At 42.5% G+C, this 115,343-nt stretch carries 98 protein-coding genes and 2 tRNA genes (2 of these 100 running past the window's edge); 30 read left to right on the top strand and 70 right to left on the bottom strand.

The window, feature by feature from the left end; all coding sequences use genetic code 11:
* On the bottom strand, positions 1 to 696 hold the 5' portion of the coding sequence (locus L4C39_RS06445; protein ID WP_017054028.1) for a LysR family transcriptional regulator. The gene continues 171 nt to the left of window position 1, outside the view; 696 of the gene's 867 nt are visible here — the first part of the coding sequence; it begins with the start codon at positions 694 to 696; the stop codon falls past the left edge of the window.
* 168 nt (positions 697 to 864) lie between these two features.
* Between L4C39_RS06445 and L4C39_RS06450 the strand changes: the two genes are divergently transcribed.
* Both L4C39_RS06450 and fghA read left to right on the top strand, forming a co-directional pair.
* Entirely contained in the window at positions 865 to 2,013 is a 1,149-nt protein-coding gene (locus L4C39_RS06450; protein WP_017054029.1) for an S-(hydroxymethyl)glutathione dehydrogenase/class III alcohol dehydrogenase, read from the top strand.
* A 152-nt stretch (positions 2,014 to 2,165) separates the two neighbouring features.
* A complete protein-coding gene (gene fghA, locus L4C39_RS06455) occupies positions 2,166 to 3,011 on the top strand; it encodes an S-formylglutathione hydrolase (RefSeq protein WP_171755973.1) in 846 nt (281 codons plus the stop codon).
* Positions 3,012 to 3,099: 88 nt separating this feature from the next.
* Here the strand turns inward: fghA and L4C39_RS06460 are convergent, their stop codons facing one another.
* From L4C39_RS06460 to L4C39_RS06480, 5 genes are all read right to left on the bottom strand, one after another.
* Positions 3,100 to 4,674: an AbgT family transporter gene (locus tag L4C39_RS06460; protein WP_113799088.1), complete on the bottom strand. Its 1,575-nt coding sequence runs from the start codon at positions 4,672 to 4,674 to the stop codon at positions 3,100 to 3,102.
* 280 nt (positions 4,675 to 4,954) lie between these two features.
* On the bottom strand, positions 4,955 to 5,368 hold the full coding sequence (locus L4C39_RS06465) for a type IV pilus modification PilV family protein (RefSeq protein ID WP_429745056.1): 414 nt from the start codon (positions 5,366 to 5,368) through the stop codon (positions 4,955 to 4,957).
* Positions 5,358 to 6,638: a hypothetical protein gene (locus tag L4C39_RS06470; protein WP_429745058.1), complete on the bottom strand. Its 1,281-nt coding sequence runs from the start codon at positions 6,636 to 6,638 to the stop codon at positions 5,358 to 5,360. Before L4C39_RS06470 ends, L4C39_RS06465 begins: the two co-directional genes overlap by 11 nt.
* Positions 6,635 to 7,237: a hypothetical protein gene (locus tag L4C39_RS06475; RefSeq protein WP_017054034.1), complete on the bottom strand. Its 603-nt coding sequence runs from the start codon at positions 7,235 to 7,237 to the stop codon at positions 6,635 to 6,637. The genes L4C39_RS06470 and L4C39_RS06475 overlap by 4 nt, the downstream gene beginning before the upstream one ends.
* Complete coding sequence (locus L4C39_RS06480; protein ID WP_429745060.1) at positions 7,215 to 7,715, bottom strand: GspH/FimT family pseudopilin; 501 nt, start codon at positions 7,713 to 7,715, stop codon at positions 7,215 to 7,217. The genes L4C39_RS06475 and L4C39_RS06480 overlap by 23 nt, the downstream gene beginning before the upstream one ends.
* 102 nt (positions 7,716 to 7,817) lie before the next feature.
* On the opposite strand from L4C39_RS06480, the gene L4C39_RS06485 reads away from it, so the two are divergent.
* Together L4C39_RS06485 and L4C39_RS06490 are read left to right on the top strand one after the other, a co-directional pair.
* Positions 7,818 to 8,249 (top strand): type IV pilin protein, encoded by a 432-nt coding sequence (locus tag L4C39_RS06485; protein ID WP_171755970.1) that lies wholly within the window; start codon positions 7,818 to 7,820, stop codon positions 8,247 to 8,249.
* Positions 8,250 to 8,378: 129 nt separating this feature from the next.
* Positions 8,379 to 9,443 (top strand): succinylglutamate desuccinylase/aspartoacylase family protein, encoded by a 1,065-nt coding sequence (locus tag L4C39_RS06490; RefSeq protein ID WP_429745062.1) that lies wholly within the window; start codon positions 8,379 to 8,381, stop codon positions 9,441 to 9,443.
* A gap of 257 nt (positions 9,444 to 9,700) precedes the next feature.
* Here the strand turns inward: L4C39_RS06490 and L4C39_RS06495 are convergent, their stop codons facing one another.
* From L4C39_RS06495 to L4C39_RS06515, 5 genes are all read right to left on the bottom strand, one after another.
* Complete coding sequence (locus L4C39_RS06495) at positions 9,701 to 10,006, bottom strand: DUF3622 domain-containing protein (RefSeq protein WP_113799100.1); 306 nt, start codon at positions 10,004 to 10,006, stop codon at positions 9,701 to 9,703.
* A 180-nt stretch (positions 10,007 to 10,186) separates the two neighbouring features.
* Positions 10,187 to 10,615 carry a cysteine desulfurase sulfur acceptor subunit CsdE gene (gene csdE / locus L4C39_RS06500; protein WP_261888925.1) on the bottom strand — a complete coding sequence of 143 codons (429 nt, stop codon included), beginning with the start codon at positions 10,613 to 10,615 and terminating at the stop codon, positions 10,187 to 10,189.
* A 13-nt stretch (positions 10,616 to 10,628) separates the two neighbouring features.
* Entirely contained in the window at positions 10,629 to 11,438 is an 810-nt protein-coding gene (gene tcdA / locus L4C39_RS06505) for a tRNA cyclic N6-threonylcarbamoyladenosine(37) synthase TcdA (protein WP_136995512.1), read from the bottom strand.
* Positions 11,439 to 11,563: 125 nt separating this feature from the next.
* Positions 11,564 to 12,676, bottom strand: a complete 1,113-nt coding sequence (mltA, locus tag L4C39_RS06510) for a murein transglycosylase A (protein ID WP_170961661.1) — start codon at positions 12,674 to 12,676, stop codon at positions 11,564 to 11,566.
* A gap of 61 nt (positions 12,677 to 12,737) precedes the next feature.
* Positions 12,738 to 13,229 (bottom strand): DUF2850 domain-containing protein, encoded by a 492-nt coding sequence (locus L4C39_RS06515; RefSeq protein ID WP_113799104.1) that lies wholly within the window; start codon positions 13,227 to 13,229, stop codon positions 12,738 to 12,740.
* Between the two features lie 162 nt (positions 13,230 to 13,391).
* On the opposite strand from L4C39_RS06515, the gene argA reads away from it, so the two are divergent.
* Positions 13,392 to 14,729 (top strand): amino-acid N-acetyltransferase, encoded by a 1,338-nt coding sequence (gene argA, locus L4C39_RS06520; protein ID WP_017054043.1) that lies wholly within the window; start codon positions 13,392 to 13,394, stop codon positions 14,727 to 14,729.
* Between the two features lie 257 nt (positions 14,730 to 14,986).
* Positions 14,987 to 15,178: a hypothetical protein gene (locus L4C39_RS06525; protein WP_084654878.1), complete on the top strand. Its 192-nt coding sequence runs from the start codon at positions 14,987 to 14,989 to the stop codon at positions 15,176 to 15,178.
* A gap of 84 nt (positions 15,179 to 15,262) precedes the next feature.
* Here L4C39_RS06525 and recD read toward each other — a convergent pair whose 3' ends face one another.
* From recD to recC, 3 genes are all read right to left on the bottom strand, one after another.
* Positions 15,263 to 17,461 carry an exodeoxyribonuclease V subunit alpha gene (gene recD / locus L4C39_RS06530; protein ID WP_429745065.1) on the bottom strand — a complete coding sequence of 733 codons (2,199 nt, stop codon included), beginning with the start codon at positions 17,459 to 17,461 and terminating at the stop codon, positions 15,263 to 15,265.
* A complete protein-coding gene (gene recB / locus L4C39_RS06535; protein ID WP_429745067.1) occupies positions 17,461 to 21,126 on the bottom strand; it encodes an exodeoxyribonuclease V subunit beta in 3,666 nt (1,221 codons plus the stop codon). The genes recD and recB overlap by 1 nt, the downstream gene beginning before the upstream one ends.
* A gap of 378 nt (positions 21,127 to 21,504) precedes the next feature.
* Positions 21,505 to 25,038: an exodeoxyribonuclease V subunit gamma gene (gene recC / locus L4C39_RS06540; RefSeq protein WP_429745069.1), complete on the bottom strand. Its 3,534-nt coding sequence runs from the start codon at positions 25,036 to 25,038 to the stop codon at positions 21,505 to 21,507.
* A gap of 283 nt (positions 25,039 to 25,321) precedes the next feature.
* Here recC and L4C39_RS06545 point away from each other — a divergent pair, with 283 nt between their 5' ends.
* Entirely contained in the window at positions 25,322 to 27,139 is a 1,818-nt protein-coding gene (locus L4C39_RS06545) for a DUF3413 domain-containing protein (RefSeq protein ID WP_429745071.1), read from the top strand.
* Positions 27,140 to 27,323: 184 nt separating this feature from the next.
* Here L4C39_RS06545 and L4C39_RS06550 read toward each other — a convergent pair whose 3' ends face one another.
* Positions 27,324 to 28,295 carry a TDT family transporter gene (locus tag L4C39_RS06550; RefSeq protein ID WP_429745073.1) on the bottom strand — a complete coding sequence of 324 codons (972 nt, stop codon included), beginning with the start codon at positions 28,293 to 28,295 and terminating at the stop codon, positions 27,324 to 27,326.
* 211 nt (positions 28,296 to 28,506) lie between these two features.
* Between L4C39_RS06550 and L4C39_RS06555 the strand changes: the two genes are divergently transcribed.
* From L4C39_RS06555 to dapD, 3 genes are all read left to right on the top strand, one after another.
* Complete coding sequence (locus L4C39_RS06555) at positions 28,507 to 29,415, top strand: LysR substrate-binding domain-containing protein (protein ID WP_261888917.1); 909 nt, start codon at positions 28,507 to 28,509, stop codon at positions 29,413 to 29,415.
* Between the two features lie 132 nt (positions 29,416 to 29,547).
* Entirely contained in the window at positions 29,548 to 29,844 is a 297-nt protein-coding gene (locus L4C39_RS06560) for a YebG family protein (protein WP_017054050.1), read from the top strand.
* Positions 29,845 to 30,127: 283 nt separating this feature from the next.
* Positions 30,128 to 31,159, top strand: coding sequence for a 2,3,4,5-tetrahydropyridine-2,6-dicarboxylate N-succinyltransferase (dapD, locus tag L4C39_RS06565; protein ID WP_429745076.1), 1,032 nt, complete (start codon positions 30,128 to 30,130; stop codon positions 31,157 to 31,159).
* A gap of 112 nt (positions 31,160 to 31,271) precedes the next feature.
* On the opposite strand, the gene L4C39_RS06570 is transcribed toward dapD, so the two are convergent.
* Positions 31,272 to 32,456 carry an NnrS family protein gene (locus L4C39_RS06570; protein WP_113799118.1) on the bottom strand — a complete coding sequence of 395 codons (1,185 nt, stop codon included), beginning with the start codon at positions 32,454 to 32,456 and terminating at the stop codon, positions 31,272 to 31,274.
* Between the two features lie 506 nt (positions 32,457 to 32,962).
* Here L4C39_RS06570 and L4C39_RS06575 point away from each other — a divergent pair.
* Positions 32,963 to 34,357: an O-antigen ligase family protein gene (locus L4C39_RS06575; RefSeq protein ID WP_429745078.1), complete on the top strand. Its 1,395-nt coding sequence runs from the start codon at positions 32,963 to 32,965 to the stop codon at positions 34,355 to 34,357.
* Here the strand turns inward: L4C39_RS06575 and L4C39_RS06580 are convergent.
* On the bottom strand, positions 34,346 to 35,275 hold the full coding sequence (locus L4C39_RS06580) for a LysR family transcriptional regulator (protein WP_017054055.1): 930 nt from the start codon (positions 35,273 to 35,275) through the stop codon (positions 34,346 to 34,348). The genes L4C39_RS06575 and L4C39_RS06580 overlap by 12 nt on opposite strands.
* 92 nt (positions 35,276 to 35,367) lie before the next feature.
* Here L4C39_RS06580 and chrA point away from each other — a divergent pair, with 92 nt between their 5' ends.
* The gene (chrA, locus tag L4C39_RS06585) at positions 35,368 to 36,510 is read left to right on the top strand and encodes a chromate efflux transporter (RefSeq protein WP_429745079.1); all 1,143 of its coding nucleotides are present in this window, start codon (positions 35,368 to 35,370) and stop codon (positions 36,508 to 36,510) included.
* A gap of 161 nt (positions 36,511 to 36,671) precedes the next feature.
* Here chrA and L4C39_RS06590 read toward each other — a convergent pair whose 3' ends face one another.
* From L4C39_RS06590 to L4C39_RS06660, 15 genes are all read right to left on the bottom strand, one after another.
* Positions 36,672 to 37,703, bottom strand: a complete 1,032-nt coding sequence (locus tag L4C39_RS06590) for a tetratricopeptide repeat protein (protein ID WP_429745081.1) — start codon at positions 37,701 to 37,703, stop codon at positions 36,672 to 36,674.
* A 9-nt stretch (positions 37,704 to 37,712) separates the two neighbouring features.
* Positions 37,713 to 38,657, bottom strand: a complete 945-nt coding sequence (locus tag L4C39_RS06595) for a type II secretion system F family protein (RefSeq protein WP_136995525.1) — start codon at positions 38,655 to 38,657, stop codon at positions 37,713 to 37,715.
* Between the two features lies 1 nt (position 38,658).
* Positions 38,659 to 39,627 (bottom strand): type II secretion system F family protein, encoded by a 969-nt coding sequence (locus L4C39_RS06600; RefSeq protein WP_136995526.1) that lies wholly within the window; start codon positions 39,625 to 39,627, stop codon positions 38,659 to 38,661.
* A gap of 14 nt (positions 39,628 to 39,641) precedes the next feature.
* Positions 39,642 to 41,093 (bottom strand): TadA family conjugal transfer-associated ATPase, encoded by a 1,452-nt coding sequence (locus L4C39_RS06605; RefSeq protein ID WP_113799134.1) that lies wholly within the window; start codon positions 41,091 to 41,093, stop codon positions 39,642 to 39,644.
* 31 nt (positions 41,094 to 41,124) lie between these two features.
* A complete protein-coding gene (locus tag L4C39_RS06610) occupies positions 41,125 to 42,339 on the bottom strand; it encodes an AAA family ATPase (RefSeq protein WP_429745084.1) in 1,215 nt (404 codons plus the stop codon).
* A gap of 15 nt (positions 42,340 to 42,354) precedes the next feature.
* Positions 42,355 to 42,855 (bottom strand): TadE/TadG family type IV pilus assembly protein, encoded by a 501-nt coding sequence (locus L4C39_RS06615; RefSeq protein ID WP_113799138.1) that lies wholly within the window; start codon positions 42,853 to 42,855, stop codon positions 42,355 to 42,357.
* Complete coding sequence (locus L4C39_RS06620) at positions 42,852 to 43,286, bottom strand: TadE/TadG family type IV pilus assembly protein (RefSeq protein WP_429745086.1); 435 nt, start codon at positions 43,284 to 43,286, stop codon at positions 42,852 to 42,854. The genes L4C39_RS06615 and L4C39_RS06620 overlap by 4 nt, the downstream gene beginning before the upstream one ends.
* 1 nt (position 43,287) lies before the next feature.
* Positions 43,288 to 44,520 carry a TadE/TadG family type IV pilus assembly protein gene (locus tag L4C39_RS06625; RefSeq protein ID WP_171755952.1) on the bottom strand — a complete coding sequence of 411 codons (1,233 nt, stop codon included), beginning with the start codon at positions 44,518 to 44,520 and terminating at the stop codon, positions 43,288 to 43,290.
* A gap of 32 nt (positions 44,521 to 44,552) precedes the next feature.
* Positions 44,553 to 44,816: a hypothetical protein gene (locus L4C39_RS06630; protein ID WP_171755951.1), complete on the bottom strand. Its 264-nt coding sequence runs from the start codon at positions 44,814 to 44,816 to the stop codon at positions 44,553 to 44,555.
* A 9-nt stretch (positions 44,817 to 44,825) separates the two neighbouring features.
* Positions 44,826 to 46,238 (bottom strand): type II and III secretion system protein family protein, encoded by a 1,413-nt coding sequence (locus L4C39_RS06635; RefSeq protein ID WP_429745088.1) that lies wholly within the window; start codon positions 46,236 to 46,238, stop codon positions 44,826 to 44,828.
* A gap of 62 nt (positions 46,239 to 46,300) precedes the next feature.
* Positions 46,301 to 47,047 carry a Flp pilus assembly protein CpaB gene (gene cpaB, locus L4C39_RS06640; RefSeq protein ID WP_113799148.1) on the bottom strand — a complete coding sequence of 249 codons (747 nt, stop codon included), beginning with the start codon at positions 47,045 to 47,047 and terminating at the stop codon, positions 46,301 to 46,303.
* Positions 47,044 to 48,393 carry a DUF8689 domain-containing protein gene (locus L4C39_RS06645; RefSeq protein WP_171755949.1) on the bottom strand — a complete coding sequence of 450 codons (1,350 nt, stop codon included), beginning with the start codon at positions 48,391 to 48,393 and terminating at the stop codon, positions 47,044 to 47,046. Before L4C39_RS06645 ends, cpaB begins: the two co-directional genes overlap by 4 nt.
* 17 nt (positions 48,394 to 48,410) lie before the next feature.
* On the bottom strand, positions 48,411 to 48,920 hold the full coding sequence (locus L4C39_RS06650) for a prepilin peptidase (RefSeq protein ID WP_429745091.1): 510 nt from the start codon (positions 48,918 to 48,920) through the stop codon (positions 48,411 to 48,413).
* 18 nt (positions 48,921 to 48,938) lie between these two features.
* Entirely contained in the window at positions 48,939 to 49,106 is a 168-nt protein-coding gene (locus tag L4C39_RS06655) for a Flp family type IVb pilin (protein WP_429745092.1), read from the bottom strand.
* A gap of 62 nt (positions 49,107 to 49,168) precedes the next feature.
* Complete coding sequence (locus L4C39_RS06660) at positions 49,169 to 49,342, bottom strand: Flp family type IVb pilin (protein WP_371711760.1); 174 nt, start codon at positions 49,340 to 49,342, stop codon at positions 49,169 to 49,171.
* A gap of 173 nt (positions 49,343 to 49,515) precedes the next feature.
* Here L4C39_RS06660 and L4C39_RS06665 point away from each other — a divergent pair, with 173 nt between their 5' ends.
* From L4C39_RS06665 to L4C39_RS06675, 3 genes are all read left to right on the top strand, one after another.
* Positions 49,516 to 50,262, top strand: a complete 747-nt coding sequence (locus tag L4C39_RS06665; RefSeq protein ID WP_429745094.1) for a helix-turn-helix domain-containing protein — start codon at positions 49,516 to 49,518, stop codon at positions 50,260 to 50,262.
* Positions 50,263 to 50,415: 153 nt separating this feature from the next.
* On the top strand, positions 50,416 to 52,101 hold the full coding sequence (locus tag L4C39_RS06670) for an AMP-binding protein (protein WP_371729488.1): 1,686 nt from the start codon (positions 50,416 to 50,418) through the stop codon (positions 52,099 to 52,101).
* A gap of 58 nt (positions 52,102 to 52,159) precedes the next feature.
* Complete coding sequence (locus L4C39_RS06675) at positions 52,160 to 52,372, top strand: VF530 family protein (protein ID WP_017054075.1); 213 nt, start codon at positions 52,160 to 52,162, stop codon at positions 52,370 to 52,372.
* 217 nt (positions 52,373 to 52,589) lie between these two features.
* Here L4C39_RS06675 and fusA read toward each other — a convergent pair whose 3' ends face one another.
* Both fusA and radA read right to left on the bottom strand, forming a co-directional pair.
* Complete coding sequence (fusA, locus tag L4C39_RS06680; protein WP_113799158.1) at positions 52,590 to 54,674, bottom strand: elongation factor G; 2,085 nt, start codon at positions 54,672 to 54,674, stop codon at positions 52,590 to 52,592.
* A 219-nt stretch (positions 54,675 to 54,893) separates the two neighbouring features.
* Positions 54,894 to 56,273 (bottom strand): DNA repair protein RadA, encoded by a 1,380-nt coding sequence (gene radA, locus L4C39_RS06685; protein WP_113799160.1) that lies wholly within the window; start codon positions 56,271 to 56,273, stop codon positions 54,894 to 54,896.
* 143 nt (positions 56,274 to 56,416) lie between these two features.
* On the opposite strand from radA, the gene L4C39_RS06690 reads away from it, so the two are divergent.
* Complete coding sequence (locus L4C39_RS06690) at positions 56,417 to 58,762, top strand: PilZ domain-containing protein (protein ID WP_429745098.1); 2,346 nt, start codon at positions 56,417 to 56,419, stop codon at positions 58,760 to 58,762.
* A gap of 97 nt (positions 58,763 to 58,859) precedes the next feature.
* On the opposite strand, the gene serB is transcribed toward L4C39_RS06690, so the two are convergent.
* The gene (gene serB, locus L4C39_RS06695) at positions 58,860 to 59,840 is read right to left on the bottom strand and encodes a phosphoserine phosphatase (RefSeq protein WP_429745100.1); all 981 of its coding nucleotides are present in this window, start codon (positions 59,838 to 59,840) and stop codon (positions 58,860 to 58,862) included.
* Positions 59,841 to 59,957: 117 nt separating this feature from the next.
* Here serB and L4C39_RS06700 point away from each other — a divergent pair, with 117 nt between their 5' ends.
* Positions 59,958 to 60,563: a YtjB family periplasmic protein gene (locus L4C39_RS06700; RefSeq protein ID WP_171756016.1), complete on the top strand. Its 606-nt coding sequence runs from the start codon at positions 59,958 to 59,960 to the stop codon at positions 60,561 to 60,563.
* 90 nt (positions 60,564 to 60,653) lie between these two features.
* Here L4C39_RS06700 and deoD read toward each other — a convergent pair whose 3' ends face one another.
* From deoD to prfC, 8 genes are all read right to left on the bottom strand, one after another.
* Positions 60,654 to 61,373, bottom strand: a complete 720-nt coding sequence (gene deoD / locus L4C39_RS06705; RefSeq protein WP_017054081.1) for a purine-nucleoside phosphorylase — start codon at positions 61,371 to 61,373, stop codon at positions 60,654 to 60,656.
* Between the two features lie 106 nt (positions 61,374 to 61,479).
* Positions 61,480 to 62,700, bottom strand: a complete 1,221-nt coding sequence (locus tag L4C39_RS06710) for a phosphopentomutase (RefSeq protein ID WP_113799164.1) — start codon at positions 62,698 to 62,700, stop codon at positions 61,480 to 61,482.
* A gap of 18 nt (positions 62,701 to 62,718) precedes the next feature.
* Positions 62,719 to 64,047: a thymidine phosphorylase gene (gene deoA / locus L4C39_RS06715; protein WP_113799166.1), complete on the bottom strand. Its 1,329-nt coding sequence runs from the start codon at positions 64,045 to 64,047 to the stop codon at positions 62,719 to 62,721.
* Between the two features lie 104 nt (positions 64,048 to 64,151).
* A complete protein-coding gene (deoC, locus tag L4C39_RS06720) occupies positions 64,152 to 64,928 on the bottom strand; it encodes a deoxyribose-phosphate aldolase (protein WP_017054084.1) in 777 nt (258 codons plus the stop codon).
* 531 nt (positions 64,929 to 65,459) lie between these two features.
* Positions 65,460 to 66,731: a NupC/NupG family nucleoside CNT transporter gene (locus L4C39_RS06725; protein ID WP_113799168.1), complete on the bottom strand. Its 1,272-nt coding sequence runs from the start codon at positions 66,729 to 66,731 to the stop codon at positions 65,460 to 65,462.
* 204 nt (positions 66,732 to 66,935) lie between these two features.
* Positions 66,936 to 67,721 carry a TatD family hydrolase gene (locus L4C39_RS06730; RefSeq protein ID WP_429745103.1) on the bottom strand — a complete coding sequence of 262 codons (786 nt, stop codon included), beginning with the start codon at positions 67,719 to 67,721 and terminating at the stop codon, positions 66,936 to 66,938.
* Positions 67,714 to 67,872, bottom strand: coding sequence for a DUF5363 family protein (locus L4C39_RS06735; protein ID WP_171755943.1), 159 nt, complete (start codon positions 67,870 to 67,872; stop codon positions 67,714 to 67,716). Before L4C39_RS06735 ends, L4C39_RS06730 begins: the two co-directional genes overlap by 8 nt.
* A 231-nt stretch (positions 67,873 to 68,103) precedes the next feature.
* Complete coding sequence (gene prfC, locus L4C39_RS06740) at positions 68,104 to 69,693, bottom strand: peptide chain release factor 3 (RefSeq protein WP_113799173.1); 1,590 nt, start codon at positions 69,691 to 69,693, stop codon at positions 68,104 to 68,106.
* A gap of 257 nt (positions 69,694 to 69,950) precedes the next feature.
* Here prfC and L4C39_RS06745 point away from each other — a divergent pair, with 257 nt between their 5' ends.
* Positions 69,951 to 72,005, top strand: coding sequence for a putative bifunctional diguanylate cyclase/phosphodiesterase (locus L4C39_RS06745; protein ID WP_261888890.1), 2,055 nt, complete (start codon positions 69,951 to 69,953; stop codon positions 72,003 to 72,005).
* 126 nt (positions 72,006 to 72,131) lie between these two features.
* Here the strand turns inward: L4C39_RS06745 and rimI are convergent, their stop codons facing one another.
* From rimI to ubiT, 4 genes are all read right to left on the bottom strand, one after another.
* On the bottom strand, positions 72,132 to 72,584 hold the full coding sequence (rimI, locus tag L4C39_RS06750) for a ribosomal protein S18-alanine N-acetyltransferase (protein ID WP_017054090.1): 453 nt from the start codon (positions 72,582 to 72,584) through the stop codon (positions 72,132 to 72,134).
* Positions 72,577 to 72,945 carry a DNA polymerase III subunit psi gene (locus L4C39_RS06755; protein WP_261889462.1) on the bottom strand — a complete coding sequence of 123 codons (369 nt, stop codon included), beginning with the start codon at positions 72,943 to 72,945 and terminating at the stop codon, positions 72,577 to 72,579. Before L4C39_RS06755 ends, rimI begins: the two co-directional genes overlap by 8 nt.
* Before the next feature lie 337 nt (positions 72,946 to 73,282).
* Entirely contained in the window at positions 73,283 to 73,786 is a 504-nt protein-coding gene (locus L4C39_RS06760) for a GNAT family N-acetyltransferase (RefSeq protein WP_113799174.1), read from the bottom strand.
* Positions 73,770 to 74,297 (bottom strand): ubiquinone anaerobic biosynthesis accessory factor UbiT, encoded by a 528-nt coding sequence (ubiT, locus tag L4C39_RS06765; RefSeq protein ID WP_017054093.1) that lies wholly within the window; start codon positions 74,295 to 74,297, stop codon positions 73,770 to 73,772. Before ubiT ends, L4C39_RS06760 begins: the two co-directional genes overlap by 17 nt.
* 192 nt (positions 74,298 to 74,489) lie before the next feature.
* On the opposite strand from ubiT, the gene L4C39_RS06770 reads away from it, so the two are divergent.
* The 3 genes from L4C39_RS06770 to L4C39_RS06780 all read left to right on the top strand — a co-directional run bounded on the left by L4C39_RS06770 (position 74,490) and on the right by L4C39_RS06780 (position 78,573).
* Positions 74,490 to 76,529, top strand: a complete 2,040-nt coding sequence (locus L4C39_RS06770; RefSeq protein ID WP_429745107.1) for a sensor domain-containing protein — start codon at positions 74,490 to 74,492, stop codon at positions 76,527 to 76,529.
* A gap of 126 nt (positions 76,530 to 76,655) precedes the next feature.
* Complete coding sequence (gene ubiU / locus L4C39_RS06775) at positions 76,656 to 77,669, top strand: ubiquinone anaerobic biosynthesis protein UbiU (protein WP_113799176.1); 1,014 nt, start codon at positions 76,656 to 76,658, stop codon at positions 77,667 to 77,669.
* Positions 77,670 to 77,691: 22 nt separating this feature from the next.
* A complete protein-coding gene (locus tag L4C39_RS06780) occupies positions 77,692 to 78,573 on the top strand; it encodes a U32 family peptidase (protein WP_029203528.1) in 882 nt (293 codons plus the stop codon).
* A gap of 73 nt (positions 78,574 to 78,646) precedes the next feature.
* Here the strand turns inward: L4C39_RS06780 and L4C39_RS06785 are convergent, their stop codons facing one another.
* The 17 genes from L4C39_RS06785 to rlmE form a co-directional block, all read right to left on the bottom strand.
* Positions 78,647 to 79,999 carry an MATE family efflux transporter gene (locus tag L4C39_RS06785; protein WP_147239181.1) on the bottom strand — a complete coding sequence of 451 codons (1,353 nt, stop codon included), beginning with the start codon at positions 79,997 to 79,999 and terminating at the stop codon, positions 78,647 to 78,649.
* 115 nt (positions 80,000 to 80,114) lie between these two features.
* The gene (locus tag L4C39_RS06790) at positions 80,115 to 80,525 is read right to left on the bottom strand and encodes a MarR family winged helix-turn-helix transcriptional regulator (protein WP_017054098.1); all 411 of its coding nucleotides are present in this window, start codon (positions 80,523 to 80,525) and stop codon (positions 80,115 to 80,117) included.
* Between the two features lie 103 nt (positions 80,526 to 80,628).
* The gene (gene nlpI / locus L4C39_RS06795; protein WP_113799180.1) at positions 80,629 to 81,567 is read right to left on the bottom strand and encodes a lipoprotein NlpI; all 939 of its coding nucleotides are present in this window, start codon (positions 81,565 to 81,567) and stop codon (positions 80,629 to 80,631) included.
* A 112-nt stretch (positions 81,568 to 81,679) separates the two neighbouring features.
* Positions 81,680 to 83,803 (bottom strand): polyribonucleotide nucleotidyltransferase, encoded by a 2,124-nt coding sequence (pnp, locus tag L4C39_RS06800; RefSeq protein WP_113799182.1) that lies wholly within the window; start codon positions 83,801 to 83,803, stop codon positions 81,680 to 81,682.
* A 320-nt stretch (positions 83,804 to 84,123) separates the two neighbouring features.
* The gene (gene rpsO / locus L4C39_RS06805) at positions 84,124 to 84,393 is read right to left on the bottom strand and encodes a 30S ribosomal protein S15 (RefSeq protein ID WP_017054101.1); all 270 of its coding nucleotides are present in this window, start codon (positions 84,391 to 84,393) and stop codon (positions 84,124 to 84,126) included.
* A 230-nt stretch (positions 84,394 to 84,623) separates the two neighbouring features.
* A complete protein-coding gene (gene truB / locus L4C39_RS06810; RefSeq protein ID WP_113799184.1) occupies positions 84,624 to 85,577 on the bottom strand; it encodes a tRNA pseudouridine(55) synthase TruB in 954 nt (317 codons plus the stop codon).
* Positions 85,577 to 86,008 carry a 30S ribosome-binding factor RbfA gene (gene rbfA, locus L4C39_RS06815; protein ID WP_017054103.1) on the bottom strand — a complete coding sequence of 144 codons (432 nt, stop codon included), beginning with the start codon at positions 86,006 to 86,008 and terminating at the stop codon, positions 85,577 to 85,579. The genes truB and rbfA overlap by 1 nt, the downstream gene beginning before the upstream one ends.
* Before the next feature lie 100 nt (positions 86,009 to 86,108).
* Positions 86,109 to 88,799 (bottom strand): translation initiation factor IF-2, encoded by a 2,691-nt coding sequence (infB, locus tag L4C39_RS06820; RefSeq protein WP_429745112.1) that lies wholly within the window; start codon positions 88,797 to 88,799, stop codon positions 86,109 to 86,111.
* Positions 88,800 to 88,819: 20 nt separating this feature from the next.
* Complete coding sequence (gene nusA, locus L4C39_RS06825; RefSeq protein WP_429745114.1) at positions 88,820 to 90,307, bottom strand: transcription termination factor NusA; 1,488 nt, start codon at positions 90,305 to 90,307, stop codon at positions 88,820 to 88,822.
* 35 nt (positions 90,308 to 90,342) lie between these two features.
* Positions 90,343 to 90,798 carry a ribosome maturation factor RimP gene (gene rimP / locus L4C39_RS06830; protein WP_017054106.1) on the bottom strand — a complete coding sequence of 152 codons (456 nt, stop codon included), beginning with the start codon at positions 90,796 to 90,798 and terminating at the stop codon, positions 90,343 to 90,345.
* 239 nt (positions 90,799 to 91,037) lie between these two features.
* A tRNA-Met gene (locus L4C39_RS06835) sits at positions 91,038 to 91,114 on the bottom strand.
* A gap of 55 nt (positions 91,115 to 91,169) precedes the next feature.
* A tRNA-Leu gene (locus L4C39_RS06840) sits at positions 91,170 to 91,254 on the bottom strand.
* A 25-nt stretch (positions 91,255 to 91,279) separates the two neighbouring features.
* Complete coding sequence (secG, locus tag L4C39_RS06845; RefSeq protein ID WP_017054107.1) at positions 91,280 to 91,615, bottom strand: preprotein translocase subunit SecG; 336 nt, start codon at positions 91,613 to 91,615, stop codon at positions 91,280 to 91,282.
* Between the two features lie 236 nt (positions 91,616 to 91,851).
* The gene (glmM, locus tag L4C39_RS06850) at positions 91,852 to 93,189 is read right to left on the bottom strand and encodes a phosphoglucosamine mutase (RefSeq protein WP_017054108.1); all 1,338 of its coding nucleotides are present in this window, start codon (positions 93,187 to 93,189) and stop codon (positions 91,852 to 91,854) included.
* Positions 93,190 to 93,219: 30 nt separating this feature from the next.
* Entirely contained in the window at positions 93,220 to 94,050 is an 831-nt protein-coding gene (gene folP / locus L4C39_RS06855; protein WP_017054109.1) for a dihydropteroate synthase, read from the bottom strand.
* 117 nt (positions 94,051 to 94,167) lie between these two features.
* On the bottom strand, positions 94,168 to 96,114 hold the full coding sequence (ftsH, locus tag L4C39_RS06860; RefSeq protein ID WP_017054110.1) for an ATP-dependent zinc metalloprotease FtsH: 1,947 nt from the start codon (positions 96,112 to 96,114) through the stop codon (positions 94,168 to 94,170).
* 107 nt (positions 96,115 to 96,221) lie between these two features.
* Positions 96,222 to 96,851, bottom strand: coding sequence for a 23S rRNA (uridine(2552)-2'-O)-methyltransferase RlmE (gene rlmE / locus L4C39_RS06865; RefSeq protein ID WP_017054111.1), 630 nt, complete (start codon positions 96,849 to 96,851; stop codon positions 96,222 to 96,224).
* Positions 96,852 to 96,964: 113 nt separating this feature from the next.
* Between rlmE and yhbY the strand changes: the two genes are divergently transcribed.
* Positions 96,965 to 97,261 carry a ribosome assembly RNA-binding protein YhbY gene (gene yhbY / locus L4C39_RS06870; RefSeq protein ID WP_017054112.1) on the top strand — a complete coding sequence of 99 codons (297 nt, stop codon included), beginning with the start codon at positions 96,965 to 96,967 and terminating at the stop codon, positions 97,259 to 97,261.
* Between the two features lie 85 nt (positions 97,262 to 97,346).
* Here yhbY and greA read toward each other — a convergent pair whose 3' ends face one another.
* Positions 97,347 to 97,820 carry a transcription elongation factor GreA gene (greA, locus tag L4C39_RS06875; RefSeq protein ID WP_113799192.1) on the bottom strand — a complete coding sequence of 158 codons (474 nt, stop codon included), beginning with the start codon at positions 97,818 to 97,820 and terminating at the stop codon, positions 97,347 to 97,349.
* A 508-nt stretch (positions 97,821 to 98,328) separates the two neighbouring features.
* On the opposite strand from greA, the gene L4C39_RS06880 reads away from it, so the two are divergent.
* Together L4C39_RS06880 and dacB are read left to right on the top strand one after the other, a co-directional pair.
* Entirely contained in the window at positions 98,329 to 99,354 is a 1,026-nt protein-coding gene (locus L4C39_RS06880; RefSeq protein WP_136995550.1) for a porin, read from the top strand.
* A 117-nt stretch (positions 99,355 to 99,471) separates the two neighbouring features.
* Positions 99,472 to 100,887 carry a serine-type D-Ala-D-Ala carboxypeptidase gene (gene dacB / locus L4C39_RS06885; RefSeq protein ID WP_113799196.1) on the top strand — a complete coding sequence of 472 codons (1,416 nt, stop codon included), beginning with the start codon at positions 99,472 to 99,474 and terminating at the stop codon, positions 100,885 to 100,887.
* Here the strand turns inward: dacB and L4C39_RS06890 are convergent.
* Positions 100,866 to 101,711: a magnesium transporter gene (locus L4C39_RS06890; protein WP_017054116.1), complete on the bottom strand. Its 846-nt coding sequence runs from the start codon at positions 101,709 to 101,711 to the stop codon at positions 100,866 to 100,868. The two genes, dacB and L4C39_RS06890, sit on opposite strands and share 22 nt — an antisense overlap.
* 152 nt (positions 101,712 to 101,863) lie before the next feature.
* On the opposite strand from L4C39_RS06890, the gene L4C39_RS06895 reads away from it, so the two are divergent.
* Positions 101,864 to 102,028 (top strand): hypothetical protein, encoded by a 165-nt coding sequence (locus tag L4C39_RS06895; protein ID WP_216599518.1) that lies wholly within the window; start codon positions 101,864 to 101,866, stop codon positions 102,026 to 102,028.
* 126 nt (positions 102,029 to 102,154) lie between these two features.
* On the opposite strand, the gene tyrS is transcribed toward L4C39_RS06895, so the two are convergent.
* On the bottom strand, positions 102,155 to 103,342 hold the full coding sequence (gene tyrS / locus L4C39_RS06900) for a tyrosine--tRNA ligase (RefSeq protein ID WP_017054118.1): 1,188 nt from the start codon (positions 103,340 to 103,342) through the stop codon (positions 102,155 to 102,157).
* 127 nt (positions 103,343 to 103,469) lie between these two features.
* On the opposite strand from tyrS, the gene shyC reads away from it, so the two are divergent.
* Positions 103,470 to 104,759, top strand: a complete 1,290-nt coding sequence (gene shyC / locus L4C39_RS06905; protein WP_429745121.1) for a peptidoglycan DD-endopeptidase ShyC — start codon at positions 103,470 to 103,472, stop codon at positions 104,757 to 104,759.
* Positions 104,760 to 104,928: 169 nt separating this feature from the next.
* Here shyC and L4C39_RS06910 read toward each other — a convergent pair whose 3' ends face one another.
* The 3 genes from L4C39_RS06910 to erpA form a co-directional block, all read right to left on the bottom strand.
* Complete coding sequence (locus tag L4C39_RS06910) at positions 104,929 to 108,063, bottom strand: efflux RND transporter permease subunit (RefSeq protein WP_371711743.1); 3,135 nt, start codon at positions 108,061 to 108,063, stop codon at positions 104,929 to 104,931.
* 8 nt (positions 108,064 to 108,071) lie between these two features.
* Positions 108,072 to 109,163 (bottom strand): efflux RND transporter periplasmic adaptor subunit, encoded by a 1,092-nt coding sequence (locus L4C39_RS06915; RefSeq protein WP_113799204.1) that lies wholly within the window; start codon positions 109,161 to 109,163, stop codon positions 108,072 to 108,074.
* A gap of 213 nt (positions 109,164 to 109,376) precedes the next feature.
* Positions 109,377 to 109,718, bottom strand: coding sequence for an iron-sulfur cluster insertion protein ErpA (gene erpA, locus L4C39_RS06920; protein ID WP_017054122.1), 342 nt, complete (start codon positions 109,716 to 109,718; stop codon positions 109,377 to 109,379).
* A gap of 284 nt (positions 109,719 to 110,002) precedes the next feature.
* Here erpA and hemL point away from each other — a divergent pair, with 284 nt between their 5' ends.
* From hemL to L4C39_RS06940, 4 genes are all read left to right on the top strand, one after another.
* On the top strand, positions 110,003 to 111,298 hold the full coding sequence (gene hemL, locus L4C39_RS06925) for a glutamate-1-semialdehyde 2,1-aminomutase (protein WP_429745124.1): 1,296 nt from the start codon (positions 110,003 to 110,005) through the stop codon (positions 111,296 to 111,298).
* Between the two features lie 252 nt (positions 111,299 to 111,550).
* Complete coding sequence (locus L4C39_RS06930; protein ID WP_017054125.1) at positions 111,551 to 112,636, top strand: AI-2E family transporter; 1,086 nt, start codon at positions 111,551 to 111,553, stop codon at positions 112,634 to 112,636.
* Between the two features lie 119 nt (positions 112,637 to 112,755).
* Entirely contained in the window at positions 112,756 to 113,778 is a 1,023-nt protein-coding gene (gene rsmC / locus L4C39_RS06935; RefSeq protein WP_429745127.1) for a 16S rRNA (guanine(1207)-N(2))-methyltransferase RsmC, read from the top strand.
* 219 nt (positions 113,779 to 113,997) lie between these two features.
* On the top strand, positions 113,998 to 115,343 hold the 5' end (the start) of the coding sequence (locus L4C39_RS06940; RefSeq protein WP_261888879.1) for a response regulator. Its footprint extends 2,044 nt past the window's final position; only the first 1,346 of its 3,390 coding nucleotides appear in the window; its start codon is at positions 113,998 to 114,000; its stop codon lies beyond the right edge, outside the window.

Raw genomic sequence — 115,343 nt, forward strand, 5'->3', positions numbered from 1 at the left:
CATACCTAAATGCTGTAGTGCCGCATCAAGCAGCGCAATCCCACTATTACATTTTAGTCGGCTATGCACTCGAATGGCTCTCGACTGGTTTTTCTCTTTAAAGCGCCAATGCGGAAATGAACCCACTAAACATTGATGCCGAGACAATTCTGAAAGAGTATGAGGTTCTCCAAATTGAGCAAGATAACTTGGCGTAGCGCACACATAAAGCTGACGATCAGATAAGCGTTTTGCTATCAAGCTCGAATCTTCCAAACGTCCTAAACGAATCGCAACATCAACTCCTTGCTCGATCAAATCGAGTTTCTGGTTCGTTAAGATGAGATCTAACTCTAGCTGAGGGTGTTGAGCTAAAAACTGATGGAGCAACGGAGCTAATTGTCTCTCGCCATAAGTCACAGGGGCTGTCACCTTAATCAAGCCTTTCGGTGTTGATTGCATCTGGGTTACCGCTAATTCAGCAAGCTCCAACCCTTCGACAAGTTGTTTACATTGCTGATAATAAAGCTGCCCCGCTTCGGTTAAGGAGACGCGTCGAGTGGTTCGATTAAGTAACTTTACCGCTATCCTCTCTTCTAAAGCTGAAACTCTTCGGCTGATCTGGGCAACCGATGTAGACAATTTTTTTGCTGCGCCAGTAAAGCTTTCAACTTCCGCAACGGCGACAAATTCACTCACCCCTTCCCAATTCGCCATGTTACCCCCCACTTATTATTACAAATACGTAAAAATCATTTTCATTTTAACTGGATTATCATCATATGAGAAATATATATACTGGCCACAACAAAACGAGAAGCGGAACATTCAAAGCTTTACTACGCTTTAGTCGACCGCAACATAACTAGATAAAAGGAACATCCAATGGCGCTTGAAATTAAACCAGGTCAAACATCAATTAAATCTAAAGCTATGGTCGCTTGGGCTGCTGGCGAACCACTAAAAATGGAAGAAGTCGATGTACAACTTCCTAAAGCTGGTGAAGTTTTAGTTCGTATCGTTGCTACTGGTGTTTGTCACACTGATGCATTCACACTATCAGGTGACGATCCAGAAGGTATCTTCCCTTCAATTCTTGGTCACGAAGGTGGCGGTATCGTTGAGATGATCGGCGAAGGCGTGACAAGTGTTGAGATTGGCGACCACGTTATCCCACTTTACACTGCTGAATGTGGCGAATGTAAGTTCTGTAAATCTGGTAAAACTAACCTATGCCAAGCTGTTCGTGAAACGCAAGGTAAAGGCCTAATGCCAGACGGTACAAGCCGCTTTTCTATCAATGGCGAAACAATTTTCCATTACATGGGTTGCTCTACTTTCTCTGAGTACACAGTACTTCCAGAAATCTCTCTAGCGAAAGTAAGCAAAGAAGCACCACTTGAAGAAGTTTGTCTTCTAGGTTGTGGTGTAACTACGGGTATGGGCGCTGTATTGAACACAGCTAAAGTTGAAAAAGGCGACAACGTTGCTGTATTCGGCCTAGGCGGTATCGGTCTTTCTGCAATCATTGGTGCTCGCATGGCTGGTGCTAACCGCATCATCGGTGTTGATATCAACGAGAGCAAATTCGAGCTAGCAAAACAGCTTGGCGCGACTGACTGCATCAACCCAACTAAATTCGACAAACCAATCCAAGACGTTATCGTTGAAATGACAGATGGTGGTGTTGAGTACTCTTTCGAGTGTATCGGTAACGTAAACGTGATGCGTCAAGCACTTGAGTGCTGCCACAAAGGTTGGGGCGAATCAGTAATCATTGGTGTTGCGGGTGCAGGTCAAGAGATCGCAACTCGTCCATTCCAACTCGTGACTGGTCGTGTATGGCGTGGTTCTGCTTTTGGTGGTGTTAAAGGCCGCTCAGAACTTCCAGAAATCGTTAACCGTTACATGGCGGGTGAATTTGGTCTTCAAGAGTTCATCACTCACACTATGGGTCTGCAAGACGTAAATGAAGCATTCGACCTAATGCACAAAGGTGAGTCTATCCGTACTGTTCTGCATATGGATAAGTAATCCACCTTGGCCTCGATACTTAGGTGCCGGGGCCAAAGCTATGAATGAAAAGCAACAAACTGTCTTCACCACCTCCTGCCCGGAGGGTGGTGAAACTTAGATGATATAGACATGTTATTCCCCAAAACCATCAACCTAACGGAGCACAATAGATGACAATCGAAAACATTAGCCAAGCCAAGGTTGCTGGTGGTTGGCATAAACAATATACCCATACATCTGAAGCTCTAAGCTGCACAATGCGCTTTGCTATTTTTCTTCCACCAAATGCAAGCAAAGAAAACCCCGTCCCTGTTTTATATTGGCTATCTGGATTAACTTGTACCGATGAGAATTTCATGCAAAAAGCAGGAGCATTTAAAGCAGCGGCAGAGCTTGGTATTGCGATTGTAGCACCCGATACAAGCCCACGAGGAGAAAGCGTTCCTGATGATCCTGAAGGCGCTTACGATTTTGGTTTAGGGGCAGGCTTTTACCTTAATGCGACTCAAGCACCATGGGATGAGCATTATCACATGTATGATTATGTAAACAGTGAGTTGCCAGCATTAATTGAAGCGAACTTCCCGGTATCATCGGTAAAATCCATCTCTGGCCATAGTATGGGTGGACATGGCGCTCTGACGATTGCGCTTAATAATCCAGAATCATACCGTTCTATTTCAGCTTTTAGCCCGATATCTAACCCAACAAAAGCGCCTTGGGGACAAAAAGCCTTCAGTCACTATTTAGGCTCAGATGCGACAACTTGGAAAAAGTATGATGCGGTTGAGCTACTTAAAAGCCAGCGTTCTCCTGTTCCTATCTTGGTCGATCAAGGGGAAGCGGATGGATTTCTTATCGAGCAACTAATGCCTGAGCGTTTATCAGCAGCAGCGCAAAAGCATGGCTCTGAGTTAGAGCTAAGAATGCAGCCAGGGTACGATCACAGCTATTACTTTATTTCTAGCTTCATTGATGATCACCTGCGATTCCATGCCGTTCACTTAAACGCTTAAAACTTTTCGACAAGTAAGAATTAAAAAAGCCCGCTATTTTATGACAGCGGGCTTTTTATTTTCAGATCAATTGACTGATTAGCTTCACTTACATTGTATAAGTGTATGGCGCTTGGATGCCTAGAGGAATACCTAACGCCCAGTAAGCCAGTAGGAAAATAGTCCAGCCAATCAGCATTGCAATAGAGAATGGCATCATCAATGATGCTAATGTACCGATACCCGTTGTCTTAACATAGCGTTGGCAGTAAACCACCACGAGCGGGAAGAATACCATTAGAGGTGAGATAATGTTCGATACTGAATCACCTACACGATATGCCGCTTGTGATAACTCAGGAGAAATACCTACGCCCATCAGCATTGGCACCAAGACAGGACCAATAAGAGCCCACTTAGCGGATGCCGAACCAATCAGCAAGTTAACAAAAGCAGTCAGCAAAATCATACCGATGACCGTCATTTGGCCCGGAAGATCTAATGCTTTAAGGAAGTCAGCACCGTACATCGCCAGGATAGTACCAATGTTCGATTGACTGAATGCAACCAAGAATTGAGCACAGAAGAACGACATAACCATGTACGCCCCCATTGTCCCCATCGTTTCAGACATCGCTTTAATCACATCATTACTGTTCTTAAAAGTGCCCGAAACACGTCCGTAAACGATCCCTGGAATAATAAACAGAATAAAAATCAGTGGCACAATCGATTTCATGATTGGTGCAGAGAACGAGGTGATTTCGCCATCAGGAGAGCGCAGAGCTGAATCTTCTGGGTAGATAAGTGCAATGAGTAACGCAATACCAGCAACCATTGCCCAACCTGCAAATTTAAATGCTTTCGATTCAATCGCAGTAAATGAGCCTAGATCTGGTGCTTCTTCTGCATCATCATCAACTGGAGTATTCGCTAAACGTGGTTCAATGATTTTTTCTGTCACATACCAACCGATAAGCACGATTAAAATTGATGAAAGACCTGTAAAGTAAATGTTTGCCAATGGGTTAACAATATATGACGTGTCCAGAACTTGTGCAGCGGTTTGAGTAAAACCAGCCAACAGAGGATCGATACCCGATGGAATAAAGTTCGCAGAAAATCCGCCAGATACACCAGCAAAAGCAGCAGCAATACCCGCGAGTGGATGACGACCCGCAGCGTGGAAAATAATACCACCTAAAGGGATAACCAGAACATAACCCGCATCTGCCGCCGTGTGCGAAACTATCGCAACAAGAATCAGCATTGGAGTCAGTAATTTCGCGGGCGTAAAGTTCAGCATTTTCTTAAGGCCGGTTTGAATAAAGCCTGAAGAGTCAGCAACACCCACACCGAGCATCGCAACCAATACGATACCGAGTGGTGCAAAGCCAGTGAAATTTTTCACCATGGTGGCTAAAAAGTTTGCGAGAGAATCACCCGTTAGTAGATTTTTAACTTGAACCGCATCCTTCGTTACTGGATGAATCAAATCAAATTGTACTTGTGATAATAGTGCTGAAAGCCCCCAAACAATAAGTAGACCCCAGAAGAAAAGCAGTGCTGGATCTGGGATCTTATTCCCGACCCTTTCGATCGTATTTAAAAAACGATCCATACCACTTGCTTTCTGTGGTGCTGAAGGCTGTGGCGCTGAAGATTGTGCGGCTTGGTTACTCATCGTAACTCCATTTATGCGGTTGTGTATATTCGACCTAATATTGTAATAATCACGGTCGTTGATATTTTTTATTCTAAATAAACACAACTTGAAAAGCATAAGATCCTGGTTGTTTGTCATAATTGGAGACATATTTTGCAAAAATAGCAACATAGCACAACATAATAAACACAATACCCACCAACACTCATACACATGAAATTAACCGATATGTAATAACCTGACATTTAATGAACAATCACCGAAAATAAGGGCTCTTGAATACCATTCACGACATCTATTAATCAAATTCACTATATTTGGATATCATGGTGGTTAGCTTAACCGACTCACTATCACCAAACCGATTTTGCCACTGTGCTTCTATTTCTATCGTTTTTAATGCTCCAGACAGCGAAATTGCAGGCACAGACCAGCTGAGAGTATAAAAAGGGTGTGAAGCATCCATCCCTGTTACCAAATCAGAATCAAAATTTGCAGGTGTAATGGTAGACAACGCATCTGACGCCCCACGAGTTCGAAACCACTCTAGTTTTTCTTCTGCTAAATAAAGCGCTTCAACACTGTGAGTTGCAAAATCGGCCTTCTGTTCGACATAAGCTTGGAGTTTAACCAAACCCAAAGCACCAATCCCAATCAATGAGAATGAAATTAACACTTCTATAAGACTGAAACCTTGCTGTTTAGAAGTCATGCCAAGATCCTCTTTGCCAAACCACAGTTGATGGCTCATCGAAAGGGTTATAGCTATTGGTAAAGTCTAAATTCAGTGATCCTTTAATGGTTGATAGCCCATTTGGAGTGTCGAGGAAAATTCCACCTTTTGGAAAGAATGAACCCGTATCAATATAGATAGAATTGGCTTCAATCAGTGAAATATCAAAACCAGGAGGTAAGGTAAGTGAAGCCCAGTGCGCTGGTAGAAGGTCGAGAGCGGTACCCGAAGTGTCAGGATCATCAAACATAGACATATTGACCATATGATAAAATGAGCCATCAAAAACATTCGCTCCGTACGTAACAAAAACACCATTTTCAACCACCAATGAGCGAGGTGTGATCACGCCTGCCCCATCCACCACAGATAAATTAGGCGAAATTACGCAGTCTCCATACACCCATACTTTCTCTTTTCCATTATCAAATGCACTCTTCACTAAAGTGGCACAATTTCCGCCAGAGGTGAGGTCGATATGGAAATAGTCCGCTTTGATTGATGCCAAATTCGCTGGCGTTTTTTTCATGCCAAAGTAGTTATAGAAGGTATCAATATCGGCATCATGTTTGAAATCAGACATAAAAGCCCCAAGTGGCACTGAACCTGCTTGAGTGATTAAGGCGTTACTAGAAAGAGAGGTATAGTCGTTACACTCAGTAAAGTCTGCTGGAGTATCAATCGGAAGTGTTGTTTGTAAAGTATTTCCATTGGCAATAAATTCTACCGTGTCTTTAAACCTCATCGCTGTGCAGTCAAACGCCCCATTGCTCAATACTTCATCATTAACCTCAGGTGCAATCTCAACACTGGCATCTGCGATAATTTTAATGCTTGATTCGGTTTGAATCGCACCTTTACCTTTATCACTTTTGAAGCGCAGAGTTTTGGTAATGTGTGAACCACTAGTACTCAATACCTTTGCGGACAACTGGTAACTTTTACCGACAATAACCGGTGTAGACACAATCTGATGTAAGTTCAAAGGTGACGAGCATTGGGTAGAAAAATAACCAACAGAGGCAGCGGCTGTTAGCTGTGTCATATCTCTATCTTGATATACCTTAGTAAAAGCGCACTCTAATCCCCCTTCAGCTTGCCAATGCTGCTGTCTTGCAACAACTTCATTTTGCGCCCGTTTGATCTGGTAAAAAACAGAACGGTAACTGCCTAGTGTGAGTATCAATGCACAAAGCAGCAATACACTAGTAATTAGCAGCGTGATCGCACCATGTTGATGTTTCATCATTGCCAATTCCTCTGCTGAACTTCAACGCTGGATGAATAGCTGACCAGTGGATCTCCCACTAATTCTGCAGACATAGCGATCGAGGTAAGCCCCGAGGCACTCTTTTGCCCCGCAATGACATCACTCTTCACACTGAAGTCAGTGACTTTAATCTGATTTGGCTCAAAAATTGAAGAGCAGCCTGTTACTGCCGATGATACGGTTTTCACAATCGTCGATGGGCTATCGCACACTTTGATCATTCCGGACTGAAAAACAAACGCCACATTGCGAATTTTTGTCTGATGTTGATAAGCATAAGCGGCGGTTTTAAAGTCAGGCGATATGTGCAGTATATTGGCAGCACCTGATAGCATTAATGAGTGCCCACCTCCACCGTCATAACCCGCCCTCTGAATATCTTGCTTGAAGTACTGTAATGCGCCAGAAACTTGCTGCAACAGGAGTAACTCTTTACTCCTCTCAGTCGCCACTCTCTGCCCAGATAGAAATACCGACCCAATGATGGAAATGGCTATTACTCCCAGAAGAGAAGCGATCATAAATTCAATCAACGTCGCACCTAATTGAGATGAATTAACTGCATGCTTGATAGCCATAATACTCACCTCCGACTCCGCATATTCTCATTCTTCCAGATACTTGGTAAGTGGTTAGTTTGAGCGTTTTTGTTCCTATAGATAGAGTGACATTGCCGTTCTTCGCTTTCCCATGAATACCACTAAACTTAACCTGTTTAGATCCATAGCTCACCGAAAAAACCACCTTACGATAAGCTTCTCCAGACAACATTAGAATCGCAGGGCCTACATTGGGAGCCACGTTTTCTGATAGCTTAATCTTCCAATCTCCCGTGCTGTTGGTTGTGCCAGACATAATGAAGTGTGCCCATAAATCCTTATTTCGCATCACCGCTTCTGATTTTGCTTGCAGCATAAAACCATTTAACTCACTGGCGAGCCTTTGCATTTTCACGGTTTGAGTGACAGAACTAAAACTTGGAGCCGCACTCATCAACAATATCGACATCACCGATACAGAGATAAGCAGCTCTAATAACGTAAACCCGCGAGGCATTTCCCAAATTCCTATGTAATGAACAATACACTGTAATTAAGACTTGCAGAGATGCTATCACCAACGAAAAATAGCGAAAAATAAAACCAGAGAGGCTTAGAAATGATTCCAATAAATCCATGTAATAACTACAAAAAAACAGGTAATGGGATGACATTGATCGAATTATTAGTTGTCATTGCCATCATAGGTGTATTAAGTGCGATCGCTTACCCGAGCTATACCAATCACGTCATAAAATCACACCGTAGCCAAGCACTTTCAGACATGGCACGTATTCAACTCTCTTTAGAGCAGCACTATTCTGGTAGTTATGATTGGAGCACTATTATCTCTGGGGGACACTGTTTATTATGCGAATCCGATTCGGATAGATATAGTTTTAACGTTGTAAGTTCAGCCAGCGTGGCCTATTCCATCGTTGCAACGGCACAATCGACAAAAGGCCAAGACCAAGATACATGCTTACCTAACAATAAAAAAATGATCTTAAAAGCGACAGGAGAAAGTTTACCGACAAACTGCTGGAAGTAGCCCCGTGATGTGATAAATGACTCTGCGACTCACTAAATTATTTTGTCGTCACTAGAAAAATCATTCATTGGTGCAATAAAGAGGCCGTTGGTACATTTGGTTCATTGGTTAATTTATGAGTCATATAGCATGGTTGCAGTGAAAAAAAACACACCCTTTAACTTATTAAATGAGACGGTTCCTCCAGGGCAACGCCGAGTGATCGAACTAGAAGCTGCAAAGCTCTATACCCACTCACCGCTCTCAATTCCAATTGAGGTGATTAACGGACGCTTTGCAGGGCCCACTTTAATGGTCAATGCCGCGATACATGGTGATGAGCTTAACGGCGTCGAAATTGTAAGACAGCTAATTAATACCATCGACCCCAATAAACTCCGAGGCACCTTAATTACCGTGCCTATCGTGAACGTATTTGGCTTCATCCATAAGTCGCGTTACCTGCCAGATCGCCGCGACTTAAATCGCTGTTTTCCAGGTAGTGAGCATGGGTCTCTTGCATCACGCATGGCTTTCACGTTTTTTGATCAAGTTGCCAAAAAATGTGACTACATTCTTGATTTACATACCGGGGCAATACACAGAACAAACCTGCCGCAAATTCGCGCGAACTTAAGTAACCCTGAAACTCTGCGTATTGCGCAAGCTTTTGCTACTCCTGTGATTATCGATTCAGCCCTACGTGATGGTTCATTAAGAAGTGAAGCCGAAAAATGCGGTATTCCCGTGCTCACCTATGAGGCAGGTGAAGCTTTACGCTTTGAGCCAATTGCAATCAGTGCTGGTTTTATCGGTATTCAGCAAGTGATGCAATCCATTGGAATGCTACGTTCAAGTCGTAAAAAACTTCCGACTGCCATCATTGCAAAATCAACCAGTTGGGTTCGCGCAGGTAGCGATGGTATTTTGAGAACAGTGGTAACATTAGGCGAAAAAGTCGAGAAAGGTCAAATTCTGGCTTATATTAGCTCGCCTCTAGGCCATAGTGAGTGTGAAATTAAAGCTCATAAAGGCGGAGTGGTAATTGGACAACAGACACTTCCTCTCGTGAATGAAGGTGATGCGGTTTTTCATTTGGCCTATTTTAAACAAGATGATGAAGAGATAGAACAAGCGGTCGAGAACTACCTTGAGGAGGTGATTGATCTTGATTATGAACCGCTCACCACAGGCCAGATAATTTCAAACAGTTAGCCCCATTAAATAGTCACAAAAGATGATGATCCAAAACGAAAAAGGCACCGATATATTATCGATGCCTTTTGTTCAAGAAAACTAAGCCGTTTCTGAAAGTAAGCTATTTCTGGAAGTAAGCCGTTTCTGGAAGTAAGAAAAACCTGAAAGTAATAAGTCTCTAAAACTGAAAAACCTTGAGGTTAAACAGTCACTAAAGCTACATGCTCAGTTTTCTTAAAGACAAAATCTTAGTTGGGATTTTGTCTTATTAAAAATTAGTCTTCTTGCTCTTGTTCAGCTTCTTTACGTTGCTTAGCAAGGAGATCGGCCGCTTTACGTTTTTCAGCACGTTCTTCTGCTGCTTTACGCTGCTCGCCTTTACGTTCATTACGTTCTGCTTGGTTTTTAACAAAGCCTTCAAGCTCTTTCTCTGCCCACTCAATCGCTAGCGCTTCAGTTTCAAAACCCATTTCACGTTTTGATACAGTTACACGGCGAGAAGTCACTTGGCGAGTGATTTCAGCAGTCCAACCTGTACGTTTTTCAGTAGTACGGATATCGTATTTTTTATTCTTAGACATGTTCTTTTTATTCCTAGGGATAATTAAGGGATTCGTCAACTTTGATAACTCCATCTAAGCTGAGTATTTTTAACACCATCCCTTGGTAAGCGCGGTATTAGAGCACATTTGAGTTCAAATTGCTGCAAATAATTCGCTGAAAATAGCAGAGTCTCTGTGCAAAACTCAATAAGTCATCCCTTAACTAGCAAGCTGTTTTATCTGCTCAACAATCGCTTTTAAACCATTCCCTCTGGAAGGGCTTAAATGAGCAATTAATCCAATTTTATTGAAGTAATCATCGACATCAAACACCTGTATTTGTTGAGCCGTTTTTCCATCAAATGCCGCCATCACTAACGCAATAAGCCCTCGAACAATTCGAGCATCGGAATCTGCACAGAAAAACCAGTAGCCATCAACTTGCTGACTGACCAACCAAACTGTACTTTCACACCCAGAAACGGTCACTTGATCGCTTTTAAGCTCTTCAGATATTTTCGGTAGCAATTTGCCCCATTGAATAACCTGACGATAGCGATCTTCCCAGCCGTGAAATTTTTGCATCGTTTCAACGATCATCTCGGCGCTAATTTCAGTACCAAATGGCGAAGCTTGAAATGGTGACATTACGAATTCCTAATTATTTTCGGTGTTTCTGAATCAGTTTTTCGACAATTCGAGATACAGCAACAAAACCAAATGATGCAGTGACGACAGTTGCAGCGCCAAACCCACTCGCACAATCCATACGTTTCGGCCCTTCCGCTGTAGCCTTAACACCACACACAGAACCATCTGCTTGAGGGTATTTCAGTTGCTCAGTTGAAAAGACGCAATCAATACCAAATTTACGCGCTGGATTTTTAGTGAAATTATGATGACGACGCAGCGTATCTTTAATTTTTTTCGCTAAAGGATCTTGAATCGTTTTGGTAAGATCTGCCACTTTAATTTGAGTCGGATCCGTTTGGCCGCCAGCGCCACCAATCGTAATCACTTTGATTTTATTACTCTTACAATAAGCTAATAAAGAGGCTTTTGCTTTGACGCTATCAATCGCATCAAGTACGTAATCAAAATCCTTACTGAGATACTCGGCTTGGTTATCTGGGCCAATAAAGTCATCGATCAAGTTGATCTTACATTCAGGGTTGATCAGTTTTACGCGTTCCGCCATGACTTCAATTTTACTCTGCCCTACCGTGCCTGACATTGCATGAATTTGACGGTTGATATTCGTAACACAAACATCGTCCATATCAATCAGAGTCAATTCACCCACGCCTGTACGAGCCAATGCTTCTACCGCCCACGAACCGACACCACCGATACCAATAACACACACATGTGCTGCACGTAAAATTTCGACTTCGCTATTACCATATAGTCGGCGTGTTCCACCAAAGCGTTGATCATAATTTTCAGAAGCTGGTTCGGTTAATTCGCGCATGAATGCACCCTAATTTTAATCGATAGAAAAAGAAGAGTGCGTTTTATACGCACTCTTTCTGGAAATGTCTAGGCTTAGCAAACCGCAAAGATTCAACCGCGATAAATAAGCTCTCTAGAGTACAACTATTGTATTTTTTCTGGAGGAAGAGCCCAAGGTGCTTGCGTTGCACTCCCCTCTAAACCGAGCTTCCAAACTCGACCAAAATGTTTGTAATGCCCAGCGTCCGTTCCCGCTCTTGGCCCCATACCATGGTATAAATCTAAGTGATTTTGCTTCACCGCGCCCCCTGTATCTAATACTAGGAGTAAGCGTAGTTGATGAGCACCACTCCAAGTTCCATCCGCATTTAACAGTGGAACTTCCGCTAAAATAGGCGTTCCCATAGGGAAAATAGAACGATCACCAGCAACTGACGCCATTGGGAGTAATGGAATACCGGCACTTCCCGTTACTGGGGCTGCCGCTTTAGGGGAAAAGAATACATACGAAGGATTTTGTTCAAGGAGTTCACGCACAACGTCAGGTTCATTTGCCAATACCCACTCTTTAATGGCTTTAAGAGACATATTTTCACGGGCAACCTGCTCACGTTCAATCAATACTCGCCCAATACTCACGTAGGCGCGATTATTTTTACCAGCATAAGCGAAGTACTCTAGCGTATCGTCATCACCAAAATGAACAAAGCCGCTTCCTTGAACTTCCATAATAAATGGGTCGATGAGATTTGAGGCATAGCCCAATTCCAAACCTTGCCCATTTAGCGCTCCAGCATAAATTTGAGCACGTGTTGGGCAGGTATCCGTACATTCTGGTTGTCCATATACCGGATACTGATACTCTTCATTAGCCTCATGGCGTAATTCAATAACTGGAGAAAAATACCCTGTAAACAACACATTACCTTGGCTATCACCACCGCCGAGTTGAGCCGTTTGAATGCCAAAATTAGCCAAATCGCTTGGATCGCCACTTTGGAGAGCCCACGCCTCAAGTTGCTCGTATAGAGGTTGGTAAATTTTAGCCATAGAAGGTGAAAGGGTCACCACTTGCTCAGCTTGCTTTGAAAAAGCCGTAAAATCACGAGGTTGATTAGACTCTATGACTTCAACTTTATTAAGATCGGCTTCAAATTCGCTATCTAAATATTGTTGAGCCCGATCAGTCGGTTGTGCGCAGCCAAAGAGAAATAATAACGCCGCTGCAGGAATGATTTTTTTTATCACAGTAGTCATCCAAAAGGTTTGATGCCCAGAGAATGACAAACTCTTTTCAAAATCTCAATCAGAGTTTTACTTAATAAGAGGGGCGTATACCATTTGAGGCTTTAGAACCCATCGTTCGTCGAGTAAAAGTAGGGCTATAATGGGCAGGAGAGACCAACTTCATCTCCGAATAATCTTGACCTGAAAATTTATATTTTAATGATTTCCCACCTCTCACATACTCTAAGTAGCGACCATCGAAATCAAAATCTGTCGCGACAATAGCGCCATTTACGGAAATGCCACCACTCCCAACGATAAACTTGTCTTGAGCGTAACTGGCGACATCTTTCTCTGTCCACATTCCGTAGACTAAACTTTTATCCACTTCAGGGATAATCAAACGTTCAATAAGGTCGCTATATAAACTCATGACTGAAATGGTGCCAATAATCGCCAACAACATCAGAGTACGCTCTGCTATTTTACGCCTTCTTTTTGCGTGAAATTCAGCTGACCCTGTATCTGGATATAAATTGTCGATAATTTTATCTACTTTGCTTTTTCGGATCGTTTTAGCCATTTTTGTTTTCACTATAAACCTTAACTTATACTAATTTAATACAAACCAACTTTATATGCAGTCATTCTGTTTATTTCTTTGCTTTTCATTCCAAAAAAACACTTGCTCACACTTGAATAAAAAGCCATTATTTTAGCATAAATAACCACACTGGTAATATGCGTGAAAATTAGAAGCACCGCTTTAGTGAAAGGGTTCCGCCAATCCACACCTTATGTAAACGCTCATCGAAATAAAACGATGGTCATTATGTTAGGCGGTGAAGCTGTCGCTGATAAAAACTTCGGCAATATAATCAATGATATTGCCTTACTTCATAGCTTGGGTGTGAAAATTGTCTTAGTCCATGGAGCAAGGCCACAAATCAATCAGGTTCTGGAAGCTCAAAACTATACAACGCCATACCATAATAATATCCGCGTCACTGACGAACATGCGCTTGGTTTAGTTATGCAAGCAGCCGGACAACTGCAACTGACGATTACAGCTCGTCTCTCCATGAGCTTAAACAATACACCAATGGCAGGAACTCAACTCAATGTGGTCAGTGGTAACTTTGTCACCGCTCAACCTCTTGGTATCGATGATGGTGTTGATTTTTGCCATAGCGGACGCATACGTCGTATTGATTCGCAAGGGATCAATCGCATGCTGGATCAAGGTTCAATCGTACTGCTCGGCCCTATCGCGAGTTCCGTCACTGGAGAGTCATTCAATTTGTCTTCTGAAGAGTTAGCAACTCAAGTGGCCATTCGACTAAAAGCAGACAAACTTATCGGCTTTTGCTCCAACCAAGGCGTCATCGATAAAAATGGTGAAGCCGTTGCCGAAATCTTTCCAAGTGATGCTGAGAACATACTGCATTCGATTAATGACAGTGTTGACCAATCTCAAGATAACAGCTCTGGAACATTGCGATTTCTTAAAGGATCAGTATCGGCCTGTCGAGCGGGCGTTTCTCGTTGCCACTTAATTAGCTATAAAGATGATGGTGCTCTGATTCAAGAACTTTTCTCTCTTGATGGCATTGGAACTCAAGTTGTAATGGCAAGCGCGGAACAAGTTCGTCAGGCGAATATTGATGATATTGGCGGTATCTTAGGGTTGATACGTCCTCTAGAGGAGCAAGGTATTCTCGTCCGTCGCTCAAGAGAGCAATTAGAACAAGAGATCCACCGTTTCACGATCATCGAAAAAGATGGCTTAATTATTGGCTGTGCTGCACTTTATGCTTATCCCCATGAACATATGGCTGAAATGGCTTGCGTTGCGATTCACCCAGATTATCGAGACGGTAAAAAAGGGCTGATGCTGCTTGATTTCATGAAACAGCAATCTAAAGCGAAGAATATTCATCACATTTTTGTACTCACCACCCATAGTTTGCACTGGTTCAGGGAGCAAGGGTTCTACGAAATAGGTGTTGATGCTTTACCTATGGAAAAACAAGACCTTTATAACTATCAACGAAAATCCAAAATATTATCACTAAGAGTTTGAAAATATTAAATAAAAAATAAAAACCATCAAAAAGTGAACATTAATGATAAAGCATGATTTTTCATGCTTTTATTCATTACGCACTATCATTCATAGTAAAAGTTGTATAGAATTCACTCAAATTTTGTGAGATATACTTCACATTTTTTGGTTGGATTAGCCCACCCATTAACTTGGGTTCTGCATGGATTGCTCATAGTACGGTGATATATCTAATAAAAATCACCACAACGTCGACATAAAAAGAGCTGACACCTATGAGAACTATTATTTGTAATTCTATCCAAAGTTTTTGGGATATGGCCGAAAACCACTTTCTTGAAGACTTAGACGTTCATTGTGTATTCCCTACCAATGACAACCTTAAATCTTTGATAATGAACTATCAAAAGCAATACAACATTAAGAGTGTGTCCTTCACTCGTGTATTTCATACCGTCGATTTATAAGTCCATTATCAATTTCAATTTAATATCTATAGCCATGGATGGTTATTAACACCGACTGACCTTCCCCTATCATCGACCAAAACACTAGCCTTTGACTTTCAGCCGCTGAACTAAACCACTCACTCGCTCTGTTTTTATTTTTATTCCACGCTTCAACACCGATAAATCTGCAAATAGCATGAGCTCTTTTTTTGCTCGCGTCACTCCGGTATAGATCAATTCTCGTGTAAGAATAGGGCTAAAATCCGGTGGCAGAATCATCACGGTAAGTTCAAATTCACTGCCTTGAGATTTATGGATGGTCATCGCATAAGCGGTTTCGTGTTCTGGTACTCGGCTTGGTAATACCGATTTCACACTGCCATCTGGAAGCTCAAAATACACTTTTAATCGAGGTTCTGATTCACTGTCATCCAGCATACAAATACCAATATCACCGTTATATAACCCAAGGCCGTGATCATTACGTGTCACCATGACGGGTCTACCCACATACCAAAGCTCATCGTTGGTCTGAATCAATCGCCTTGCCGCTAATCTTGTTTCAATCCTTTGATTCAAGCCTGTAACACCAAAATCACCCTCTCGGATAGCACACAACAGGCGGCATTGGCTAAATAGTGCCAACACAGCTAGAGCTTTCTGTTCCTGAGTCTCTCGCTTATCGGTTACCTCATCCACCTTATTATGACTAATTCGATCAAGATAATGACGATAGTTCGCGACTAACGTGGTAATCATTTGATTGTAGTTGTCAGCCGATAAGGGGTAGTGCTGAATATCATTGAATCCTTTGGTCAATACCGATTCTACTTGCTGTGCTTTTCCGGTATTAATCGCTTTCGCTAATTGACCAATACCTGAACGAGCATCGAAACGATAGCTTTTCTGTAACATGCATAGGCTGTCGCAAATAGGCGCATCAATGCTATTTTCGACTCTGCTGCTGGCTAATGTTTGATACCCCGTTAACTGAGCCAGAGATTTGCTTTGAGCTTGGCTAAAACCATAATCATTAAATGAGCAAATATCACCTAATACCGCCCCCGCTTCCACCGATGAGAGTTGATCTTTATCTCCAAGTAGAATCAAACGAGCATCTGAAGGAAGCGCATCGAGCAATTTGAACATCATAGGCAAATCGACCATAGAAGCTTCATCGACCACCAAGATATCGACGTGTAGGTGATTATGACGGTGATGACGAAACTCCGCACGATTTGGGATCGCCCCGAGTAATCGATGCAACGTGCTCGATTCTGTTGGGATGTGTTTTTTAACTAATGGGTCGAGTGGTAGTTCAGCCACCGCTTTACCGATAGATTCAGTAAGGCGAGCCGCTGCTTTGCCCGTCGGTGCAACCAACTTAATGGTGGGCATTAAACCACCGTCTTCCAACTGAGCCTGAGCTTGCTCAACCAGTGCCGCTAATAGTTTAGTTACCGTTGTGGTTTTGCCTGTACCGGGGCCACCAGAGATCACAGCAAAGCGCCTTGTTAACGCGACTGCTGCTGCAACTTTCTGCCAGTTGAGACAAAACGCTTCGGGAACAAGGCGTTCTAATTCATTAAGATGTTGAGTTTTTTGGGCCGATACGAGTATTTGGTCTATAGCAGGCCAATCCAAATTTTCACTCGAAACGACATCCAGGTGATCGCACACTAATTGCTGTCTTAACACTTGAGTGCTCTTACCGTCCTTGCTCGCTTTCACCAAATCCTTATATAAAAAATGATAGCTACGAGCGAAAAGATGGCTAAGCGTTTTCGTCAGTTGACCCAATTGCACACCACTCAAATCGACAGGCTTACTCAGTTTCGATAAGGTTTCTGCCAAAAAAGATTCATAATTCCAGTAACGATGCAGGTATAAGCGTCCATCATCCAACATTAATGGAACGGCTTGCCCTTCCTTACCAACCACGGCAGATTGTTCTAGTAGAGCATTCCAATTAACGCTGAGCAGGGTTTGGTTAAGAGCCCTTGCCGTATCGCCATATAAGCCAAGCATTGAGGCAAAATCATTCATACCCCCTTGCTCAGAATTGAGCTGAATACAGATATGCCCTTTACCTAGCTCATGGCTAACGATCCCTGCAATAAAGCCTATTTCATCCGCATTGATTTCCACTTGAGAAGCGATAAAACGCGCAAACTGATAATCGATTTGGCGTAAGGTTCCCTTAACACTCAAAGCTTTGAGCACATCCAACAGCGAACTAACCTCACTGAAGAGTGGCAGGTGACTTTCACTTGGTTCAATAGAGTTGGTCTCTACAATCATTACAGTAACTCCATTTGACCTTGGTTCGTCGTCCGGCTTTCAATTGCCTGACCATCAATTAATTTATCCATTTCATCCAACAACTCGACACTTGGCTTCGCTGAAAAAATACCATTATCTGAATTACCATCAATGCCTCGCAAAAACAGGTAATACACGCCACCAAAATGTGTGTCATAGCGATAATCGGCAATGCGACTGCGTAAAAAACGATGTAGAGCAAGGGCATAAATTTGATACTGAAGATCGTAGCGATGATCCGCCATTGCCGCTTTCAAGTTTTCACCATGATACGCCCCAACACCATCGCCAAGATGGTTGGATTTCCAGTCCAATACGTAATATTTACCTTGGTGTTCAAACACTAAATCAATAAAGCCTTTCAACATACCTCTTACGGTTTGAAAACCCAGATCTCCCGCTTTAGCAGAAAGCGGATCATGACGCTGTATGACTCGATTCAATCCAGAAGACGTTAACACTTCAATAGGTAATAGGAACTCCATTTCAACTAAACGTTGAGCTGGGGTTTTCTCATTTAATTTCATCTGTTTGCCGTCTAGCTGAGCGTTAAGCACAGTGTCCACCAGCGTTTGCAACACAGGAAGCCACTCCAACTCATACTGCTCACTTTCTAAGAGCTGTAGGATGACTTGTGTATTGGCATCTGACGTTGCGGGTTGAGTAAATTCAACCTCTTCAAATAAGGTATGCAGAAAAGTACCGGGCCTCGCACCACGCGGGAAAGTAAAGATTGAACGCTGTGGCTCAAGCACTTCCAACTCGTCCTGTTCATCGGCCGAGTCAATATCAAACCCCGCAGATTCAAGCGCGGTATCATGTAAATTCACGTCTTGAGTATCACCAAAAGAGCCATGAGATGCATGACTGCTTTGTTTCACCAAACCGGAATAGCTGGTGATTCTCCACCCTCGATCAATAGGGTTATTAAGTTCACTAGCGATGAGATCTACGGCATCAACTTCTTGAGCCACATAAAGTGAATCATGAGCTTGTGGCAAAGCTTCCAAGGCAATGGCTGAATTTGCGTGGGTTAAGGTTTCAACTCTCTTGGTTAGATCTGAAATGCCAAGCTCTTCACCATTTTGAATCAAGTAGCCCATGGCACTCAAATGGACACCGGTAGGCTCTTTCGTCGAGCGACCTTTTCTCAAGGGTGCCATTCCGATAAAACAGGCATAAACGGCACGAGTTAACGCAACGTAGATCAAGCGTAGATCTTCAGCTAAACGCTCTTTGTCTGCTTGAGCCAGAGCCGCTTTATTACCTGTTATATCTAAAATCGTTTTATCTGCTTGCTGATCATAATATTTACCTTCGCTTGCTTCTCGATAGCTACTCACGAAAGGTAAAAAGACTAAATCATACTCCAGTCCTTTTGATTTATGGATCGTCACGATTTGCACTAAATTACGTTCGGATTCTAAACGCTGAATGTCATCATCACTGCCACTGCTCAACCCATTAACCGCATCAGATACAGACTCGGCAAGCCAGCGAAGCAAACCATAATCGCTATCCATCTCTTGGCTAGCTTGTTGCAATAGCTCGCCCATATGCATTAAGTCGGTCAGAGTTCGCTCACCATTTTCTTCTTCTAGCAGGCGCTCAGCGATATGACGCTTACTCATCACACTACGGAGCATAGGCAGCACGCCACGTTGAATCCATAGCTGACGGTATTCTCGGAATTCATTAATCGCGTTTTCCCACACGACTTCATCGTTATTGAGTTCGTCTAACTTCGCGGCATCTAAAGCAAAGAGCTCTGACGCTAAACTCGCTCGTAGTGCTCTGTCATTTTCGGGGGTGAGTACAGCTTGCAGTAAACGCTGTACATCTTGCGCGATACCACTGACAAAAACGCTATCACGGTTAGAAAGGTAAACACTCGCAATGCCTTGTTTGGCTAAGGCATCTCGGATCAAGCGCCCTTCCGTTCCCGTTCTTACAAGCACCGCAATATTGCCAGCTTGTACTGGTTTTTGACCTTTCGACGTCACAAGGTAAGCTTTCTCATGCTGCGCTGCGGTTAGAATCGTTTGGATCTGGCTCGCCGTCGCTTCACTCATCGCTTGGTGGTATTCACCTTTTGGCAAGGGCTTGTCTTCAGCTTCTTGGATCCAGTAACTCATCGCCTGCTGCTTTTCGCCGTTTAAATACCACGCTCTTTGATCGGCTCCGGGACTTGCATTCACAGGTAAGAACGGAATATCTTGATCGTACATAAACGGGCTGTCAGAGGCTTGAAATACCTGATTAACAGCACTGACCATGTCGGCACTGGATCGCCAGTTTGTGCCCAGCGTGTAATGCTGTTTTACCTGATTTCTCGCTTTGATATAGGTAAAGATATCAGCACCACGGAAACCGTATATCGCTTGCTTAGGGTCGCCGATCATAAACAGCCCACATTCAGGGTTATCGAGGTAGATACGGCTAAAGATACTGTATTGCAGAGGGTCGGTATCTTGGAATTCATCGATCATCGCAACGGGGTATAAGCTGCGGATACGCTCCACCAGCAACTGTTGCTCGTCGCTATCAATCGCGGCTGACAACTGAGTCAACAAATCATCAAATGAGAGCAGTTGCTGCTTCTGTTTAGCCGCTGCCAACATATCTCGACAGTGCAAAATCGCATGAGCTAATAGAGGTGCTTTCAAATCAGCAGGGTTCGCCAAAAAGTGTTCAATAGCAGCAAATACCGCATGTTCAGGGGCATTACCTTTAGGGGTTTTCTCGATTAACGTATTTTGAGCAAACTTCTCAAGCTTATCTGGAATGGAATAGTCATTCGTTTCACTGTTCGCCCATACCGAAATGGCTTCTAACCAAGTCGGGAGTGATTTTTTAGTGTAACTGCGTTTATTAATGTCTGAACCTGAAATTAGAGCAAGAAAATCCCCTTCTGACTCTCGCCACAAGGCTTTAAGTTGATCAATTTCTTCTAGATTTTGTTGATGTAAATCCGCAAGGTCTCCCGACATCGCGCTAACCGACAACTCTAATGGTACGCCCGTTAAGTAGTTACTCACATCACCAAGCAATGCCGATGGTGAGCCCCAAATATTGCGCACTTCGCTGGCAAGATTCAGAGATAGAGGATAGAACTGACGACGCCAATAATCGGCAACGACTTGTGCTTTCAACTGGCTTTCATCAGTCACAAATTCATTGTTAAATCGACTGCCCGATTCGAATGCGTTTTGAGTCAGCATTCGTTGGCAAAAGCCGTGAATAGTAAACACGGCCGCTTCATCCATCTGCCTTTCAGCTTGGAGCAGTATCTTTGCCGCTTTAGGGTGATCGCTTATCGCAGCCAATAACGGTTTGATTACCGGATCATCACTTTGACTGCGTGAAAAGGCAATACGAGCATCGTGAATTCTCGCTCTGATACGATCACGAAGTTCAGCGGTCGCCGCCTCTGTAAAGGTCACCACGAGAATTTGATCAACCGTCAGTCGCTCAGAGTGACATGTCTCTTCCCCATCGACTAATTCACCATGTCCAAGCAGCAAACGAAGGTATAACCCTGCGATTGTAAAGGTTTTCCCTGTACCCGCAGAAGCTTCAATCAATCTTGCACCGTGTAAGGGAAAAGTCATTGTATCTAGGTTATTGGCGACTACTGTTGTCATTTCAACTGCCTTTTCGATCTGTTTTTAACAATATATTTGATACTGAAAATCAAATTCATCAACACACAACATGAATTCACTGTGAGTCATCCCTTAGAAGTTCATATTGTTTTAAATTTCTACTACTGAATAAAAAGCCGTGGGATCTCACTCACGGTATCTACGCAATAGCATAGTTAGTATCCGCACCTAATTTGTCGCATTACTCGTTAGAAGAATCTTGATTCGTCATCATTCTGCTAATAAAAGCAACTTGAATAACAAACAATGGTCCCTCTGACCATGTGGCCGCACAGAAGACGCCCTACACTATAATGATTGACTGGCGGCCACTCTATTTTACGATGTCCATCCGTAAATTAAGCATGCGTCCTGACTTTACTCAATATCGCTGGCGTTTTTCGCCCAAAGCCTTGGCCCTTGCATCACTAAACTTGAGTACAAACGAGCTTGCAACGCGAGTTCGTCATCCCATTTTGGCCAAATTCTCGCAATGTAGCTATCTCGCCCTTCACCAGTAAAGGCGTAGCCATCGTTAAATGTATCTGCCATTTTTTTCAGTGACTTTTCTTCATCATCCACCCAGTTTCCTCGACTGAATCCAGCTTCAACGCCAGCCAAAGCCGTTTTAGGGAAATAAGGCAAAGGTTCGGTCATACCTTGATAAAACAGGCGCACCAACTCATTTAAAATATCGAGAGCCTCACTACGATCGTTCATCGGAGGGTACATCATATGCACTACGCCTTCTTTGCGATCATAGCCAATGAGGTGCGTTGTTTTCGAGTGCCCCATTGCCGCGCAACTCAGGTGATCAATCCACGCGGAGAGATAATCTTGAGGACGAATTTTTCCACTTCGATATCGCACTAACCCTGATTGGTAATGCTTGGTCAACCAACCCGTTAGATGAACCGCATTCTCTTCACCAGTCTCTTTATTCGCAAGAGCATTAAGGGTGAGATCAATCTCAATATCATCAATAGGTTTACCACAAATAAAGGCTAACTCTTCAACTAACTGTTCGGCCTGAACACGATTGGTTTCAAACTCAATATCCCCAAACGCACCAACAGGAAGCTTCCCTTGCGCTCTTTGTTGTTCAATAAAACCGTTCAGTGCATCTTTCGGATCTTGATGAGTGTACAGTTTCGCCGTCAATAGCACATCCAACAACTGGTCACGAAGTTTAAAGCTGTCTAAGCCATTTAAAACAAAGGGTTCATCATCTTCCATGACAGGTAAAGGCGCTTCAAACACCACTTTTAATCGGCGGTTGAAAAAATACTGAACAGGTAAACGCCAGAATTTTTGCAACTCAACCAAATCCAACTCAAGGGGATAAACCACATCCAATAAGTAGTCCCCGAGCTTGCGCTTAAAGTCATCACTTGATTGACCAAGGCGATTAACCGCGGGTAACCACTCTTTGGCGTAACTGCTCTGTTGCGAACGAATAGAAGATGAATGATCAATCGTTGAGGATGCTTGCACGTCTGCTGACATGAAGGCATTCGGGCTAAATGGCACCATCGCGTGATGCTCAACCAATGCATTAAGCAGCTGCTGACCTGATTCATCACTGGCTAAACTTTCGCTACCTTGTAAACAATAATTCTGCTGACAATACTCAAGCAATTCAGATACCAGCACCGAAGGCACGCGCTCTGTATTATCTTGAATCGAACGGCCAACATAGCTGACATATAAACCTTGCTGCGCTGACAACATAGCTTCAAGGAAAAGGTAACGATCATCATCTCGGCGTGAACGGTCCCCTGCTCTCGCTTTGGCTGGCCCATTCATTAGATCAAAACCTTCTGGTGGCATTGAGCGCGGATATACGCCGTCATTCATGCCCAACAAACAGACGACTTTAAATGGGATAGAACGCATTGGCATCAAGGTACAAAAGTTAACTTGGCCAGCTAAGAAACGCTGACTCACTCGCGTTCCGGATAGCCTATTTTGCAAATACTGGCTTAAGATACTCGGGGCAATGTCGTCCTTATAATCGGCATCACTAAGCTGTTCTTTTAGCTGAATTAAAGAGTCACGAATGGACTTCAATACCACTTCGCCTTCTAGTTCAACCGCAAAAAAGTCGTTCAGCACACCATTAAGAATTTCTCGCCACTCATCAATCGATTGAGTTTGGTTTAATACTTGGCGGTAGTGAGTAATGAGTTCGATGAAATGAGCTAATTTCCCCGCCAGTTCAGCGCCCATACCTTGTACTTCGTTATAGGCTGAAATGTTGCTGTTAGGCGCGGAAAATAACCCAGCAGATTCTGGCATCGCATAACCCAATAGCATCCGTTGAATACCAAACAACCAAGTATTTTGCTCTGTCGCTGGAAGTTCAAATTCTGTGGCAGTATTGGCATCTGCCCCCCAACGAACCCCTGATTCTTCAACCCACTGCTTGGCTTGCTCAAACTGCTGTTCATTAAGGCCAAACTTCAGCATCATCGCAGGCGTTTCTAACAGCTCCAGCAGCTCTGAAGCCAAACAGCGCGTATTGGGTAAATTCACCAACTGCATGAATGCTGAAAGGATCGGGCTCTCTTGATCAGCACTTCTGTCTGAAATCGAATAAGGTATATAACGTTCACCAGGAGCATTACCAAATACCGCTTGAATCGCGGGGCTATACGCGTTGATATCCGCCACCATCACAATAATATCGCGCGGTTTTAAGTTGGTATCAGCATCAAACATCGCCAACAACTGATCGTGTAATACCTCAACCTCTCGCATTGGACTATGACATGCATGAACCGTCAGCGAGGTATCATTGATATCTACTTGCTGCTTATGGAAGCTTGAATCTAAAATTTCATCGTTTTGATGCTGTTCTAAATTGAGGATGTCCGCTTGCAGTTGGTGCAGTAAATTATCGCGTTCGACACGCATGAAAAAATCATTCTCATCACACTCAAGCTGAGAAAGCAGATAAAGGTTGTCACGACCGAGTTTTCCCATCGATGCCAGTAACTCATTTCCGACGGCGCTATTGGTATGCAGATCATCTTCAAGGTTATCTTCAATGGAACCTTTTAATAATGACGAGGTGGATTGGCGTTCTAAAAGATCATCTTGCAGTGAGAGACGATTCCAACTTCTCGATTCAATTCGAGCTAATGTTTTTCGGTCTCGAATATCGCCCCAATAATGCTGACAAGGGTTGGTAAACATCAGATGAACATCAATATGTTCGCCCAGCGCTTTCAACGCATCCATATAGCGTGGAGGCAAAGATGAAATACCAAACACAAAAAGGCGCTTCGGCAGATGACTGAGGTTATCTTTAGAGCGAGCCAACGCATCAATAAAATCTTGGTACAAATTACCACGGTGATATTTGGATTGGCCTTGCTCAAGGGTGTAATCGTATAACGCTTTCCACAACATCGGCTGCCAAGGATGAGTGCCTTCGAGTTCATCGACTACGAGGCCATTTTCCCAACTGGCGATCCATTCCGGTCGATAAACTAAATAGCCATCGAAAATATCGGCGATCTTTTCAGATAATTGGTAGAGCTTAGATTTGTCGTCATCTTGCTCTAGATACTGCTTTAATGGAGCAAAAGCCTCTTCGTCCAACATTGAAGGAAGGATATGCATGATTTTCCATGTCATGGCTTCTTTGTTAAAAGCACTTCGCTTTGGTACATCAGGAAGCACTTGGGTGAACATATCCCAAATAAAAGTAGCAGGAAGAGGAAAGTTGATATTCGCCGCCACACCAAACTCCTTGGCGAGTTCCATTTTCAACCACTGCGACATTCCCGGGCTTTGCACCAAGATTTGCTCTTGTTCAAATGGGTTATCTAGCGGTTCACTTTTCGCTAAATGGACTAACAGGATTTTTAGGCTATCTACTTTGTTGGAATGATAAACAGAAAACAAAATGCACTCACACTTTTCCGATGACGACGTTTTAAGAGATTATCATATCGCACCTCGATTCTAGAGAAATATCAGCCTACCCAACGGTAAAAAAAAGAGATGTCACCAGAAAGATTACAAGCCATTCAGTGAGATAGCCAAAGATGACGCTGGTACGGATCACCAGAGTGACAAACACTGACATACTGAGACATACAAATCTCTGATTGCATGATAAAAAACACTGTTTTATACTCCGTCGCTTTTTTACACTGCTGCCCTAATTTGATTTGGATTCGTATTTATGCTGAAAAGACTCTCTTATAATAACGCTTGGCTCATCGCGTTTTTCTCTTGTTTCAGTCTTTATCTTTCTATCGCCTGTTACCCGTATTTACTCACCGTCAATCCTCAGGAATATAGTCTCTTACAGGTATTTTATCTCGCAGCAACCCAAATCGGATGGTTAGGGCTTATCTGCTTTCCTCTATTGTTAACTACAATCGTCGCGAGTTTTTTACCCACAAAGAGTTTCAAATTTATCTGTGCCCCCATAGCGATCATCATTCTAATCGCACTAAAAATCGATATTACGGTTTTTCAACACTATAAATTTCATATCAATGCATTACTGATCAAAATGTTTCTGGATTCTGGAAATGAAGTATTCAATGTTTCATGGCTGAGCGCGTTGATATTCATAGCCGAATTATTCGCTCTTACTATTGGGTTCGGCGTTACCTTATGGCTAAGTAATAAATTAGCTCGCAGTAAAGTGAAGTACGTGATGATTTCAGTGTGGTTCGCCCTACTACTCAGCAGCCAAGCGATTCATGCATGGAAAAACGCAACGTTCGATAATGAAGTAAGTCAATTCACCAGTAATTGGCCTCTTTACTACCCACTCACTGCCCGCTCATTTATTTATGAGCACGAGCTTGTCAGCGAAGAGTTTGCTCAACAAAAGCGGGTGGAGTTTAAATCTTGTGAAAAAACGGAATTACAATATCCATCAATGCCAGTTGAGATTCAGCAGAAAGAGAAACAACCAAACGTACTATTTATCTTGGTTGATGCATGGCGCTTTGATGACAGTAACGCTGAGATCATGCCGAACGTGAGCAAGTTCAAAATCAAGAGCAGTCAATTTAATCAACACATGAGCGGTGGGAATTCTACGCAAGCTGGTATATTTAGCCTGTTTTATAGTTTACCTGCGACCTATTGGAACACCTTTTACGCCAATCAAGTGTCGCCACTCTTTATGGATAAATTACAAGAATCAAATTACCGCATGGGGATTTTCGGCTCGGCGGCTTTAACCAGTCCGCCACTATCGCGCACTGTCTTTAAACAGGTAGACAATTTACGATTGCGCACACCGGGAACCACTCAAGTAGAACGCGATGCGAGGATCACCGAAGACTTTATAGCTTTCCAACAGCAGGAGAGTGAGCAACCTTACTTTGGATTTTTGTTCTACGACTCTGCGCATGGCACTGAATTTCCAGAGCCTGAAGGGGCTAAATTCAAGCCTTATCTTTCTCGAGTGGATCATATTCTTCTTGATAATGACTTTGATCCTGAGCCTTACCATAACCGCTATAAAAACTCTCTTTTCTATATTGATGGGTTAATTGGGAAAGTTCTCGAAAAGGTTGATCTAGACAATACCACCGTAGTGATCACCTCTGATCATGGCGAAGAGTTTAATGATAATAAACTGAACTACTGGGGGCATACTGGCAACTATAGTCAGGCTCAAATTCATGTGCCGTTATACGTCTATCAACCAAATAAAGTCGTAAAAGAGATCGATTATCGCACCACTCACTTCGATGTCGTTCCGACGTTAATGGATACGCTTTTTACTACTCAATCAGATGTGTCTGATTATAGTGTAGGGGCAAACTTGTTTGATGGTTCAACACCGCGCGATTGGTTTATCTCAGGCAGTTACTACAATTATGCGCTTGTTGGCAAAGAGACGATGCTTGTCGTCAACCCAGCAGGCAATTCAAGCCAACTTGATAATCAGTTGCAGCCAGAATCTGATAAAAAGATTCCTATTGATGCGATACAAAAGTCACTAGAAGACATGTCTCGCTTTTATAGAAAATAGTGTTATAGAGCGTTGCTTCTAATAAGTAATGTTTCTTAATAAGTCGTGGCTTTTAAAAGAGATCGGCACCTTTAGGTTTACAGTAGAAAACGCTATGTAGCCAAACAGAAACAAAAAAATAAGCTTGTTAGGTTTTATCATCTTAACAAGCTTATTCTTTCATCAAATAGATAGCCTAACGCTGTTATGAGAGCGCTACCGGTCTCATTTTATATGGCTGATAATAAGCAAAGTAACGAATCGCAACATACCCTACCACTGCCGTGGCAACACACAATTCAACTCCTGCTAACCACCACACCTGAGCCACGTACTCTTCATCAACACCAACACTTTGCATCCAGTTCGCAGTTTTAAACAGTGCCGTTGCTCCTATTACCATGGGGAATGTGAATGCCGCATACCCAGGGCTAAACGGTAACCTCAACAATTTAAAGAACGCGAGATAGATGATTGTTGTCATTAAAATCGCGATACCAAATAGAGTCGCGATCACAACCGGTGACGGGCTTGAAGTGACACTGAGATAACCTGCCAAAGATAAGCTGGCTGGCGCCGCGAGAATAGCAATTGTCGGTTTTGCTGCATCCGGAATTTCATGCGTAAACATTAAGCGATAGATCATAATGGGCAACATCACGGCGTAAGCTACCATGCCAAACAGTAGTGTTATATCAGCAATAGGTTGTAGCGCTGGCGTGCCCGAAAAAGCCACATCGGCAACAATAATGCCAACAGGTGGTACAAACCAGCTTGGCACCATATGATGTAACTCGAAACTTTTTGCTCTGTGATACATAAAACTAGCCAAAAAGATGACATGCAATAGTACCGCAGCCAACCAAATGACATCACCAGCAATTGGATAAAAGTGGCCGACAGAGCTTGAAACAATCATAGTGCCCATCGCAAATGTCGGGACAACACTTCCAACAACGGGATGCGCTAAATCTTGACGAAGTAAATGGCGATGCACTAAAAACTTAACCGCAAGAATGGCCAATAAAATCGACGCTATCACCGCACTCGTCCATTGTGCGTAGCCTCCGCAATCAACCATGTTTTCCCAACTCCACCCTAAACTTGCAATAGCCAGTGCGAGCCCAGCCATAGGAGTTGGCGCTCCCATCACTTTAAGTTTCATTCTATTTATCATTTCCGCCTCACTTTGGAGCTATTGGACAATCTGCAACAGCAGTAAACTCCGATGACGTCATCATACGCTTGCAATACGTTCTGATATATCTAATCATATTAAACAGGCGTTAAGATATACTTAACGAACTCGCATTATCCTAACAACGATCAATGTTTGCTTAGTTCACGTAAGTAATAAGATGGCGCAAGTAATTAGATGGAGAGAGTAAATGGCTCACAATGTGTCACTCAAGCAACTAAACGTTTTTGTCACCGTTACTCAGCACTGTACTTTAACCTCCGCTTCCGAAGCGTTATTTCTCTCCAAAGCAGCCGTTAGCATGGCACTGTCTGAGTTAGAGAAACAACTGGGACATTCACTGTTTGACCGCGTTAATAACCGTTTAATTCTGAATCAAGAAGGTCAAAAACTCTTGCCGCTTGCCGATGAGCTATTACATCGGGCAAAAGGAATCGATGACCTTTTTGAAGACAATCAACCACTCAGTGGCAGTCTTAAAATTGGCGCCAGCGACACCATTGGTAACCAAGTTGCCCCTTTTCTTCTCAGTGGATTTCGTCAACAGTACCAACATCTATCTCAAAGCTTGTTCATTTCAAACTCAGCGTTGATCTGCCAAAAGCTGATCGACTACGAACTCGATATTGCGCTAATTGAAGGGAAAACATTGAACCCTGAATTGATATCACGCCAATTTAGTCAGGATGAAATGTGCATTGTTGCCGCACCTAATCACCCATTAACTCATCACCCATTAGCCTCAAGTAGCCAGCCGATAGCACTGCATCAATTAGAGCAAAGTCATTGGATACTACGAGAACCGGGATCGGGCACTCGTGAGTTTTTCCTACGTACCGTTGCTCCTCGCTTAGAGAGTTGGCATGAAGCTTTTGAACTCAATACCACTGAAGCAATTATTAACTCCGTTTCAGCAGGGCTTGGGTTGGCTTGCTTATCTCGCTTGGCCGTCAATACCGCCATCAACGACGGACGTGTTGCCCTCATTGAAACGCCTCTCGATATGAAAAGACGCTTTTGGTTGTTAGTCCATAAGGAGAAATATCAGAGCCCGCTGCTAAAAGCCTTCATGCATTACTGCCAATCAATACAAAAGTAATGCTATAAATCAGGAGGTGATGTCGGTTCTCTAACCGTTCAACTCTCAAAACTCTGCCTTCAACTGGACATTTAAAACTTGAAACTGTATAAAAAGCCAGTAGAAATAGTTATCAATTATTGAGGAATAACCATGGCTGTAATCGTCAAGTACGTGGTCGAGCGCAACGGAGAAGAAAAGATGACTTTTACCTCTAAAGCTGAAGCTGACGCTTACGACAAAATGTTAGATATGGCAGATGAGCTTTTTACATTGATTAATGGTAGTGAGCTCATCGAAGATGAAGGTAAGCAAGAAGAGCTTGCGATGTACCTTGCGAAAAATAAAGAAGAAGTGCTTTATGCTTTAGGCGCAAAACGCAAACCAACGCCTAAAAAACCAAAAGCGGTTGAAGCCGTGGCGGATGAAGCAGAAGACGACGCAGCATAAGTATTTAGCGTCTACTTTCGATTCAATATCAATTTTCAATAGCCAGCAATTTGCTGGCTATTTTTTTATTCTATCGGGTTGATTTCTTATAGACGACAGCTATCGCTATAAAGACAACACATATCTATTTACAGACTTTCTACCCGCGCCCTCTTTCATCTGAAGGGCGCTCTCTCTATGATGTTTATCAACAAATGATTTTAACGGTCCAAGCCTGCTCAGCATAGAAAGACAATAAAGCTTGGCCAACTGAAACAAATTCAAATATGGAGATTATTAAATAATGGCGACTTTTTCTCTTGCCTTCGGCACAGCAACTAAAAACCGTGATGGAAAGATCATTGAAGCATTTTTTCCTAGCCCACTCTTAAACCCAAGCGATGCACTCGTTTCTGCTGTCGCTAAAGTGGTTGGTTACACTGAAGGCAACCAAGCCCTTGAAATTTCAGCGGCTCAAAGCGAAGCGCTTGTTGCTGTATTCACAGCAAACAATGACACTGCAAATGCTTCTTTCGCTCAAAAAGCGGCGCAATCAAACCAGCCATTAGTTGCCGTTATTCTCGCAACAGATGAGAAACCTCAATCGGTCGCGGAAGGTTTCCTTAAACTGCAACTTATCTCAAACCGTCTAGTGAAACCACATGGCACAGTATTAGATGGCATTTTTGGTTTGCTACATAACATTGCATGGACAAACCAAGGCCCTATCGATTTACCTGAGCTTGCAGAACGTCAAATTGATGCTCGTCTTGCAGGTGAAGCATTAACGGTCGATTGCGTTGATAAATTCCCTAAAATGGTCGATTACGTCGTACCTACTGGCGTTCGTATCGCTGATACTTCTCGTGTTCGCCTTGGCGCACATGTCGGTGAAGGCACCACTGTAATGCATGAAGGCTTCATCAACTTCAATGCTGGTACTACAGGTGTGAGCATGGTTGAAGGTCGAATTTCTGCAGGTGTTGTGGTTGGAAATGGTTCTGATATCGGTGGCGGTGCATCAATCATGGGTACACTGTCTGGTGGCGGTACTATGGTGATTTCTATCGGCGAGAACTGTCTGTTAGGGGCAAATGCTGGCCTTGGTTTCCCTATGGGCGATCGTTGTACGGTAGAGTCAGGTCTATACGTTACTGCAGGAACAAAAGTTCGCATGCTAGATAACCAAGGCCAAGAAGTAGAAATTGCTAAGGCACGTGACCTTGCTGGTAAGGCTGATCTTCTTTTCCGTCGTAATTCGATTACTGGTCAAATTGAGTGCTTAACCAATAAATCTGCGGTTGAGCTAAACAGCGAGCTTCACAGTAATAACTAATTAATTCAGGCTGACGGATCCAATTCCAAGCTTTGAATTTCTCGCTACAGATAATAAAAAAACCGAGCTCTATTTGAGCTCGGTTTTTTTATGTTTCATTTAATCACGTGAATTATCCAGGATGACCATCAACTCTTGGCGTTAATAACATCATTCCAAACTTCCACACAAACATACCAAATGACAGCGCCCATAATACAGCACTAATATTGATCATCAGCATCATTTGCTCTGGCATAAAGGCGACGCCTAAGCTACGAACTAAAGCCGCAAGTAAAACAGCAGAAAAGGCCAACCACATACTTGGGCCTTTATAAATAGCACGACCCGTATGGCCCATTGTGACTCGAGCTATCATCGCTAAAATCACACCACCCAGTCCGCCAATCGCAAATAAGTGCAACATGTTATGGCTGACAAATGGGTTATCAATCACGCCACGCAACACCAAGCTTAATGGAATACACAGGTAAGCACTATGCAGGCTCCAGACAAGCGGCTCACTTAAAGTTGTCCACGGTTTCCAGCGAGCGAAACGGACAAACTGCGCGATGCCAGCAAATAACATCACTTCTTGCCCAATTTGAGAAAAAGTTAATGGGAAGAAGCTCAATACGAACAAGCTCACTAACGGCAAATTTGCCACCCACTCTAACCACACCAATGGTTGAGCTTTCTCGAAATTAAAGCGTTTCGCGGTAAAGAATGGGATAACACGCCCACCCATGACAGATAGCAACAATGTAAACCACCACAGCATCGCCTGCCATACCGCCGCAGAGCTAAATGGAGGCATTCCTTTTATCGTGGCATAGCTAGCAAAGTTAGCCACAATGGCAAGCACAAAGAGCGGAATGAAAAACAGATTTTTCCATCCTTTAGAGCGAACCACTCTAAAACCGATCTCATAAGCCGACAGCGCTAAGAATAACGCTTCAATTGACGAAATAAGCCATAACGGTGCTGGTGTCCAAAATAAAATGCGAGGTATTATCCAAAGCATGACAAGGAAAGCCAAACGATGGTGTTTGGTTCCATTGACTCCAGTCCATGTTTGCACTGCAGTTAATACAAAACCCACCACAATCGCCATCGAAAATCCAAACAGCATCTCATGCACATGCCACCACAAAGCGGGGACTTGCAGCATGTCTGGTTGGCCATTTTGGAACATAATGACCCAAGCGATAATGGCAATAACAGCGTAAATACTGCCTAAGAAAAAGAAAGGACGAAAACCAAGGCGAAGATAGGCAGGAATACGCTCTTCAACACTTTTGTCTGTAATATTTAGCAAGGTGGCTCCTTTATTGGTACTTCCCGATAAAGCACTAATAATAGTTTAGCAAGAATTCTCATTTCATATTGCATTATTCAGGCCAAGAATTTAATGCTTTATAATTAAAGGGTTAAGACAATGAAAATACATTTTCTTTGTCAAAAAGACAAAATCAAAAGAAGTCCAAATGACACGATGGTATAATTTAGACCTATTGGTGTGTAGAGCATTAATAATGATTATGAACAAACAGCAAAGGCAAGTAATTTTGGTGACGATAGATCATTCATAGTTAGAAAAACAACGCATTATTCAGTAGCGACTATGGATGTTTGGTAGCTTCACGAAATTGGTGAATGATATGTGCCATTTTTATATTGAAGTGTAACTGGTAAATAGCAACATATGCCCCCAGACCCATTTTCTAATATTGCAGATCACACCGTTTAGATTTAACCGGTATCAAAACAGCACCTGATTCCACTTTGGTCTAAGCTATTAAAAAGATAAGAGAAGGCCGTTGTATGGTGCAATCCAAGTGGAAATTTACTCTATTGATGGGGTTTACTTTTTTGGGGATCATGGTGTTATGTTTCAACACTTTTATACCTCGAAATAGTGCCTTCTTACTGTACGACGCTAAACGCGTTTTCATCTGCTCCGTTCTTCTTATCTCTAACCTGATTATTTTAAGCGACCGCCACTGGCGGGATCGTATAACACAACAATTTACGGAGCTTAGCCTTAGCGTTGGGTGGGTTCTTGTTATTTTCGGTATTTTTGCAGCTATCGCCAATTTTCAAGGTATTGATTTTTGGCGAGCTCAAACGGATTACTTCTATTTCTTAGGATTAGCGCTACTGACCGCCTTTCTATCTATTGGGTTTGAATCCCAAAAAGTGCGACTTTATAGCTATTTCTGCTGGATAACGCTTTTACTATTTCTCTCGGTTAGTGTCGGGTTTTGGCTTCGAGTTTACTATCAACTTGAAACGAATATTCATACCATTTTTGGATTTGCAAACGCCCGATTTTTGAATCAAGTTCAGGTGTGGCTGATCATTCCGACACTCTACTTCACTCTCTGTTTTAGAAGAAAGCGATGGCTTTATAACGCATTACGTTTTCTACTTTGTACTCATGTGGCTATTATTTTTGCTTTGGATGCTCGTGGGATTTCCATTGCCATCATTACAGCCATTCTTATCTGGGCTAAAATTGATAAGCCCTTAAGATCGCAAATACTTAAACTACTGCTATTCAGTATTATTTTTGGCTGTTTACTTCGTATTGTTTTTCTTGCCCCATTACCTGCCTATCTATTTAATGATGGATTGTGGACATGGCCAAAAGTTCGAACCGACTCTCCCGGGCGCATGGCGCTGTGGGCCGAAGCCATAACCCTGTCTTCACTGTTAGGGCTAGGTGGTGATGGTTTTGTATGTTCATCCAAATTATTTGGTCGCCCACATAACTCTGCACTTTTAGTCTTGGTAAATTGGGGGCTCATTCCTCTACTTTGCTACGGTTTTTTACTTTTACTCACACTGAAAACCGTCATTACGACCTACCATCGCTGGGTTCGGGTGACAGGATTAAGTGTTTTAGCTGGGTTTGCTTATAGCCTTGTTTCCGGAGTTCTCGACTCTCCGCTTAGCCAGTTACTGGCAGTAATCTCACTCGCTATTTTTTGGTCCGCATGTAAAAAACATCACCCAATTTGTGCTTCTCATCCATCAAAAATAAAACATCGATATTTCCAATACGGGATCGTTGGAGTGTTACTGTTAAGTTCCCTGTTAACAGCGAATAAATTGTATCTTCGAATGACCAACTACCCTGATCAAGAATTTTCAGTTCAGCTTAAGCCTCAGTTTTGGCTTGGATACAATTGCTCAGGGCCAATATTATTCAAATGAATCAAAAACACCCAACACTAAAGATTGAAGCCAAATTTGCTTCTCATCACTCGCTCTGGCCTTATTCCAAATCATTGATATATCAAAGTCATCTATCGAGATTGGAGGCAATGCCGTGGTCAAGTTATCATTGAGCATATCAGCTTGAGCCATCAATCTTGGGACTGTCGCAATCAATTTTCGATTCTGAATTAAGCGTCTTACGGTCAAAAAGCTGCGTGACGCAACGGGTATGAACCGCGATACACCTAATGCTTTTAATCTTTGATCACTTTGTGTTTCAAGTATGCCATCAGGACTAATTAACGCATGCTCGGCATCAATAAACTCTTGTAGTGTGAGTTCTGAACCAAAATGATACTGGGCGGGATCGTACAAGCATACATGCTTTTCTGTGTATAATTTTTGAGCTTCAAATTGATCGTCTAATCGCGTAATACTCCCAACCATAAGATCCAGCCGATCCTTATCAAAAGCCTCAATATAGTTGTGCCGAGAGACATTAATAAAGCTGACTTGAGCATCAGGAGCGGATTGGCGAATCGCATCATAAATCGCTGGTGCAAAGATCAATTCAGCGTAGTCAGTTAAACCAATTCGACATACTCCAGAGTACTCACTTGGCGAAAAATGGTTGGTCAATAATAGATCGGTTTGAACTTGAGTGAGGATCGTTTCTATGATCGGAGCGATTTCGTGAGCACGATCTGTCGGTGCCATGCTGTGGCCTTTACGTTCAAAAAGTGGGTCACTAAACAGTAAACGCAATCGAGATAAACTGTGGCTCATCGCTGATTGGCTAACGTAACTTTTTTCAGCGGCCGCGCTCACACTCCGACTCTGATATAGCTGAGAAAAAGCAACCAGTAAGTTTAAATCCACATTTTTCCAATTCAAGTCAACCACATCAAATCCCATTTCATTCATAGATACTAGAAAAACTATCAATTTGAATCATTATAATTCAAATCGTACTCTACCCACGATGATTAATTTTATGAGTACAGACTATGTTTTCTATCTTCAAAGTTTTCTTTGGATTAGGTTGGATCAGTTTTGGAGGTCCGGCTGCCCACATTGGATACTTCAGACAAACATTCGTTGAAAAATTAAATTGGCTAAGTGATAAAGATTATGCCCAGATAGTCGCTCTGAGCCAGTTTCTTCCCGGCCCGGGATCAAGCCAAGTGGGTTTTGCTATAGGCTATAAAAAGGGAGGAGTAAGTGGAGCATGCATGGCTTTTCTTGGGTTTACACTTCCATCTATCTTGATCATGTTATTACTTGCGGTTCTAAGCAGTCAGTTAACGGAATCCCCTCTATTTCAAAATGTAGTACATGGATTAAAACTTCTCGCCGTCGTGGTCGTTGCCGATGCGACATGGGGAATGTACAAAAATTTTTGCCAATCACGCCTATCTGTCACTCTATGCGTCATCACGGCTTTAGGTCTATTGCTTATTCCTAGCATCGGCACTCAGGTATCTCTTTTATTGTTATGTGGCATGGTTGGAGCCGTAAAGCTACAAGACAGACAAACCCAGCCCCCAAGCCCACATAAAATATCACTGCTCCCTCTTTCACTGTTTGCTCTTTTGCTCTTCGGGTTACCGATCATAAATAAGGCTGCACCTGAAATTGGGCTATTTTCAGACTTCTTTCAAGCTGGGAGCTTGGTCTTTGGTGGGGGCCATGTTGTTCTTCCACTACTGCAAAACATTGTTGGTGACCAATTAACTCAGGAAGCCTTTTTGACGGGCTATGCCACAGCTCAAGCGGTTCCAGGACCAATGTTTACTTTTGCTACCTATATCGGTTATCAATTACTGCCTAACACGCCTATTTTCGGGGCATTGCTGGCGACACTTGCGGTATTCCTTCCGGGCTTTTTACTGCTTCTTAGTGTATTAAAAAACTGGCAAACCCTAGCAAGTAACGCTTTAGTTTCGGGAGCGCTCAATGGAATTAACGCCTCCGTTGTAGGCTTACTTCTATCAGCACTCTACCAACCCGTTTTTGTCAGTGCTGTCGCTTCAGGTTTAGACATAGCCGCAGTGATCTTAGGCTTTTACTTACTGAAACAGTGGAAAATACCCATCGTCTATTTAGTGCTACTTTTCGCTGTATCTAGGGTGGGAATAAGCCACCTATAGCGATGAACTATTAATGATGAAATTGCCCCCTCTTATCAAATCATTCAAATTAATTCACAAAAAATGGTGATCCTACAATGGATCACCACTTCTATTGGCGAGAGTATTCCAACCCGCAGACTCTACTGCTTCTATTTACTGAATGGCTCTATTACTCCTATCTACTGAAGGGCATTGGATGTTTCTGCCGCATCTGGAGTAATCGCCCTAACTTCGGCTAACGCTCTCTCTAAGTTTTCATTTGCGACGGGATAATAAGAGGGTTTCTTATCGATAGCCTGCTGCAAATAAGGCACCGCTTTGTCTGGTTTGCCTTGAAGAATGAGAAAATACCCTACATTATTGAGGGCTTCAGCAGCATCCATATGGCGCATGAAAACGTTTATCGCCCGCTTAATTTCACCTTTACCTAAGTAAATAAGCGCTAAATTATTTTGTGCTTTTTCATTGTTTGGATCTTTTTCCAGTGCTGACATGGTATAGCGTTTAGCCGAAGTGTAACTTCCACTCATATAATAAGAGTAACCGAGATTCAAAAGTGCTTTAACCGAGTTAGGCTTTACCTCTATCGCCTTGTGATAGAAAACTTTTGCAAACTCATGTTGAGCCTCAATATCAGCAACAATCCCTAATCCCATATAAGCTAAGGCTGGCGAATCCTTATCCACTTGCAATTGCCTAATCTCTACCAGCTCAACGGTATCACTTAATGTATTCGGATTTTTCAACCTCACCTGATCGGCATTAAGCGCCCGATAAAAATAACTTTTTCCTTGCTGAACACTTCCCTGCTTCATGTAAATTGATCCTAGTTGTTCCAGTACTTGAACATTATTCGGATTGTACTCAACAGACGCGAGAAATGCTTTTTCTGCATAAACCGTATTATCCCTAGATTGGTGGATTCGGCCTATGGTGTATAAAGTTTTATCTTGGTGTTGAGCGTCTGGAAATGAAAGGGCACGTATATATTCATACAAAGCGAGATCAATATTATTATTACTTAGTGCAATATCACCTCGTTGAATCGCCTCCATTTCACTCAGCGGCGCCGCATCCGATGTTAAGGTGTCTATTGGGCGTCCTTCATAAAGAGAACTATCAAAACTCGGTTTTTCTGGCTCACTACTCGCACACCCTGATAGCACGAACAGACTCGATACTAAAAAAAACATCTTCCATAAATTATTCATTAAAACTCCCTAGCTGCCTAATGCATCAGACAGTGAAATCAACGCAGGCCCTATTGCAACAATGAAAAAACATGGCCATATAAATATCAACAGCGGAAATATCATCTTAGTCGGTATTTTTGCTGCAATTTCTTCTACTTCTTGGTTTCTCTTATCTCTAAAATCTTCAGTATAATCTCGCAATGTTTGAGATAGACTCCCCCCAATCCTTGAGGCATGCGAAAGCATATTCACCAGACCAGTAATCTCACTTAATCCCGTTCTCTCAATTAAATCCTCGAAAGCGTCAGACATTTCGACCCCTGCTTTAATTTTGGCGCAAACGGTATCCAATTCATCGGCAAAATCAGGGTGGGAGATCATTAACTCGTCAGCCACCCTTCTTAAAGCAGCATTGAATCCAAGTCCTGATTCGGTACAAACCACCAGCAAATCTAATGCGTCAGGAACGCCACCACGAACTCGGCGTTGGCGCTTTTTGACAAAATGACTAAGCGCAACATTAGGCAGATAAAGACCCGCGGCGACGCTCACAATCATCACCAAGTTTAGACTTCCTAAATCAGGTAGAAAAAAATAGAAAGCTGCAGCTGTCCCAAGACCAAGAATCATCGAAAAAACTTTAATGGCATAAAATATAGTCAGTGCATTACTGTCATGAAAGCCGGCATGCATTAATTTGTGTCGAAGGCTCTCTTTCTCTTTCACATCCCGAGAGGAAATAATGGGCGCTAAAGACTCTAATGTATTATCAATCGTTTGGTTTCTTTTAGGTTTAGCGCCACCCCCTTCTTGTTGCATGATTTCTAATTTTCGCTTGATTGGCGAGCGGGTCCCCATCACGATGAAACTTATACTCACGATCAGAAGAGATGTAGACAACAAAATCATACCGAGAAAAAGCGTCTCTTCATTGATTTCAAAATTAACGATGAGATCTAAAATCGTATCCATATCACACCTCAAAGTTGATTATTTGACGTATCCAAAGCGCACCAAAAAACAGGCTCACCACCCCAATACTAATTAATTTAATCCCCCGGGGGTCCTGATAAAGAGGCTCCAAATAAACCGGATTAATAAAAGACATAAATATAAAAAGAACAAATGGCGATAACACCAAAATCCAAGCGGACATTCGACTCTCTGCGGAAATGGTCTTAATTTTTCGAGTCAGCTTAAACCGCGCCCTTAATACCTGAGACACCTTCTCTAGGTTTTCCGATAAATTCCCCCCTGTCTCTTTCTGTAATAAAACGGCACTGGAAAAGGCGAGCATAGAGACGGTGGGCGTCCTGTCTGCCATTTGCATAATCGCCAGACGCATGTCATAACCATAATTTAGGAGATTAAAGGTATTCTTGAATTCGACACCAATTGGGGCTGGCATTTCATTCCCAACTTCATTAAATGCTTGTGTCACTGGTTGTCCCGCTTGCAACATTCGCTTGATGATATCGAGCGCATCTGGGAGTTGTTCTTCAAACTTAGCCAGTCGATCGGAGATCTTTTTCTGTAAGATAAAATGCATGATAAACCACACACCTAAAGCCGCAGAGACCGCGACATACCAGAACTGGCCAATCAGTAGTAGAAAGACGAGTGATGATAAACTCAGAAGCCCAGTAACAGCCAAGGTTTGACTCAATGACCAGTCATAACCTGAAAGCTCTAATGATTTTTTTAACGATGAAAATATCGAATACTTCACGAGTTTACGATCAAGTGGAGTTAAGCTTCGAAGGTAGTGCTCTTGCAATAGTGAACGACTCTCTTCATCCAAATTGGATTGTGTCTCTTTCAAGCGTTTGGCTAGCTCTTGGTGCTTTGCTTTACTCCCAGCCGCAGGCAAGATCAACGCTTGAGAAATAAACACAACAGCAAAAAAGAGCAGAACGAGGAAGAAAGTAATGTCGTTTTCCATAACGCTACTCCTTATTAATAGGTTTCATTAAACAGCTCAAATGGAAGCTCAAGACCACGCTTAGTCAGCTGTTCATGACAAGAGGGGACAACACCTGTCGCGGTGTAATAACCGATGATATTGCCGTCTTCATCAACCCCTTGTCTGTGAAATTTAAATATCTCAGACATGGTGATAATTTCGCCTTCCATTCCATTAATCTCTTGGATGCTCACCATGCGCCGTTTACCATCTTCTTGACGCTCCATCTGCACAACCAAGTGGATCGCAGAAGCGATTTGGGAACGTAGATTCTTCGCTGAGATATTCCACCCTGCCATTGAGAACATGTTTTCAACCCGACTTAGCGCATCACGTGGTGTATTAGCATGTATCGTCGCCAACGAACCGTCATGCCCGGTATTCATTGCCGCTAGCATATCAACGGCTTCACTCCCCCTAACCTCACCAAGAACGACTCTATCGGGCCTCATACGAAGTGAGTTTTTGACCAGCTCACGCTGCCCTATTTCCCCCTTTCCTTCCAGGTTTGCTGGGCGCGTTTCCAAACGAACTACATGAGGTTGTTGCAGTTGTAGTTCCGCTGAATCTTCTATTGTGACAATACGATCATCGCTAGGAATGAATCCTGAAAAAATATTCAACGTGGTTGTTTTGCCGGAACCCGTACCGCCAGAGATCAAAATATTAAGCTCCCCTTTTACCGCCGCTTCGACAAATCGAGCCATAGGTTTAGAGAGTGAATTAAAATTTAATAAATTATCCATCGTTAGCTTATCGACTGCAAAACGACGAATAGAAACAGAAGGGCCATCGAGAGCTAAGGGAGGGATAATGGCATTAACACGAGAACCATCGAGTAGACGCGCATCAACCATCGGTGATGCTTCATCAATTCGTCGTCCAACTTGGCTTACAATTCTATCGATGATGTTTCTTAAATGACGATCATCTAAAAAGGTATATGGGGTTTTCTCTAATTTACCAAAGCGCTCTACAAATACGTTCTTCGGTCCATTCACTAAGATGTCTGATACTGTTGGGTCATTAAGAAGAGGCTCTAATGGTCCTAACCCAAACACTTCATCTTCAATCTGTTGAATAACTCGTTTACGCCCTTCGGCACTCATTGGATGGGTTTTATCATCAGCCATTAACTGAACAATAGCGTCATGAAGATCCTTGCGTGCTCGCTCCTTTTCTAGGCTAGATAACAGCCCCAAATCAAGGGTTTCGAGTAAGCGCTGATGATAGTAGTGCTTCATCTCCAACTCATGTTCGAGGATCTTTTTTTCCTCATCGACCGCTTTATTTTTTGCTTCAGCTTCTCGCAGTTTTCTTTCGACTTTATTTTCCGGATGCTCATTAGAAAAATCAACGGGGCTGTCATCTTGTACCCTAGTATCATCAACTGACAACGCTTTCTCTTGAAAGTCTGGATTTATATTTTTTCGTTTAAAGAACATAGCAATCCCTTATTCTGTTCTGAAACTAATTCTATGAAAACAATCGTTTCAGCCATCCTTTTTTGGACTCTTCTGGCGGTGATATTAAGTGTGAAAACTCCACGACCGATTTAGTAATTGGACTGCTTTTCCTTGACTCTATAAACGGCTTGCCTAGGTTTGCACTTTCAATTGCAACTTTAAAATCATTGGGAATCATATGTACTTTTACCCCATTGATCGTCTGCTCAATATCTTTGATTTTTATTGATTGGCGTTTTTCATATCGATTAACAATCAACTCAATTTGTTCTCGTGTTATGCCGTATTCAAACGTTAGTGCACGACTAATTCGAGTCGTATTTTTTACAGCTACTAGATTTTGCTGAGTAATGAGGAATACTTTACTGGCTGACGAGATCACAGAGGAAAATAGCTTATCGATGCCTCTTGATAAGTCCACGATGAGATAAGGATAAAATTCCCTTAATGTAGGTAATAGCTTTCCAATATTTTTAGCTTGATCGAAATCTTCATTACTGTTTTCAAGACCAAAACTCAGCATATGTAACCCCGATGGGTGCTTTGTAACCATACTGCTCAATGAGCTTTCATCTAAATCAGCGACATTGGTGATTGCATCTGAAATACTATAAGAGGGAACCACATTTAGGTAATCCGATATCACGCCAAATTGCATATCTAAATCGAGAAGTAGCACCTCATCTTTATGATAACTAGCTATCTCCATCGCAGTATTTAATGCAAGGGTTGAAGCCCCTGAGCCCCCTTTGGTATTCATAAAAATGAACAACTCCCCCATATTACGACTCGCGATTTTTTCTTCCGCGACGTTTTTTAGCAATGGAAAGAGTTCGCTGAGTACTACTCGATCAGAAACAAAATCGGCAGCTCCAATTCGTAATGCGATTTTTAATGCGCCGTTGTCGCTTTCATCACCAAATACCACAAGAGAAGCTTCATACTCCGATGTTGGTGGCTCATACTCTTGTAAGACCACAATCTTCTGCGCCCAATTAGGCCCTGTTTCCACGAAAATTAAATCTGGAGGGGTGAGTTGTTTTAAGCTCCCCACATCTAAGCTATACATGGAGATCATTTCGAACGTCAGATTTCGACACTTCTCAAGCTCTTGCCCCATGTGAAGTTTAAAACGATCATTTGAATACAAAACCCATATGCACAGATTCGTTTTTAACCTTAATTGGTTATCATCTTGCATCGTTAGTTTCACCGCTTCTCCCATAGTCGATCCCCTTCCTTAGCAATCGGTCTTGGTTCCATTTGTGTTATTTTTATTTGGCCTAACTACCCCAAGACTTTCTGCTGGTAGTGTGGTTTCAAAACTAGGTACCGATACCAGCCCGTTGTTTCCCAAATAGTTGAAAAGGGAAATAAACTGATAGTCATAGTTATCTACTTTTGCTCTAACAAACCTTATTGATGTAAATGTATCTTCATCTTCTAAATCACCAGTAACAACACCACCAGATTCATCTAAGTACTCAATAACCAAATGGCTTGTGGTGAAATCTGAAGGTGCATTACTGTCAATAACCAAAGTGTTAATATCCGCTGAATCCGTGACATAACATACACTGGCTAAACGCGCTGCTTTTCGTGTAATTTCGTTCACCATTTGTAAAGAAAACATGTAATAACCGAACGAAATGATGCCAAATAACATCAGTAACAACGCACTCGACACCACAGTAAACTCAATAATCGCTAGCCCTTTTTGATTTTCTCGCTGACTGTTCATGGCCCTGTCCTCATGACTGACGATGCGTTCAATGTGACAGCTAAAGAGGTATTGGATATTGGTAAGACTAAAAAGCTTGGTAAATAGTCATAACTTGCCGAAACCGTAACATAGCCATTGACATGAGAAACCGAGATATCACTCACCGCTAAAGCGTCTAAAATTCGGTGGCTGCCAGTACTGGATTGTCCGTAAAGCACGATATTTTTGATCTCATCTTCATCGGCAATCTGATCATAAGAGGAGGTGCCATACACTTCCGTTACCGCATATCGAGCTCCGTTTTGTACCCCTTTATTTAAGCTATTTTGCTCCAACATTATGTTACCGATTTCAATGACTCCTACTAATAGTAGTAACAGCACGGGAAAAACGATAATAAATTCAGCAGCCGCTAATCCATTTTGTTTATGTCTAAGTATCGTTTTCATATCAAGACTCCGTACTTAATGGATCTTTATAGAGCTGTATTCTATAAGGTCCTTCATCTTCAGGGGTGGGACCTGAATTACTATGATCTACCGTGCAGTCTTCAATAAACTCACCAAAAACCCCCTCATGACTTCCATTATTGGTTGGGGCTTGTTGTAATAAGAAGAAGCAACCTATTGCAGTCACTTTAACGTTTGAAGTCCCCCCAGAGGCCGTAGAACAATCAACAACTGGGACTGGTAAGATTCGTCTATCTGCAACACCTCCAGATCCAATGCGACAGTCACTCTCACCAGAACAATCAGGGGTCGATGCCATGTAATCACTGTAGCCCCAAGGGTCGCCACCGGCACCACTTGTATCGTTATAGGTAATATTGCCGCTGTTGTCGGCTGTCGCTAACGTTGATGGCTCTTTGACATAAATATCTGTAGGGTAATCCGATGAAGACAATCCACCGCCACTATAAACACCAAATCGAGAATTGATCCCCTGACCAACAGGCCCTACATTGCCTCCAGGTTTTGTATCTATATTTTCACCAATCGTAATACACCCGTCGTACCCACCAGCCAATGCAGATCGAATGGTGCTAGCACCAGAACCAAAATCGAGGAGTTGATAGTTTCCGGGTCCCATCGTTCCTTGACTTGTACTCGCAAGCTTAAGCATATATAGCTCACCTCGCTCATAACCATCGGTAGAAGTTCCGCCACCAGAGCACACTGACATAGGAACGATGTTACACGCTTTTATCGATGCAGAGCTTGGCCCTGCAACAGCACTAGCGGATACCGTTTTTTGAAGCCCGAATGCTTGAATAAAAAACTCGTCCATATCCAAGCTCGTTACTTCTACTCGCACATACACATCTAACGAACTATCAAAGCTAGAATCAGGAAAAGTCTGCGGGTCATTTGAATAGGTCACCGATACATTAGCTGTCGACATATCCATCTCACTATTCCCCACCGCGCCTGCCATATTGGTAAACGTGGTGTTTGCCGCTGCCGTTGCATCGGCGATACTGCTGTCACTATCAATTAAAACCGCTGCGGAAAGAGCCGCTGAGTCCACTGCATTTTGGAGTCGTGTCTTATTTACCATGAGATGGTTGATATCAATCGAAAGTGCAGCAATCGCGACAAAGACCAACATAGCCATCGTCACCATGACTAAAACTAAGCCTTTCTGCTTTTGCACTTTCTTGTTACTGCTCGTTATCGTTCTCATGATAAATCCTTAGAGATCGTAGACCAGAAAACCTATTGGCTAAACCCTTCGATAAACTGGCTATCAGAACCCGCTAAACTGTCACCCTTCTTACCAGTATAGACGTGATATGCGCCTTCCATTCTTTCACCACTACCAGTAGGGATAACCCCCATGTTTTCCTCTGTCGCTTGTTTGTTATATATTTGCTCTTGCTTTAACTGGGCCACATGGCTACCTAAAGGTGCGTCATTTGCACAACCAATCAAGCTGGTTAAACAAAGCAGAGAAGTGGTCACTAACATTATATTTTTCATCATCCTCTCCTATAAACTGTGTCCAAATGAACCTTCTGAGCCACCTTGACTATTATCCAAGAACTCAGGATCGGAAGGCGCTTGATTTACTGAAGGTTTAACCGATGAATCAATGTATGCGCCCATTCCCAGCAAGTAGTATTTCAGGTCGGTAGGATTAACAAATGCGTCGGTGGGTAAGGTGATTTTATTTCGATCAATTGGAGCAGCTAATCGAGGTGTGACTAGAATAACCAGTTCCGTTTCTCCAGAAATGTACTCTTGGCTATTGAACAATTGGCCCAATACTGGAATATCCCCAAAGCCTGGCATTTTATTCGAAGCATCACGAACATTTTCACTAAGTAAACCAGCAATACCAATGGTTTGCCCATCGGCTAGCTCTAAAGTTGATGAGGCACTACGACGGGTAACCGGAGGAATGTAATAGGTCCCATTGGTGCCATTTGGTGACAAGGTAAGGCTATTTGCACTAGCAATCTCACTGACATCTACCGCTAAATTTAAGTTGATTTTTTTATCACTAAGAACGGTAGGTATAAACTTAAGGCCGACCCCATATTCTTTGTATTCAATGGTAATACCATCATCATCGGGCACTGGTATTGGGAACTCTCCCCCAGCTAAAAACTCAGCTTTAGAACCGCTTAATGCCGTTAAGTTCGGTTCCGCTAACACTTTTGCCACACCACTCTGCTTAGCCATATCAAGAGCAAACGTGAACAGCGTATCGCCATCAACAAATGCCCCTAAGATTCCCGTTTTAGTCACGGTTGGATTGTTAAAAATAGGCCCAACAGAGCCGCCAATATCATCGAGGATCCCACCACCAGACGTTCCGCCCCATGAGAAATTCCCGTTCTGTTCAAAGAAGTGAAAACTGGCATCAAAACGACGGACAAGACTACGTTGAACTTCGGCTACCGTTACTTCTAGCATGACCTGCTGCGCACCACCGATAGACATCAAGTTGATTATTCCTGTCTGTTGCGTCTGTACGCTAAGAGAACTTTTCGCCGCATCCGCTTCTTGGCCTGATGCATAAGTTTCAGCAACCCGCAAAGCAACATTCATCTTCTCTTGAGAGCTCACCTGGCCACTTAAAATCAACCTATTTTGAGCACTATGAACTTCGACGGTTTCATCTGGTAGGAATTCGTAAAGCTTTGCTTTTAAACTATTAAGGTCATGAGTCACTTCAATATTTATTGACTCAATCAGTTGTCCACGGCTATCCCAAGCCATTAAATTGGTGGAACCTAGCTTCTTACCGATTAGAAACAATTCATCGGACTTAAGCATGACAATATCGAGTACTTCAGGATCTCCTAACGAGACTCGTTTTGCTTTACCTGATAATTCAACATGTGTTGATTTATGATGAGGGACTTTGACTACTTTCCCTGTCTGTGTAGATGCCATAACGGCAAAACTGCTTATCAACCACACGAATACAATTATGATTATTTTCTTCATGTATCACCTCAATCCCTGACTCGAACATTGGAAGACTGTGTCCCTTTGATGATGGTGACACTAGGAGATACATAGCGACGCACCACTTTTTCTTTCGGCTCATGTGGGTTACGCAACGTGAGTTGGATCTCTCCTTTACTCTTCGCCGTTAATAATTTTTCCGCCTCTTTCGGTGAAACTTCCAATGTCACCGCTCGAACGATAATCGGCTTGTTTTCTTTACTTCTTGCTGTCTGATCGACCGCTAATACTTTGATATCTTTCAAAACCGTCACGGTATTCGCTGATCCTTTGCCGTACGAAATCGTATTAAGAATATCCACTTTATTACCCGGTAATAAGAAACCCGCTACACCAATCACGTCATTTACACGAATAGTCACCGCTCGTTTCGTTTCAGGAATTAATGAGGCAAGAGCGGAACCTTCAGCACCGACCGACATCCTTTGAGTATTCACGATTTCCCCAGAATAGATTGAGGTGGCGGCAACTTGTCCTAGTAACTCAGTAGCTTCAGTATATTGATATTCGCTGCGCCAATCTTCCTCTAGCAACTTAGTGGTAAGGTGCTGATCTTCAATCACCGTTCCCGCCGGGATCTCTTGTGCTGCGATGATCACAGGCTCACGTAATACGACTTCCACTTCGGTTTGTGGCTGTGACTGCCTATCCATCCATTGCTTAGCAAAAAACACTGCTGCCAAGCCAAAGATAATCGACAATAAAAACAATAAAATGACCTGATTTCTGTTCATCTTGCACCTCCTCCTTTGCCATCGGCAGTAAAGTAGACTTCCCAAGCACGCTCTAATATCGTTGGAGTGATCACAGGGTCTGTCTCTTCGAATGCAATAATATCCTTGCTGATACCTACAATATCCTTAGGTAGGCATGGGTAATAACCCACATTATGTTGACGATGCAGTTGTAGTAATGGTTTAAATAAATCATGTTCTAGAGTTAATGACTTACCTTGTGCCATTAACTCCCATAAGGCTTGGTATTCATCCTCTTTGAGTGGATTAAACTGAATCTTGTAACCTAGACGACGCAAAAATGCAGGGTCGGCGATCGTCTCTGGCTTTAAATTTGTTGAAAAAGCTAAAGTGAGAATGAATGGGATGGATATTTGTTGCCCATTAGGAAGCGACAAATAATCGAAGAAATACTCCATAGGAACAATCCAGCGATTCAGTAGCGTATCAACTGGCATCGGTTGACGACCTAAATCATCAATAATGAATATGCCGTTATTCGCCATCATTTGAAGCGGAGCCATCCAAACTCGGTTGTGTTCGGTATGATTAACTTCCAACATATCCATGGTGAGCTCACCTCCCACTTGAATACTGGGACGCTCACTCAACACCCAACGCTTATCATATTGAGATTTAAAAGAGATAGAGTCATTGATATGGTTGCTATCCACTCTTTTATGATGTTGCGGAGAAAAAACTTTAATGATGTTTCCTGCCGCGTATACGGCATAAGGAATATAAACAGAGGTGTTCAGAGAGTTAAGTAAACGAGTTGCAACATACGTTTTCCCTGTTCCCGCATCCCCGTAGAGAAGCAGTGCCCGACCTGAATTGATCGCAGGACCAAGAACAGAGACCATGCGTTCAGCACCATAAACATCACTTAATGCACTAGTCACATCGCCTCTTGTGACTAAATGAGCTCGAACGTCTTGTTCCTTCACCATTCGATCATAATCACCAAGAGAGACTGGCGTTGGGCCTAAGTAGGCATCTTTCTTAAAAGCAGTGTCCGCTTCTTGCATTCCTTGCTCTGATAAAGCATATCGCACATGACCAGAGTTACTTTGAGAGGCGAAAGTTTCACTGGCCGCCTGAAACACTTCGACAAACGATTTTTTCCTTAATACAGCGATCAAGGTCTCAATCATGTGGCTATTAATGCCCATTAAACGAGTAAGAGCTAAGATATCAGATTTAGGATAAGCAGCTAATTGCTTAATAAGAAGGTTCTCGATCACGACTTGAGGAATATTGAGAGCATCAAAAGAGGTTGGCACTTTAGGCGCAGCAGCTTGCGGTGTCAGATCGTCCTTATGTCCTGATTTAATATTCATTTCCATAGAGACCCCTTCTCTAATTAGAAATAGCTATGTAGTGCTAACCCAACAACAACAACGGGCGCAAATGGCATTCTTAATTTTTCTGATTGACGTACTGTTTGTTGGTAAGTATCTCGCTTTACCCCGTATAAGAAATAAGCTAACCACTTATCAGCCCATAATTTGAATCTGATAGGATTTCCTGATGCCATTTCCAAACAATAAAAGCAACCAATTAATGCCCCAGAAAACAATATCCAATAAGATACTGAGAACAAAGAGCCCCAGTCCATAATTACACCTACAACTCCCAACAATTTAACATCACCGGGAGCCATCGCTCTCAAAAAGTAAAAACCAAGTCCGATAGAAAAAAACAGGACTCCAGAAATAAATGCTTTACCTTGAGTGACTAACGGTGTCCCAACAAGATTATTTTCGATTACAAATAAAAATAGTATAAATAAAAGTAGTTTGTTCGGAATTCTATTATCTCTTGCATCATAAACTGCGATTGCTATTAAACACCCCCAAATTGCTAAATTCATATTTACCGCCACCAATTATTATTTATTAATAGTCTCAACCAATGAATCACTTAAAACACTTTCGTGATTTGAAAAAAAAACGGTTAAGCCTGCAACAAGAAATGCAGCGCCAATTACATACTCTACAACGGTTAAACCACCTTCATTTTCAAAAAATATTTTGATTTTGAATAGAGCGTTTTTCATGACTCCTCTCCATTTATCTCAAGATAAATGCACCGTAACGTTTGTCACAGTGCATCCAAATATTAGGATATACTTGCAATTGTCGCTTTAAGCTTAGTATCCAATTCAGTTCCCATATTACTGAATATGGCGGTTAAGCCAGCAACAAGTAACCCAGCGCCAACAACATACTCGACAACGGTTAACCCTTCTTCATCTTGCATAAATGCTTTGCAGTTCGTAATAAATTTATTCATTATTTGGTCTCCTTCCAATGCAACTTCATTCAGATTGCTTTTTAAATTTAGATATTATTATCAATAACGGTTAGGACTTTTTTGTTATGTTCTTGCACTTTTCCGCACAACTTCTACTCTAACTATAAGAGCGAATTTAATACTTTTGGTTTAAGAAAATAATTGGATACTTTATGCATATGGATGTGCAAAGAACTGGCCATTGGTTAGGAAAACCTTTATCTAAATTACCACATGATGTTTTTAATGAATTGAAATTTTATTTTGATTTAAAAGAACATAATGATGACGTATCAATACTCAGCGAACCCTATGTTCAGTTTTCTTTCTTTTTTTTGGATGAAACGTCAAATTACCCACTTTTATTGGTGGCGCAAAAAATTGCCCAGAACTTAGGTAAAAATCTAATTGTGTTGTATCAAGGGCGAGTAAATAAAGAACTATTTAATCATAATGTTATCTATAGCCAGATATCAGTTGATAGTGACAATTTTAATTCATGGCTCCAAGACTTCACCCTGAAGGTACATTTAAGTTTTGATTCACATCGAGAAGTATTAGAACAGGTAAAAGATGAGCCTTTAATCATAAAAAATAATGTCGGTAAAGAAATTATTAGTATTCTACGTTACGTGGAAGACAATCTAGATAAAGTGATCAAAGAAGATGATATTGCTAAGCAGTGTCACTATTCCGTTACCTATTTTTCTAAGTTATTTCATAAGGTTGTCGGTATTAGCTTTCGTGATTATGTCTGCAATAAAAGAATCAACAACGCCAAAAAAATGCTCATTTCAGATCGAAAAATCAAAATATCCTTTATTGCATATCAATGTGGTTACAAGGATGTCTCCTATTTTTCTCGCATTTTTAAAAAGAAAACAGGTATGAGTCCGGGTACTTTTAGGACGAATCACTAATGAATTTATTTCTACCAGCGTTCATCGCTATAGCTATGATTTCTCGACATTAAACAGTAGATCCGCTTTTCCCTTGTGATGGTTACATGCTAGAATTAACAAGAAATTAACATAATAACAATATAATCGTTGCCAATAACATGGAGTTAGACAATGAATCAGCCTAACAAGTTAAGCACAACAACTTGCGCTCTCCCGCTACCGAATGAAATGATCTTGAAATGGGCACAGGAACGCCCTGATGAGGTCTATCTAAAGCAGATTATCAACCGTCAATTCGTCGAGTATACCTATTCAGACGTCGCAGAACAGGCACTTAAATTAGTCTCTGCTTTGCAAGATTTAGGTGCTAAACCCGGCGATAAGATAGCCCTCATATCAAAGAACTGTGCTGAGTGGTTTATCTGTGATCTCGCTATGATGCTAGGTGACTATGTCAGCGTCCCTATTTTCCCCACAGCAGGAGCAGATACTGTTGAGTACTGCTTAACCCATAGTGAAAGTAAAATTCTGCTTGCAGGAAAACTCGATGATGCAAAGGCCACCCAACAAGTCCTTGCGAACTTGCCTGATTTGATCAGTATTGCTCTGCCATATGATAGTGCTCCAAACTGTCAATACCAATTTAGTGAGCTAATGAAGCAACACGCTCCAAGTGAGTTTCGCCCGCTACATCATGATGACAAACTCATGTCGCTGGTTTATACATCTGGCACCTCAGGCGTCCCTAAAGGGGCAATGCTAACTTATGGAGCCTTTGCATGGTCCGTTCAGCAACTCATTAACCATATCGGCATTCAGCCTAATGACCGTTTGTTCTCATATTTACCTCTCGCTCATATTACTGAACGAGTCTATATCTTTGGGTCATCAATCATGGGAGGCGTTCAAACCGCATTCCCTGAGTCTCTTGATACCTTTATTGAAGATGTAAAAATGCAACGCCCTACACTGTTTATCTCAGTACCTCGTTTATGGACTCTGTTCCAACAGCGTATCCAAGATAAACTGCCTCAACGTAAGCTGAATATTCTGATGAAGATCCCTTTCATTAATTCTATCATCAAGAAAAAACTGGCTGATGGATTAGGGCTTGATCAAGCTCGAGTACTTGGGTGTGGCTCAGCACCAGTATCTCCAGCGCTACTAGAGTGGTATGAAAGCATCGGTTTACATATCTCAGAAGCCTGGGGAATGACCGAGTCGTTTGCCTATAGCACGCTTAACTTCCCATACCGAGCAGAAAAGATTGGTACCGTTGGAAGCGCTGGCCCTGGAATCGAATTAAAAATTGCTGGTGATGATGAAATTATGGTTCGAGGCAATGGACTATTCTCTGGCTACTACAAAAATGACATCGCGACTAAAGAGTCATTTGATAATGAGGGTTGGTTGCATACCGGTGATATCGGGTCCATTGATAACGAGGGCTATCTAACGATCAGAGGTCGTAAAAAAGACACCTTCAAAACAGCGAAAGGGAAGTTTGTAGCACCTGTTCCTATTGAGAATAAGCTCTTTGAATACAGCCGTGTCGAGATGATGTGCTTAATTGGTCTTGGTCTACCTGGCCCGATTTTACTTGTCGTTCCTCATGATTTCCCAAATTTTGATCGAGCTCGTTATGAAAAAACCTCTCGACGAGTTATCGAAAAAATGAATACCAAGCTCGCTTCGCATGAAAAAATTAAAGGCGTATTGATGATCAAGGAACCTTGGAGTATCGAAAATGGCGTTCTCACCCCGACATTAAAAATTAAGCGTCATGTTTTGGAGCAGAAATACCATGAAATTGGTCATAACTGGCCAAAGGATAAGCTTGTTGTATGGGAAGAATAAAGTAGCGGCCGTCAAGATGCTGTTATACTAGACGCAATATTTATCAAGAGATAACAGCATGACACAAGCGAACAACCCATTGCATGGCATTACTTTAGAAAAACTATTAACGGAACTCGTTGATCATTACGGTTGGGAAGAGTTGAGCCATATCGTGAATGTGAATTGCTTTAAGAGTAACCCAAGCATTAAATCGAGCTTAAAGTTCTTGAGAAAAACCGATTGGGCACGCGCTAAAGTTGAGAAATTGTATATTGACCTAAAGCGTTAGAAGTTAAAGCAGGATTATTTATGCCGATACAGTAAATCTCTTTAGAAACGAATTGGTATAGAGTTATCACCCGCTCACCTTTCAACTTAACGTTTCAATGCCAATAAGCTAATAAGCTAATAAGCTAATAAGCCAATAAGCCAATAAGCCAATAACAAAAAGCCCCGCTAGTCAGACTAGCGGGGCTTTTTTTAGTTATTTTAAAGAAAAAGACTAATTACTTAGCTTCTTTCTCTGCTTTAACTTTAGCGATAACTTCTTCAGCAACGTTCATTGGACATGCTGAGTAGTGTGCGAATTCCATAGAGAATTGACCACGACCTGAAGTCATTGTACGTAGGTGACCGATGTAACCAAACATTTCTGAAAGAGGTACGTCAGCTTTAATACGAACACCAGTTAGACCAGCCATTTGGTCTTTGATCATGCCACGACGACGGTTAAGGTCACCGATAACATCACCAACGTGATCGTCTGGAGTGAACACGTCAACTGCCATGATAGGCTCAAGAAGTTGAGCACCAGCTTTAGGCATAGACTGACGGAATGCACCTTTCGCTGCGATTTCAAATGCGATAGCAGATGAATCGACTGCGTGGAAACCACCATCGAATAGTTCAACTTCAACGTCTAGCGTTGGGAAACCAGCAAGAACACCGTTCTCCATCATGCCAGCGAAGCCTTTCTCTACTGCAGGCCAGAATTCTTTAGGAACGTTACCGCCCACTACAGAAGACTTGAATGTGAAGCCTGAGTTTGGCTCACCTGGTTTGATACGGTAATCGATCTTACCGAATTGACCAGAACCACCAGATTGTTTCTTATGCGTGTAGCTATCTTCAATTGGTTGAGTGATAGTTTCACGGTAAGCAACTTGAGGAGCACCAACTGTAAGGTCAACACCGTAAGTACGCTTAAGGATATCAACTTTAATGTCTAGGTGAAGCTCACCCATACCTTTCAGGATAGTTTCGCCAGTTTCTTCGTCAGTTTCAACTTGGAAAGATGGATCTTCTGCAACCATTTTACCGATCGCGATACCCATTTTCTCAGAACCGCCTTTATCTTTTGGAGATACTGCGATAGAGATTACTGGAGTTGGGAAAACCATTGGCTCAAGTGTTACTTGATGCTTAGGATCACATAGAGTGTGACCAGTTTGAACGTTTTTCATACCAACGATAGCGATGATATCACCAGCTTGTGCGCTAGTAAGTTCGTTACGGTCATCAGCTTGCATCTCAACCATACGGCCAACACGCTCAGTTTTACCTGTGAAAGAGTTAAGGATGGTGTCACCCTTATTCAATTTACCAGAGTAAATACGTACGAATGTTAGTGCACCAAAACGGTCATCCATGATTTTGAATGCTAGTGCTTTGAAGGTTTCATCAGCAGAAACGATAGCGTGTTCGCCAGTCTCTTCGCCTTCTTCGTCCATTAGAGGTTGTGGATCAACTTCAGTTGGAGCAGGTAGGTAATCTACTACTGCGTCAAGAACGATTTGAACACCTTTGTTCTTAAATGCAGAACCACAGAATGTTGGGAAGAATGCAAGCTCACGAGTACCTTTACGGATACAACGCTTGATGTCTTCGATAGAAGGCTCAACACCTTCCATGTAAGCTTCCATAAGGTCATCGTCTTGCTCAACAGCAGTTTCGATTAGCTCTTCACGGTAAGCTTCAACGTCATCAACCATATCAGCTGGAACGTCAAGAATTTCGTAGTTTTCAGGAAGACCAGTGTCATCCCAAACGTATGCTTTACGGCTTAGAAGGTCTACAACACCAACGAAGTCATCTTCGCGGCCAATTGGTAGAACCATAACTAGTGGGTTTGCACCTAGAACGTTTTTAACTTGGTCAACAACGCTGTAGAAATCTGCACCCATACGGTCTAGTTTGTTAACGAAGATCAGACGAGATACTTCTGATTCGTTAGCGTAACGCCAGTTAGTTTCTGATTGAGGTTCAACACCACCAGAACCACAGAATACACCGATGCCGCCATCAAGTACTTTAAGTGAACGGTATACTTCAACTGTGAAGTCAACGTGTCCAGGAGTATCGATAACGTTTAAACGGTGATCATTCCAGAAACAGCTTACTGCTGCTGATTGGATAGTAATTCCGCGCTCAGCTTCCTGTTCCATGAAATCGGTAGTCGATTCACCATCATGAACTTCACCAGTTTTGTGGATCTGGCCAGTAAGTTTAAGGATACGCTCAGTTGTAGTGGTTTTACCCGCATCAACGTGCGCGAAAATACCAATGTTTCTGTATTTTGATAAATCAGTCATCGTTTTACTCTGTTAATAGGATATAAAATGCGCGCAGAGTATATCACAATCTGTGAAGACTGATAGCTTTGCGTGCATTTGAGATTAAAAAACTTTCACTTTACTGTTTAAAGCAAAAGAGCCATCGACTTAAAAAAAATAAGCAATTGATTTTTATGGAATTGTTATTTATATAAAAGTCATTAATTTACTTGAATCATTGCTGCATATTTACATAAGTTACAATTCATCGAAAGCGTTAATTGCATCCGATAATTTTTTAACACCATGGATCTGCATACCTTCAACGCCACCTTTTGGCATATTAGCAAAAGGAACGATTGCTTTAGTGAAACCGTGTTTTGCCGCTTCCATTAAACGTTCTTGTCCACTAGGCACAGGGCGAATCTCCCCCGCTAAACCGACTTCACCAAAAACAACCACATCTTTAGGTAGCGCTCTGTCTTTAAAGCTAGACAGTAATGCTATGACTAACGCTAAATCAGCACTTGTTTCTGTTACTTTAACACCCCCGACCACGTTGACAAAGACATCTTGGTCAGCCATTTGAAGTCCACCATGTTTATGCAACACAGCCAAAAGGAGTGACAATCGGTTTTGATCTAACCCCACAGCAATTCGTCTCGGGTTAGAGAGCTGTGAATAATCCACTAACGCTTGAATTTCAACAAGTAAGGGGCGAGTTCCTTCCCAGACAACCATCACTGAGCTACCTGAAGTCTGCTCTTCGCCTCTTGATAGAAATATAGCAGAAGGATTCGTTACCTCTTTTAAGCCTTGACCTGTCATTGCAAACACGCCTAGCTCATTCACCGCACCAAAACGGTTTTTATGGCTGCGTAACGTTCTAAACCGACTGTCAGCGCTACCATCAAGCAATACAGAACAGTCAATAATGTGTTCTAGCACCTTCGGTCCAGCCAGTGTTCCGTCTTTAGTGACGTGTCCAACAAGAAAAACGGCCACATTGTTTTGCTTAGCGTAACGAGTTAACGCTGTTGCGGACTCTCTAACTTGAGCAACACTGCCTGGTGACGATTGAACATCGGCCACATGCATCACTTGAATCGAGTCGATAACCATTATTTTGGGTTGCTCTTTTTCGGCGATCTGACAAATTTTGTCTACGTTGGTTTCCGAAAGCATCTTTAAATGCTCTTTCGGCAGTCCCAATCGAGAGGCTCGCATAGCCACTTGCTGAAGAGATTCTTCCCCCGTCACATATAACGTCGGCATTTCAGCAGCAAGCCGACACATTGTTTGTAACAATAATGTTGATTTACCTGCGCCAGGGTTACCACCAATAAGGATAGCAGCACCAGGAACAACCCCTCCTCCTAGCACTCGATCAAATTCTTTAAAACTGCTTGAAAAACGAGGAACCTCTTGAAGATTTATTTCAGATAATGTCTGAACTTGAGCTTCAGTCACCGCACCCGCATAGCCCGACAATCGCTCATTTCTCGCGACTTGAGGAGAAGCCGCCAATCGAACTTCAGTTATTGTATTCCATGAACCACATGCATTGCATTGACCTTGCCAACGCGGAAAGTCCGCACCACAATCATTACATACATACGCTCGTTTTGCTTTTGCCATGTTTCCTCTAATTTCTCTTCCAACTATATAAACAAAATAGGTCAATATAGGTTAATATTTAGTTGAGCAGGTGTAACTCATCGCTAAAGTTCTAAGGCAATCAGCCGATGTTCTATATGACAAACTCACTCTAACAGAAAAGTATGCAGCAATCTGAAATTCTCTCACTAACAGAACGGCTAATCTCCACTTATCACGCTGATGATTTTGACTATGTCTTATCTCAAGTCACAAATGGAGAGCCTCCATCAGTAAAACTCTTAGTTAAGATGGAGTTGAACCGAATTATGGCCCCTTGCTCGAAGAAAATTGATCTTCGCGGCAAAGTACAGGGCGAATGTAGAGAATATGAGTTAGATGGAATACAGCATTGGCTCGATGATGTTGCCTTTAATGCTTACCATAAAAATACCAGACGCTTCGGAAGTTACACTGAAGGGGTTTGGGAGGCGTTAAATAATACGAAAAATAATTTTAGGGTATTGAATCAACAGCCCAACGCTAAACAATCAAAAAGTATTACTAACCCTGATAGTCCATATGAAGCAGAGCCTATACATTTAGGTTACAGCCTCAAACGTCAAGAGAACCGATTAAAAGTCTTCTCTCAAGTTAAAATTGAGCTACCAAAATCCCAAGTCATACACGGCCTGAGTGTTGATTTATCGGGTTCCGGCGCTCGCTTTAAAGTGCCTAGTGCATTTGACTATAACTTGGGACAAGAAATTGCGGTGACTTTCACGGAACTAATGAAACAGTCCGAAGTGGTTGGAATAGATAAACCTATCGTATACAGAATTTTAGGCATTGATGATTCACACGAAAATGACGCGATAAAGTTCTTACGCACAATGCGTTTAACTGAAACAGATATCGTTAATCAAGTGATCACTGAATCGTTAACAAGCAATAGCAAAAAAACTCGTCATGATAATCAAGATAAAATCATCCAAGCAAGAACCCGTGGTTATGAACACGCCTATTTGAAACACACTGGGAATCTACCGCTATTTTTCAGCGGCAGCGAACTCAAACTGGCGCTGCTAACCGATAACAATCAACCACTATGGCAGTATTGGCATGATGAGCGAAACCAACAAGCATTCGGAACATTATTTAATTCTGAACGAATGGATCTATTGACGAGACCGGGGTTAAAGGGATCAAGTAACGTCATCTACTCTTTTACCCACACTCATCAACATAAGACGCTTTTTTACTCAATGATGCTCCCAGAAGCGAGCAGAGAACAGAGGCAACTCTTCTGGCACATCGGAGCGAAAAGACCGAGCTGGAAAGCCTTTCGACTTTCAATATTTGAGCTTTCAGAAGAAGAGAGTCAATCGTTAGCGCAGCACTCAACTGAACTGAACGATAGTTCACAAGGGCTCACTCACTGCGGCATCTTACAAGAGATAGGCAACGAGCAGTCTAGTTCAGATTATCTACTAACGGAACGCCCTCGCCTTGCCAGTAATGAACTCAACCAATTCCGTCATTCAAGACAGATCCTTGGTCAACCAAAAGCTATCTTTTTTGATGCTCAAGGACGACGAAAAGAGCCTCGTTATCAGTTTAAGTCACCTGTGGAGATCACCACATCAGACGCCTTACCATTCACAGGCCACTCCATTGATATTTCAAAACATGGTATCAGCCTAATTCTAGATACCGCTGCTCCACTTAAGGCTGGTGACTCTCTTTCTGTCAATCTTAAAGAGCTACAGTTGTACGATAAATCGCTTCCGCTGGGAGAGGTTCCGTATCAAGTGATTCGTATCAGCCCAAATGCAAGGTGTGTACAACTGGCTATTGAAAATACGAGTCGAACGACTAAAACCATTGCCTTTTTCAATAGTATTATTGAGCACAATAAAGACAAATTAAAAGAGGTACACGAGCTATTGGCTAGCAACAGTTTACTTGAAAGCCTACATAACTCATTACTCAATAAAATAGTCAGCTCTCCTATTTTTATCGATAAGCATGATTCGAATTTAAGAACTAAGGTTATAGGGGTGAATTACCCACTCCCGAACCATTTAGTACTACTTGCAAAATTGGGCCATGAGGAGTGCTTATCACTAGAGCCTATATTTAAAGGGCGCAGTAATTCCCTACTGGCAACTCCCCTCAAGAGAATTGAAGGCGCAGAGCTGCAGTATCATGAAGTGTATATTGCAGCGATTAAATTTGGTGGAAAGCTTCAATCGATTCATACCAAATTATCTGATGATTTTAAGCACGCTAGAGAACGAATCGATTTCATCAAAAAAGCCAAAGAGATGGGAGAAGTTTATGTGCTTCGGATCTCAGGCGCACCGGTGTTTAACTCAACTACTTCACTGCTTCAATATGACATTGATGAGCTAACCCAAGTGAGTATCCATGACGCAGGAAAACTGGATAAAGAGATCCGTTCGATCATTGGCTATGGTGAAATTGTTGATATCACCGAGGAAGTAATGATACGCCTAGAACTCACTTAAACAGAACGAAAAAGAGTGGCTGCAATGCCACTCTTTGTTCTTCCGTTTTTAAACTTTTAACTTTTAACTTTTAAACTTTTAGAAAAATCAAAATCCGCTAGGGTTTACTCTTCCAACTGATTTTTTTCTGTACCGCTAATTTTGCCGATAAAATACATAGCACACCACCTAAACCAGAGAAGCGAACTGCGGTTTGCGCTCGTTCTTCCACTTTAGGTTTTGCATGATAAGCGACCCCTAAGCCTGCGATATCCATCATCACTAAGTCATTTGCACCGTCACCAACAGCAACGGTGTTGTGTACTTCAACATTATATTTATCAGCAAGTTCCAACAAGATATCCGCTTTCGTTGTTGCCGATACAACATCCCCCAGCACTTGTCCGGTTAATTTTCCATCGATGATTTCCAATGTATTAGACTGAGCGTGATCCAAATCTAGGCTATCTTTCAAATAATCGGAAAAATAGGTAAAGCCCCCTGATGCAATAGCGGTTTTCCAACCTAAGGCACTGAGTGTATTAACCAGCTCTTCAAGATCAGGCATCAATGGGAGAGTTAATCTCACCTGTTCTAGAATGGATTCATCTGCGCCTTTCAACGCTGCCACTCTTTGGCGTAAACTCTGTTCAAAGTCGAGTTCACCTTGCATGGCTCGCTCTGTCACTTCAGAAACAAGCTCTCCCACACCCGCCAGTTTGGCGATCTCATCAATGCACTCAATCTGTATTGCGGTTGAGTCCATATCCATGACGATCAATCCAGGTTTTGATAGATCTGGAACTTCACTTAAGTTGGCATAATCGAGCTCTAAAGCATGAAGCACTTGTTTGTGCTGCTCGGTTAACGCTCCTGACATCAAGGCAACCTCATAATGGCCGACCTTCCATGTATCTAAGATAATATGCTCGATCCCTGTATGTTCATCTATCTCATCAAAACATTCAGGAGATAAAAACTCTCCGAAAACGATCCATGTCGCCTTTGCTCGGGCGAGTTGTGATGTTTTTATTGTCTCAGGTAAACGAGTCAGTAACGAGGTGTGCCTCTTTATTGGTAAAATCTTTAACGCTTCCATGTATATGATTCCTAATTGGCCTCCTAAGACGTTAACCTATTGCAATTTAAAAACGCAAGTCTCAATATGGATGAAATGTAAATTTGTTTCCATGGGACCCAAATGGACGTATCAAAAATTGACGGTTCGTTATTTTCTCTGAGAAATGCATTTCGTATTCTCATTTTGGCACTTTTGGTCGTCATGTTTATTACAACAATCAAAAATAGTGTTGTGATCAGTAAAGGTAATGAAAAAATTCAGTCTCGACAGCTTGAGACATTAACTAAAGTCCTGATCTCCCAAGCCGCACTTTCGGCTAGCGAGATGATCACACAGCAAGATCAGGAACGACTACTAAAATTAACCAACCAACTTTCTCAAGATCGCTTAGTGTTTGATGCCACTATTTATGACGCGGAGGGGGTCCGGCTCGCTTCAAGTGATAAAGCGCTGACGGCTCGTGAGGTTTTAGGGCTTGATACGCCTCTCTCAACCGCAAGTATTGGCAGGCAGCAGTTGTTAGAACCGGTGTTTAACGATGGTAATATCATTGGTTTTGTGAGGATCACATTCGAAACGGGTAAAGTAACGGCTATTTCTGATCACCATTATCGAAAAAGTGATCGTTACATGTATCTAATGCTGATAATGAGCTTCCTCAGTGGCATGCTCATTGTGGCTATCTTACGAAGAAAGCCAAGGGATAAAGGGGAAAACTTACTACTAAAAAATGTAGGCTAACCGAAAAAGTATACTCCGCTTTTACGCCGCAAATAAAAAACCTCGCACTTACGTTGGTGCGAGGTTTTTTATTCATAATAGAACGTTAGATTAATCTTTATCGCCTAGCAATACTGAATCTAATGCAACTTCCATCATGTCATTAAACGTTGTTGCACGTTCGTCTGAAGTCGTCTGTTCGCCTGTTTTAATATGATCTGAAACCGTACAGATAGTCAGAGCTTTTGCGCCATATTCAGCAGCAACGCCGTAGATACCAGCCGCTTCCATCTCTACGCCTACGATTCCGTATTTGTCCATCACATCAAACATTTCTGGATCTGGAGTATAAAAAAGTTCAGCAGAGAATAGGTTGCCAACTTTCACATCGATACCACGAGCTTTAGCTGCATCTTCAGCATTACGAACCATTTTATAATCCGCAATTGCAGCGAAATCATGGCCTTTAAAGCGAATACGGTTCACTTTAGAGTCTGTACATGCACCCATGCCAATCACAACATCACGAACTTTAATGTCTTCGCTAACCGCGCCACAGCTACCCACACGAATAATTTTCTTCACACCAAAATCTTTGATCAATTCAGTGGCGTAGATAGAGCAAGATGGGATACCCATTCCGTGCCCCATTACAGAAATCTTACGGCCTTTGTATGTGCCAGTGTAGCCAAACATGTTACGAACATCACATACTTGAACAACATCATCTAGGAATGTATCTGCAATGTATTTAGCACGGATAGGGTCACCAGGCATCAATACAACATCAGCAAAGTCGCCCATTTCAGCATTAATATGTGGAGTAGCCATTAACGTTATCCTCTGTTTCAAGTTTCAATTGAATATACGAATAAGCACCAAATATGCCTATTCGTATATAAAAAGGGACGCTATTGCGCCCCTATTTCATTATTGCTTATAGAAAGCTTTTTCCGTAATCCATATCAGAAGTACCAAAGTACTCTGCTAGGCTTTGGCCGATATCAGCGAAAGTACTACGGTGACCTAATGAACCTGCTGGTAGTTTTGGTCCGTAAGCTAATACTGGAATAAACTCACGAGTATGGTCAGTACCAGGCCAAGTAGGATCACAACCGTGGTCTGCTGTTAGAATCACGATATCATCTTCACCCATCATCTCTAAGATTTCAGGTAAACGGTTATCGAAATACTCTAGAGCTGCAGCATAACCCGCAACATCACGACGGTGACCATAAGCTGAATCGAAATCAACAAAGTTAGTGAATACGATTGTGTTGTCTTCTGCTGCTGTAATCGCTTCTTTCGTTGCTTCGAATAGAGCAGGGATACCTGTCGCTTTCGTTTTCTTAGAAATACCGCAACCTGCGTAGATATCAGATATCTTACCAATTGAGTGTACTTGTCCACCTTTCTCATCAACGAGTTTTTGTAAAACCGTTGCTGCAGGTGGCTCAACAGAAAGATCACGACGGTTACCCGTACGTTCGAATTGACCTTTACCAGCACCAATAAACGGACGAGCGATAACACGACCGATGTTGTAGTCTGCTAGTTCTTCACGAGCAATCTGACAAAGGTCTAATAGGTTTTGCAGGCCGAATGTCTCTTCATGACAAGCGATCTGGAAAACAGAGTCTGCTGAAGTGTAGAAGATAGGTAAGCCAGTCTTCATGTGTTCTTCACCTAGGTTATCTAGGATTTCTGTACCCGATGAGTGGCAATTACCTAGGAAGCCAGGCAGGTTTGCACGTTTAAGAATGCGATCTGTCAGCTCTTTCGGGAAGCTGTTTTCTTTATCTGTAAAGTAGCCCCAATCAAACAGTACTGGAACACCTGCGATTTCCCAGTGACCTGAAGGCGTATCTTTACCAGAAGAAAGTTCAGCAGCATGGCCGTAAGCACCAATGATCTCAGCATTCGCATCAAGACCCGGAGCAAATTCGCCCGTTGCTTCTTTATGTGCCATCGCTAAACCTAGTTTAGATAGGTTAGGTAGCGTTAATGGACCTTTACGATCTGCATTATCAGCTTTGCCTTGTGCGCAGTGAGCTGCGATATGACCAAGAGTATCAGAACCTACATCACCAAATTTTTCTGCATCTGGTGCTTCGCCAATACCGAATGAATCTAATACTAAAATAAATGCTCTTTTCATTGCTCTCTCCACCAAATGTTATACGTCTTCAGAACGAATCTGACGGTACACATCTGGAGTTGCTTCGTAAGTGCCACCCACAACAATAGCACTTTGCAGCGCTTTCGCCGCTTCTTGCCATTGCTCTTCTGTGCGGGCATGAATAATTGCTAGTGGCTTATCACTGCTTGCTGTTTCGCCTAAACGAATGAACCCATCAAAGCCTACTGCATAATCGATGCTGTCTGTAGCCACGCGACGACCGCCGCCCATTCCTACAACAGCCATACCAATTGCACGCGTATCCATTGCTGAAACAATGCCACTTTCAAGTGCGTACACTGGTTTAATAATTTCTGCTTTCTCTAGGTAGTTATCGTAGTTTTCTACGAAGTCTGCTGGGCCACCAAGGCCTGCAACCATTTTACCAAAGCACTCTGCCGCTTTTCCGTTATCCAGAACTTCCATCAATTTAGCGCGAGCTTCATCTGAATCTTTCGCAAGATTGCCCAGCACTAACATTTCAGCACATGATGCTAAAGTGATGTTCAGAAGACGAGAGTTACGGTATTCGCCAGTCAAGAATTGAACCGCTTCACGAACTTCAACAGCATTACCTGCAGAAGATGCTAATACTTGGTTCATATCCGTTAGAATCGCCGTTGTTTTGGTGCCTGCACCATTTGCAACAGCAACAATAGAACGAGCGAGATCTTCAGATGCTTCATAAGTTGGCATGAATGCGCCTGAACCTACTTTTACATCCATTACTAGCGAATCAAGGCCTGCAGCCAATTTCTTAGAAAGAATTGAAGCTGTGATAAGTGAAATGTTATCAACCGTCGCAGTAATATCACGAGTCGCGTAAACACGTTTATCAGCAGGGGCTAGATCACCAGTTTGACCAATAATAGCCACACCCGCGTCTTTGGTTACTTGTCCAAATACGTCGTTAGTTGGTGTGATATTGTAACCAGGAATTGATTCTAGTTTATCAAGAGTACCACCAGTGTGACCAAGGCCTCGGCCAGAGATCATTGGTACAAAACCACCACATGCTGCCACCATAGGGCCAAGCATTAGAGAAGTTACGTCACCAACACCACCAGTAGAGTGTTTATCGACAATTGGACCACCAAAATTCATGTGAGACCAATCGATAACCATGCCTGAATCACGCATTGCACAGGTAAGTGCGATACGTTCTGGCATCGTCATTTCATTGAAAAAGATCGCCATTGCGAATGCAGCGATTTGGCCTTCAGATACAGTATTCTTTGCAACACCTTGAATGAAGAAGTTGATTTCTTCAGTAGTAAGAACTTCGTTGTCGCGTTTTTTACGGATGATTTCTTGTGGTAAATACATTAGTGCCTCCCCGACTCTTTGCTAGAGTTTTGGGTTTGTAGGATAAGAGACAAGATGGAGTGACAATGATTCATCACTCACTCCATCTTAGTTAGAATTAAGGATTAGTAAGCTGCAGGATCTGCAGTTTCGTCCGTCACTTCTAATGTATTCAGTAGGTTTGTTAGTAGGCTTGAAGCACCAAAACGGTAGTGCATGTTATCAGCCCACTCACCACCAAGAAGCTCATCAGCCATACCTAGGTATAGCGCAGCATCTTCAGCAGTACGAACACCACCAGCAGGTTTGAAACCAACTGTTTTTGCTACGCCCATGTCACGAATAACTTCTAGCATCATGCGTGCGTATTCTGGTGTTGCATTTTCAGGCACTTTACCTGTTGAAGTTTTAATGAAGTTAGCACCTGCTTCGATACAGATTTTAGATGCTTTCTTGATTAATGCTTCTTCTTTTAGTTCACCTGTTTCGATGATCACTTTAAGCGTGATATCACCACATGCTTCTTTACATTGCTTAACAAGCTCAAAGCCGACTTCTTCGTTACCAGCCATTAGGGCACGGTATGGGAATACTACGTCAACTTCGTCTGCACCGTAAGCAACAGCAGCTTTTGTTTCCGCAACCGCGATAGCGATATCATCGTTACCGTGTGGGAAGTTTGTTACCGTTGCAATACGTACTTCTGGTGTACCTTGCTCGCGTAGCGTTTTCTTAGCAATAGGAATAAAACGAGGGTAGATACAGATTGCTGCGGTGTTACCCACTGCAGTTTTCGCGTCATGACATAACGAAATCACTTTTGCATCAGTGTCGTCGTCATTCAACGTAGTTAGGTCCATAAGTTTTAGTGCACGTAGAGCTGCTGCTTTTAAATCGCTCATTTCTATCTCCGATCAATATATTCAAATAGTCAACTACCTTGCCCCTACCTAGTATAGATAGGAATAATAATTTTGCTCAGTAGTCACAAATGAACGGACTTGGTTCCCTGAAGACTTGATAACACACCCCGTATTATCAATTGCTATCCTTGTCACCGCACAGTACCAGTTTGGTCTATGGCACAACAATTCAGTCATGTTGTGTCTAACATGTATAAGTTTAGCTATATTCCTAGGCTAATTAAAGCGCTTAAGCCAACAAGAGAATCCTATCTCTATGGTTTATACATTATAGATTTCTATAAAAAAATGTAGTGCTCCTTAGAACGCAAACGGTTTGTATCTCAAAATACTTTAGAAAAGCCCCCTATTTAACCAAATCTGTAGAAAACAAACGCTTCCTAATTCTGTCAAATAGGTGTGGCTCTCTTCTTCCGTTTTTACAAAAAAAAAGCCCCGCAGCAATTTCTTGCTACGGGGCTCTATTTAAATGGCGTCTATATAGTTATTGATTAACTAAACTATATGGACTTAAAAAGCCATAAGTGTAATGAAGAAACCAGCAATTGTTGCAGCCATTAGGTTAGATAGAGTACCTGCTGCTACCGCTTTCACACCCATCTTAGCGATGTCGTGACGACGGTTAGGAGCAATACCACCTAGACCACCTAGTAGAATCGCAATAGAAGAAAGGTTTGCGAAACCACATAGAGCGAACGAGATAATTGCTTGAGTTTTCTCAGACATTACTTTACCAGTCTCTGCTACTAGTTGAGCGTTATCGCCAACGTAAGGAACAAAGTTTAGGTATGCAACGAATTCGTTAACTACCGTTTTCTGTCCAATGAAAGTACCAGCGATTGTCGCTTCTTCCCATGGAACACCGATAACGAATGCTAGAGGTGCGAAGATCCAACCTAGAATAAGTTCTAGAGTTAGCTCAGGCATACCAATCCAACCACCGATGCCGCCCAACATACCGTTGATTAGCGCGATTAGACCGATGAATGCTAGTAGCATTGCACCAACGTTAAGAGCAAGTTGAAGACCAACAGAAGCACCGCCAGCAGCTGCATCGATAACGTTAGCAGGCTTGTCGTCGCCACCGTCGATGTCAGTACCTAGGTTCTCATCTGGAGTGTCAGTTTCAGGCTTGATGATTTTAGCAAACAGTAGACCACCAGGTGCAGCCATGAATGATGCCGCTACAAGGTACTCTAGTGGAACACCCATTGAAGCGTAACCAGCAAGTACACCACCAGCAACAGAAGCTAGACCACCACACATTACTGCGAATAGTTCAGACTGTGTCATTTTTGGAACAAACGGACGCACAACAAGAGGTGCCTCAGTTTGACCAACGAAGATGTTAGCCGCAGCAGACATAGATTCCGCACGAGACGTACCTAATGCTTTTTGCAGACCGCCACCAAGAACTTTGATTACTATTTGCATCGCACCAATGTAGTAAAGTACAGAGATAAGTGCAGAGAAGAAAATCAGCGTTGGTAGAACTTGGAACGCGAAGATGAATCCGATACCGTCAACTGAGAAGTTAACTAGGCTACCAAATAGGAAACCTGTACCGTCTTTACCGTAATCGATCACGTTTGCAACACCAGCAGAGAAACCTGCTAGAAGATCGCGACCCCAAGGTACATAAAGAACGAATGCACCGATGATAAATTGGATAGCAAAAGCGCCACCCACTGTTCTGATATTGATAGCTTTGCGGTTATCTGATAGTAGGACTGCAATTGCAATTAAAACTACCATGCCGACTAGGCTCATAAACAGGCTCATAGTTTATGACTTCCTTATAAGTTGTGTATTGGCGTGTAACAAAATGGAACTAAAAAGCGGGGGCAATTATACTCACGCCCTCAGAAATAAAGTAATGCCGACCTCACACTTTCTTATAAGATTCATAAGTCATTCACCCGCATATGTGACAAAGATCACCAATAAGTGATAACTTTCTCATCAAGGGAACATTTTGTTTCGATTTTATTCACACATAGCAAAGAGAGAATGGCTATTTTCCCACACTTGAGAGGCAACCGTTTGCTCTGTCTCTTTTCTAATCAAAACCAACTCATCAAAAATGTTAATCACGTTTTTAGGGTGGTTTGCACGGCCTTGGCTCCCATTTATTGGCATATCTGGAGCATCCGTTTCTAGTACCAGTGAGGTTAACGGTAAGCATGCAATCGCTTGCCTAGTTTTATTCGCTCGTGGGTATGTGATGACACCGCCAACCCCGATATAGAATCCTAACGCGACAAAATCCATCGCTTGCTGATAGCTTCCAGAAAAGCCGTGCAGTACCCCTCCTTTCCCTGGTCTATGGGTCTTCAGTAGCTGAATCATTCTATTGTGAGCTTTTCGACAATGGAGAATAAGTGGTAATTTCATTAAGTTCGCCAGCTGAATTYGACGGATAAAGAACGCTTCTTGCTGTTGATGATCAATATCAATGGCGAAATCTAAACCGCACTCTCCTATCGCCACGCATTTTATCGGTGACACCTGTAACTCTCTCTCTAACTCATCTATATCTTCTATTAAATAGTCATTCAAAAAGTAAGGATGAAAACCTAAGGCATAGCTGATCTCATCATGTTGTATAGATAAGCGCTGAATCTCTGCCCAATTCTTCATTCCAATCGACGGAATGAGAATTTTCTCTACGCCTTGGTTTTTAGCCGCTTCAAGTTCATCACTAAAATGCTGTCGGAAGGGTTCAAAATCAAAGTGACAGTGAGTGTCAAATAGCCGAATCGAATCATTCATTCGTTGACTCTCTTTTCATTGATTCTTCATTATTTTCACGTTTTGGCTCTTCTTTATATGGAACACAACTGCGCCTTTGCTCTGGAGTTAATCCCATAGATTGACACCAAAGATCATAACGAGCCACCCACCCTCGTAGCCATTTGATCATATTACTCCTCCGTGTAGCATGGTTATTTGGCACTCAGTTATACAGGCTCAGTTATACAGGCTCAGCTATAAAGGCTCAGTCATAAGAACTCGGTAATCAGAGCGTATGAATAGAAATAAATGCCAAAGTACAAAAGATTAGATTGAACGCATAAAAAACGCCTATTGATTTAACAATAGGCGTTTTACATGTTCGAACCAATAATTATCGCTAACTATCGATCAAATCAGATTAGTGTTCACGAGTCGCTCTAAACTGAACGTCAGGGAAACGTTCTGACGCAAGGTTAAGGTTCACCATCGTTGGAGCAACATAAGATAGGTTATCGCCACCATCCAATGCTAAATTACTTTGGTTCTTACGCTTAAACTCTTCAAGCATCTTAGCATCACTACACTCAATCCAACGCGCTGTTGCAACGTTGACACCTTCGTAGATAGCTTCAACGTTATATTCCGCTTTCAAACGAGCCACAACAACATCAAACTGAAGAACACCAACCGCGCCCACAATAAGATCGTTATTTTGCAGTGGACGGAATACCTGTACCGCGCCCTCTTCCGAAAGTTGAACTAAACCTTTCAATAGCTGTTTCTGCTTTAGAGGATCTCTTAAGCGAATACGACGGAACAATTCAGGGGCGAAATTCGGAATACCTGCAAACTTCAAATTTTCGCCTTGCGTGAAAGTATCACCAATTTGAATCGTGCCATGGTTATGTAAGCCAATAATATCGCCCGCATACGCCGTTTCAGCACGAGTACGATCGCCCGCCATGAAGGTTACCGCATCTGAAATACTGACATTTTTACCGGTACGAACATGGTTCATCTTCATACCTTGGTTGTAAGTTCCCGATACGATACGCATGAAAGCAATACGGTCACGGTGTTTTGGATCCATGTTCGCTTGAATTTTAAATACAAAACCAGAGAATTTCTCCTCGGTTGCCACAACATCACGCTCATTTGCTTTGCGAGTTTGTGGGGCAGGTGCCCATTTAGTTAGGCCATCCAACATATGGTCAACACCAAAGTTACCTAATGCAGTACCGAAGTAAACAGGCGTTAACTCACCAGCAAGGAAAAGCTCGTGATCAAACTCAGGACATGCACCAATAACAAGTTCTAGTTCATCACGTACACTTGCAGCAAGATCTTCACCGACAGCAATATCAAGCTCAGGGTTATCTAGACCTTTAATGATACGAACGTCTTGGATCTCATGACCGTGGCCTGATTCATATAAGATCGTCTCATCGCGATGAATGTGATACACACCTTTAAACTCTTTACCACAACCGATAGGCCATGAGATAGGTGCACAGGCCATGCCTAATTCGCTTTCGACTTCATCTAACACTTCCATTGGATCACGAACATCGCGGTCCAATTTGTTCATGAACGTCACGATAGGCGTATCACGTAGGCGAGTAACTTCCATTAATTTACGCGTACGATCTTCGACACCTTTAGCGGCATCAATAACCATCAAGCACGAATCAACGGCAGTCAATGTACGGTAAGTATCTTCCGAGAAATCTTCGTGTCCAGGAGTATCAAGTAGGTTAACGAGGCAGTCGTTGTAAGGAAACTGCATCACAGAGGTAGTAACCGAAATACCACGCTCTTTTTCCATCTCCATCCAGTCGGATTTAGCGTGTTGGTTAGAGCCACGACCTTTTACCGTACCCGCTTTTTGAATAGCGTTTCCGAATAAGAGTACTTTTTCAGTAATAGTGGTTTTACCCGCATCCGGGTGCGAGATAATAGCGAAGGTTCTACGTTTAGACACTTCACCGATAAACGGAGTATTTGACATTAATGTAATCTTCTTTGGGCTAACATGTATCCATCAGGGCAGATTGCACTCTGGATTAGCGATATGAATCAATTTTGCGCGTATTTTCCCCTATATTTGCGTTCGGGGCAAATTTGTCTGCATTCACAATAAAAAGCGGTAAACCACGTGGTATCATGCCCTAGATAACAAAATCTTCAAGAAAACAAATAACCTATAAAAATATAGATGAAATTGAGCTATAACTTAATAAGTGATGAGATTGAGTTGGGTATACCTTGAAAGCAAAAAAAGTACATTCTCTGGCATTTAAACAAGCAAAAACCGTCTTTTTAGTCTCAGTCGTTTTGGGGCTGTTTTTTAGTTTCTATTACATTTTAGTCGATTTGCACCAAGAGCAACAACGCATCGAAGAGCACTACCAATTCAAATTGCTCCAGAACTACTCTAACGCAAGCCAAGCCGCCTACCACTTAAATCATCTCTTAGCAGAACAAGTAGCATCCAGCCTTATGATGGATCCTGCCATTTTTAATGTAAAAATTATTGACGATTTTGGCGATATTCTCACAATCAAAGATAAACAAGTCGTCAGCCAGGGTAGCCTTTCGGAACTCTTGTCTGATTATTTAACCCCGACCTCAACCCATTACATAACGGCATTACATCAGCCAAACTCTGAGGTTATCGTCGGCTCACTTAGTTTCTCAATTAATGGCACGAGCATCGCACAAGACTTCATCGCAAAATCCTCACGAATCTTACTTTTCGATTTGATCCGAAACGTACTTCTAACCATTATCCTACTGATTTTTTTCTACTATAAATTGTCGAAACCTATCGTAACGCTCATTGAATGGGTTCAATCTCTGCAGGATAAAAACAAGGCTCAACCGCTGCCAACAAAAGACAGAAATGATGAGCTGAGCCGCCTCGCGACGTCATTCCATGATTTATGGCAAGACAGAGAAAAAGCAGAAGGCAAGCTCAATCAACTCGCATACTATGATTCATTAACAGGATTAGCGAATCGTAGCTTGTTACTTCAAACTCTAAGCTCAACCATTACCGATTCCGCAAAAACGCGTACCAGCGGCGTACTGTTTTATCTTGATTTAGACCGCTTCAAAACCATCAATGACTCATTAGGTCATACGATTGGGGATCATTTAATCAAAGCCATTGCACTTCGTATTGATGCTTGGCTAAAGCCCGGCTACGTTGCGGCGAGAATTGGTGGTGATGAATTTGCCATCTTAGTCCCTGACCTCACTTCAAAAGAAGCAACCAATGTCGCCAAACAGTTACTTTCTCTGATCTCCAACCCGTACTCAATCGACGATCATCAACTCTATTGTACCGTGAGTATCGGAATATCGGTTTTCCCTTCCGTCGATAGCACCAGTATTGATGTGTTAAGGCAAGCCGACACTGCGCTATACCGAGCGAAAGTCGCGGGTAGAAACAATTACATGTTCTATGAGCCAGAGATGCAGGCGCAGGTAGAATCCTTTTTGGAGATTGAGAAAGGGCTACATGAGGCGCTAAACAAGCATCAACTGGAGCTTTACTACCAACCGCAAGTCAATCAACATCAGCAGATCATTGGCGTAGAAGCACTCATTCGTTGGAATCACCCAGAAAAAGGGGTACTCCCTCCCGGGATATTCATGCCGATTGCCGAAGAGACAGGGCAAATTTTACAAATTGGCGACTGGATCATTGAGCAGGCTTGTTACCAATATGCCGCATGGAAAAAAGAAGGGGTTCTTCCTCCAACATTTAAGCGCCTAGCCATCAACATCAGTCCGCTCCAATTCTCACAAGAATCATTTGTCGATCATATCTTCGATGCTCTAGCGCAAGCAGGGATTAGTGGTCAACATATCGAATTAGAGATAACAGAGAGTTTGCTGCTAGAGAACATTGAAGGCGCCATCAAGAAAATGGCCGAATTGAAAGAGCGAGATATACAAATATCGATAGATGACTTTGGGACTGGTTACTCTTCATTGCGCTATCTTAAACACTTAGCGGTCGATGTTTTAAAAATAGATCGATCTTTTGTGACTCAACTGCATTTAGATGAAAGCGATCAAGCCCTTGTTGATACCATCATTATGACCGCAAGACGGTTGAATCTAGAAGTCATTGCTGAAGGTGTTGAAGAAGTCCTTGAGCTCAATTCGCTTAAAGATCTGGGCTGTACACAGTTCCAAGGTTACTTATTTGATAAACCACTGCCAGCAAAAGAGATCGCCATCAAGCTAAAAAACAGCCCTTATAATATTGAAACCGCGGTTAACCAAGCCGCTTTAGTTAAAACAAGTTAACGATATCTTGAAGACTTGCTGCTTATTACTCGACATAATAAGCAGCAAACCCATTCAATTAAGTTATCGTCGAACTAAGACGATGTTTAGTATTAGCGGTTTTCTCAATGAAGAGCCTAGAGCTCGCTAAAAAGAGAAGAATAAATAACTCATGATAATCGCGTCTTCTTTTCCATTAGCGCTTGGGTAGTAGTTATAGCGCCTATCGACCTCATTAAAACCGAGCGACTCGTATAACTGAAACGCTTTGAGGTTACTTTCTCGAACTTCAAGCCAGATGCTTTCAGCGTTAGATTCTTCACACGCCTTAATGAATGCCTCCATCAAGATACGCCCGTAACCTTTACCCTGCTTATCAGGTGCTATCGCGATATTCAGTAATGTCACTTCACCCACAATATTTTGCGAGTAAAAGTACCCCACCAACTCTTCATTCACCCACAAACCATGATGATTTCCACCTCGACTGTCGAGATCATTAATATTAGATTGCGCCCAAGGGTGAGAATGTGCACTTTGTTCGATATTCCAAACATCATTGAGATGTTCAGGTCGAAGTTTGATTAATTGATTAGTCATAAGAACAGATCTGCTGCCATAAATCTCGTCGGTGTTGAACATTGCCATCTATTTCAGATAACAAAGGTGAGTTAAGTACTTTTTTAACCTGAACTTCGTCAGAAGTCTCGCAGCCAGCAAACCATACCCATTCAAGTTGATTTTCACCTAGTTGAGATAGTTGTGACGGTTGAATGAACAACGCCTGATCAAGCCGTAAATGAATACTTTTTAAAACGCGCTCAAACATCGTCACGATCTCTCCACTTGGTGGCATCGGTGAGATAAGTAATAACTTGCATGAGTCAGGAAGTTCTAAATCTACAGGCTGATAGCCTTCAAACATTTTAGGGTCAGCCAAAACCCACTGGCTTATGCCCATTTCTTGTAAGTAGCAAGCTTGTCGAAATTGGCTTTGTTGTTTAGATTCCGTAAGTTGTTGATATTGAGAAAGTTGTTGACATTGCATAGGTTGGGGTTGCATAAGTTGCTGTGATTGCATAAATAATTGGGATTGCGTAATCAGTTGATACATAGCGATTTAATCAGGCCCATGGCTAAAAATATCTATCAATTCAGAGACGTTAAGTACTTATAAGAAGCACAACATGATAATCAGGATAAGGCGTTCTCAACAAGCATAACGCTGATGGCATAAAAAACAAAGGAACGATATCGCTCCTTTATTTCTTAATCTAACTGAACGACGGCGTTGAGCCCTACAACTCAGAAAATTCAGGGCTATATTCAATTAAACCTGAATGATTTTGAAAACAACCATCCACGAGTTCAATGGCCTGAAACGCCCCCTCAGGCACATCCCAAATGCAGTTAAAGTTGAATATATCGGCATTTTTAAAACCAAATTTTTGATAAAAAGCTGGGTCTCCCAAAACAACGCACCCTGGATAACCAAAATCAACTAGAGATACAAATGCTTCCTTAATCAAAGAGGTAGCAATTCCTTGATTTTGATATTCACTTTTAACACACAAAGGAGCAAGCCCTTGCCAGTTGTGATCTTCACCATCAACCTGGACCGGGCTGAACATGACATGGCCGATAATCTCTCCATCATCAGAACACGCCACTAAAGATAACGTCAAACGGCTATTTTCACGAAGCTTCATCACCAAGTTGGCTTCAGCTTCAGTCTCAAATGCAGATTTAACTAAACGATCAATCGTTAATATATCTGCTGGAGCTTCAGTTCGAATAAGCATTTATAACCTCATTTTGTGTAGACGGTGATTGTACGCCCTTATGCACAAAATCAGCTAATTGATTTACAAATAATTGCAGCGGTTTAGGTAACAACTCCAGATCCACGCTATCCATTAAATTCTTAACTTCTAGGCCTAATTCTGTATCCCCTTCAATGCTTAATCGACGTTGGAAAAAGAGCGTATCGGGATCCTCTTTTCGTCCTACAATTAGAATAAGATCATTCAAGTTGCCACTAAAACTGACATCTTCTTGCTCTGAAGTCTCTGATACTACAAGTTTTTCATCTTGGTAACTGATATGCCAACTAAGGTTCATATCCTTAATTGATACTTTTAACCATTTATCTTCAAGGAACTCAAAATCACCGTCTTCAAGCGCTTCGTGAAAAACCGTTTTCAACCCTTCTAGCAAGGCTTTTTTTTGTACAGTTTGAGGCAATAAGTGGACTGGAGATCGCAAAATTGATGCTGCGTTTTGAACTAGTTGGGTGCGAATCTTGTTAATCACGCTATTTATCCGTTACTTTGTAAGAAGAATATCTCATCATAATGGATGAGATTGAATGGATTCCTGTTATGAGTCAAGAAACATCGCGTTGACATGTTTCACATCGATAGAATCACAGTTATAGTTAGTGTATTACGAATATTTCACTCATTGTGTAAAAAATAAGCCCAGTGGAGAATCGGTAGTAAATTGATGTCATCCCAGCAGTTACAACATTGGTTCGCAAAACTAACGTCAAACAGTCCGTTCTTTTTTGCCATATTGGATGATCAGCACAACTACTGCATGGTCAATGATCGCTATTGCGATATTTCAGGACTTAGCCAAACCGAACTGGTTGGTATGAGTGATTCACAGATCCTCGGAGAGCAGTTTTACCAGCACTTACAGCCTTACTATGAAAGAGCGTTTGCTGGAGAAGTCATTGAAGCCGAAATTACTCTCAATGAGACGGATTTAGAGACCAGTCTGCATTTTTCATTGTCTCCCGTTCATAATGACAAGAAAATCGACCATGTAATCTTTCATGCTACTGATACGTCTGAAAAACAGATCCTCATTCGCTCCCTCGAAGAGTCCGAAAATAAATTTTCTAAGTTAACTCAGCTACTCCCCGATGGGCTTTTGTTAGTTGAAGATGACTGCATTTTGTCCGCAAACCCAGCCGCAGCACGATTGCTCGGTTTCAATTCAGCGAACGAGTTATTAGGTGAAGAGCTCGGGCGCCTATTTATCGATTTTAATACAAAAACCGTCTTTAATACGAAATTAGGCTCACTGCTTTCAGAGAAACCGTTTGTCTGCTTAACAGGATCTCGTTGCGGGTTTGAGAGAAAACTCCAACTCAATGCAGACTCGACTCTCATTTTAGGTAGCGCTTCACAAATCGTATTAATTCAAGATGCCGAAGACGCACCAAAACCACTGTCTAGCACCGTCAATGAAGATGCTCATATCGATTCACTGACCAATCTTTATAACCGTTTTGGCTTTACCAAGCGTTTAGAGCAGTTCATCCACACCAAAACACCACTTGTGATGCTGTATCTTGATATTGATAACTTTAAAAACATCAATGACTCTCTAGGTCACCACATTGGTGATAAAGTCATCAAAGAGGTCTCTTCAAGGTTAAAACGATTACTGCCTAAACAAGCGGTTCTGGGGCATTTAGGTGGTGATGAGTTTGGGATTATTCTGCCTGAACCTGAAAATAATCGTATGGCTGAATCACTTTCTGAACGCATTATATCCATTATTAATCAGCCCTTCGATCTGCACCACTTCAGCAAGCGTTTAGCCTGTTCTATTGGCAGCGTTGCCTCTCCACAAGATGGCAACGATGCTCGGATCTTATTGCAAAATGCCGATACCGCAATGTATGAGGCAAAAGATCGCGGCCGTAATCGACTCATTAAGTTTAATGACCAGATGAACAAAGAAGCTCGAATGAGGCTTTGGCTAGAGATTGAACTGCAAAAAGCACTGCAACAAAACGGATTAGAAGTTTGGTACCAACCTAAAGTGAATGCACGCGATTTCAGCATCAATGGCGCTGAAGCTCTAGTTCGCTGGAAACACCCTGTTGAAGGCTACATCAGCCCGGCCGCCTTTATCCCTGTAGCAGAACGAGCAGGTTTAATTGAGCACCTTGGCCGAGTTGTGATGCGCGATGTATTTACCACAGTAAAACGCTGGAAGCTTCAAGGTATTCTACCTGGCAGAGTGGCGATTAACCTATCTCCAGAGCAATTTGGTAATCCGAAATTGATCGATTACATGGAGAAGTTACTCAGAACCACAGAGTTAGATCCAAGTTGCATTACATTTGAGCTAACAGAAAGCGCCGTAATGAGTGATAGCGACCACACTCTTCAAATGCTAAATGCGATCAAAAAACTGGGCTTCGCCTTATCAATTGATGACTTTGGTACTGGCTACTCATCACTCTCCTATTTGGCTAGATTCCCTCTTGATGAGCTCAAAATTGATCGTGCTTTCATCACTGATATTGATACGCTACCCAAGCAGATCACGGTAATTGAAAATATCATTAATTTGGGTAAGTCACTCAATTTAACCGTGGTAGCAGAAGGTGTTGAAACTCATCAGCAAGCAACGCTACTCTCAAATCTTAATTGCAACTCAATTCAAGGCTTCCACTTTCATCGACCTCAACCGAAACAAGAAGTCGAAGAGCTGTTTGCCCAAAATCGCCGACACAAAAATTAACCCTGTAAGTAATCCTTATGGGGTAAATACGACTTTATTCACGTAAACCTGCCTCACATCAAATTTGCCATTCATATTTCTTCATAAAATGCGGGTACTCTTATTTAGATATCTGGTAGTGAGCAAATGGAACTCCTATGTCCGGCAGGTAACCTTCCTGCTTTAAAAACAGCCATCGATTGCGGTGCTGATGCCGTATACATTGGTTTTAAAGATGACACCAATGCTCGTCATTTTGCTGGTTTAAATTTTACGGGCAAGAAGCTCGATCGCGCCGTGCAATATGTTCACGATCACAATAAAAAAATCCATGTGGCGCTTAATACGTTTGCCCATCCAAATGGTTTTGAACGTTGGACCAACGCCGTCGATAACGCCGCAGACTTAGGTGTCGATGCACTGATCGTTGCTGATATAGCCGTACTCGATTATGCAGCAAATAAATACCCTGATTTAGAACTGCATCTATCCGTACAAGCATCAGCCACCAACGTTGCTGCTGTCGATTTTTACCATCAAAATTTCAATGTAAAGCGCGTTGTATTACCTCGCGTGCTATCGATTCATCAAGTCAAACAGTTATCTCGAAATATCACCAGTGATGTCGAGTTAGAAGTATTTGCATTCGGTAGTTTGTGCATTATGTCTGAAGGCCGTTGTTACCTCTCTTCATACATGACAGGCGAATCTCCAAACACCGTTGGAGCCTGTTCTCCCGCTAAATATGTTCGCTGGCAAGAAACCGATGGCGGTCTTGAGTCTCGCCTTAATGAGATCTTAATAGATAAGTATTCAGCCGGTGAAAACGCAGGTTACCCAACATTGTGCAAAGGCCGTTTTGAAGCGGATATTGACGGTGAAAGAAAACGTTATCACGCTCTTGAAGAACCAACCAGTTTGAACACCCTCTCAATGCTTCCAGAGCTATTTGCCGCAAATGTGGCTTCAGTGAAAATTGAAGGACGCCAACGTAGTCCCGCTTATGTTGAACAAGTCACACGAACTTGGCGCGCAGCGATTGATCGCTACCTTGCAGACCCAGAAGGTTACCAAGTTGAGCAAGCGTGGAATGCAACATTAGCGAACGTTTCTGAAGGCACCCAGACCACTCTTGGTGCTTACCACCGTAAATGGCAGTAGAGAATAAACAATGGATAACACGATGAAATACGCCCTTGGTCCATTACTTTATTTTTGGCCAAAACAGAATGTAGAAGATTTTTACGCGCAGGCACAATCCAGTTCAGCCGATATCATCTATTTAGGAGAATCGGTGTGCTCAAAACGCCGTGAAATGAAGCTAAAAAACTGGTTTGAGATTGCAAAAGAGCTGTCGGCATCTGGCAAGCAAGTTGTTCTGTCTACCATGGCACTTCTTGAAGCGCCGAGCGAAGTCAGCATTTTAAAGAAATACATCGATAATGGTGACTTTGCGATAGAGGCCAACGATGTTTCTGCTATTCAGCTTGCCTACGAACACAAAGTGCCTTTCGTTGTTGGCCCTGCGGTTAATGCTTACAACGCTCAAACACTGAACCTTTTCCTTAAACAGGGGATGACTCGTTGGTGCATGCCTGTTGAACTATCTCGTGAATGGTTAAGCAATGTAATGACTCAGTGTGAGTCTTTGAACATTCGTAATAAGTTTGAAGTCGAAGTCTTTAGCCATGGCTACCTACCTCTGGCTTATTCTGCTCGCTGCTTTACCGCTAGAGCCGAGAACAAAGCCAAAGATGATTGCGAGACATGCTGCATCAAATACCCAACAGGGCTTCAAGTTGATAGCCAAGAAGGACAATCAGTATTTAACTTGAATGGCATTCAAACTCAATCTGGTTACTGTTATAACTTGATTAATGATTTACCTAGCATGCAAGGATTAGTCGATGTGGTTCGCCTGAGCCCTCTCGGTCTTGATACGTTCTCAGAAGTCGATCGCTTCAGAGCGAATGAATCTGGTACGCAACCCAAGATAATTCAGAGCCATCAGTGTAATGGTTACTGGCATCAACTTGCGGGTTTAGAAGTCAAACAGATAGACTAAAAACGATAAAAAGAGCGACTAGAATGTCGCTCTTTTTATATCCAGCAATCAACCAGCCGCATACATTATTGCATCAATTCGCCAGTACTTGGTGGTTGGACTCTATATCTTGTTGACTAGATAGCCTTTTAATATCTTTAACCATCATGATAATAACCACAATACTCAATGCTATATTGGATAGAGGGTAAGCAATCCACACCCCCGTCAGTCCAATCATTTTTGGCAATAAATACAAAAATGGCAGTTGAATTAGCATGTTACCTACAGTCACAAACATTGCTTTCCCACCACGGTTTATCGCTTGGTAATAAGCACCTGCAACCACAAGAAAACCATCTAAGAATAGAGCGAATAAATGTAAGCGGATCCCTAGCACGGCATTGTCAATCAACTCCGAATCTTGTGAGTTAAAAACCGATATCGCTTCATAAGGGAAGATATTTAATAGAATAATAAACAGCACTCCGCCCACAATAGACGTTATCATCGCAACGTTAAGTAACTGCTTAATATTATGGTTATTTTTAGCACCGTGATTATAGCTAACCAGCGGTTGCATCCCATTAGCAATCCCCTCTACTGTTAAGTAGTAAACCGTTACGATATATCCCAAAATCGCATATGATCCAATGATCAACGTATTACCGTACTGAGTAAATAGTGCATTATGTAACGCCACCATCATAGAGCCGTATGCGTACATAAAAAAGCTTGAAACACCGATAGCAAACAGTTGAGGCACATAGTTCAAACGTAACACTAAACAGCGCCTAGTGAGCCGCAGTTTTGCTCGAGAAGAGAAAAAGTATCCTACTCCTAATACTGTTACGATCATTTGAGCAATGCCTGTCGCCAACGCCGCTCCCGTTAACTCCCATTTGAGCCACACAATAAAAACGTAATCAAGAGCGATATTGATGACAGCACCAATGATCATCAATACCGTAGCAAGGTTAGGGCTATCGTCATTACGCAATAAAAATGGCAGTGCAATAGAACCTAACGAGAAGACACTCGCAAAAATCAAAACATGTAAATACTGCAAACCAAGCTCTAATACGCGCCCTTCCGCTCCTTGCACTAATAGGAAAGCATCTGAAAAGTACCACAGTAAGATGGATACCACTGGTGCTAAACCTGCCAATAAAATCAAGCCAGTCGCCAGTACTTGTTTTGCGCTTTCGCTGTTTTGCTCACCTTGTTTGATCGATGATAACGCACCAGTCCCGACCCCAATCATCATTCCGAGACCAAGAATGCACCCAATAACAGGCCAAGCGACATTAATACCAGCAAGCCCTTCAGCGCCCATGTAGCGACCAATAAAAATACCATCAACAACTTGGTACAACCCATTGACGAGCATCGCAGCAACGGTAGGAATGGTATAGCGCCAAAACTGGCGATAAATAGAATCTGTCATAATCTCTTTTTCATTAGCTATTTGTGCATTTAGTTATCTGTAAACTTAGTCATCTATAAATTTAGTTAATCCATGAATTTAGTTATCAAGGCTAACTAAATGGGTAAATTCAATCTTATTTCAACGCTTTTTTCAGAAGCTCATTTAACTGCTGAGCTTCAATTTCCGTCAGACCCTTCATCAAACGATCCGACATTAATTCATAGACTTTACTTTCCAACGAAAGGTTGTCAGTAGCTAAAGGCGTTAGGCCAACCCGTTTAGAACGGGCATCTTCGGGGCATGGTTTCCGCTCCACTAGCCCTTTACGCTCTAATCGTTTCACCATATTCGTTGCCGATGGTTTCGTGACTTGCATCTCGGCTGCTAAATCGGTCAAGCGAATCAGTTCAGGGGCAGCTTGAATGACTTTGAGGTAGTCATACTCATTGAAACTGAGCTGAGCAATCGGATCTTCCTTACTGTGCACTCTCCAAATTTTCGCTGAAAATCGCTCTAGCTCTTCTAGGTGGTGATTTAAACTCATGTATCGCTCATTTTAGTTAGCAAGGCTAACTAGTTTACTATTTGAGTGTTTTAAAAGCAAAAAAAACCGCCACGTGGACGGTTTTCTTTCAATTATTATGCGGCTATTGCGTTACTACTTCGCTTTTCTCTGAACTTTCACTCATTTTTTTAGCGTTGGTTTCGGCTAAACGCTGAGCTTTCACCTCTTCAAAAATCCGTCCAAGCTCTAAAAATGAGTAACGATGTTCTACATACTCAAACACATTAAATGACAGGGCTAACTTATAGAGAGAGACGGCATTAGCATAGTCACCGACCAGCTGATAACGCTTACCCAAATAAAAATAGACTTCGGTGAGTCGTTGCGCCAGCAGTGTGTTGTCACGGCTACTTGTTAGCACGGCTTTGAATGCTTGCTCTTCCGTAATTTTATCCAGAGTCAATGCCACTAACACCCAGCCCCAGCTTTCATCTTTCGATTCATAGCGTGTTAATAGCGCTTGTTGCGCTTCAATAGGGTCAAGTTCGTATTGAATTATATACAACCACAAGGCGCGAAATGGATCGCTGGGATCATCCTGATAATGCTTGGTCATATCTTCAAATGCTAAATCAATACGATCACCATAATAGAGTGCAATCGCTCGGTTTCTTTCAGCATAAGAGTTAGAGGGATCAAGCTCTAACGTTGAATCAAAAGCTTCATATGCGGCATCAAACTCACCAACTTGAGTAAAGTACACTCCCAATAGGTTGAAGATGTCAGGCTGAGCAGGCTCTAATGCTAGAGATTGATTAAAGTCTAAACGAGCAAGATCTCGCAACCCAACGCTATCGTAGTAATTCCCCCGTTCATAAAACATCTTGGCGCGAACTTCATCTTTAAGATCAGAACGCTGCAACAATTGAGTCAAACGAGCAATTTGTACTTCTTGCTTAATTGTCGATTGAAGAGGCACTGCCATCGGTGGATAGATCCACTGACTTGACTGCTTTGTTGTGGATGAACATCCAGTCAATACCAGCATTATGCATAGACTAGCGGTTTGAAACCATTTCACAAATAGATACTCCTGTTAAACCCGCATGAAAAAGGGGAGCGATATCGCTCCCCTTTATAACATGCTTTGAGACTTATAGGCTAATAAACCCTAAGCTCATCACCTTAAGCAATTAAGCTTCAGGTGCAGCGTTTTCTTCAGCTGCAGGCTGTTCTACTGCTTCTTTCATGCTTAGACGTACACGGCCTTGACGGTCGATTTCAAGAACTTTAACTTGAACTTCTTGACCTTCAGTTAGGTAGTCAGACACTTTCTCGATACGCTTGTCAGCGATTTGAGAGATGTGTACTAGACCATCTTTACCAGGAAGAATCGTTACGAATGCACCGAAATCAGCTAGACGAGCAACTTTACCCGTGTAGATAGTACCCACTTCAACTTCTGCAGTTAGTGACTTGATACGGTTGATTGCGTCTTCAGCTTGTTCGCCAGAAGTTGCAGCAATTTTAACTGTACCGTCATCTTCGATTTCGATAGTTGTGCCCGTTTCTTCACAAAGAGCGCGAATAACCGCACCGCCTTTACCGATAACATCACGGATCTTATCAGTGTTGATTTTCATTGTGTGGATACGTGGAGCGAATTCAGAGATATCTTCACGAGCACCAGAGATTGCTTCGTCCATAACAGTAAGGATGTGCTTACGCGCACCTTGTGCTTGGTTTAGAGCGATCTGCATGATCTCTTTAGTGATACCTTCAATTTTGATATCCATTTGAAGAGCAGTAATACCGTCGTTAGTACCCGCAACTTTAAAGTCCATGTCACCTAGGTGATCTTCGTCGCCAAGGATGTCAGAAAGAACAACGAAATCATCGCCTTCTTTAACAAGGCCCATCGCGATACCAGCAACAGATGCTTTGATTGGAACACCAGCATCCATAAGCGCTAGAGAAGTACCACATACAGAAGCCATTGAAGATGAACCGTTAGATTCAGTGATTTCCGATACAACACGTACTGTGTATGGGAATTCTTCAATTGAAGGCATAACTGCTTGGATACCACGTTTCGCTAGCTTACCGTGACCAATTTCACGACGCTTAGGAGAACCAACAAAACCAGTTTCGCCTACACAGTATGGAGGGAAGTTGTAGTGTAGAAGGAAGTGATCTTTCTTCTCACCCATTAGGCTATCGATGATTTGAGCATCACGTTGTGTACCAAGCGTTGCAGTAACAAGTGCTTGAGTTTCACCACGAGTAAATAGAGAAGAACCGTGAGTACGTGGAAGAACACCAGTACGTACGTCTAACGCACGAACCATGTCTTTTTCACGACCATCAATACGTGGGTTACCAGCAATGATGCGGCTACGTACTACGTTTTTCTCTAGAGAACCAAGCATGCCGCGAATTTCACGTTCATTTAGTTCTTCGTCTTGAGCTAGAAGCGCTTCAACTGCTTCAGTTTTGATTGCGCCAACTTGCTCGTAACGTGCCATTTTTTCAGTGATTTGGTACGCTTCAGAAAGACGAGTTTCTGCAAGTTCTGCAACTTTAGCTTTAAGCTCTGCGTTTACTTCTGGAGCAGTCCAATCCCAAGATGGCGTCGCAACTTCAGCAGCGAACTCGTTGATTGCTTTAATAACAACTTGTTGTTGGTCGTGACCGTAAACAACAGCAGAAAGCATTTCTTCTTCAGATAGGTTATCCGCTTCAGATTCAACCATTAGAACTGCGCCTTCAGTACCAGACACAACTAGGTCCAGTTTAGAGTTTTCAAGCTCTGTATTTGAAGGGTTAAGCACTAGTTGACCGTCGATGTGACCAACACGTGCAGCACCGATAGGACCATTAAATGGAACACCAGCGATAGAAAGTGCAGCAGACGTTGCGATCATAGTGATCATGTCTGGGTTTACGTCAGGGTTGATAGACACAACCGTAGCGATAACTTGAACTTCGTTTTTAAACGCACTTGGGAAAAGTGGACGAATTGGACGGTCAATAAGACGAGCTGTTAGTGTTTCAGCTTCAGAAGGACGACCTTCACGCTTGAAGAAACCACCAGGAATTTTACCAGCAGCGTAAGTACGCTCTTGGTAGTTAACTGTTAGCGGGAAGAAATCTTGACCTGCTACCGCTTCTTTTTTTGCTACTACAGAAACGAATACTGACGTATCGTCCATTGTTGCCATTACAGCAGCGGTAGCTTGGCGTGCCATTACGCCTGTTTCTAGAGTTACGGTGTGGTTACCGTACTGAAATGATTTTACGACTGGATTCGCGAACATTTGATTTCCTTACTCTAAACTCATATGAGATTTAGAATGATTAAATGAATACTCAAAGCAATACTAATCGCGACTAGTACAAATTGACTTCGAAAAAGATAATTTGTAATAGTCGCGACCAATTGGTCGACTTCGGTGACTGTAAAGCGATGAGTTAGATTAATATGTGAAACAACATAACGTTATTTCAACGAGGCATAGTATAAACTATTTTTAATTAGAGAGGTATTTCAAGCGGTAAAAAATACTGGGGTTTCAGGCACAAAAAAAGGAGCGATAAACGCTCCCCTTTCTTCAAACTGTCTTTGTAGACATCGCTATTAGCGACGTAGACCTAGACGCTTGATAAGATCTTGGTAACGAGTAAGGTTTTTACCTTTCAAGTAGTCAAGAAGTTTACGACGGCTAGAAACCATACGTAGCAGACCGCGACGGCTGTGGTGGTCGTGGATGTGCGTTTTGAAGTGACCTTGAAGGTGGTTGATAGAAGCAGTAAGTAGTGCTACTTGTACTTCTGGTGAACCAGTATCGTTTTCACATTGTGCGTATTCTGCAACGATTGCTGCTTTAGTTTCTGCATTCAGAGACATAATTCTCTCCTGATAAGAGTAAGTTTATAATTTGTAACAGCCAATCTCTGATTCAGCTGCTACGCGAGGGGCGGATTATACGGGGGCTAAAGTTTAAACACAAGATATTTGGAAGCAAATAACGCGCAATTTACGATTCTCTTCCCCCTCAAATCAATCTAAGCAAAAGCAGCATATAAAAAAACCGAAGCCAAATGACCTCGGTTTTAAAATATCAATTTAAGCGCAGTCTATGCTTGCGGCTCTTCTTCTCTGAAAACAACCAAGCGCTTAGGTGCGACACGGCCATCATCATCAATTTCAGCAACCCCAATAAAGAGTTTCTCTTCACCGCTCGTCATTCGAACAACACCTTCCGAAGGCGCGCCTGAAACTTGAACTTGCATACCGTGCTGAACGAGATCTGTCAGCTCTGCATTCATGTTCACTTCTGGTAAGTCTTCAACCGCAGTATCCATTGGCATTAGCAGTGGATCAAGTAGCTCTTTCGGTGCGATGTCTTGCTCTTTCGCTTGCTCTAACAGTTCATTTAACTGCTCAAGAGTCACCATTTTCTCGTAAGGATATTTTGCAACACCAGTACGACGCAAATACTTAACGTGGGCACCACAACCTAGCATCTCCCCAAGGTCATCCGTAATCGTACGGATATATGTCCCTTTCGAGCAATGCACTTCCATCTCAACTTCATCACCTTCAAAACGAAGCAACTCAATTGAGTAGACTGTGATCTTACGAGATTCACGCGGAACCTCGATACCTGCACGCGCATATTCATATAAAGGCTTACCTTGATATTTCAATGCAGAGAACATCGATGGAATCTGATCGGTTTCACCTTTGAAGGTCTCGATACAGCTCTCAAGTTGCTCTTGAGTCACGTTTACATCACGAGTTTCTACCACTTCACCATCAGAATCAGAGGTATTGGTACGTTCACCAAGCTTAGCGATCACCACGTAGCGTTTATCAGAATCTAAAAGAAACTGAGAAAACTTCGTCGCCTCACCAAGACAGATAGGCAACATACCCGTCGCAAGAGGATCAAGTGCGCCGGTATGGCCCGCTTTCTCAGCAAAATAAATACGCTTTACTTTCTGCAGCGCATCATTAGATGAAATTCCAGTTGGTTTATCCAAAAGGATCACACCATTAATTGGACGACCTTTACGACGACGAGCCATTACTCTTCACCTTTCTGCTCAGATTCATCTTTCTGTTCAGCTTCGTCTTCACGACCTGATTCAACTTGCTTGCGCTTATCTTCACTTAGAACTTCGCTTACTAAGTTAGACATACGCATACCTTCAACAAGCGTGTTGTCGTAAGTAAAGCGAACTTCAGGTGTTAAACGATGGCGAATACGCTTACCTAGCATCATTCGAACAGGAACTTCATGCTCTTTAAGTGCTGCTAAGCTTGATTCTGGTGTTTGCTCACCCACACATAAGAAAGTAACGAATACTTTTGCGTAAGCAAGATCACGTGATACTTCAACATCTGAAATGGTAACCATACCAATGCGAGAATCACGCACTTCACGTTGAAGGATAAGAGCGAGCTCTTTTTGTAGTTGTTGCGACACACGTTGTGTGCGGCTAAATTCTTTTGACATTTCTTTTCTCACTATAGAAAGAATGGGGGGCTATCAGCCCCCCATGGTGTATTCAACAACCGTATCACTTACCTTCTTGGCAAGTTAATAACTTTGTCAATTAGTCGAGAGTACGTTGAATTTCAACGATTTCGAATACTTCGATTTGGTCACCAACGCGAACATCATTGTAGTTCTTAACGCCGATACCACATTCGTAGCCATTCTTAACTTCTTGAACATCGTCTTTAAAGCGACGTAGTGACTCTAGCTCACCTTCGTAGATAACAACGTTTTCACGTAGTACACGAATTGGGTTGCTACGCTTAATTGTACCTTCAGTAACCATACAACCAGCAATCGCACCAAGTTTAGGCGATTTAAATACGTCACGTACTTGTGCAAGACCGATGATTTCTTGTTTGAATTCAGGTGCAAGCATGCCGCCCATCGCTTGTTTCACTTCGTCAATCAATTGGTAAATGATTGAGTAGTAACGCAAGTCTAGGTTTTCATTTTCAACAGTACGACGAGCCGTTGCATCAGCACGTACGTTGAAGCCTAAGATGATTGCGTTTGAAGCCGCTGCTAGCGTTGCATCAGTTTCAGTAATACCACCAACACCAGAACCTACGATGTTAACTTTAACTTCGTCAGTTGATAGTTTACGTAGTGAATCAGCAATTGCTTCAACAGAACCTTGAACGTCCGCTTTCAGTACAACGTTACATTCAGCAACTTCACCAGCTTCCATGTTCGCAAACATGTTTTCTAGTTTAGCTTTCTGTTGACGTGCAAGTTTAACATCACGGAATTTACCTTGACGGTAGTTTGCAACTTCACGAGCTTTACGCTCATCACGTACAACTGTCGCTTCATCACCAGATGCAGGAACACCAGAAAGACCTAGAATTTCTACTGGGATAGATGGACCAGCTTCTGAGATCTCTTGACCATTTTCATCGCGCATTGCACGAACACGGCCGTACTCTTGACCACAAAGAACGATATCGCCTTTGTTTAGAGTACCAGATTGAACAAGAACAGTAGCAACTGGGCCACGGCCTTTATCTAGACGAGATTCAACAACAACACCTGATGCCATACCTTCTTTAACCGCAGTTAATTCAAGTACTTCAGATTGAAGAAGAATAGACTCTAGAAGACCATCGATGTTTGTACCTTGCTTAGCAGAGATATGTACAAAGATGTTCTCGCCGCCCCACTCCTCAGGAATAACGTCGTATTGAGCAAGCTCATTTTTAACGTTATCAGGGTTAGCGCCTTCTTTATCGATTTTGTTTACCGCAACAATCAGAGGTACACCAGCCGCTTTTGCGTGTTGGATAGCTTCGATTGTTTGTGGCATTACACCATCATCGGCAGCAACTACAAGTACTACGATATCTGTCGCTTGAGCACCACGAGCACGCATAGCAGTAAACGCCGCGTGTCCAGGAGTATCAAGGAAAGTGATCATACCGTTGTCAGTTTCAACGTGGTATGCACCAATGTGCTGTGTAATACCGCCAGCTTCCGCGTCAGCAACGTGTGCACGACGGATGTAATCCAGTGTAGATGTTTTACCGTGGTCAACGTGCCCCATGATAGTAACAACAGGAGCACGACCTTCTAGAGCAGCATCGTTATCACGATCAGACAGTACTGCTTCTTCTAGTTCATTCTCTTTACGAAGAATAACTTTGTGGCCCATTTCTTCGGCAACAAGAGAAGCCGTTTCTTGGTCGATAACTTGGTTGATAGTCGCCATAGCGCCCATCTTCATCATTACCTTAATAACTTCAGTTGCTTTTACTGACATTTTGTTTGCCAGTTCAGAAACAACAACCGTTTCGCCAATAACAACATCTTGCTTAGCAACAGCTGCGCTCTTATCAAAGCCATGTTGCATTGATGTAGGCTTAGCCATTTGATCTCTGCGGTTGTTACGACCGCCACGTTGGTTATTACGACCACCGCGTTTGTTCGCATCCGCTGGCGCTTTCTTCTTACGACGGCGAGGTGCTTTTTCTTCTTTTTGGTCGGCAGCATCTTCTGCTTCACGAGCATAAGTCGAAGTCGTAATATGATAATCCGCAGATTTCTCAAGTTCTTTCTTCTTCTTCTCTTCTTCAGACCAGCGTTCTTGGTTCTCTTCCGCAAGCTTGCGAGCTTCTTCAACTAGCTTCGCTGCTTCTTGCTCAGCTTTACGCTGTGCTTCTTCTTCCTGACGACGTTTTAGTTCATCAGCTTCTTTTTTTGCTTGCGTGTTTACATCAGAATTCTTTGCGTTCATGTCTTTTTTAGCCTTTTCAGCTTGTACGCGTTTCGCTTTTTCTTCCGCTTCACGTTTTGCTTCCGCTTCACGTTTTGCTTTATTTTCAGCGTCGCGTTGTGCTTTGTTTGCAGCTTCACGTTGTGCTAGCTCTTCAGCTTCGCGTTTTGCTAGCTCTTCAGCTTCACGATTAGCCACATCCTCAGCTTCACGTTTTGCATCGTCTTCGATAGCGCTGCGTTTTACGTAAGTACGCTTCTTACGTACTTCTACTTGAACATCCTTGCTCTTGCCGCCACTAGCAGCAACACTTAGTGTACTACGAGTTTTACGCTGGAGTGTTAAGCGAGTCGGTTCTGTTTCACCAGAAGTATCACCATGTTCTTTCTTAAGATGCATAAGAAGTTGTTGCTTCTCTGTATCAGAAACTTGGTCATTACCTGCTTTTTTCATTCCAGCATCAGCAAGTTGTTCTAATAAGCGGTCAACTGGAGTACCAATTTCTTCACTCAGTGCTTTAACTGTTAAATCTGTCATACCGCTCTCTCCTTGCTGAATTATGCTTCGTCGCCGAACCAACAAATGTTACGTGCAGCCATGATTAGCTCACCTGCGCGTTCTTCTGTTAGATCTTCGATACCTTCAAGTTCGTCTACACCTTGGTCAGCAAGATCTTCAAGTGTTACTACACCTTTTGCTGCCAATTTGAATGCCATCTCGCGCTCAAGACCTTCAAGACCTAATAGATCTTCTGCTGGCTCAACACCATCGAATGTCTCTTCTTGAGCAAGGGCTAATGTAGTTAGAGCATCTTTTGCTCGGCCACGTAGCTCTTCAACAATACCTTCGTCCAGACCATCAACTTCTAATAGTTCATGTACTGGTACGTAAGCCACTTCTTCAAGTGTTGAGAAACCTTCTTCAACAAGCATTTCTGCAAAATCTTGTTCGATATCAAGGTGCTTCATGAAGCTTTCAATAGCAGCTACTGATTCTTCTTGATGCTTCTTATCTAGATCAGCAACTGTCATTACGTTAAGTTCCCAACCAGTAAGTTGTGAAGCTAGACGTACGTTTTGACCACTACGGCCAATAGCTTGAGCTAGGTTATCGGCTTCAACAGCAATATCCATTGAGTGCGAATCTTCATCAACAATGATTGATGCTACGTCAGCTGGAGCCATTGCGTTGATAACGAATTGCGCAGGATTATCATCCCACATAACGATATCAATACGTTCGCCACCTAAGTCGCCAGAAACCGCTTGAACACGAGCGCCACGCATACCAACACACGCACCGATTGGATCAATACGTTTATCGTTAGTTTTCACTGCAATTTTCGCGCGTGAACCAGGATCACGAGCAGCACCTTTCAGTTCAATTAGCTCTTCACCAATTTCAGGCACTTCTACGCGGAATAATTCAACTAGCATTTCAGGTTTTGAACGAGTTACGAACAGTTGGAAACCACGAGCATCTGGCTTAACTGCATATAGTAAACCACGAACACGGTCACCTGGACGGAAGTTTTCACGAGGAAGTTGGTCATCTCGTAAAATTACCGCTTCTGCTTGGTTACCAAGATCCAGAACAACTGTATCGCGGTTAACTTTTTTCACAACGCCAGTAACTAAGTCACCTTCGTTATCAATAAACTGTTCAACGATTTGAGCACGCTCAGCTTCACGTACTTTTTGTACGATAACTTGTTTTGCTGTTTGAGTAGTAATACGGTCAAACGTCACTGACTCAATTTCGTCTTCAACAAAACCGCCAAGCTCTAGGGTTTCATCTTCATACTGTGCAGCTTCAATTGAAATCTCTTTTGTAGGGAATTCAACTTCTGCTACCACTTCCCAGCGACGGAAAGTTTCAAAATTACCGCTCTTACGGTCAATTACAACACGAGCTTCAATTTCTAAAGCGTGTTTTTTCTTAGTGGCTGTAGCCAATGCGATCTCTAGTGCTTCAAAGATACGCTCACGAGGAAGTGCTTTCTCATTAGAAACAGCCTCAACTACCGCTAAAATTTCTTTGTTCATTAATCTAGCCTCTTAAGCTCTTCTCTCTAGGAGAACTAAAATTTAGGGATTAGGTTAGCTTTAGAAATATTGCTCAATGCAAAATGTTCTTCTTGCCCGTCAACAGTTACAGTGATGGTCTCACCTTCAACTGCATTGATCGTACCTTTCCACTTGCGGCGGTTAGCAACGGCCATTTTTAATACGATGCTTGCCTCATGACCAATAAATTGTTGGTAATGATTTGCATTGAATAGTGGTCTTTCTAAACCTGGTGAAGATACTTCTAGGTTATACGCCACAGAAATAGGATCTTCAACATCTAACACTGCACTTACTTGACGGCTAACTTCAGCACAATCTTCTACAAAAATTCCATTTTCATGGTCAATGTAGATACGTAGTGTTGAGTGCTCACCAGCACGAATAAATTCCAATCCAACTAACTCATAGCCTAATGCAGCCACTGGCGCATCTAGCATTTCAGTAAGTTGTCTTTCTAAACCAGTCATTTAACCACTCCAGAAACAAAAAAAGGGCTCAGAGCCCAATTTAAATCCCAAGCAAACTACCCATACAATTTCGAAAATCGAAAAGTACAGATAACAAAAAACCCCGAAAATCGAGGTTTATGTTGCTGGACCCTGATGTGTTAAGTATATAGTCTCAGAGGACTTTTACACTTAACTCGCAGTGAGGTTCACACTGCGCAAACTTGCGACCAAATCAATCATTAAAGAATAATCAAAAATGGTTGCGGGAGCCGGATTTGAACCGACGACCTTCGGGTTATGAGCCCGACGAGCTACCAAACTGCTCCATCCCGCGTCCGACTTAATGAGATTATACACTCTCAATTAAGGTTTTTACAAGTTTGTAAATATGGTGCCGAGAGAGGGACTCGAACCCTCACACCCTAAGGCACTAGCACCTCATGCTAGCGTGTCTACCAATTTCACCATCTCGGCATCAAAGAACTTTTTCGAAAAAAAGTTATTGAGGAATTTCGTCGCTAGATTTAGCTGGAACTTCGCTCATTGTGTCATCAGCTTGTTGGATAACTTGACCTTGAGTAGGGTCAACCCACTGAGACTCAGTTTTATGTGTAGACATATTACCAAGCACTAAGCTAAGAACAAAAAATACTGTTGCAAAAATTGCTGTCATTCGGGTTAAAAAATTACCTGAGCCACCAGCACCAAACACTGTGTTTGAAGCGCCAGCACCGAATGAGGCTCCCATATCTGCGCCTTTACCTTGTTGAATCAACACGAGGCCAATTACACCAACCGCTGCCAACAGGTAAATCACAAGTAGAACTGAAAACATTTTTCCACCTATGTTCCGAATAGTTGAGCCAGCACTGCTTTAAATCATTATATTTTAAAACAAAGCTAACGACCTCCTAACTGAAGGCCGAGCAATACTAGCGAAAGGATGCTTAACTGACAAGAAGAAATTGCTAAAAAGCGTCAACTTCAAGTTTAAACGGTCAAAAAAAGGACAAACAATGCCAAGTTCCCTATCCAACCATGACAAGGAACCTGCACTTTCGTCATTTGAGCCTAACAGCTTGCTTTGACTGCCTCTGCAATGTTATCTGCAGATCTCTGCACTAAATCAGCATCTTCACCTTCAACCATTACACGCAATAATGGCTCGGTTCCAGACTTGCGTAACAGTACGCGTCCTTTTTCACCAAGTTCGGCTTCAACATCTAAAACAGACTGTTTTACTGCTTCCGCATCTAACGGATTAGAATCACCACTAAAGCGAACATTGATAAGAACTTGTGGATACAGTGTCATGCCTTGAGCCAACTCATTTAATGTCATTTCACTGTCGATAACAGAAGCTAACACTTGTAGAGCAGCAACAATAGCATCGCCTGTTGTCACTTTATCGAGCAAGATAACGTGACCTGAGTTCTCAGCACCGATTTTCCAGCCTTTAAGCAGCAATTGTTCCATGACGTAACGGTCGCCTACCGCCGCTCGTACAAATGGAATACCAAGCTGTTTAAGTCCGTTCTCCATGCCAAGGTTTGTCATCAGCGTACCAACAACACCACCTTTTAGTTCACCGCGACGTAGTGCATCACGAGCAATGATATAAGCAATTTGGTCGCCATCGACTTTATTACCTAATTCATCCACCATGATGATACGGTCACCATCACCATCAAATGCAAGCCCAAGAGCCGCTTTCTCTTCGACTACGCGTTTTTGCAGTGCACGAACATCGGTGGCTCCGACTTCATGGTTAATGTTAGTACCAGTAGGCTCAACACCCATAGCGATTACATCAGCACCAAGCTCTTTGAAAACGCTTGGCGCAATGTGGTATGTCGCTCCATGCGCACAGTCGATTACGATTTTCATGCCCGCAAGACTTAAATGACTTGGGAATGTACTTTTACAAAATTCGATATAACGACCTGCGGCATCATTAAGACGGACCGCTTTACCTAGATCTGCTGATTCTACACACTCAATATCTTTATCTAATTCAGCTTCGATCGCTAACTCAATCTCATCTGATAACTTTGTTCCTTCTGAAGAGAAGAACTTAATACCGTTATCGTAAAAAGGGTTATGTGATGCAGAAATGACAATCCCCGCTTCCGCTCGGAAAGTTTGTGTTAAATACGCAACAGCTGGTGTTGGCATTGGTCCAGTAAACGTCGCTTGCAAACCCGCAGCCGCTAAACCAGCTTCCAATGCAGATTCAAGCATGTAACCAGAAATTCGAGTATCTTTACCAATAATGACTTTCTTCGTGCCTTGTTTTGCTAGCACTCGACCAGCAGCCCAACCAAGTTTTAATACAAAATCAGGGGTAATCGGATATTGACCAACTTTCCCACGGACACCATCTGTGCCGAAGTAACGTCTGTTTGACATGTTTATTCCTTAAATTATTATTTGGCTCAATTATAAATTTCGAGTAGTTGCGTTGACAATTTTCATCGCTTCTATTGTCTCTTCAACATCGTGGACTCGAATAATTTGAGCTCCTTTTAAAGCAGCAATCGTTGCACATGTTACGCTTGCGACCATGCATTCCGCAGGCGCTTTATCGAGTAACTTAAATACCATTGATTTACGTGACATCCCCGCAAGAATCGGCAAACCAAGAGCATGAAATTGATCTAAATGCGCAAGAAGTTGGTAATTATGATCGATTGTTTTCCCAAAGCCAAATCCAGGATCTAAAATCAGCTGTTCTTTCTGAATTCCTACCGCTTCACACGCCGCGATTCTCTCTTGTAAGAATGACGTTACATCAACCAACAAGTCTTGGTACGACGGTGTGATTTGCATGGTGCGCGGCTGCCCTTGCATATGCATAAGACAAACAGGAACTTGCGCCTTTGCTGCCACTTCTAACGCTCCCGGCTCTTGAAGTGCCCGAACGTCATTAATTAGATCTGCCCCAGCGGCAATCGCTTGCTGCATCACCTCAGCTTTACTGGTATCGATAGAGATCCAAACATCGGATATTTCTCGGATCGCTTTAATGGCAGGAATGACTCGGTTCAACTCATCTTCCAACGTAACATCCGGGGCTCCAGGCCTTGTTGATTCCCCACCGATATCAATGATGCTTACGCCAGCATCAATCATGCGCTGAGCTTGAATCAGCGCTTTATCTAACGAATGATACTTTCCACCATCAGAGAAGGAGTCAGGAGTCACATTAAGAATCCCCATCACATGTGGGCGATCGAGGTGAAGCTGTTTATTATTTGCTTTTAAAATCATCGTTGGTTATACCCCAAGAAAACACATATCGCTCTTCGATATACTCATGCTCATTATCGCTAAACGACAGAAACAGAAAAGCCCTGAGTTTCCTCAGGGCTTAATATCATAATTCAATTATTCTGAATCTTTATCTTTCGTTTCAACGTCCGGTTTCGGTTCTGTATCTTGAGTTTCAGCTGCTGGTTTTACTTCAGCTTTTGCTTCGCTCTTAGCAGATTCACTACCGTTAACTTGATCAGCCCAACCTGCTGGTTCGCGAATATCGTCTTTGCGTTCCATTAAGTCATCAATTTGGCCAGCATCAATCGTCTCATATTTCACCAATGCATCTTTCATTGAATGCATGATATCCATATTTTTCTCAAGAATTTTTCTAGCTCGGTCGTAGTTACGATCTATGATAATTCGAACTTCGTCATCAATCAGTTTAGCCGTGTCATTCGAAACATGTTTCGTTTGAGTTACGCTACGGCCTAAGAACACCTCACCTTCATCTTCTGCATAAAGCAGAGGACCAAGTTTTTCAGAGAAGCCCCACTGAGTCACCATCTTACGAGCAATATCAGTTGCACGTTCGATATCATTTGATGCGCCAGTAGAGACTTTGTCTTTACCGTAAATCAACTCTTCAGCTAGACGACCACCGTACAAACTAGAAATCATTGATTCTAGATGTTGGCGATTCATACTCACACGATCTTGCTCAGGTAGGTACATCGTCACACCTAAAGCTCGACCACGAGGAATAATAGAAACCTTATACACTGGATCGTGTTCAGGAACTAAACGACCAACAATTGCGTGCCCAGCTTCATGGTAAGCCGTCGATTCTTTCGTTTCTTCAGACAACACCATTGAACGGCGCTCAGCACCCATCATGATTTTATCTTTGGCAAGTTCGAACTCAACCATAGAAACGTTACGTTTATTACCACGAGCAGCAAATAGAGCAGCTTCATTGACTAAGTTTGCAAGGTCGGCACCAGAGAAACCTGGAGTACCACGTGCAATTAGTGATGGTTCAACATCGCCCGCTAGTGGAACTTTACGCATGTGGACTTTCAAGATTTGCTCACGACCTCGAACATCAGGAAGTCCAACAACCACTTGACGGTCAAAACGACCAGGACGAAGCAATGCAGGGTCTAGTACATCAGGACGGTTGGTTGCAGCGATAACGATAATACCTTCGTTACCTTCAAATCCATCCATTTCAACAAGCATTTGGTTTAGTGTTTGTTCACGTTCATCGTGTCCACCACCAACACCTGCGCCACGTTGACGACCTACAGCATCGATCTCATCAATAAAGATAATACAAGGTGCTGCTTTCTTCGCTTGTTCAAACATGTCACGCACACGAGATGCACCAACACCAACAAACATTTCAACAAAGTCAGAACCTGAAATAGTAAAGAACGGTACTTTTGCTTCACCAGCAATCGCTTTAGCAAGTAGCGTTTTACCCGTACCAGGAGGACCAACTAACAAGATACCTGTAGGGATCTTACCACCTAGCTTTTGGAAACGGCTTGGGTCACGAAGGTAATCAACTAGCTCTTTTACATCTTCTTTTGCTTCATCACAGCCAGCAACGTCAGAGAACAATGTTTTGATCTGCTCTTCGCTCATCATGCGAGCTTTACTCTTACCGAAAGACATCGCGCCTTTGCCGCCACCGCCGCCTTGCATTTGACGCATGAAGAATATCCATACACCGATAAGCAAGATCATTGGGAACCAAGAGATAAAGATAGTACTTAGTAAGCTCTGCTCTTCTGGCGGAGTACCTTGTACTTTCACTTTCTGATTAATTAAGTCGTCAAGAAGCTTGCTGTCATAAACGGGCATGTAAGTAACAAACTTAGCACCACCACTACGACGAACATAGGTTATTTGACTGTCATTAAATTGTGCTTCTTGTACTTGGCCTTGGCCAACTTCTTGTACAAATGTGGTGTAATCAACCGCTCTGCCGTTACTTTCACCAGGGCCAAAGCTCTGAAATACCGACATTAAGACGACTGCGATTACTAGCCACAGGATTAAATTTTTTGCCATGTCACTCAAGGTGTAAGCCTCGCGATAACTAATTGTAATTAAAGGTAGGGTACTACAGTTTGTAACCTGTAGCTATAGTGTTAAGTTTTGCTTTTGCAAGCAAATCGTTAACCTTTGTAACCAGTGGCTACGATATAGACTTCACGGGAGCGAGCTCTCGAAGAATCTGGTTTTCTTATTTTAACTGCTTTGAACATATTGCGTATTTCCTTGGTGTACTGATCAAATCCTTCACCTTGGAATACTTTAACTACAAAGCTACCATTTGGGGCTAGAACTTGTCGACACATATCCAACGCTAATTCAACCAAATACATACCTCTTGGCTGATCTACCGAAAGATTTCCAGCCATGTTCGGAGCCATATCAGACATCACAACATCTACCATGTCAGGCTGAATTCTTTCTAGCAAGGCCTCTAATACCGCATCTTCACGGAAATCACCTTGCAGAAAAGCCACTCCCGCAATGGAATCCATTGGGAGAATATCACAAGCAATAACTTGTCCTTCCTCGCCAACAATTTCTGTTGCATATTGTGACCAACCTCCAGGTGCAGCACCTAAATCCACCACTGTCATACCTGGTTTCAGCAATTTATCTTTATTCTGAATCTCTTCAATTTTGAAAATTGCACGTGAACGATATCCTCTTTTTTTGGCTTCATTCACATACTTATCATCAAAATGTTCTTTCAACCAGCGGCCTGAACTGGCCGAGTGTTTCTGTTTACTCATTAGATTCCTAACTCGTTGGTCGACATCAATGCCTAATAAATTATAGTCTTCGGGATTAGATGGCGCTAAAATAGGTTTTTTCAACCCTTATAATAAAGAAAATTGGCCGCATAATGAACCTAAGCACCAAACAAAAGCAGCACCTAAAAGGCCTAGCTCACAGTTTAAAACCTGTTGTGCTAATGGGCGCAAATGGACTAACTGAGGCTGTTCTAGCGGAAATCGATCTTGCTCTGAATCACCATGAACTGATCAAAATCAAAGTCGCATCAGAAGATCGCGAAACTAAGCAATTGATTATTGACGCTATTGTTCGTGAAACAAGCGCAGAAAAAGTACAAACTATTGGTAAAACATTAGTACTATTCCGCCAGACACCTGAGCGTAAAATCGAGATCCCTCGTAAATAACAGTTCGCATTAATTGCAAACTTTGTTACGAAATAGAAAAAGGCCGCATTGCGGCCTTTTTAGTTTTCAACGCTAAAATTGAAAATTAAATATATTCTACTTTATCAATTTCAAAGTCTTTATCGCCACCAGGAGTCGAGATAATCACTTCATCCCCCTCCATTTTGCCCACTAATCCGCGTGCAATTGGTGATTTAACAGAAATTCTGCCAGATTTAATATCCGCTTCATCTTCAGAAACAATTTGATATTTCACTTCTGCGTCGGTATCAACATCGATCAAAGTAACGGTAGTACCAAAAATAATTTTTCCGGTATTTTCCATTTTAGTCACATCAATGATCTGAGCAACAGATAGCTTATATTCAATATCACGAATTTGAGCTTCACAGATACCTTGCTCTTCACGAGCAGCATGATATTCAGCATTCTCCTTTAAATCGCCAAGCTCACGAGCTTCGCCAATTGCAGCTGAAATAATAGGACGCAGCTTCAACAATCTTTCTAATTCTTCTCGCAGTTTACTTTCACCACGAAGGGTCATTGGAACCTTTTCCATTACGTAACCTCTATGCCAAAGTTTTCTTTGGACAAAAAAACCCTCTTAGCACAACAGCTAAAGTAGGGATTAACTAACATGCTATTAGTTTAAACAAACTCAAGAGCTAAATCATCTTAATTAATTTTTCCAAGCATGAAACTACCATTCGACTCACAGGAATTAATTTTTCGTGGCTATCAAAAATAGCTAAATCGATAGAAATTGGGCATACCAATATAAAAAAAGCTAAAAAAAACGCAAATCCCCGCCAAAAGAACATTCGATATAAACAATATAAAACAACAGCTTATACCTATAAAAATGCAATGAAACAGTGTTCATAACTTTCATTTATATCATTTTACTAACGAGCTGATGAACTTTAGGGGTAAAAAGTAACCACAGATTACTTGAGCTTGCTTCGTACATCGCAGATATAGCGAATCAGATTTAAGCAAATAGAGAGTACTCGAGCGGGAACTTCCTCTCGCATAATTTATGGACAGTAAATTTAGGACTTATAACAATGAAAAAGACATTAATTGCACTTTCTGTAGCTGCTGCTGCAATCGCTACTGGCGCAAACGCATCTGAACTCTACAATCAAGATGGTACTTCTCTAGAAATGGGTGGCCGTGCTGAAGCTCGTCTATCTATGAAAGATGGCAAAGTTGAAGACAAATCACGTGTTCGTCTTAACTTCCTAGGTAAAGTTGAAATCCAAGATGGCCTATACGGCGTTGGTTTCTACGAAGGTGAATTCGTAACTGACCCAGCAACAGTAACAGACACTAATGGTAATGACGTTTCTGTTGATAGCCTAGATAACCGTTACGCTTACGCTGGTATCGGTGGTGAATTTGGTGAAGTAACTTACGGTAAAAACGACGGTGCTCTTGGTGTAATCACAGATTTCACTGATATCATGGCTTACCACGGTAACTCTGCAGCAGACAAACTTGCGGCTGCTGACCGTACAGACAACATGATCTCGTACAAAGGTTCTTTCAACGCTCTAGATGTTAAAGCAAGCTACCGTTTTGCTGACCGTGTTGAAGGCACAACAACTAACCCTGGCGAATACGGCGACAACGGTGAAGATGGTTACTCTCTATCTGGTATCTACACTATCGGCGAAACTGGCCTAGCACTTGGTGGTGGTTACGCGGACCAAGCAGACCAAAACGAATACATGCTAGCAGCATCTTACACAATGGGTGATCTATACTTCGCTGGTGTATTCACTGACGGTGAAAAAGACAAGAAAGATGCAGACTACACAGGTTACGAGCTAGCAGCAGCTTACACTATGGGTCAAACTGTATTCTCTTCTACTTACAACAATGCAGAAACTGATGGCGAAACATCAGCAGATAACATTGCTGTAGATGCAACTTACTTCTTCAAGCCTAACTTCCGTGGCTACGTATCTTACAACTTCAACCTAATCTCTAAAGGCGACAAGCTAGGTGAAGTTGGTGCTGGTAACGGTTCTGCAACATCTATGGATGCTGAAGATGAACTAGCTTTAGGTCTACGTTACGACTTCTAAGTCTAACCTGATTCTAAATTAGTCTCAGATACAAAATGAATTTAAACGCCTGCTCTCTAGCAGGCGTTTTTTTATGTATGTATACTCATAACTACTCCTTTTCTAGAAGTTTTTATTATGCGTTCGCTATTGCTTGTTTGTTGTTTACTGTTTTCTCAATTCTCTCTCGCATATTCACCTACTTCTCATTTGCCAAATGGCAGCCGTAGCAGTTTAATCATTCAATCATTGTCTTCAGATAACGCTGTCATAAAGCAAGACTCATCTTCACTCTATCCTCCAGCCAGCACTTTAAAACTATTAACGGCTCTCGCGACCAAGTTAGAGCTAGGTGATGATTTCTACTTTCCGACCACTCTTGAAAGAAGCGGCCGAGATCTGATTATTCGCTTCTCTGGTGATCCAACACTCACAAGAGCTCATCTAAAGCAGTTGTTCATCCGGCTAAAGCAGATGGGGACTCATTCGATAGACGGTAACCTCTGGTTAGATAATTCAGCATTTACTGGATACCCGCGTGCGGTAGGCTGGCCTTGGGATATTTTAGGGGTCTGCTACAGTGCACCATCTACCGCAATTACTCTCGATGGCAACTGTATTCAGGCATCAATCTATACTCAAACTAATGGCTCAACGCGCGTTCACGTCCCACAACATCAACCGATCACCGTTTCTTCAAATGCCACTACGGTATCTAAAGCAGGACAAAATGCGACGCAGTGTGATTTGGAACTGCAAACCTTCGACAATAATCGCTATGCACTTTCCGGCTGCTTAGTATCGCGTACAAAGCCTCTGCCTTTGAAATTTGCTCTTCAGCAACCCGAACTCTATACACAAGCTTTAATCACTCAGATTTTGCATGAATTAAACATGACAATCAGCGGAGATATTTTCATTGGCGCTCCTGCGAACAAAGGTTCGAGTGAATTCATCGCTGAGCACCGTTCAGAAAAGCTCCCACAGTTACTCGATATCATGCTAAAAAAATCGAATAACTTAATCGCAGACAATTTAACAAAAACGCTAGGTGCGCACTTTTTTGTCCAACCGGGCAGTTTTGGTAATGGCACACAAGCGATCAAGCAAATACTGTTTGCAAAAGCGGGTATAGACTTAACAGATGCACAACTGGTTGATGGTTCTGGGTTATCAAGAAATAACCGCATAACCGCATCGGACATGTCTCATGTTCTGCACTATATCTGGGAAAATGATCAGCAACTTGACTTGATAAAACTGATGCCTGTCGCTGGAAAGAATGGAACCTTGAAATATCGCTCTAGCATGAGAAAAAACCCAATTTCAGATCAACTTATCGCTAAAAGTGGTTCTTTATACGGTACTTACAATATGGCGGGATACGGTTTAAATAAAAATGGTCAACCTGAAACGATGTTTATTCAATTTGTGAGTGACTACTTCCCAAGTAAGAGCGGCGATGGCAAACCAGTCACCGCTCCTATCACATTATTCGAACAAGAATTTTATCGTGATGTTTTAAAAGCAAGTCAGGCTAAACCTAAAAAGTAATTCACCACGGTAAAGTAGATCCACATACCTGAAATATCAACGATCGAGGCAAGTACAGGACTAACTAGAACCGCAGGATCAAGCTTGATGACTCTGGCTAATATTGGCAATAGCCCTCCTAAGGTCGTTGATATCGTCACTTGGATAAACAGAGCGACTGCAATAGCAAAAGCAATCAAATGGATATCAAATCCCCCTGTTGATTGAGCATCGCCAAATAATAGTATGCGCCCCATCATTACAGCTGAAATCGCAATCGCTAGGCATATCGCCACCCGGCTCTCTTTCCAAAGAACAGATATCCACTGCCTTTTCTTAAGATCTCCAGTCGCTAACGCCCGTATCACCAATGTCGCCGCTTGCGTGCCAGTATTACCACCGGCGGCAGCGATAACTGGCATATAAATCGCGAGCAACATCAATTGGCTTAATGTATTTTCATACTGAGCAATAATCAGCCCAGAGATGATACCGAACAAAGCCAGAATAACGATCCAACCGACTCGCTGTTTAACGTGCTCCAGCACACTCGTCGCCAAATACCCCTGAGTGGTCTCCGCTTCTGAACGAATGAAACCCAATTGGTGAGCATAATGACGCGCTCGTTTGTCATAACCTTCCAGCTCTAACAGTGAGAGTAACTCCTGCACATACCCAACCGTGCAGTGATTCAAAACCCCCACGGCTTCTTCAATCGACATCACCGTCAATAAGTGGATCTGGTGTGACTGTTCATATTGTAAAAACGCATTCGTCGCAGCGCTGATCTCCGCATTCGAAAAATGAGTATTGTGGTGTTGAAAAATGTTGTTCATTACCGTCATGGCGAATCTCCCGATTGGCATTGGTAACGACCATCTGTATAGCTCAAGCGCACGGCAAGATACCTATACAAAAGTACATATAAGAGAAAATAGATTGGGAAAACTGGATACAGCATCATTAAAAATAAGCAATAGAGTCATGCTCATTCAGTTTGACAGGAATAGTCCCCTACCGTTGGGTAGGAGTGAAGATCACCGATACCGAAACGGGTTATTTTGCTCCCTTAGCGCTTTTTACCCAGCAACTGGGAGGATGGTCGGTATGGTTCATAAAAATCTCCAAAGATACTGCCTTACTGGCAGCGGCGGTATTCTAACAAAAAAAACAAACCAAGCCCATGAATTAGATGAGTAAAGCATCACATTTACTTCGTTTTTTAAGTATAAAAAAAGGCATCATCACGATGCCTTTTTGAATTACGTTCTACTATTGATAACCACTATTATTTGATCGTAATACGAGCAAATTTACGCTTACCAACTTGGTAAACCGCCGTTCCAACTTCAGGAACGAGTTTATTATCTTCAATTTTAGCGCCATCAATCTTAGCTGCGCCTTGCTTGATCATACGCATCGCATCTGAAGTCGAGTTCACTAAAGCCGACTCTTTTAATACGTTAGCAATTGGCATACCTGCTTCAAATTCAAACTCAGGCATATCTTCAGGTATTTGATTCTTCGCGAAACGGTTCACAAACTCTTGCTCTGCTGCATCAGCATCGGCTTCTGAGTGGAAACGAGCGATGATCTCTTTAGCCAATAGAACTTTCACATCACGTGGGTTCTTACCTGCATCAACGCCTGCTTTCAATTCCGCAACTTCTTCAAGTGGGCGGAAAGAAAGGAGTTCGTAGTAGCTCCACATCAAGTCATCTGAAATAGACATGATTTTACCAAACATTTCGCTTGGCGCTTCGCTAATGCCGATGTAGTTATGTGCCGATTTAGACATCTTCTTAACGCCATCTAAACCTACCAATAGCGGCATCATCAATACAGCTTGAGGCTTTTGTCCGTGTGCTTTTTGTAGTTCACGACCCATCAGTAGATTGAACTTCTGATCGGTACCACCAAGCTCGACGTCCGTTTCCATCGCAACAGAATCGTAACCTTGCAGTAAAGGATACATAAATTCATGAATAGCGATTGGCTGACCACCAGCATAACGCTTTTTAAAGTCATCACGTTCAAGCATACGAGCAACGGTTTGGTTCGATGCTAAACGGATCATACCTTCAGCACCTAATTCAGATAACCATTCAGAGTTGAACTGAATTTTAGTACGTGCCGGATCGAGAATTTTAAATACTTGCTCTTTATACGTTTCAGCATTTCTCAATACATCTTCACGGCTAAGTGGTGGACGCGTCGTATTTTTACCTGACGGGTCTCCAACCATTGCTGTGAAATCACCAATAAGGAAAGTAACTTCATGGCCGAGATCTTGAAAGTGACGCAGTTTATTAAAAATAACTGTGTGACCAAGGTGGATATCGGGTGCAGTTGGATCGGCACCTAGCTTAATACGAAGAGGACGATCCTCTTTCAGCTTTGCAATTAGTTCTTCTTCCGGTATTAGCTCTTCTACACCGCGTTTAATTTCAGCAAGTGCTGCTTCAAAACTCGCCATTGTTGGTTGCTCCCACAGATTTGGCAAAATATGTTATCCAGACATATTACTGAATAGAGATGTTTTTTGAAACCAGTTAAACTATTCCGTTGTCTATTTTCACAAAAAATACAGAACGAACCTGAACATGTTGTCGATTTTTACCCGCCTACCTTGGATTCATAAGACATTAATTGTCTTTTTTAGCGCCATTATTTTTGTTGCGCTGTTTTTATTACCCGATGCTAGCGATCTAAGAACAGATGAAAGCCGCCTAGAACTAGGGCGACATTATCCTTTGGCGATTAATGCAGAGGCGCTTTCCCCTGGTCAGGACATATTGCCTACGACAGTACTAAAATGGGAATCGCACAAAGTTCAATCCGGTGAGAGTGCTTCTGTTCTTTTCAAACGCATTGGGTTATCCGCACGTTTACTCTATAACCTCGTTTCAACCAATAAAGATATCAAAACTCAACTCACCAAATTGAAACCAGGCGACAAGCTCATTTTCGGTTTTGATGAAAACAATGAGATGGTACAGCTCAAACGCAATATCAGCGCATTTGAAACATTCAAAGTCACTCGGACTGACTCTGGGTTTCAATCTGAATTCGATAAGAAAGAGATCAATTACCAGTACAATTATGCGGAAGCAGAAATCACATCCAACTTCTGGAATGCTGGCATTTCATCAGGATTAACCGCGAACCAAATCATGGAATTGGCTGGCATATTTGGCTGGGATATTGACTTCGCCTTAGACATCCGAGAGAACGATAGCTTTAAAATGCTCTATCAAGAGAAAGTGGTGGAAGGTGAAGTGATTGGCAGAGGTAAAATAATGGCCGCGGTATTTACCAACCAAGGGGATACCTTTACTGCCATCCTTGATGATAAAACGGGCAACTATTACGACGAGAAAGGGCGTGCTATGAAAAAAGCATTTCTACGCTCTCCTATTGATTTCCGTCGTGTTACCTCAAACTTTAACCCTCGTCGTAAACACCCAGTGACAGGAAAAGTTCGTGCTCACAGAGGTACGGATTATGCAGCTCCAGTAGGAACGCCTATTTGGGCTGCTGGTGATGGTATCGTGCAAAAGTCTAGCTACAACAAATATAACGGTAATTACGTTTTCATTCGCCATAGCAATACCTACATCACCAAATACCTGCACATGAAACGTCGCATGGTGAAAACAGGCCAACGAGTGAAACAGGGACAAACGGTAGGGACACTAGGTGGAACCGGACGAGTGACAGGCCCCCACCTACATTATGAATTCCTAGTAAATGGCGTACATAAGAACGCACGCACGGTTAAACTACCGCAATCAAAATCGCTAACAGGCAAAGCGAAAGCAACCTTTATTGCCAACGCGAATATTCGATTGAATAAACTTGAACGATACGGCCAATTGCTCGCTAAACAGTAATAGGCATAGACAATAATTGTTATGAAATCGTGATCAATAGAGAGTGGTGAATAGACATCTCGCCACTCTCTATCTCTTTACCTCTGTATCTCTACCTCTTAAAGAGAACTCATTAATGCTCTTTCTTGGAGCTCTCAAATTCAACTTTATCTCTTTAAGCTCTAACTATTTAAGCATCGTCAGACTTTAGTTCTGCCAGTTGTTTAGGCTCAGTTACTGCCGCCTTGGATTTATCTCGCCCTAGCATCAATAAGCATGGGGTTAACACGAGAGTCAAAACGGTAGCAAACGCTAATCCACCGGCAATAGACGTCGCCAACTGTGACCACCACTGCGTACTCGGAGCACCAAATTCGATCTTTTGATTAATCAGATCAATATTCATCTCCAGTACCATTGGCATTAATCCCAATATGGTCGTAACGGTCGTCAGCATCACGGGCCTTAAACGCTGAACACCAGTACGTAAAATGGCATCTTGTTTGCTTAGCCCACGCTTGATCAATTGGTTAAAGGTATCAATCAATACAATATTGTTGTTAACCACAATCCCAGCAAGCGCAATCACGCCAATACCTGACATCACAATGCCAAACGGACGTTGGAAGATCAGCAACCCTATAAACACACCGACAGTAGAGAACAACACCGCACTCAAGATCAGTAACGCCTGATAGAAACTGTTGAACTGGGTAATTAGAATCAACCCCATCACCGCCAATGCAACCATGAAGGCGCTCTGTAAAAATTCAGATGAATGTTCTTGTTCTTCATTCTGGCCACGAATTTTAAATTCAACACCGCTAGGCAAATTCAACTCGGTGAGCGCTTGCTGAATTTTGGGTAGTTCAAGGGCAAGGTTATAACCTTCTTCCATATCCGCCATAATACTGATCACTCGCTGGCCATCGGTTCTATTGATGGTGTCCTGCTTATGATCTGGCACGATTTGAGCGAAATTGGTAATAGGAACAAGACCGGCAGGCGTCTTTATTCTTAATTGGTCAAAGCGTCCTATATCTCGCTTATCTTCAGGGAAGCGCACTAAGATATCGACTTCTTCTGTTGCATCATCAGGAAGATAATCTCCAATCTTGAGCCCATTAGTGACGAACTGAACGGTATTTCCCACTAATGTCGCATCAGCAGAGAAACGAGCGGCATCCCCTCTACGAATATCAATTTTCCAATCTATTCCCTCTTTACTTGAGGTATCACTGATGTTTGTAAGGGCCGGGTTATTATCAGCCCAATGGCGAACTAACTTAGCCGCACCATCTAATGAATCAGGAATTCGAGCAAACATCTCTATCACTAAGTCATTTTCTACCGGAGGGCCAGCATCAGGGAATTTATACTCTATTTCAACGCCCGCGAATTGATTAGTTGTCTGTTTTAACTCATCAATAATGTCCTTCACACGGCGTCGATATTGCCAGTCCACAGGGGTGATCTGAATTTGTCCAATTTCATCATCCCCTCCCGTTCGGGTATAAACGCTCTCAAACTCCTCATGATCTAACATCACCTGTTCAATTCGGCTCATGATCACATCTTTCTCATCAATAGAGAGATCACCATAAGATCGCACTTTCACCGTAAAGAAAGGAGGATCCACTTCAGGGAAAAACTCCGCGCCTAAACCTGCTTTTGAATAGGTAAACCCGACACTCACCGCAAGCAATATTGAACACAGTAAGATTTTCAGAGGGTGCTTAATAGCAATTGATAACGTGTGGTAATAGAGCTTGGTCAGACCCGTAGCTTTCGAAAAATCACCATTATGTAAAGCTAACATTTTCTCTTTATTTTTTGTCGAGACATGCTGTGGCTTCCCAATCAAACTGCCTAACACCGGAATAAATAGCAGCGCCATCACAAGAGATGCCGATAAGGTGGCAATTAATGTCAATGGCAAGAACTTCATGAACTCACCCGTAATATCAGGCCAGAAAAGCAGTGGTGCAAATGCAGCAAGTGTTGTTGCCGTTGATGCAGTGATTGGCCAAGCCATTCGTTTCGCCGCATCTTGGTATGCTTCCCTCTTTGGCGTGCCTTCTTGCATTCTTCTGTCTGCAAATTCGGTCACCACAATGGCGCCATCCACCAGCATTCCAACCGCCATGATCAAAGAGAAAAGCACCACGATATTAACGGTTAACCCAAAAACAGACAGCACTAGCAAGCCAGTTAGGAATGAGCCAGGGATAGAGATACCAACAAGCAGCGCGGTACGAACACCTAAAATCGCAATAATGACGATAACCACTAAGATGATGGCAGATAGAATATTATTTTGCAGATCATTGAGCATGATCTCGACATCTTTAGATTCATCCCAGGTGTATTTAACCAGAAGGTTACTAGGCCATTGGTCAAGCTTCTGCGCTTCAACCATCACCGCTTTGACTAACTCGACCGTCTCTATGATATTTTCGCCAGCGCGCTTTTTAATATCGAGCACCACCGCGGATTTACCATCCAGTCGAGCAAAACTTTCTGGATCGCGAAAAGCACGTCTCACGGTCGCCACATCACTAAACGTGATCACCTGTTTACCGTCAACCTTGATTGGCAGCTCTAGTACATCTTTTAAAGAATCGAACACTGAAGGGACTTTTACCGAGAAACGGCCATAACCCGTATCAACAAACCCGGCGGCAACGACTCGGTTATTCAGCGCGATAAGGTTGTAAATGTCTCCTTGGTCAAGCCCGTAGCTCTCCATCAATAGAGGGTCAACAATAATCTCAACGATATCGTCACGATCCCCTGCTATATCGACTTCTAGTATTTGGCGGTAACTCTCCAGTTTATCGCTTAACTGCCTTGCTAACTGGACAATGGTTCTTTCTGGTACCGTTCCATAAAGGACAACCGATAAGATGGGCTGCTCTGACGCTAATGTCACTTCATTTACAGTAGGTTCATCACTGTCTGCGGGAAGTTTAGGTTTCGCAAGATCGACCGCATCTCGAACATCCGCCATCGCTTTACTTAGGTCGACACCAACGTTAAATTCAAGAACGACCGAAGCGTGCCCTTCAGAAGCGGTGGCGGTCATCTCTTTAACACCTTCAATAGAGCGTAACTCTTGCTCTATTGGACGAACTAGAAGGCGTTCAGCATCATCTGGCGAAATACCTTGATGCCCTACTGATACATAAATAATAGGTATGGTTATATCGGGACTAGACTCTTTAGGAATAGCTATATAAGTACCAATTCCAGCAATCAAAATCAGCACCAACAGCGTTAACATGGTTCTTGCCCGAGATAAGGCGGCATCAATAATGGAATACATAGTGCCTCCTAGTTTTGTTGTTCAGAAAATTCAATCGCAATCACTGAATCACCATCACGCACAAAACCTTGCCCTATCGTAATGATATCAACCTTCTTTCCAAGCCCCGTCAACCACACGCCATCTTGTTCAGCTTTAACCAATTGGATTGGCACAAAGTGAACCATATCTTGTTGCAGAGTTTTAACGCCTAAGTTGCCTACATCATCCAAGGCGAGCATTGCAGGCGTAATTTTAATGGCAAGTTGAGATTCTAGGCTCAAGGTCACCTCTGCACTTATCCCTGCTGGGATTTTCTTATCCGTATTGGCGATGGCTATTTCGATAGGAAAAGTATTCGTTGATTCTGAAGACATACGAGAAATATAGCGAAGCTTGCCAGCGACAGTCGAACCATCGAGTAGCTTTATCCTTGCATCTTGCTGAGCTTGAAGGCTTTGGATATGTCGTTCACTGACATCGGCTTTTATCACCAGTGGATCTAAATCGATCAATGTTGCAACAGGATCGCCTACACCAACAAAATCTCCGACTTCGATATTCAATGCTTCAACCACACCACTAAAAGGGGCTCGAATTAATGTGTTACTTAAGGCGAGTTTCGCATTACTCACTGCCGCTTTAGCTTCCGTTAAAGAAGCTTGTGCAGAGGTATAGGCAACTTCACCTTGTAAACCACGACTTTTAAGTGAATCTGCTGCTTTAAATTCTTTCTGCTTTAAACGTAACACGGCATTCGCTCGTTCAAGCTGAATGGCTAGATCGCCTTTATCGATTTGAACAATGGCTTGGCCTTTTTTAACAGCATCACCTTTTTTGATTTTAACCTGCGTCACCTTCCCTGCAATTTCAGCACCTAAAGTCGCTTGTCGATCTGGAGCCGTACGACCGTACAGATCGATCTTTTTATCGGTAGCTTGCGCGTTGAAAGTTTGATAGACCACTTTCGCCAATGGGATGGTTTGAGATTTATTATTGCTCGGCGCTTCTTGAGCACGCAATGCACCAAGGCCAAGCCAAATGGAGAGAAAAAGAAGGAGTAGAAATGAGATGAGCCAAGGTCGCTGGGTAAAAAAGCCACCAGCACGGAAATTCAGCATATGAAGTCCTTTTTAATAAGGTCTAAAGCGTCAATACCAACACCAGCTATCTACATTTCTGGTATCAGTATTACCGCTCAAAATTTCACGCAACATCCTTAACGTAAAATTTATACAGTTATTCTATAAAGTAACTGCTTAAGACTTCATTTGCTGTGAAGCGTTTCACTTTACCCACGATAGATATCGTCAATACGGGTATAACAAAACTCACTAGACACTAAATGATGCACCACAGCCACAAGTGGTTGTTGCATTAGGGTTATTCACAAAAAAGCGAGCCCCTTCAAGGCCTTCAGTGTAATCCACAACGCCACCAATTAAATATTGAAGGCTCATAGGATCGACAACTAAAGTAACGCCGCTATTTACAATGGTCGTGTCACCTTCATTTACGTTTTCATCAAAAGTGAAACCGTATTGGAAGCCGCTACAACCACCACCAGTAATATAAACGCGTAATTTTAATGCTGGGTTCTCTTCTTCCGCAATTAAAGTGTTTACGCGTGTTGCTGCTGCGTCTGAAAAAGACAGTGGTACATTTACTTCGCTCACGACAACCTCTCTCGTGTAATGACCCGTTAAATTGAGTATCGTAAAAACTCATGTTAACAGGTGTATCTTTTTTAATAATACCGCGATTATCTAATACCTGACTGTTTCGTTCAAGTATTCACCGATACTATTCCGCATTTCTAGCCCTTTCATTTCCTATCTACCCCTCAAATATTTTGATTAAGCGTGAAAAATGTCAGAAATTTGGCCAAAACATTTCTAGTTCGGAGTGTGATAGGTACAATGCGTGACAATTGGTCCGAACAATCAAAAGAGGATATATCATGACCAAATCATCAGAGCTGTATCAAAAAGCACAACACACCATTCCAGGTGGTGTAAATTCACCAGTTCGTGCATTTAACGGTGTTGGTGGCTCGCCAATTTTCGTAGAACGTGCTGACGGTCCGTTAATTTTTGATGCTGATGGTAAAGCATATATTGACTATGTTGGGTCTTGGGGTCCAATGATTCTTGGCCACAACCATGCTGTTATTCGTGAAGCTGTGATTAGCGCGGCTCAACGTGGTTTAAGTTTCGGAGCTCCAACCGAAATGGAAATCAACATGGCTGAATTGGTTTCTGAAATGGTTCCATCAATGGAACAAGTGCGCATGGTGAGCTCAGGTACTGAAGCAACAATGAGTGCTATCCGTTTGGCTCGTGGCTTTACAGGCCGAGATAAAATTCTTAAGTTTGAAGGTTGTTACCACGGCCATGCAGACAGCCTACTAGTAAAAGCGGGCTCTGGCGCATTAACACTTGGCCAACCAAGCTCACCAGGCGTACCTGCTGATTTTGCAAAATACACATTAACCGCTACGTTTAATGACCTTGAATCAGTTCGCGAACTGTTTGCTGCGAATAAAGGTGAAATCTCGTGCATCATTGTTGAACCTGTTGCCGGTAACATGAACTGCATCCCGCCAGTTGAAGGCTTCCATGAAGGTCTGCGTGAAATTTGTGATCAAGAAGGTGCGTTACTGATTTTTGATGAAGTAATGACAGGCTTCCGCGTGGCTCAAGGCTGTGCTCAAGCGCATTACAACATCAAACCTGATTTAACGACTCTTGGTAAAGTCATTGGTGGCGGCATGCCAGTGGGTGCTTTCGGTGGTCGTAAAGAAGTAATGCAATATATCGCACCGACAGGTCCTGTATACCAAGCGGGTACATTGTCAGGCAACCCTGTTGCAATGGCCGCTGGTTTCGCATGTTTAACTATTCTAAAAGAAGACGGTCATGCACAACGCCTTGCTTCTAAAACAGAGCAAATCGCTTTGGGGTTAAAACAACGAGCAGACGAGTATGGTATCCCTCTACTCGTAAACTATGTAGGCGGTATGTTTGGTTTCTTCTTCACGGATCAACAGAGTGTGACTTGTTTTGATGACGTGACAAAATGCGATGTTGAACGCTTTAAACGCTTCTTCCACCTGATGTTAGAGCACGGTGTTTACCTTGCACCATCAGCTTTTGAAGCAAGCTTTACTTCGCTAGCTCATGGCTCTAAAGAAATTGAAGCCACACTAGAAGCGGCAGACCGCTGTTTTGCTATTATCGCAAAAGAAGCAGAATAACTTAATATTGAGCAGTAGAAAGGCTGAACTCAGCCTTTCTACTTATTACCAACTTTCTTTATTGCCAATTTACAGCAACAAGTATCAATAATCCCACAAGAAGCAACGAAAACCATGGAACTTTACGTTTAGGCGCTTTCTTGCTACAACCACTATCTTTCCCACAACAGCCCATAAATAAAACTCCTGATTGATCACTTTCTGCTTTAACGTCATTATAAACTTAATCAAGACTACTTTAGAGACTTAATTTTGCAGGATAAAATCAAAATTACATCTAGCCATTGGGTTATCGTTGTGGCGCTCCTCGCAGCGGCTTATGCCTGTTATTTATTGATAGAGCCTTATGTCAATTCGATTGTCATGGCCTTTATCATTTCACTGTTGATGTTCCCTATTCATAATTGGCTAGAGAAAAAACTGCCTAATAAAGCCAACATTGTTTCCCTATTATCCTGTGTCATCCTCACCTTTATAATCGTTATTCCATTGCTGGCGGTTTTTGCCGCTATTGTTCAGCAGGGCTCATCCTTCTCACACAATACTTATCAGTGGGTATCTCATGGTGGTATTCAAGAGCTCTTTGCTCACCCATTAGTAGTCAAGGCTCTTGCTTTTATCAATGAGTATCTTCCTTTTGACACTATTGAACCACAATCTATTGCCCAAAAAGTTGGGGAATTCGCCACATCATTTGGTTCAAATTTGGTTGCCATTAGTGCGAGAATTCTTGGGGATGCCACCAACTTCCTAATGGATTTCTTCTTGATGCTATTTGTGCTGTTCTTTTTGCTTCGCGATCACGACAAGATCATCAGTGCGATCCGCCATATATTGCCTTTATCTCGCAGCCAAGAGGACAAACTACTCTCGGAAATCGAACAAGTCTCAAAATCCGCAGTGATGGGATCTTTTCTTACTGCCATTGCACAAGGCTTTGCTGGCGGGATAGGTATGTGGATCGCAGGGTTCCCAGGACTTTTCTGGGGAACCATGATGGGATTTGCCTCTTTCATTCCTGTCGTAGGAACGGCCTTAATTTGGATCCCTGCGGCAATTTACCTATTTTTAACCGGAGATACCACTTGGGCGATCTTCTTAACGGTATGGAGCGTTGCGATTGTCGGTTCTATTGACAATCTATTGAGACCATTCTTAATGCAAGGCAGCGCGGGGATGAATACCCTGATGATTTTCTTCTCATTACTGGGCGGGATCCAACTATTTGGCTTAATTGGTCTTATCTATGGCCCTATTATTTTCGCTATCACTATGGTGCTGTTTAATATCTATGAAGAAGAATTTAAAGACTTCTTAGATAAACAAGACAATAATTAATTCACACTCTCTCTATCCACGAGAGAGTGCTGAAGAGCATTAAAATATCTTCAAGCAAAGGGCAGATTATGCGAGAATCTGCCCTTTCGTATTTTCGCTTGCCATTAATTGAGTTCATCATGTCTGTTTATACAACACCGAGTCAAATCGCCCAACGTCAGCTTGCCTACTTTGAAGGAAAGCATGTACTTGTTGCTGGCGAAGTCGAAGATCTGTTTCCTATCGAGTTAGAAAAACACTGTGCATCGGTGAGTGTATTCACAACTCATTATGGCTATTACCGCCAGTTAGAAGCTCACTCATCTATCTCTCGATATTTTGGTGCTGAATTTACGGCAGAAACTCCAGCCGATATGATTTTATTGTATTGGCCAAAAGCCAAAGCAGAAGCGGAATACCTTCTTGCCATGTTATTGGCGAAGCTAGGTACAGATACCGAGATCATCGTTGTTGGCGAAAACCGCTCTGGCGTAAAAAGTATCGAAAAAATGTTCCAAGCTTATGGGCCTGTGAAAAAATACGATTCAGCTCGCCGTTGTTCGTTCTATTGGGGACAATGCACCGAACAAGTAGCCGATTTTGCACTACAAGATTGGTTCAAAACCTACACCGTCCAATACGCAGAACAGACGTTAACCGTAAAAAGTTTACCTGGTGTATTTAGTCATGGTGAATTTGATATTGGCAGTAAATTACTGCTTGATAGCCTACCAGCACTTTCTGGTAAAGTTCTAGATTTTGGTTGCGGCGCAGGGGTTCTCAGTGCAGTGATGGCAAGCCAAAATCCAGATATTGAATTAGAACTCTGTGACATTAGCGCATTAGCCGTTGCCTCAAGCCAAGCGACTCTGGAAGCTAACGGATTACAAGGTCGTGTTTTTGCTTCTGATGTCTATTCAGATTGTAGCGATGACTACCAATTTATCATCAGTAATCCCCCTTTTCATTCAGGTTTAGATACCAGCTACAGCGCAACGGAAACACTGCTAGCGAAAGCTCCAACCCGCATGACACGTAAAGGTCAGCTGTTTATTGTGGCGAATAGTTTCCTCAAATACATCCCGATTATCGAGCAAGCTTTTAGTAATTGCGCGACGATAAATAAGACCACCAAATTTGCGATTTACCACGCGTCCAAATAGCTAATTGATAGAGTACAGAATAAAATCTGTGCTCTATTTTCTCTATTTTCCGTTTCATTAAGCAAAAAATGCGTCTTTGAACACGCTTTGCATCACACTTACTTGTCAAAGTAAAAAAACTCGTTAATTTCGTTAGATTAGAAACCCTTTAATCCTTCACTCTGTTTTGATTACCTCGTCAATGTTGTCAAAACCGCCACGGAAATTAACGCCTTATTTATGTTTAGGTTCTATCGAAAGCAAAAATTCAAGCGCCTTCAGAATACTTTAATGATGGCTTTTCTTGTTTTAAGTATCACACCTTTAACTGTGATTGCTGTCTTTTTTCTCCAATCTCACAGCACCGATCTTCAAGAGCAAAACACCTCACACCTCTTATCGGTTCGAGATACAAAACAACAGCAAGTCATTGATTATCTACAAGCTCAAGAATCAGAAGTGATGGGCTTTGTTCGTTCAGAACTCGCCTATGCCAGTGGTGGGCGTTTTTATGGCTTAGTGAACGCTTTTCAACGCTTAGGGATGGATATCGATCAAGCGAGAGCCCATGCTCAGCAACGATATATCAAAGGTTCAGGCAACCAAATAAAAACGTCAATCCTTCCAGAATCCAGCAGCTATGTTGGAAGCGAACGTTATCGCCTACTTCATAAACGCTATCACTCTGCTTATCTAGAATTGCTTAAACGTGCGGATTTTGATGACATTCTATTAGTAGATCTTGAAGGTAATGTCGCCTATTCCACCTATAAACATGATAACTACGGCACCAATTTACTGACAGGTCACTATAAAGACTCAAACCTTGGCATTACCTTTAAAAAACTGGCTGATGAAGTGCAATCTAAACGCAAGAGCAATGAAGATTACACCCCTGTGATTATGTCGGACTTTTTAATTGAGAACGGAAAACAGGTAGCGTGGTTAGGTGCGCCAATTGTTCAGCAAGGGTACCTACACAGCTACGCAATGTTGCGCCTACCAAGCAATGGCATTACAAAGTTAATCACGGATATTAATAAAACCTCCTCAATGCAAACCCTATTGGTTGGCAGTGATCACCTACCCAGAACCCTCGCGCATAGCCAAGACGACATCAACACCAGTTTAAAAGTTGTTGATAAGGCGTTAAGCGGAATCACGGGGGTCGGTAGCTATATCAATGCTAAGGGCGAAAGCACCATTGCCGCTTATGCTCCTATCGCACTGAAAAGTAGTACTTGGGCACTGGTGGTTGAACTGCCTGAAAATGAAGCTTACGCCCGAATTCAGCAGCTCGAAAAACTCTTTGTGCTTGTCATGCTGACCGCGATTATTTTAGTTTTTATCGCTTCTCACTATTTATCCAACTTCATTACATCTCCACTTTTAAAGCTCACTTGGGCAGCAGAAAAAGTGTCTGCTGGAGATCTCGATGAGAATGTCATCAATACCGATCGTAAAGATGAAATTGGACGCTTAGCGATCAGCTTCTCCCGTATGCAACGTTCCATTCGAGAAAAAATTCAACTTATTGAAAGTCAAAACAAGGAACTTGAGCAAAACCTGAAGTTAATCCAAAAACA

Origin of the sequence: Vibrio clamense (genome assembly GCF_050337905.1) — a bacterium.
Classification (GTDB): Bacteria; Pseudomonadota; Gammaproteobacteria; order Enterobacterales; family Vibrionaceae; genus Vibrio; species Vibrio cortegadensis.

Bases quoted from the DNA above. Each gene is read 5' to 3' on its own strand.
- L4C39_RS06580 (WP_017054055.1), bottom strand. From the start codon at position 35,275: ATGGGATTTGATGTGGTTGACTTGAATTGGAAAAATGTGGATTTAAAC.
- pnp (WP_113799182.1), bottom strand. From the start codon at position 83,803: ATGTTCGCGAATCCAGTCGTAAAATCATTTCAGTACGGTAACCACACC.
- L4C39_RS06615 (WP_113799138.1), bottom strand. From the start codon at position 42,855: ATGAACAGTCAGCGAGAAAATCAAAAAGGGCTAGCGATTATTGAGTTT.
- L4C39_RS06515 (WP_113799104.1), bottom strand. From the start codon at position 13,229: ATGGCTAAAACGATCCGAAAAAGCAAAGTAGATAAAATTATCGACAAT.
- L4C39_RS06550 (WP_429745073.1), bottom strand. From the start codon at position 28,295: ATGATAAATAGAATGAAACTTAAAGTGATGGGAGCGCCAACTCCTATG.
- L4C39_RS06480 (WP_429745060.1), bottom strand. From the start codon at position 7,715: ATGCCTCGCGGGTTTACGTTATTAGAGCTGCTTATCTCTGTATCGGTG.
- L4C39_RS06785 (WP_147239181.1), bottom strand. From the start codon at position 79,999: ATGACAGATTCTATTTATCGCCAGTTTTGGCGCTATACCATTCCTACC.
- L4C39_RS06780 (WP_029203528.1), top strand. From the start codon at position 77,692: ATGAAATACGCCCTTGGTCCATTACTTTATTTTTGGCCAAAACAGAAT.
- rpsO (WP_017054101.1), bottom strand. From the start codon at position 84,393: ATGTCTCTGAATGCAGAAACTAAAGCAGCAATCGTTGCAGAATACGCA.
- rimP (WP_017054106.1), bottom strand. From the start codon at position 90,798: ATGACTGGTTTAGAAAGACAACTTACTGAAATGCTAGATGCGCCAGTG.
- tyrS (WP_017054118.1), bottom strand. From the start codon at position 103,342: ATGGCGAGTTTTGAAGCAGCACTTGCTGAAATTAAACGCGGTGTAGAA.
- L4C39_RS06880 (WP_136995550.1), top strand. From the start codon at position 98,329: ATGAAAAAGACATTAATTGCACTTTCTGTAGCTGCTGCTGCAATCGCT.
- fghA (WP_171755973.1), top strand. From the start codon at position 2,166: ATGACAATCGAAAACATTAGCCAAGCCAAGGTTGCTGGTGGTTGGCAT.
- L4C39_RS06915 (WP_113799204.1), bottom strand. From the start codon at position 109,163: ATGCTGAATTTCCGTGCTGGTGGCTTTTTTACCCAGCGACCTTGGCTC.
- L4C39_RS06660 (WP_371711760.1), bottom strand. From the start codon at position 49,342: ATGAATAAATTTATTACGAACTGCAAAGCATTTATGCAAGATGAAGAA.
- dapD (WP_429745076.1), top strand. From the start codon at position 30,128: ATGGCGACTTTTTCTCTTGCCTTCGGCACAGCAACTAAAAACCGTGAT.
- L4C39_RS06485 (WP_171755970.1), top strand. From the start codon at position 7,818: ATGATTCCAATAAATCCATGTAATAACTACAAAAAAACAGGTAATGGG.
- L4C39_RS06460 (WP_113799088.1), bottom strand. From the start codon at position 4,674: ATGAGTAACCAAGCCGCACAATCTTCAGCGCCACAGCCTTCAGCACCA.
- L4C39_RS06710 (WP_113799164.1), bottom strand. From the start codon at position 62,700: ATGAAAAGAGCATTTATTTTAGTATTAGATTCATTCGGTATTGGCGAA.
- yhbY (WP_017054112.1), top strand. From the start codon at position 96,965: ATGAACCTAAGCACCAAACAAAAGCAGCACCTAAAAGGCCTAGCTCAC.
- L4C39_RS06525 (WP_084654878.1), top strand. From the start codon at position 14,987: ATGAGAACTATTATTTGTAATTCTATCCAAAGTTTTTGGGATATGGCC.
- shyC (WP_429745121.1), top strand. From the start codon at position 103,470: ATGTTGTCGATTTTTACCCGCCTACCTTGGATTCATAAGACATTAATT.
- L4C39_RS06600 (WP_136995526.1), bottom strand. From the start codon at position 39,627: ATGGAAAACGACATTACTTTCTTCCTCGTTCTGCTCTTTTTTGCTGTT.
- tcdA (WP_136995512.1), bottom strand. From the start codon at position 11,438: ATGCGCGAATTAACCGAACCAGCTTCTGAAAATTATGATCAACGCTTT.
- L4C39_RS06635 (WP_429745088.1), bottom strand. From the start codon at position 46,238: ATGGCATCTACACAGACAGGGAAAGTAGTCAAAGTCCCTCATCATAAA.
- L4C39_RS06450 (WP_017054029.1), top strand. From the start codon at position 865: ATGGCGCTTGAAATTAAACCAGGTCAAACATCAATTAAATCTAAAGCT.
- ftsH (WP_017054110.1), bottom strand. From the start codon at position 96,114: ATGGCAAAAAATTTAATCCTGTGGCTAGTAATCGCAGTCGTCTTAATG.
- fusA (WP_113799158.1), bottom strand. From the start codon at position 54,674: ATGACTGATTTATCAAAATACAGAAACATTGGTATTTTCGCGCACGTT.
- L4C39_RS06770 (WP_429745107.1), top strand. From the start codon at position 74,490: ATGTCATCCCAGCAGTTACAACATTGGTTCGCAAAACTAACGTCAAAC.
- L4C39_RS06590 (WP_429745081.1), bottom strand. From the start codon at position 37,703: ATGAATAATTTATGGAAGATGTTTTTTTTAGTATCGAGTCTGTTCGTG.
- deoA (WP_113799166.1), bottom strand. From the start codon at position 64,047: ATGTATTTACCACAAGAAATCATCCGTAAAAAACGCGACAACGAAGTT.
- L4C39_RS06605 (WP_113799134.1), bottom strand. From the start codon at position 41,093: ATGTTCTTTAAACGAAAAAATATAAATCCAGACTTTCAAGAGAAAGCG.
- nusA (WP_429745114.1), bottom strand. From the start codon at position 90,307: ATGAACAAAGAAATTTTAGCGGTAGTTGAGGCTGTTTCTAATGAGAAA.
- L4C39_RS06910 (WP_371711743.1), bottom strand. From the start codon at position 108,063: ATGTATTCCATTATTGATGCCGCCTTATCTCGGGCAAGAACCATGTTA.
- L4C39_RS06465 (WP_429745056.1), bottom strand. From the start codon at position 5,368: ATGACTTCTAAACAGCAAGGTTTCAGTCTTATAGAAGTGTTAATTTCA.
- L4C39_RS06735 (WP_171755943.1), bottom strand. From the start codon at position 67,872: ATGATCAAATGGCTACGAGGGTGGGTGGCTCGTTATGATCTTTGGTGT.
- truB (WP_113799184.1), bottom strand. From the start codon at position 85,577: ATGGCTCGTCGTCGTAAAGGTCGTCCAATTAATGGTGTGATCCTTTTG.
- prfC (WP_113799173.1), bottom strand. From the start codon at position 69,693: ATGTCAAATACTCCGTTTATCGGTGAAGTGTCTAAACGTAGAACCTTC.
- L4C39_RS06495 (WP_113799100.1), bottom strand. From the start codon at position 10,006: ATGTCTAAGAATAAAAAATACGATATCCGTACTACTGAAAAACGTACA.
- L4C39_RS06630 (WP_171755951.1), bottom strand. From the start codon at position 44,816: ATGAAAAATATAATGTTAGTGACCACTTCTCTGCTTTGTTTAACCAGC.
- L4C39_RS06675 (WP_017054075.1), top strand. From the start codon at position 52,160: ATGACACAAGCGAACAACCCATTGCATGGCATTACTTTAGAAAAACTA.
- L4C39_RS06665 (WP_429745094.1), top strand. From the start codon at position 49,516: ATGCATATGGATGTGCAAAGAACTGGCCATTGGTTAGGAAAACCTTTA.
- L4C39_RS06655 (WP_429745092.1), bottom strand. From the start codon at position 49,106: ATGAAAAACGCTCTATTCAAAATCAAAATATTTTTTGAAAATGAAGGT.
- csdE (WP_261888925.1), bottom strand. From the start codon at position 10,615: ATGTCACCATTTCAAGCTTCGCCATTTGGTACTGAAATTAGCGCCGAG.
- cpaB (WP_113799148.1), bottom strand. From the start codon at position 47,047: ATGAACAGAAATCAGGTCATTTTATTGTTTTTATTGTCGATTATCTTT.
- L4C39_RS06555 (WP_261888917.1), top strand. From the start codon at position 28,507: ATGGCTCACAATGTGTCACTCAAGCAACTAAACGTTTTTGTCACCGTT.
- L4C39_RS06490 (WP_429745062.1), top strand. From the start codon at position 8,379: ATGGTTGCAGTGAAAAAAAACACACCCTTTAACTTATTAAATGAGACG.
- L4C39_RS06650 (WP_429745091.1), bottom strand. From the start codon at position 48,920: ATGAATTTAGCAATTTGGGGGTGTTTAATAGCAATCGCAGTTTATGAT.
- recB (WP_429745067.1), bottom strand. From the start codon at position 21,126: ATGACAACAGTAGTCGCCAATAACCTAGATACAATGACTTTTCCCTTA.
- L4C39_RS06690 (WP_429745098.1), top strand. From the start codon at position 56,417: ATGCAGCAATCTGAAATTCTCTCACTAACAGAACGGCTAATCTCCACT.
- serB (WP_429745100.1), bottom strand. From the start codon at position 59,840: ATGGAAGCGTTAAAGATTTTACCAATAAAGAGGCACACCTCGTTACTG.
- radA (WP_113799160.1), bottom strand. From the start codon at position 56,273: ATGGCAAAAGCAAAACGAGCGTATGTATGTAATGATTGTGGTGCGGAC.
- L4C39_RS06475 (WP_017054034.1), bottom strand. From the start codon at position 7,237: ATGGCTATCAAGCATGCAGTTAATTCATCTCAATTAGGTGCGACGTTG.
- secG (WP_017054107.1), bottom strand. From the start codon at position 91,615: ATGTTTTCAGTTCTACTTGTGATTTACCTGTTGGCAGCGGTTGGTGTA.
- L4C39_RS06625 (WP_171755952.1), bottom strand. From the start codon at position 44,520: ATGAGAACGATAACGAGCAGTAACAAGAAAGTGCAAAAGCAGAAAGGC.
- recD (WP_429745065.1), bottom strand. From the start codon at position 17,461: ATGATTGTAGAGACCAACTCTATTGAACCAAGTGAAAGTCACCTGCCA.
- L4C39_RS06620 (WP_429745086.1), bottom strand. From the start codon at position 43,286: ATGAAAACGATACTTAGACATAAACAAAATGGATTAGCGGCTGCTGAA.
- dacB (WP_113799196.1), top strand. From the start codon at position 99,472: ATGCGTTCGCTATTGCTTGTTTGTTGTTTACTGTTTTCTCAATTCTCT.
- L4C39_RS06760 (WP_113799174.1), bottom strand. From the start codon at position 73,786: ATGCTTATTCGAACTGAAGCTCCAGCAGATATATTAACGATTGATCGT.
- mltA (WP_170961661.1), bottom strand. From the start codon at position 12,676: ATGACTACTGTGATAAAAAAAATCATTCCTGCAGCGGCGTTATTATTT.
- L4C39_RS06545 (WP_429745071.1), top strand. From the start codon at position 25,322: ATGCTGAAAAGACTCTCTTATAATAACGCTTGGCTCATCGCGTTTTTC.
- L4C39_RS06670 (WP_371729488.1), top strand. From the start codon at position 50,416: ATGAATCAGCCTAACAAGTTAAGCACAACAACTTGCGCTCTCCCGCTA.
- ubiU (WP_113799176.1), top strand. From the start codon at position 76,656: ATGGAACTCCTATGTCCGGCAGGTAACCTTCCTGCTTTAAAAACAGCC.
- greA (WP_113799192.1), bottom strand. From the start codon at position 97,820: ATGGAAAAGGTTCCAATGACCCTTCGTGGTGAAAGTAAACTGCGAGAA.
- glmM (WP_017054108.1), bottom strand. From the start codon at position 93,189: ATGTCAAACAGACGTTACTTCGGCACAGATGGTGTCCGTGGGAAAGTT.
- L4C39_RS06645 (WP_171755949.1), bottom strand. From the start codon at position 48,393: ATGGAAATGAATATTAAATCAGGACATAAGGACGATCTGACACCGCAA.
- L4C39_RS06790 (WP_017054098.1), bottom strand. From the start codon at position 80,525: ATGAGTTTAAATCACCACCTAGAAGAGCTAGAGCGATTTTCAGCGAAA.
- hemL (WP_429745124.1), top strand. From the start codon at position 110,003: ATGACCAAATCATCAGAGCTGTATCAAAAAGCACAACACACCATTCCA.
- infB (WP_429745112.1), bottom strand. From the start codon at position 88,799: ATGACAGATTTAACAGTTAAAGCACTGAGTGAAGAAATTGGTACTCCA.
- L4C39_RS06755 (WP_261889462.1), bottom strand. From the start codon at position 72,945: ATGGGCATAAGCCAGTGGGTTTTGGCTGACCCTAAAATGTTTGAAGGC.
- deoC (WP_017054084.1), bottom strand. From the start codon at position 64,928: ATGAGCGATTTAAAAGCAGCAGCTCTACGTGCACTAAAACTTATGGAC.
- L4C39_RS06560 (WP_017054050.1), top strand. From the start codon at position 29,548: ATGGCTGTAATCGTCAAGTACGTGGTCGAGCGCAACGGAGAAGAAAAG.
- chrA (WP_429745079.1), top strand. From the start codon at position 35,368: ATGTTTTCTATCTTCAAAGTTTTCTTTGGATTAGGTTGGATCAGTTTT.
- rlmE (WP_017054111.1), bottom strand. From the start codon at position 96,851: ATGAGTAAACAGAAACACTCGGCCAGTTCAGGCCGCTGGTTGAAAGAA.
- L4C39_RS06575 (WP_429745078.1), top strand. From the start codon at position 32,963: ATGGTGCAATCCAAGTGGAAATTTACTCTATTGATGGGGTTTACTTTT.
- L4C39_RS06610 (WP_429745084.1), bottom strand. From the start codon at position 42,339: ATGGGAGAAGCGGTGAAACTAACGATGCAAGATGATAACCAATTAAGG.
- folP (WP_017054109.1), bottom strand. From the start codon at position 94,050: ATGATTTTAAAAGCAAATAATAAACAGCTTCACCTCGATCGCCCACAT.
- deoD (WP_017054081.1), bottom strand. From the start codon at position 61,373: ATGGCTACTCCACATATTAATGCTGAAATGGGCGACTTTGCTGATGTT.
- rbfA (WP_017054103.1), bottom strand. From the start codon at position 86,008: ATGTCAAAAGAATTTAGCCGCACACAACGTGTGTCGCAACAACTACAA.
- L4C39_RS06595 (WP_136995525.1), bottom strand. From the start codon at position 38,657: ATGGATACGATTTTAGATCTCATCGTTAATTTTGAAATCAATGAAGAG.
- L4C39_RS06470 (WP_429745058.1), bottom strand. From the start codon at position 6,638: ATGATGAAACATCAACATGGTGCGATCACGCTGCTAATTACTAGTGTA.
- L4C39_RS06890 (WP_017054116.1), bottom strand. From the start codon at position 101,711: ATGACGGTAATGAACAACATTTTTCAACACCACAATACTCATTTTTCG.
- rsmC (WP_429745127.1), top strand. From the start codon at position 112,756: ATGTCTGTTTATACAACACCGAGTCAAATCGCCCAACGTCAGCTTGCC.
- rimI (WP_017054090.1), bottom strand. From the start codon at position 72,584: ATGACTAATCAATTAATCAAACTTCGACCTGAACATCTCAATGATGTT.
- L4C39_RS06725 (WP_113799168.1), bottom strand. From the start codon at position 66,731: ATGAGCCTGTTTATGAGCCTAGTCGGCATGGTAGTTTTAATTGCAATT.